Source organism: Aquamicrobium segne (assembly GCF_042656785.1).
Taxonomy (GTDB): domain Bacteria; phylum Pseudomonadota; class Alphaproteobacteria; order Rhizobiales; family Rhizobiaceae; genus Mesorhizobium; species Mesorhizobium segne.
In genome coordinates, this window is the sequence record NZ_JBHSLL010000059.1 from 57,672 (window position 1) to 139,455 (window position 81,784).

An 81,784-nucleotide genomic window follows, 5' to 3' on the forward strand; every position below is an offset into this window, starting at 1 on the left:
GTGATCGATGCACATGACGCCAAAACCATAAAACGGCACATTTTCCACGAACTGGCGAAACGCATCGCGCACCTTGTCGAACGAGCCGTAATGATCAAGATGTTCAGGGTCGATATTGGTGACGACGGCAATATCGGCAGGCAATTTGAGGAAAGTGCCATCGCTTTCATCGGCCTCAACCACCATCCAGTCGCCGCCCCCCATGCGCGCATTGGTGCCATAGGCGTTGATGATGCCGCCATTGATGACCGTCGGGTCAAGCCCGCCAGCCTCCAGAAGTGTTGCCACCATGGAGGTGGTGGTTGTCTTGCCATGGGTGCCGCCAATGGCGATGGCATTGCGAAAGCGCATCAGTTCAGCCAGCATTTCGGCACGGCGCACCACCGGCAAAAGCTTTTCACGCGCAGCCATGATCTCGGGATTGCTGCTGCGAATCGCGGTTGAAACCACCACCACTTCAGCCTCACCGATATTTTCGGCGCGGTGGCCAACAAAGCATTCAATGCCTTTTTCACGCAGACGCTGCACATTGGCGCTGTCATTCTGATCCGAGCCTTGCACCTTGTAGCCCAGATTGTGCAGCACTTCGGCAATGCCGCTCATGCCGATGCCGCCAATGCCGATGAAATGCACAAGCCCTATCGTCTGCGGCATCTTCATGCTTGGTGATCCTTCCTGAAACTGTCCGGTGAGTGGCCCGACGCAATAGCCTCTGTCAGATCGGCGAGCAAGATGGCTGCATTGGGGCGACCGACCGAACGCGCCGCCTGCGCCATGGTTTCCAGCCTTTGCGGCTCCTGCATGGCAGCTTCCAGAAGCCTGGCCAGCTTTTGTGCATCCAGTGATGTCTGTGCATGAACCTGCGCCCCATTTGCTGCGGCAAGGGCTGCAGCATTGGCGGCCTGGTCATGATCCAGCGCATGCGGATAAGGCACCAGCAATGCGGGCCTGCCAATCACTGCAATTTCTGAAACGGTGGAAGCACCTGAGCGCGAGACGACCAGTTGCGCCTTGGCCATGCGTTCAGCCATATCGGTAAAAAAGGGCGAGACTTCAGCCGAAACGCCCAGTTTCGCATAGGCAGCCTTCACCTGCTCCAGATCATTTTTTCGCCCCTGCTGGGTTACAACAAGGCGCGCCTGCAAATTTTTCGGCAACAGCGCCACTGCCGCAGGCACAGCATCGGAAAAAAACTGTGCGCCCTGACTGCCGCCAAACACCAGCAGATGAAAAACCTCATTGCCGCTTGAGGTCACATAAGGCCGCTGCGAGGCCGCAATCACGGCTGGCCGCACCGGATTTCCGGTGGTGATCGTCTTGCGCCCGGCAGCACTGGCGTCTTCCGGTAAAAAGCCCCCGGCAATGGCGTTCACCCTTGCAGCCAGCGCCCGGTTGGCGCGCCCCATGACCGCATTCTGCTCATGAACAAGCGTCGGGCGGCCGCGTCTTGTGGCGGCATAAAGCGGTGGCAAGGTCGGATAGCCGCCAAAGCCGACAATGGCAGCCGGTTTTATACGCGCCATCAGCCTTGAGGCCTGGCGCACACCGCGCCACAGCCTCCAGAAGGCCTTGGCCAGCGCCAGCGGATTTTTCGAGCCAATGGTTGCCGAAGAAATTGTGTGGATTTCATCTGCCGGAAACTGCCCGGCAAAACGTTCGGCGCGGTCATCGGTTGCCAGATGCACGCTCCAGCCACGCGCCTTCAACTCATGCGCCAGCGCTTCAGCAGGAAACAGATGGCCGCCGGTTCCCCCTGCAGCCAGTAAAATAGTGCCCTTTGTCATTATTTTGTCGACAAGATCGTGCTGGAAAAACCATAGGCCAGCGGCTGACGCTTCTGTGGCTTGCGGCGGCTCAGCGCCAAAACCATGCCCATGGAAATGGCAATCGCAATCTGTGAGGACCCCCCATAAGACAGGAAAGGCAGCGTCATGCCCTTGGCTGGCATGAGTTGCAAATTCACACACATATTGATGACCGACTGGAAGCCAAACACGGTAACCAGACCACAAATGGCATAACGGCTGAAATCATCATGTTCTTTAAGCGCCACCGAAAGCCCGCGCAAAACGATGAAGGCAAAAATCGCTGCAATCACCATGCAGGAGATCAGGCCAAACTCTTCCCCGGCAACGGCAAACACAAAGTCGGCATGGCTGTCGGGAATCAGCCGCTTGATGGTGCCTTCCCCCGGCCCCAGCCCCAGCCAGCCGCCATTGACCAGCGCTTCATGACCCATATCGACCTGAAATGTGTCCCCCTCGCCGGTCAAAAAGCGGTCGATACGCCCGGCCACATGCGGGAAAAATTCATAGGCTGCAAACAAGCCGACAATGCCGATGACCCCAAGAACGATGATCCACATCCAGGACAGGCCGGCCATGAAGAACATCACGCCCCAGGTGCCGACCACCAGCAGCGTCTGGCCCATGTCCGGCTGCGCCAAAAGCAGCGCCACCACAAGGCAAAGCAGCAGCATGGCAAACATATTGCCCCGAATTTCAGGCTGGCGCTTATGTTCGGCAAACAGCCAGGCGCAGATGATCACAAAAGCGGGTTTCAAAAACTCCGATGGCTGGATCGAGACACTTGCCAATGACAGCCAGCGCCGCGCGCCCTTCACCTCAACGCCGACATAAAGCACGCTCACCATGAAGACCAGCATCACACACAGCATGATCAGCGCCAGCCGCCGGATCTGGCGTGGATTAAAGAAGGAAACAAACAGCATCACACCAAGCGCTGGAATGCTGAAAATAATCTGCCGGGTGGCAAAGTGGAAGGAATCAAGCCCGATGCGCTCGGCAACCGCCGGGCTGGCGGCAAAGGACAAGACAATGCCAAGGCCCAGAAGCGACAGGAAGGCGGCAAGAAACCAGCGGTCGATAGTCCACCACCAGTTGGAAATAGGGCTGGTATCGAGACGGCTTTGCATTACCGCATCCCTCCAATAGGCATAACGCCTTCAATCGCCAATGCGGCCTGCCTGAAGGCTTCACCGCGCAGCTCAAAATTTCTGAACTGATCAAAGCTGGCGCAAGCCGGTGACAATAAAACCACGGCTTCGCCTGCTCCATCATTTGCCGCATCCGCAGCCGCATGGTTAACCGCTGCCGCCAGAGTGCCGGAAATTTCATAAGGAACCGTTTCACCAAGCGTTGCTGAAAAGGCAGGCGCCGCCTCGCCGATCAGATAGGCCTTGGCAATGCGGGGAAACAGCCCGCGCAGCGCCTCGATCCCGCCTTCCTTGGGCAGTCCACCGGCAATCCAGTAAATACGCTCAAAACTCGACAAGGCAGGGGCGGCGGCTTCCGCATTGGTTGCCTTGGAATCATTGACAAACAGCACATCCCCCTTGCGCCCCACCTGCTCCATGCGATGGGCAAGACCGGGAAAGCTGGCAAAGCCAGCCTGTATTTCATCCATGGTCAGCCCCACGCTGCGGCAGGCAGCCAGTGCAGCCAGTGCGTTTTGGGCATTGTGCTGACCGCGTAGCGACCCGATGCCTTCCAGAAAGATAACCGGCGCATGACGCCCGTCAACCGCCTCAAACAATTGGCCTTTTTGTGCAAAATATCCATTTTTCAGCGGCAGGCGCTGTGAGATGCGGATTACTTTCTGGCCCGCCCGTTCCAGCCGGTCAGCCGCCTGCTCACAAAAACTGTCATCAACGCCGATAATGGCCACATCAGAGCCTGCAACCAGCTTTTCCTTGATCCCGGCATAATTTTGCATGGTGCCGTGGCGGTCGAGATGATCGGGCGTGAGATTGAGCAAAATGCCCGCTGTCGGGTTGAGCGAAGGGGCAAGATCGATCTGGTAGGAGGAACATTCCACCACATAGTGGCGCGATGTTGCGGGCGGATCGAGCGTCATCACCGCCCGGCCGATATTGCCGCCCATTTGCGTATCGCGCCCCGCTGATTGCAGCACATGGGCAATCAGTGCCGTGGTGGTGGATTTGCCATTGGTGCCGGTAATGGCAATGAAGGGGCAATCGGGTGCATGATGATTGCGCTCACGCACGAAAAGCTCGACATCGCCAATGATTTCGACACCGGCAGCACGCGCCAGATCCACACTCCAATGAGGTCTGGGATGAGTCAAGGGCACGCCCGGCGACAGAACAAATGCCGAAAAACGCGACCAGTCAGCGCCCCGCAAATCACCGGTGACAATGCCCACAGCATCGGCTTTTTCCACGCTTTGCGGATTGTCATCCCAGGCCAGCACATCTGCCCCGCCAGCCACCAGCGCCTGTGCGGTCGCCAGCCCCGAGCCACCCAGCCCGAAGAGTGCGACCTGTCTGCCAGCAAAAACCCGGGCCGGAATCATCTCCCACCTATCGCAGTTTGAGAGTTGAAAGCCCGATCAGGGCCAGAATGACGGCAATGACCCAGAAGCGGATCACCACCTGACTTTCGGTCCAGCCAAGCTTTTCAAAATGGTGATGGATCGGCGCCATCAGGAAAACGCGCTTGCCGGTCATCTTGAAATAGCCGACCTGAATGATGACGGATAAAATTTCGACAACGAACAAGCCGCCGATAATGGCAAGCACGATCTCATGCTTGGTAGCAACCGCAATGGTGCCGATCAGCCCGCCCAGCGCCAATGACCCGGTATCGCCCATGAAAATGGCGGCAGGCGGCGCATTAAACCACAAAAAGCCAAGGCCTGCCCCGATCACCGCCCCTAAAATAACCGCCAGTTCGCCTGTTCCGGGTACAAAGTGGATTTGCAGATAATCGGCAAAAATCGCGTTACCCGACAGATAGGCGATCACGCCAAAGGAAGCCGCCGCAATCATGATCGGCACAATGGCCAGCCCGTCCAGACCATCGGTAATGTTGACGGCATTGCCTGCCCCCACCACCACAAAGGCGGCGAAGGGAATGAAGAACCAGCCCAGATTGATCAGAAATTCCTTGGCGAAGGGAAAGGTCAGCGACGAGGAAAACGGCGCCTGCCCATTATGCATGATGACCCATGCGGCAATGCCGGCAATCAGGAATTCAAGAGAAAGCCGTGTCTTGCCCGAAAGGCCCAGATGCGATTGTTTTGTCACCTTCAGATAGTCATCATAAAAGCCGATTGCGCCAAATCCCAGCGTCACCAGCAGCACCACCCACACATAGACGCTGGAGAGATTGGCCCAAAGCAGCGATGAGATGACGATGCCGGTCAGGATCATCAAGCCACCCATGGTGGGTGTACCGGCCTTCTTGAAATGGGTCTGCGGGCCATCGGCACGGATCGGCTGACCCTTGCCCTGCCGCAGGCGCAGTGAGGCGATGATTGCCGGACCAAAGATGAAAACGATCAGCGCCGAGGTAATCAGCGCGCCGCCCGTGCGGAAGGTGATGTAGCGGAACACATTAAAGACCGTAATCCGGTCTGCAAATTCCACGAGCAGCGTCAGCATATGTTTTTAGTCCCCTGAGCCGGAAGGCTCATTGTTCAATTTCAGTCAAAAAAGCAGGATATTTTTCAAGCACTGTCTCGATGATTCTGGAAAAACCGATCCCCTTTGACGATTTGACCATCACCACATCACCCGGCTGCACCGTATCCATCAGCAGGCGCGCCAGATCATCAGCCTCATCGCGATGCACCACGGCAAGATGACTGGGCAAAACCTCCGCCAGCGCCTTCATATGCGGGCCAGCCAAAAGCACATGGCTGATACCGGTATCGACGATCAATTCGGCAAGCTGGGCATGAAGTTCATCTGCATGGTCGCCAAGTTCCAGCATATCGCCCAGCACGGCAATATGACGGCCCTCACCTTCGACCGGCGTAGCATTGAGCAGGTCAAGCCCCGCCTTCATCGAGGCCGGATTGGCATTATAGCTTTCATCAATCAGTGTAAATGAACCATCACCATGGGCAAGCCTGTGCTGGCGGCCACGCCCCTGCTGGGCCGGCAGGCTGCCCAGCGCCAGCGCCACCTGATCAATATCGGCCCCTACCAGATCAGCAGCGCCTAAAACAGCCAGCGCATTTTGTACCATATGGCGACCGGGCACACCAATGCGCGCCACCACCTCACGCCGCCCGATACGGGCCGTCATGGTCGAATGATCGGCATTGAGCACACAATTGATCAGCCGATAGGTCGAGCGCTGATGTTCGCCAAACCCCAAAACATGCTCCACACCCGCCTCGCGCGCCCTGGTGCCAAGCAGATTGGCGCGCGGGTCGTCACGGTTGATGAGGGCGGCACCGTCCGGCTCAACGCCTTCAAAAACCTCGGCCTTGGCCGCAGCAATCTCGTCAAGGTCGCTAAAGAAGCCGAGATGGGCAGCAGCCACCAGCGTAACAATCGCCACATGCGGGCGCACCATCTTGACCAGCGGGCGAATTTCATCCGGATGGTTCATGCCGATCTCAAACACGGCATAGTCCGTGTCTTGCGGCAGGCGCGCCAGCATCAAGGGCACACCCCAGTGATTGTTGAATGATTTATCCGAGGCATGCACGAGACCTGCCATACCAAGCACATGACGCAACGCTTCCTTGGTGGTGGTCTTGCCAGCCGATCCGGTAACGGCAATCACCTTGGCCCTTGTACGGGCGCGGGCTGATTCCGCCAATTTTTCCATGGCCACCAGCACATCGGGCACAACAATCATCGGCACCCGCAGGCGACCAAGTGCCGGCAGCTTGCCTTCGGCAACGACCAGCAGATGCGCGCCTGCCTTGATGGCGGCCGTGGCAAAATCATGCCCGTCCATGGTCTCGCCCTTGATGGCAAAAAAAGCGTCGCCCGGCTGCAAGGTTCGGGTATCAATGGAAATGCCTTGCACACCTTCGGGCATCTGCCCGAAGGGCCGCCCGTTCATGGCCTCAATCAGCGCATCCGTCGTCCACAGCCAGTTCATTGCGCCACCTCCTTCAGCGCATTTCGCACTTCTTCATGGTCGGAAAACGGGAAGGTTTTTACACCAATGGTCTGGCCTTCCTCATGGCCTTTGCCCGCCACAATCAGCGTATCACCGGCGCGCAGCATCCTGACGGCCTCATAAATTGCCTTGCGCCGATCCCCGATCTCGATGGCGTCGGGTGCAGCTTTCAGAATGGCTGAACGGATTTCAGCCGGAACTTCGGTGCGCGGATTGTCATCGCTAACAATGACCACATCCGCCAGACGCGCCGCAATCTCACCCATGATCGGGCGCTTGCCGCGGTCACGGTCGCCGCCGCAACCAAACACCACCATCACCCGCCCCGTGGTGAAGGGGCGCACAGCCGCCAACACATTTTCCAAAGCATCGGGCTTATGCGCATAATCGACATAAACAGGCGCACCATCTGTCGTGGTGCCAACCAGATCAAGACGGCCGGGCGCACCTTTGAGCTTTTCCAGTGCGGCAATCGCCTTTGCCGCCGGAGTTTTCGTTGCAATGGCAAGACCTGCCGCCACCAGCGCATTGGAAATCTGAAAATCGCCTGCCAGAGGCAGATCAATCTCGTAAATATCACCACCATGCATGATTTCAGCGCGCTGCTTGCCGCGCTCATGCTCGACCCGATTGAGTTTTAAAAAACTTCCCTTGCGGCCAACGCTCAAAACCTCAAGCCCGGCCTCCTTGGCTGCATCCATCGTCGCCTGCGTCCATGGATCATCGGCAAAAATGATCGCCGGTGCTCCCTTGGGCAGCAAATCGCGAAACAGTCGCAATTTGGCCGCGTGATAGCTTTCCATCGTCGGATGGTAATCCATATGGTCACGGCCAAGATTGGTGAAAGCGGCTGCCGCCAGTTGCACCCCATCCAGACGGTGCTGGTCCAGCCCGTGACTGGAAGCCTCCAGTGACGCATGGGTAACCCCGGCCTGCGCCAGTTCCGCCAGGATTTTGTGCAGCGCCACCGGGTCGGGCGTCGTCAGCGAGCCATAATCATTGCGCCCCGGCGCAACCACGCCGGTCGTGCCAATGGAGGCGGCGGCAAAACCACCTTGTTCCCATATCTGACGAATAAAGGCCGCAACAGAGGTCTTGCCGCTGGTGCCGGTGACCGCCACCATGGTTTTGGGCTGGACCTGATAGAATTTGGCAGCCGTCAAGGCCAAAGCGCGGCGCGGGTCGTCCACTTCAATGACCGGCACGGACACGGTATCATTGATGCCGCCCTTTGCAGCAACCACGGCAAGCGCGCCGCGCAAAACAGCATCCTGAGCAAAACTGGCGCCATCGGCCTTTGCACCGGCAAGCGCAAAAAACAGCATTCCAGGCTTGATGTCACGCGAATCCGACGACAGGCCGACAATCTCCGTATCGGAAGAAAACACCTCATCCAGAGGCACAATGCCGGTCAAATCATCACGTTTCATCTGGTTTCACTTACCCCTTCAGACTGCATCTTGGCCCCACAGAATCACTTAATAGGACGCAAGCGTTGCCGTATTTTCATGGCCGAAATCTGGCTCGACACCAAGCATTGCGGCTGAGCGGCGAATGATATTGGCAACCATGGGCGCAGCATTGAAGCCAGCGGTTGCACCCTGTCCTTCCAATGCCTTTGGCTCATCAATGATCGACAGCACCACATATTGCGGGTCATCCATCGGGAAGGCGGCAAGAAAAGCATTGAAACGCTTGCCGCTGACATAGCGTCCATTGACAACTTTTTCAGCCGTTCCGGTCTTGCCGCCGACATTATAGCCAGGAACCGTGGCGCGCCGACCAGATCCTTTTTCGGCATTGAGCGCATAAAGATAGCGCATGTCGGCACTGGTTTTTTCACTGACCACCCGCTGTGCACCAGCCATTGCCTCTTCCTGGCTGCGCGCCAGAAAGGTCGGGTTCATCAGATAGCCGCCATTCATCAGCGCGGCCGTTCCCACCGCTGTCTGCAAGGGTGTCGTGGTCATGCCATGGCCAAAGGAAATGGTGATGGAATGCACCTTCTTCCATGTCTTTGGCTCCACCGGACGCGCCACTTCCGGCAATTCGGTCTGCATCCGCTCCAAAAGCCCCAGCCGGTGCAAAAACTCGCGATGGCCCTCAATTCCGACAATATCAGCCTCACGCGCGGAGCCGATATTGGACGAATAGATAAACACTTCCGGCAGTGTCAGCACCCGGCCCTTGCCGTGAAAGTCACGGATTGTCTGCCGCCCGATGGTGATCGGGCGCGTCGCATCAAACGTCGAGTTCAGCGTCGCCTTGCCTGAATCCAGCGCCATAGCGGTGGTAAAGCTCTTCATCGTCGAGCCCATTTCATAAAGACCCGCCGACATGCGGTTGAGGCGGTCCTTGTCCTGCGCATGAACGGGATTATTGGGGTCAAAATCCGGCACCGACGCCATAGCCACCACTTCCCCGGTCTTGGCGTTCAGCACCACTGCACCGGCAGCGATCGCCTGGAAACGCTCCATGGCCGAAGAAATTTCATCATGCACAATATGCTGGACACGCAAATCAAGCGACAGCCGCACAGGAGCGAGATCTTTGGGCAGCGCCAGCCCACTTTGCTGAAGATCGGCAAGGCCCTGCCCGTCAATATATTTCTCAAGGCCGGAAATGCCCTGATTGTCGATATTGGTCATGCCGACAATATAGGCAGCCGTTGAGCCTGCCGGATAAAAGCGCCGTGTTTCGGTGCGAAAACCGATACCGGGAACGCCAAGCTGCATGATTGCCGATTGCTGGCGCGGCGTCAGCTGGCGTTGCAACCACACAAAACCGGCCCCGCTTCTGAGCTTGTTATAGGTCTGCTCATAGTTCAGTTCCGGCAGTACGGTGCGCAGCCGCTCAATCGCCTCATTGGCATCAACGATATGGCGCGGTTCGGCAAACAATGAGGAGGTCTTGATGTCAGTGGCCAGAACCTCGCCATTGCGGTCAATAATATCGGGACGCGCCGCCGTTACCCGGCTTGCCGGTGCGCCCGACGGAACCGGGTCCTGAAAGCCGAGATAGGCCAGCCTGCCGACAATGGTGGCGTAAATACCAAAAAACACCGCCATGGTCATGATGATACGGTTGCGTGTGCGCCCACCCGTCGATTTACGCGTTGAATCCATGACGATAGAAGTGTCAGCGGAATTGCCGACAGCCATCTGCGCCTTGCGCCGGAAGAGATTGAGCTTGCCAATCATTCAACAGCTCCCGTCCACATCTGGTCGATCAACTGTCCGGCTGCATCGGCTGCCGTAATTGCCTCAATGGTCAAAGGCCGCTCAGGCAGGCTGTCAATGCGGGCAAACTGATGCGGATCGACCGGTTCCAGCCCCAGCTGTTCCTGATAGCGCTCCACCAGCTTCTGCAACCGGGCAGGCTGGGTCAGCAGGCTCCAGTCGGCTTTCAGCAGATCAATGGTGTCTTCTTCCAGACGGATCTGCACCTGAAGCTTGCGCACCATTGCAAGCTGCTCGCCAGCATCGCGCTTGATTGTATAGGTCATGGCCGCCGCAGCTACCATGACGCCGATCAGGATAATGTCGCTGGTGCGAAACATGTTTATTTTTCTCCCGAAACAGCAGGCAGCCTGGGCAGACCAAAAATGGAGAGATCATTATTGCGGGGTGGCGCATCAGTGCGCAATGCTGCCCGCAGCCTGGCCGAGCGCGCCCGCGGATTGCGCGCAATCTCGGCCTCACCGGCAACAATGCCGCTGCCCTTGCGCTGGAAGGTTGCAGCCTTTGTCACCACTTGCGGCAGATGGCGCGACCCGGCAGCCGTCTCATCACGGTCAGCCAGAAAACGCTTGACGATGCGGTCTTCCAGCGAATGGAAACTCACCACCACCAGTCGCCCGCCGGGCTTCAACACCCGTTCAGCCGCAATCAGCGCTCGCGAAAGCTCGCCCAACTCGTCATTGACATAAATGCGCAGCGCCTGAAACACACGCGTGGCCGGATGAATCTTGTCCTTTGGCGCACGTCCGACCAGCGTTTCAATGGCGTCCGCCAGTTCCAGCGTGCGGGAAAAGGGGCATCTTTGCCGTTTTGCCTCAATCATGCGGGCAATGCGCCCGGCATGGCGCTCTTCACCCAAAAGACCAAAAATGCGGGTCAGGTCTGACACTTTATAGCTATTGACCACATCGGCAGCGCTCAAACCCGCCTGCGCCATGCGCATATCAAGCGGCCCGTCAGCCCGAAAAGAAAAGCCGCGCTCGGCCTGATCAAGCTGCATGGAAGAAACGCCAATATCGAGCACCACCCCATCGGCCTTGTCGACATGCACATCCAGTTTGGAAAACGGCGCCTGAACAAGACGCAGACGCCCTTCAGAATTGGCTTCCAGTGCCCGGCCCGCGGCGATAGCATCAGGATCACGATCAATGGCCACGACAAAAGCGCCGGTTTTGACAATAGCGCGCGTATAGCCACCGGCCCCGAAAGTGCCGTCAATGATCACATCACCCGGCTGTGGCGCCAATGCCGCAATCACCTCATCAAGAAGAACCGGAATATGGGGAGCAGCAGCCTTAGAAATATCGGTCATGGCGCGGCCTCGCCAGTTGTGGCCTGGCGCAGCTTCAACAGCCGTTGGCGTACCTTTGCACCATAGGCTGCCAGCCGTTCCGGCTCCCAAATCTGGAAAAACTGGCCGCGCCCGACAAAAGCCACATCCTGTGTGATGCCTGTATGAGCGCGAATAAAATCCGTCATGGTGATGCGCCCGTCCTGATCGAGTTTTAGAAAGCTGCCATCGCCATGGCAAAAGAAAGACATGTCGTCCGCCGTCTGCCGGAACGGGTCTTCCAGCGCGATTCGCTGCTCGTAGCGGTCGAGCAGATCGAAGCCTCCGACATCCATGGCGGGCTGATCCAGACATCTGAGCGCATAAAGTTCGCCATAGCCCCGCTTTTGCACAACGGAGCGGAAATGTGCGGGCACCGACACTCTTCCCTTGGCGTCGATCCTGTTGACAGAGCTTGACAGAAAACGGTTCATGATGCGCGCCAGCCATCCCCCTTTCCATCCTTGCGCCTGCACAGAAAAGGCGCAGGCCCTCATTCACGCTCTCACCTTGTTCCATGCAGGGTTTCATGCAGGCAAACACCATCCTGCGCGCAGTCGTAACAACTGCACGGCTGGTATGCATTTTACCCTGACACGAAACAAAGGCTTGAATCTGCAAATGGGATAACATGGGGCTTTATGGGCGTCAACGGGAACGGCGCGTCTGATTCCACATGAATTCCCCTTCCCACGGGCATTCATGCGGCATCCTTCTTTATCTTCCATTAAGCCTAACGAAGCGTTACCTCGCTGCCCCGGCAGGCTCAGTGTTTACAATATGAAAGCCACATGAACAGGCCGTTCAGAGCCGTTTCAGATGGCAGATGAGAAAGTGGCATGGTCATCACATGGAGGAGAAAATCATGACCATCAAAACTCTTGCAAAGCTGGCACTCATTGCTGGCACACTCGCCACCGCCACCACTGGCGCTTTTGCCTATTCGATCCACTACAAGGATGGCCGCTACAGCGTGACCTGTGACAATGGCGATCGCTGGACACGCGGCGATGGCACGCAGCAGATCACCCATGCAGATGCGGCCAATATCTGCGCCAAGCGCGGCAGCAGCATCATTGCCCCGGACCGCAACGATCCCACCCCGCGGGCAGCCAAAAAAGCCCCGGCCGGTTTTAGCAAGATGAACTGAATCCATTCATGAAGCGTGCACTTCATTTGCCGCATGGATATTGCACTCACAAAGTGGTAGATTATTTACCTTTTATAGCATTTGCGCAACCAGACGGGATTGTCTGGCTGCGCAAATGCGGTTGAAATAACAAGTCAGATCATTTCACCTGTTTTGATAAAAATTTGAAATGATCCGGGGAGCAGACCATGTCCGACAGCGACCACCGGCACATTGAACTATCCGGCGAACAGGCCAGCGGCCAGGACGCGCAAGGCAGCACATTGATGCCCATGCTGATCGTCGGGCTGGTGCTGATTGTGATCGGGGCGATAACAATCATGATATTCGTCTAAAAAAGCAGGGCTTGCCTGCTTGATCGGATAAAAACACCTGAAAGACTGCAGCTTCTTTTTAGCTGCATTATTGCGACGTCAGACGATTCCGTCTGTACTCACAAAATGCTCCAGGAAAAAAGATGCCAGCCGGCCTATAAGCCGGGTTCTGTATGGCCTTCCGCATCTTCACGACGCGGAGACGTGGCGACCATTCATCTTGGGCGCCTGTTACCAGACGCCTCACGCAACCTACCCGGGCGGTGAGCCGGAAACAGCCCTGAGAGTTTCCCCTCGCACCGCCCCTATTCGGTTTTGCTCCCGGTGGGGTTTACCTTGCCGCTTCCGTTACCGGTTGCGCGGTGGGCTCTTACCCCACCCTTTCACCCTTGCCGCGCTAAAGCACGGTGGTTTGCTTTCTGTGGCACTTTCCCTGGGGTCGCCCCCGCCGGCTGTTAGCCGGCACCGTGTTTCCATGGAGCCCGGACTTTCCTCACAAGCAGCCTTTCGGCTCTTGCTGGTGCGGCCGCCCGGCCGACTGGCAAAGCGTATAAAGGTGTTTGCCAGGCAAAAGGCAACAAAAAAGCGAAAGCCTTGCCTCAACTGGTGGGAATATCAGCCGCTGCCATATGCCCCTTCACCTTGCTGCAATAGGCTGAAGACACCGGGTTCATACGCTTGGCGGCATGGCCGGCATTGTATTTCAGGATCGTACCGCAGGTTGTGCCCCCACTCAGACTATGCGCCTTGGCAAGATATTTCATGCCATATTTGATATTTGTTTCCGGGTGAAACAGCCCCTTGGTCGAGCCGCTATAGCCCATCATGCGTGCTGTTGCGGGCTTGATCTGCATAAGGCCGACCTCCCCTGCCCGACCAAGCGCATCGGCGCGATAATTGCTCTCCACCTTGATGACGGCATGAGCCAGAGAAACCGGGACACCATAATTGGCCGCATATTGGTTGATCAGCGTGGAATATCGGGTTTTGGCAGAAGTCTTTCTGGCCTTGGTCTTTTTAGCTTTGGCTTTCTCAAGCCCGGCCTTGCTTTTTTCAGATTTCCTGGTTGCAGGCTTCTTGGTCTCGGACTTCTTGGTCGCAGGCTTTTCAACCTCCGCTTCTGTCTTGACGGCAAGATTTCCGCCCAGTTGCGGGTCGAAACGGTCAGCTTTAACCTCACCTGAGGCAACAAAAAGCATAGCGGCAGCAATGGCTGCCGTGAAAACGGTCAATTTATTCATCTGGTCCTGTTTGGTGTCAGGCGCGCGCAACAAGTCGCGGGCCAAAAATCTTGTATAACCGGGTTTTACTTGGGAGAAATTCCGGCTGGCTTGCGCGATGATTTGGGAAATGAAGCCGGACCAAAAATGGCAGAGCCGTTCAATTAAAATTACATTTTATTACAGAGGATGTTTTACAACTTAACATTCAAAGACTTACGGCAGAAAAAAAGTAACCGCTCAAGCGTCTTCAAAGTGGAACCATCGGCAATTCCGTCAACAATGCGGCGACGAAAATGGCGCTGAAAGGCTTCAACCACAATGCGCGTCTGGTCATCATAATGGCCGGTGATCTCCACCCCATAGCCATAAAGCGCCAGCATCGACTGTAATTCTTCAACATTTGACCCATGATCGCCTTGCGCCATAACGGGCCCCGGACGCACCGGAGAAGCTGCCACAAAATGCCCGACACCTGCCTCATACAGGCGCTTCCACGGGAATTTTTCGCCCGGATCAACCTTGCGCCCCGGCGCAATATCGGAATGGGCCAGCACTCTTTCAGGCCGCAGCGGATGGCGCTGCGCTATATCCTTGCAAAGCGCGATCACCGCATCGATCTGCCGTCGCGGAAAGGCTTTATAGCCAAACTGATGGCCGGGATTGACGATCTCGATGCCTATCGAAATGGAATTGATATCTGTCACGCCCTGCCAGGAACTGCGCCCTGCATGCCAGGCACGGTCGCTTTCACGCACCATCTGCACGACACGCCCATCCTCATGCACCAGATAATGCGAGGAAACCTCGCTTTCAGGATCACAAAGCCGGGCTTCGGCAGCCTCACCGCTTTCCATGCCCGTATAATGCAGGATGATCATATCAATCGGCAAGCCACCACGGCGCGGGCCAAAATTTGGTGACACCCTGATTTCTGCTGTAGCAAAATCGGGAGCAAAGCCACTCATGCCGCCTGCAATCTCTTCTCAATACGTTCATAGGCTGCATTGATCGCCGCCAGCCGCATTGTGGCAATCGCAACGAATTCCTGCGGCAGGCCCCGGCCAATCAGCCTGTCCGGGTGGTTTTCCTTCACCAGCTTGCGATAATGCTGCTTCACCTGCGCCAGCGGCAGACTGCGTGTAACCCCCAGCACAATATAAGGATCTGCTTCTCCAGGCTCGGCATGACGGGCATAAATCGTCTGGTAATGATCTTCTTCAATGGCAAAAATCGCGGCTACCCGGCGCAGGAAATCTTCTTCACGCTCATGCAACACGCCATCGGCAGTGGCAATGTGGAACAATCCGTCGAGCACATCTTCCAGCATCATGCAGTTGGGATGGCCGCTGCCGCACAGCCCTGCCATCTGCCGGGCATAGGCTTCAAAACCGGCCGTATCCTGCTTGGCAAGATCGTAAAGCCGCGCCACATGATGAGCTTCTTCCGGCGGAATTTCAAAAATGCTTTGAAATGCCCGCACCTCATCCTGGGTGACTTCCCCATCGGCTCTGGCCATCTTGGCGGACAGCGCAATCATGGCCACTGAAAACGCCACCTTGCGCCGCAGTTCAGGATCACCGGAAAAAACCGTGCGCACGGCCTCCACCATCTCGGTCAGGCCAGCAGTCGCCATAGAAGACAGGCGTTGAATAAAATCGCCGATACGGTTCCAGATAGACATGAAAACTGTTTAGAACATTTTGCCGCCGGATGGAAACATCTAGAGCATTTTCGGTGAAAACAGGATCACCTCTAATGCTCTATCTCTTTGTTTTTACGCATGTCTTTATCCCAAAACTGGTTCCCAGTTCGGGAGACAGGCTTTAGCGGCAAAATGTTCCAGGGTCAGGGTCCTAAAAAGGGCCAGCAAAAGCCGACCCCTTAAATGAAGTCCGGGAGGACGTAAAAATTACTCGGCAGGGGCCGGCATAATGGAATTATCTGTTGCCGGCGGAACAATCGGGGCCATCTCGTCAGGGGCCGCAGGTGCTGCCGGATTTTCATCAATCTGCGGCGTGGTGCTCTGAGTCGTGGTCGTATCCGAGCCACTATCGCTGCAAGCAGCAACGCCAAGCAGGGCCAAAGCGGTGAAAGAGGCAAGAACGAGCTTCTTCATGAGTTTAACTCCTTAAACAAAACACCCCCGCCTTGACTGGCGGTTGTCACTGTAATGCTCAAACCCGCTACCTGTTTCATAACATTGCGTTTCGCCTTGTAACAGCGCGCGCACTCATGCCGTTTTTTAAAAACAAAACTTTGAGGGAAGCTAAAAAATAAAATCTTGTGAAAACAGGCGTGTGAGCGCGGTTCGCAAGATGCCCGCTCAAACATATCAACCAATTATCAACCCTATTGAGCCATCACCGCAGATGAAATAATTCCGGCAACCGCCGCCCGACAACCACCGCAGGAATGTTGAGAAAAATGCGCCGACTTGTCTTTCTTGTCACGCTGACTCTGCTGGCCGCCTGCTCCACCACACTGGAGGATATGGCCCCCACCAGCAGCATGTCCACCATATCTGCAACAAGCGGCAAAGCACCCCGCTTTGGTGACAGCAAGCCACATGAATGGCGCACCATCACCCCGTGGCGCTATCCCGTACATGGAACCGATGTTTCCAAATACCAGACGTCCGTAGACTGGGATCAGGCGCGCAAGGCCGGCATTTCCTTTGCCTTCATCAAGGCCACTGAAGGCGGCGACCGGCTCGACAGTTCCTTTCATGAGCACTGGCGCAATGCAAAATCTGCCGGCGTGCCGCGTGGCGCCTATCATTTTTACTATTTCTGCCGCCCGGCAACCGAACAGGCCCACTGGTTCATCCGCAATGTTCCCAAGGATGCGTCCTCGCTACCGCCGGTGCTCGACATGGAGTGGAACCCGCTTTCGCCCAGTTGCAAATTGCGCCCGCCGCCTGAAACTGTGCGCAAGGAAATGTCGATTTTTCTCAAAACCATCGAAAACCATTACGGCAAGAAGCCGATCATCTACACATCCATCGACTTCTTCGATGACAACAACCTGTCCACCTTCCATGGCTATCCCTACTGGTTGCGCTCGGTGGCAGGCCACCCGTCGGAGCGCTATGGCTCCCACCCCTTCACCTTCTGGCAATATAGCGGCACCGGCATTGTGCCGGGCATCAAGGGCAATGCAGATGTCAACGCCTTTAACGGCTCACAAGCCGCCTGGCGCGACTGGTTGCGGCAGAACACCCGTTGACAGTGTCAAGATGATCGCATTGATGGAAACCGCCGTATCACTGATTTTTTAAAAACACGGTCAAAAATTCCAAATTCCTCCCTCCAATCGGGAAGCATGATATGCGTATGCCTGTTCTTGCCCTTGCCACTTTACTGACTGCCTTTTCGCCAGCCGCCTTTGCTCAGGACTGCGGCGCTAATTTTGAAATGTGGCGGCAAGGTGTTGCTGAGGAAGCCCGGGCGGCAGGCGTTGGTGAAACGGGCTTGCGCGCATTGGCGGGGGCCAGCATCGACCCGCGCGTTCTGGCCCGCGACCGCGCACAAGGTGTATTTGCGCAAACCTTCATCGAATTTTCCAACCGCATGATTTCGGAATATCGGCTCAAGCATGGCGCGGCCAATATGGCCAAATATGCCGCTGTTTTTGACCGCGCCGAGCAGGAATATGGCGCTCCTGCTGCTGTCATCACCGCTTTTTGGGCGCTGGAAACCGATTTTGGCGCGGTGCAGGGCGATTTTCTCACCCTTAACGCCCTAGTGACACTGGCGCATGATTGCCGCAGGCCACAACTCTTCCGTAAACATCTGGTGCCACTGCTGACACTGATTGACCGTGGAATCCTGCCTGCCGATGTGCAGGGCGCATGGGCCGGTGAAATCGGCCAGACACAAATTCTGCCTGCCGACTATCTCGACAATGGTGTCGATGGCGACAATGACGGCATTGTCGATCTGCGCAACAGCGCTGCTGACGCCATCATGACCACGGCCAAGAAAATCCAGTCGCGTGGTTGGGTTCCCGGCCAGCCATGGATTGAGGAAGTTCGTGTTCCTGACAATCTGCCATGGGAAGATACCAGCCGGGCCAACAGACTGCCTGTCTCGCAATGGAATGCGTGGGGCCTCACCCGCCCGGACGGCAGCGCACTTGCCGACACCGGCCAAAGTGCCGGACTTGCCCTGCCGATGGGTCGCAAGGGGCCTGCTTTTCTGACCTATGACAATTTTGAAGTCTATCTGAAATGGAACCAGTCCTTCACCTATGCGCTGACTGCTGCCGTGCTGGCCACCCGATTTGAAGGCGCGCAGCCTTACGATCCACGCACGCCCGAACCTGGCCTCGACATGGATAAAATGAAGGAATTGCAGCGCAAGCTTCAGGCCCATGGCCATGATGTGGGCAATGTCGATGGCATTCTTGGCGCCAATACGCGCGAAGCTGTGCGCCTGATGCAGATGCAGCTTGGTATGCCCGCCGATGGCTGGCCAACACCCGACCTGCTGTCCCGGCTGTAATTTTTTCCTTTTTAAAATTTTTCCTTTTTAAAGTTTGCTCAACCTGATTCTATCCGAACTGGTGGAAAACCACATCCGTCTGCGCTCTGCCCTCGCCTTTTTTGCCGTCAGTCCGTCACAATTTACACACAAAGATTAAACGAAATTAACCAGCATTTTCAATGGGAAGATCAAAGTTCCCTCATGAATCTGACACAATGCAACAAAATTTTTACTTGTATGAACGACGAAAACTCTTAAGTTCCGACGATAGCTTTTCAGAAGGAGGCTACTTATGGGACTTACAAGACCGATCAATGCATTGATCTTGTGCGCCACATTCGCCTTTGTCGGCGCGCTGATTATCGGTGTTCTGCCCTGATCGCAAAAGCGGATGGACGGACAAAATAGAAAGCCAGTATCTGAAAACAAAATTGAGAAAAGGCCGGGTTTTACAAAACCCGGCCTTTTTGATTCTGACATCTGTTTTGCAGCAGGCCCCGGCAGCGGCAGCGGCAGACCCAAGCAGCGGCAGGCTTTTCATTTACTCCCGAAGCGGGGGGTGGACACCGATCACGGCACACACCGCAAAGGTCAGGTCAGCCCAGTGCAGATTTCAGAGGGACAACAGGGTCCGCCACCAGCAGGCGTCGATCCCGGCCCAGCCATAATTTAACGGTCAAACGCAGCCCATCATTGCCACGCGGCGCAAATTCCTGACTGTTTTCAAGCTCAAGTCCAGCATCGGCAAACCATTCCGCAATCTGTGTATCGGAAAACCCGAGACGCTGATGCGCATGCTCATCACGCAAGAATTCCAGCGTGTGGGGCGCAAAATCGACAATGATCAACCGACCGGAAGGGCGCAGCAAACGTGCCGCCTCCATTATGGCGCGCGCCGGATCATCCAGATAATGCAGCACCTGATGGATGGTCACCAGATCATAAGCGTCACGCTCCACCGGCGGCGCAAAAACATCACCCTGGCGCACCTGCGCATTGCTGATCCCGGCGCGCTCCAGATTGGCACGTGCGACCGCCAGCATTTCGCGCGACATATCAATACCAACGCCGCGCCGATAAAGCGGCGCCAGAATTTCCAGCAAACGCCCGGTGCCGGTGCCAAGATCAAGCATGGACTGGAATGGACGCTTGCCAACCAGTTCCAGAAGCCCGGCCTCCACCGCCTTGTCGGGCACATGCAGCAAGCGGATTTCATCCCAGCTAGCGGCATTTTGTGAAAAATACTCCGCAGCCCTTTCCTGCCGACGGCGTTTTACTTCAGTCAGACGCTCCATGTCGCGTTCAATCTGGACATCTTCAGGATCAAGGCCCGCAACCAGGCCCAGCACAAAGGCACGCGCCACTTCCTGATCTGACAGCCGGAAAAAGGCCCATGACCCTTCCTGATAGCGGCCGATCAATTCAGCCTCCAGCAGCAGCTTGAGATGGCGCGACACACGCGGTTGCGACTGACCAAGAATTTCGGTGAAATCCGAAACCGTCAAATCGCCTTGCACCAGAAGCGCCAGAATTCGCAAGCGGCTGGATTCAGCGGCCGCCTTTAATGTATTGACCATTATGTCAAGCGCGACATTCATATTCAGGCTCATTCCAGTCCATTGAAAATTCACATAAAGATATGCTTATATCATCTTCAAAGAAAGGCAATGAGCAATTTTCATTGCACTCCCGGTTGCATGAATGCCGGTTCCATGAACGCCCAATCTCATAAATGGAGGCAGCCATCATGCTGGAAACACGCGAAGGCGAAAAAACACTCGATAACGATCCTGCCAGCCTGCCGCCTGATGGTCATGTCATCTTTATCGGCCACATTGTTTCACCATGGAAACAGCGCCAGCAATGCCCAAAGAACATGAAACAGGCCCGCGAGCGCAAGGCGGCTGCCACGCTGGTGCTGGCTCCTCTCTATCGCGAAGGACTGTCCGGGCTGGAGGGGTTTACCCACCTCCATATCTTGACATGGCTGCACCATGCGCCCCGGAATCTGATTGTTCAAAAGCCACGCCATGCACTTGAGGCCAAAGGCGTTTTTGCGCTGCGCTCACCGGCAAGGCTAAACCCGATCGGCCTGCACACGGCCCGTATTCTCTCAATGGACCAATGCACCGGCACAATTGAAATTGACGCCATCGATGTGCTTGACGGCACGCCGGTTCTCGACATCAAACCCTATTTTGCAAGCACCGACAGCATTTTGGATATGGCTCTTGAAGGCACGCATAAATGATCCGGCCAACGGGGCGGCGCAAGGCCATCGCCAGAGCGCTCACCACGCTGCTGCCGCTGGCTCCGCTTGCCGATATTGAAACCATTCGCCGTGATGCAGCAGCCCCGCACTTAAAAACACTGCCTGTCTCGATTGCCGTATGGCTGGCGACAATTGCCCATATCCGCCACGACCATACAGATTACGAAAAGCTTCTGGCTGAGGGGTATGATCGCGATTCAGCCCGTTTCTTTGTCATTGATCAGATCAATGGCTGGCTGACGAAATGGCGCGCCACCCGCCTGCTCGACCCCGATGATGAGGATGTGTGAGGCATTTTCTTCTATCTCAACCATAATAAAAAATGCCCCGTATCTAAAGCCTGTCTCCCGAGACTTGAGAACCAGTTTCGGGATAAAGACATGCGTAAAAACAAAGGCTTAAAGCGGGTCGCGTGAATCTGAAAGATTGCGACACGCTTTAGCGGGGCATTTGATTTCCTGGCAACAGACAGATCAGCGCGTCAGGCGCTTGTAGGTCATCCGGTGCGGATTGACCGCCTCCGGCCCCAGCCTGCGGATCTTGTCCTGCTCATAATCCTCAAAATTGCCCTCAAACCATTCAACATGGCTGTCGCCTTCAAAGGCAAGGATATGCGTGGCCAGACGGTCGAGGAACATACGATCGTGAGAGATGATGACGGCGCAACCGGCATAGCTTTCCAGCGCATCTTCCAAAGCCGCCAGCGTCTCGGTGTCGAGGTCGTTGGTCGGTTCGTCGAGCAGCAGCACGTTGCCGCCATTGCGCAGCATCTTGGCCAGATGCACGCGGTTGCGCTGACCACCTGAAAGATTGCCCACCTTCTGCTGCTGGTCCTGACCGCGGAAGTTGAAGGACGAGCAATAGGCGCGGGTATTGGCGTCAAACTTGCCAAGCTTGACCACTTCCGCACCGCCGGAAATCTCTTCCCAGACCGTCTTGTTGGGATCGAGCGCATCGCGGCTCTGGTCCACATAGCCAAGTTTGACCGTCTCACCGATGCGGATTGTTCCTGAATCAGGCGTTTCCTGCCCCGTAATCATCCGAAACAGCGTGGTCTTGCCCGCACCATTGGGACCAATCACACCGACAATGCCGCCGGGCGGCAGTTTGAACGACAGATTTTCAATCAGCAATTCGTCGCCAAAGCCCTTTGACAGGCTATCGACCTCAATGACCACATTGCCCAGACGCTCACCATGCGGAATGACGATCTGCGTGTCGGTCGGGCGACGTGAATCGGCTGCCACCAGCAGATCCTCAAACGCCTTGATGCGCGCCTTCGACTTGGTCTGCCGGGCCTTGGGGCTGGACTGAATCCACTCACGCTCGCGGCTGATGGCGCGCTGGCGGGCATCGTCCTCACGGCCTTCCTGCTTGAGGCGCTTGGCCTTGGCTTCCAGATATTTGGTGTAATTGCCTTCATAGGGAATGCCGCGGCCGCGATCCAGTTCCAGAATCCAGCCGGTCACATTGTCGAGGAAGTAGCGATCGTGGGTGATGAGCAGCACAGCGCCCTTGTAAGCGCGCAAATGCTTTTCCAGCCATGATGTGGTTTCAGCATCCAGATGGTTGGTCGGCTCGTCGAGCAGCAGAAGGTCGGGCTCTTCCAGAAGCAGACGGCACAGCGCCACGCGGCGGCGCTCACCACCTGAAAGCTTGGTCACATCGGCATCAGCCGGCGGGCAGGCCAGCGCATCCATGGCCATTTCCACCTGCTGTTCCAGATCCCACAGGTTCAGGCGGTCCATTTCATCCTGAAGTTTGGCTGATTCTTCCGCCGTCTCGTCGGAATAATTCATCATCAGCTCATTATAGCGCTCGATGATGGCGGTCTTTTTGGCCACGCCATCCATGACGTTTTCAAACACCGTCTTGTTGGGGTCGAGGTCCGGCTCCTGCGCCAGATAGCCAACGGTTGCCCCTTCAGCCAGCCAAGCTTCACCCGAATATTCGGTATCAAGCCCGGCCATGATCTTCAAAATGGTCGATTTACCGGCGCCATTGGGCCCCAAAATGCCGATCTTGGCGTCGGGATAGAATGAGAGATGGATATTTTCCAGCACCTTCTTGGTGCCGTAGGCCTTGTTGAGGCCGGCCATATGGTAGATGAACTGGCGTGCCACGCGCTTTTCCTTGAATAAACGGTCATTGGAGGTTGGCCGCTATGTAAGCGATGCCCGCCCAAACAGCAACTCCCAGAACGCAAACCCGCCTAAATCCGCTTGAGCAAAACCCGTAAAAAAACCTTTATAGCGGCCTGCCGGAGCCATCTGATGAAGTTTGATGATCCCATCATCCTGTTTTCGCCTACGGGTGCGCAACTGAGCCTGCGCACACATTATGCGCAAATCGCGCCGCGTGGCGTCATCCACATCAATCACGGCCTTGCCGAACATACAGCGCGCTATGCGCCTTTTGCAGGTTTTCTGGCCAGGCAGGGGTTTCATGTCTATGCCCATGATCATCGCGGCCACGGCCTGACCCGCGCCAGCGACGCCCCCATCGGTCGCTTTGCCACCCGCAAGGGAACTCGAAAACTGATTGAAGATGTCGAGGCCGTGCATGAATTGATCGCTCAAAAGCACCCCGGCCTGCCGATCGTGCTGTTTGGCCATTCCATGGGAGGGCTGATTGCGCTCAATCATCTTCTGAACCACCCATCCCGCATTCATGCGCTGGCCATCTGGAACGCGAATTTCCAGTCTGGCCCGGCCCTGTTTGCGGCCCGCGCAATTTTGCTATGGGAACGCTTTCGCCTCGGCTCAGATGTGCCCTCACATTTTTTACCAAAGCTCACCTTTCAGGCATGGGCAAAATCTTTTTCCCATCATCGTAGCCCCTTTGACTGGCTATCGCGCGATACAGCGCAAGTGGACGCTTATATTTCTGACCCACTCTGCGGCTGGAATGGTTCGGTCAGCCTGTGGTTTGACCTGTTGAGTTTAAGTCAGACCGGCGCACAGAACAAAAATTTCTCACACATCCGCAAAGACCTGCCCATTCATCTGCTCGGCGGTGCACAAGACCCCGCCACCAATGGCGGCAAGGCTGTGCGCCAGCTTGGCAAGCGTTTTTGCATGATGGGCTTTGAAGATGTCACCTGCATCATTCATGGCAAAAACCGCCATGAAAGCTTGCATGAGATCAACCGCACCCAAATCATGGATGATTTTGGCCTATGGCTGGACAGGATTTGCGCCGCACCGAAAAAGCCAAATCATCCCGTTTGAGCAACCTTGCCGCAGTCATCAACACAAAGCGTGACAGGACCGAGCCGGATTGCTACCACTTCATCAACACGTCAAGTCTATGGAAGCAGGAGCAGCCATGAAAACCGGTGGGCAATTGATTGTCGAAGCGCTGGAGGCCAATGCCGTCGAGCGCATCTTCTGCGTGCCGGGTGAATCTTATCTGGCCGTGCTTGACGCACTGCATGATTCCAAAATCGACACCATTGTCTGCCGTCAGGAAGGCGGTGCCGCCATGATGGCCGATTGTCAGGGTCGCCTCACCGGCAGGCCCGGCATCTGCTTTGTCACCCGCGGCCCCGGCGCCACCAATGCGTCGGCCGGCATTCACATCGCCATGCAGGATTCTGTTCCCATGATCTTGTTCATCGGCCAGATTGCCGCCCATGCCAAATATCGCGAGGCCTTTCAGGAAGTCGATTATCACGCCTTCTTCGGTGATATCGCCAAATGGGTGGTCGAAATCGACGATGCGGCCCGCATTCCCGAACTGGTCACCCGCGCCTTTGCCGTGGCGACATCAGGCCGCCCCGGTCCCGTAATCGTCTCGTTGCCTGAAGACATGCTGGTCAGCATGGTGGATGCGCCTGCCGCCCTGCCCTTTACCCCGGTTGAAACCAGTCCCGGCAGTACAGAAATTGACGAATTGGAAAAACTCCTTGGAGACGCAAAACGTCCCTTTGTCATTCTGGGCGGCACCCGCTGGAGCGAAGATTCCGTTGCCCGGATGCAGAAAATTGCTGAAAACTGGGCGCTTCCAGTCGGTGTTTCCTTCCGCCGCCAGATGCTGTTTGACCATCTGCATGAAAACTATGCCGGTGATGTCGGTATTGGCCTTAATCCAAAACTGGCGAGCGCCATCAAGGATGCCGATCTTGTTTTGCTGATTGGCGGGCGCTTTGGCGAAATGCCATCATCAGATTATACGCTGCTGAAAAGCCCCTACCCCGACCAGAAACTGGTGCATGTCCATGTCGATGCCAATGAACTGGGCCGCGTCTATCGCCCCACACTGGCCATCAACGCTTCACCTGCCGCCTTTGTCAAAGCCTTTGCCGAGCGCAAGCCGCAGTCGGCCCCCGTCTGGTCAGATGAGACAAGGCAGCGGCATGCTGATTATCTGGCCTGGTCAACACCGCCTGAAACCGGCCCCGGTCCGGTTTTGATGGGGCCGATCATGAATTATCTGGAAAACGTGCTGCCGCAAGATGCCATCATCTGCAATGGCGCCGGAAATTTCGCCACCTGGATGCACCGCTTCCATCGCTTCCGCCGCTACAATACCCAAGGGGCGCCAACCTCCGGCTCAATGGGCTATGGCCTGCCAGCCGGTGTGGGCGCAAAAAGCGTGTTTCGTGACCGCGAAGTGATTGTCTGGGCAGGTGACGGCGACTTCCTCATGCACGGTCAGGAATTTGCAACCGCCGTGCAATATGACCTGCCCATCATTGTCGTCATCCTCAACAATGGCATTTATGGCACCATCCGTATGCACCAGGAGCGCGACTATCCGGGGCGGGTCTGCGGTACCGGCCTGAAAAATCCGGATTTTGCCGCCTATGCCCGTGCCTTTGGCGGCCATGGCGAGGTGGTGGAGACAACGGAGCAATTCGCACCCGCCTTTGAGCGTGCGCGCGCCAGCGGCAAACCAGCCATTATCGAGATCAAGCTGGACCCGGAAGCCATCACCCCGACCCGTACGCTGAGCGACATTCGCGAAAAGCGCTAAATTTTTGCTTATACGCATGATCTTATCCGAAAAGTCTGCAACTTTTCTAAGATCATACTCCGGGCAATAAAAAAGGGGCCGTAGCCCGCGCCCGCCCCTTTTTCCTGTTTTGTTGACAAGCAACCGCCTGATTACAGCGCCTTGTCGGTAATGGCAGTTGTATAAGCGCCTTCCGGCTCCTTGGTGATGATCTTCTGGTCAAGCAGCGCCTTGGCGGTGCGCTCATAAACAACCAGATCAAGCTTGCCGTCGCCAATCAGCTTGGCCACTTCGCCCACCATGCGCTGCTGATGGTTTTCATCCTGACCGCCCGCCTCCATCACCGCTTCAGCGGCATCTTCCGGGTTCTCCACGGCATATTGCCAGCCCTTCATCGACGCACGCACAAAGCGCACCATCTTGTCCTCAAAGGCCGGATCTTTGAGCTTGTCTTCCATGACATAAAGCCCGTCTTCAAGAAGATCATTGCCCAGTTCCGTATAGTTGAAGACAATCAGATCTTCCGGTTTGAACCCGGCGTCAATCGCCTGCCAATATTCATTATAGGTCATGACTGAAATGCAGTCGGCCTGTTTTTGAATCAGCGGCTGCACGTCAAAACTCTGCTTCAACACCGTCACCCCGTCAGCCCCGCCTTCGGTTGCCAGTCCAAGCTTGTGCATCCAGGCATAGAAAGGATATTCATTGCCAAAGAACCAGACCCCCAATGTGTGACCGGTAAAATCAGCCTCGGTCTGCACCGGCCCGTCCTTGGGGCAGATCAGTTGCAAGCCGGATTTGGCAAAGGGCTGGGCGATGTTGACGATATTGACCCCCTTGTCACGCGCCGCCAGCCCTGCCGCCATCCAGGTCACGATCACATCGGCGCCGCCACCGGCAATCACCTGTTCAGGCGCAATATCAGGCCCGCCATTCCTGATCTCGACATCAAGCCCTTCCTCTTCATAAAAGCCCTGTTCCTTGGCCGTGAAATAACCGGCAAACTGGCCTTGCGCCACCCATTTGAGTTGCAGCACCACCTTGTCGGCAGCCATGGCCTGTGCAGCGGCGAAAGACATGGCTCCCGCCAGCAATGATACGAGTATTCTTGATACGAGTATTTTTTTCATTGTTCTTATCCCTCTGAAAGTGCCGCCTAGCCACCACGGATAGACGGATGCCAAAATGTGACAGTGCGCTCTACCAGCGCCAACGCTCCATAAAACAATGTGCCAGCCAAAGCCGCCATCGTAATTTCCGCCCACACCATGTCGATATTCATGCGCCCCACTTCGGTGGAAATACGAAAACCCATGCCAACCACCGGCGTGCCGAAAAACTCGGCAACAATGGCGCCGATCAGCGCCAGCGTGGAGTTGATTTTCAGCGCATTGAAAATGAAAGGCATGGCTGCCGGCAGGCGCAATTTGAAAAGCGTTGGCCAATAGCCGGAAGCATAGGTGCGCATCAGGTCGCGCTCCATATGGCCGGAGGCAGACAGTCCGGCCACCGTATTCACCAGCATGGGAAAAAAGGTCATGATGACCACAACCGCGGCCTTGGAGGGCCAGTCAAAGCCGAACCACATGACCATGATGGGCGCAACACCAATAATCGGCAGGGCAGCCGCCATATTGCCGATCGGCAACAGACCGCGCCGCAAAAAGACAAAACGGTCGGCGGCAATGGCGGCAACAAAGCCCGCACCACAGCCCATGACATAACCGGCCAGCACCGCTTTCAGCACGGTTTGCTTGAAATCGGCAGCCAGAACAGAACTGGAAGCGGCAATCCGGTCTGCAATGGCGCTGGGCGGCGGCAACAGCAGGAAGGGAATGCCCGCACCGCGCACAATTGCCTCCCACAAGATCAGCACCCAGGCGCCAAAAATCAGCGGAATGATCAGGCCAAGCGCCCGCCGTGCCACCAATGAGACAGGCTTCATCAGGGACAAAACCGTTACACAGCGCCACGCCAGCAGCCATGCAGCGCCAAGCGCCAGATAAAACGAAGCTCCCGCCTGCCCTTCATGGCCCGAAACACCCGACAAAAGCAGCCATGCTGTGCCATGCGCTCCGATAAACAGGATGCAGGCCTTTGCCAATGCCTGCCGGTTCAACGCCCAGGCAGCAGCAGCCGACACGGCAAGCAGCCCCAAAGCTGTTCCTATATTGGCAGGGCCGCCATTTGCTGCCGTCATATGCGCAATGATGCCTGCAAGAACCGCCAGAGCCACAAGCATAATCTGCCAGGAAAGCGTGCCCCTCATGCTGGCCTCCCGCCCATGGCATGGTCGGTGATCCGCCCTGCCAGTCCCACCGCCGCCACCAGCAAGACAGCAACCAGCGAGCCTGCCACCAATGCCGCCCATATATCGATGGTCTGGCTGTAATAGGCCCCATTGAGCAATTTTGCGCCAATACCGGCAGAAGCCCCGGTTGGCAGTTCAGCAACAATGGCCCCCACAAGACTGGCTGCCACTGCCACTTTCATGGATGCAAATAAAAATGGCAGCGAGGCAGGCACCCTGAGCTTCCAGAATATTTGCGGTTGTGTGGCATTATATGTGCGCATCAGATCCAGATGCATCATTTCTGGCGAACGCAAGCCTTTCACCATGCCCACTGCAACCGGAAAGAATGACAGATAGGTTGAGATCAACGCCTTTGGAAACAGGCCGGTAATACCGATCGAGGCAAAGACCACCACCACCATTGGCGCAATCGCTAAAATGGGAATGGTCTGCGAGGTGATGATCCATGGCATCAGGCTGCGGTCAAGCGAGGTAAAATGCACGATACCAACCGCAATCAATATGCCCAGCCCCGCCCCAAAGACGAAGCCGACAAAGGTGGAAGAAAGTGTCACCCATGAATGGTAGATGAGGCTGCGATTGCTCCACGGCTTGACCGTGACAGTTGCCTTGTAAAAATTCTGCGCCACCTGATGCGGAGCGGGCAAGGTCGGCTTCGGTTGCGACCATGTGCGCATCAAAAACTCAAGCTGGCCCGGCATTTCGCCCGCACGGCGGTCGAGGTCGCGCTGAAACGGCCCGTTCAATGCCACCGCAAAAGCGTACCAGCCAATCACCAGAAGGGTAAGCAAGGTGGTGACCGGAATGATTTTGGATCGAAAACTGTCCATATCAGCCTTCAATCCTCATAGCTGTGGCCAGCCTTCAAGCCCTCGCGCACCCGTGCGGCAAGGCTCAAAAATTCCGGCGTCTCACGAATATCAAGCGGCCGTTCACGCGGCAGATTGGTCTCGATCACATCGGTTACGCGGCCCGGACGCGGCGACATCACCACAATGCGGCTCGACAGATAAACCGCTTCAGGAATGGAGTGCGTGACAAAACAGATCGTCTTGTTGGTGCGCGCCCAAAGCTCCAGAAGCTGCTGATTGAGGTGATCACGCACAATCTCGTCGAGTGCGCCAAACGGCTCATCCATCAGCAGAAGATCGGCATCAAAAGCCAATGCGCGGGCAATGGAGGCCCGCTGCTGCATCCCGCCCGACAATTGCCAGGGATATTTTTTTTCAAAACCGGCCAGATTGACCAGTTCGAGCGTGCGCGCAATCCGTTCGGCCCGCTCCTGCCGGGCAAGCCCCATAATCTCCAGCGGCAGCGCCACATTATCGGCAATGGTGCGCCACGGAAGCAATGCGGCAGCCTGAAACACATAGCCATAAGCACGTTTCTGGCGCGCCTGCTCAGGCGTCATGCCATTGATTGTTATCGTGCCGGCGGTCGGTTTTTCCAGATCGGCAATCACCCGCAACAAGGTGGTCTTGCCACAGCCCGAAGGGCCGATAAAGGACACGAACTCCCCCTTGCCGATGGTCAGATCCACATTGCTGAGCGCCTGTACCGGCCCGTCATTGGTCTGGAATGTCAGGCCAAGCCTGTTGGCTTCAACCACATTGGCAAGCCTGCCATCGCAAGCCGGAATTGCCGGGGCAGGCTTGTAGCTGGCGCTCACATCCATAGACTTCAAGCCTTTCATCAATTGCATTTTATGCCTGCCATGCACCTTAAACTCCGCTCGCGGGAATGCCGCTGCGCTCAATGCGGCGCGGAGCACTGATCTCCTTCCATATCGACAACGCCCGGTTGGGCGCAGGATTGGCCTCACGCGCCACAAACCGCCCATGTCCCGGCCTTGTCTTCATATTGCTTTCTTCAACCACAAGTTCTCCACGTGAGAAAACAAAGCGCGGCAGGCCGGTCACCTCCATCCCTTCAAAGACATTGTAATCAATGACCGATTGCTGGCGGCTGGCAGAAATGACCTTGCTGCGCTTCGGGTCCCACACCACGATATCAGCATCGGCTCCTTCCACAATCGCCCCCTTTTTCGGGTACATGTTGAGAATTTTAGCGATATTGGTCGAACTTGCCGCCACAAACTCATTCATAGTCAGCCGCCCGGTATTGACGCCTTTTGTCCACAACACCGGCATCCGGTCCTCCAGACCGCCCGTGCCATTGGGAATTTTGGTAAAATCACCAACCCCGTAACGCTTCTGATCCGTGGTGAAGGCGCAATGGTCGGTTGCCACCACCTGCAGTGAACCGGCCTGCAAACCGGCCCACAAAGAGCCCTGATGCTGCCTGTTGCGGAAAGGCGGGCTCATCACCCGGCGCGCCGCATGGTCCCAGTCCGCATTGAAATATTCGCTTTCATCCAGTGTCAGATGCTGGATCAGCGGCTCGCCATAAACCCGCATCCCCTTCTGGCGTGCTCGCCGGATCGCCTCATGGCTTTGCTCGCAAGACACATGCACCACATAAAGCGGCACGCCCGCCATATCGGCAATCATGATGGCGCGGTTGGTGGCTTCCCCCTCCACTTCCGGCGGGCGCGAATAGGCATGGGCCTCCGGTCCATTATTGCCAGCTTCCAGCAGTTTTTGCGAAAGGGCAGCCACCACATCGCCATTTTCGGCATGAACCAGTGGCAGTGCACCAAGCGCAGCGCAACGCTGGAACGAAGCATACAGCTCGTCATCATCGACCATCAGCGCGCCCTTATAGGCCATAAAATGCTTGAATGAGGGGATGCCCTTGTCCACCACTTGCGCCATTTCCTCAAACACCTGTTTGCCCCACCAGGTGATGGCCATATGGAAGGAAAAATCACAGGCAGCTTTTGCGGTCTTGTTGTCCCACATCTGCAAGGCTTCAAGCAGCGATTGCTGGGGGGCTGGCAGGCAAAAATCCACCACCATCGTCGTGCCGCCAGCAAGTGCCGCACGGGTGCCGCTTTCAAAATCATCGGAGGAATAAGTGCCCATGAAAGGCATTTCGAGATGGGTATGCGGATCAATGCCGCCCGGCATCACATAGCAGCCGCTGGCGTCAAACTCCTCATCGCCCTGCAAATTCTGTCCGATAGCCATGATCTGGCCTGCCCGGATCAGCACATCGGCTTTCCACGTGCGGTCGGCGGTCACAATGGTGCCGTTCTTAATGACTTTGGTCATCTTGTTCCCCTTGGTTCCGCCGCTTCTTTATCGAGCAGCTTGAAACATTTCTTGTAAGCCAATCACCTCATTTGGCGATCTCCGCCGTCTCGATAACGGCATGTAGCAAGACATTGGCCCCGGCCATGGCCCATTCCTTTGAAATATCCTCGGCCTCATTATGCGACAGCCCGTCCACGCAAGGGCACATGATCATTGTTGCAGGTGCAATTTTTGCCGCCCAGCAGGCATCGTGGCCTGCCCCCGAAATAATGTCCATATGCGAATAGCCGAGCTTTTCAGCCGAAGCACGCACCCTTTCAACCAGTTCCGGGGCAAAAGTGACCGGGTCAAAATGGCCGACAACCTCAACCGCACAGCCAACACCAAGTTCTTCCGCAATTTTTGCTGCCTGCGCCTCGATCCGTGTCCGCATTCCATTAAGTTTTGTCTGGTCGGGCGAGCGGATATCAACGGTAAACACCACTTTTCCGGGCAGCACATTGCGCGAATTGGGAAAAAATGCGACCTGCCCGACACCGCCCACCGCACCCGGCTGGTTTTCCATTGCCGTTGTTTGCACCATTTCAAAAATACGCGCCATCGCCAGCCCGGCATTGACCCGCATGGGCATCGGTGTTGAACCTGTATGGGCTTCCTTGCCGGTCAGTGTAAATTCCAGCCACCACAGCCCCTGACCATGGGTGACCACTCCGATCTGCCTGTTTTCAGCTTCCAGAATCGGCCCTTGTTCAATGTGATATTCAAAATAGGCGTGCATCTTGCGCGCCCCAACATCTTCTTCGCCAACCCAGCCAATGCGCGCCAATTCATCCCCGAAGCGCCTGCCTTCAGAATCGGTGCGGCCATAAGCGTAATCAAGGTCAAGAACCCCTGCAAACACACCCGATGCCAGCATGGCCGGTGCAAAGCGCGCCCCTTCCTCATTGGTCCAGTTGGCAATGACAATCGGGTGCCTGGTGGCGATGTTGAGATCATTGAGCGAGCGCACAATCTCCAGCCCGGCCAGAACACCCAGCACGCCGTCAAACTTGCCCCCGGTCGGCTGGGTATCCAGATGAGAACCGATATAGACTGGCAAGGCATCCGGGTCGGTGCCCGCCCGCGTCATGAACATCGTGCCCATGCGGTCAACGCCCATCTCCAGTCCGGCAGCCTCGCACCAGCGCCGGAACAAATGGCGGGCCTCATTGTCGGCATCCGTCAATGTCTGGCGATTATTGCCACCGGCAATGCCAGGGCCGATCTTCGCCATCTCCATTAGCGAATCCCACAAACGATCTGGATTGATTCGCAGATTTTCGCCCGAGGCGGCCATTTTGTTCCCTCTCATTTTGTCTGCAATCGTCGCAAGGCAAGGTGCAGCGCGTTCCCTTGACACTGCACCTCACCCCTTGTCGCGTGGCCGCTTAATCGACCATTCTCAACACTTCACGCACATGATCAATCAGTTCATCAATCTGGCCCCTGGAGATGATCAACGGCGGTGACAGCGCAATAATATCGCCGGTGGTACGGATCAGTGCACCACGCTCAAAGGCTTTCACAAAAGCCTGGAAGGCGCGCTTGGCGGGAGCGCCTGCAATCGGCTCCAGTTCAATGGCCCCGACCAGACCGATATTGCGAATATCAATGACATGTGGCTCGTCTTTAAGCGAATGCAGCGCATCTTCCCAATAGGGTGCAAGCTCCTCACCGCGGGTCAAAAGCCCTTCATCCTTATAGGTCTCCAGCGTGGCTAAAGCTGCTGCCGAAGCAATCGGATTGCCCGAATAGGTATAACCATGGAAGAACTCGATCATATGCTCGGGTCCGTTCATGAAGGCATCATGGATTTCCTTCTTCACAAACACCGCACCCATGGGGATCACACCGTTGGAAACACCCTTGGCTGTCACCATAATATCGGGGATCACGCCAAAATAATCGGCAGCAAACGGCGTACCAAGACGCCCAAAGCCGGTAATGACCTCATCGAAGATCAACAAAATACCGTGCTTGTCGCAGATTGCACGCAGGCGCTGGAGATAGCCTTTTGGTGGAATAAGCACACCGGTTGAACCGGCCACCGGCTCCACAATCACCGCAGCAATGGTCGAGGCATCATGCAAGGTGACGATGCGCTCCAACTCATCGGCCAGTTCAGCGCCATGCTCAGGCACACCTCTGGTAAAGGTGTTTTTCTCCGGCAGATGGGTGTGTGGCATGTGGTCAACGCCCGACAGCAGCGTGCCAAACATCTTGCGGTTGGAGACAATACCGCCAACCGAGATACCGCCGAAATTGACGCCATGATAGCCGCGCTCACGGCCAATGAGACGGGTACGCGAACCCTCACCACGCGCACGGTGGTAGGCAAGCGCCATTTTCAGCGACGTTTCCACCGATTCGGAGCCGGAATTGGTGAAGAAAACATGATCCATGCCCTTGGGCGCAATATCGACCAGCCTGTTGGCCAGTTCAAACGCAATAGGGTGCCCCATCTGGAAGGCAGGCGCATAATCGAGTTCAGCCGCCTGATTCTGGATCGCCTCGGTAATTTTAGGGCGGCAATGACCCGCATTCACACACCATAGCCCGGCTGTGCCGTCCATGATCTTGCGACCGTCAGATGATGTGTAATGCATGTCTTTTGCAGAAACCAGCATACGCGGCGCCTGCTTGAACTGCCTGTTTGCCGTGAACGGCATCCAGAATGCAGAAAGGTCGTTAGGTGTAACTTTAAGCCTGTTGGACATGAGCAAACCTCCTGAGGGCTGATTTTTTGTGGCCAATGCTCCATCCATGCAAGCAGTTCATGCCACACAACCGGCCCCGACAAACAATCGTTAGCGCCGCTCTTTGAACGGTCAAGCCATTACTAGAGCAACGGGCGTTCTAACGAACGCAGCTTCCGCTGCTCCAGCTTCTTTTTTAGCCGCATTGTTGCGACGTCAGACGATTCCGTCTGACTGCAAAATACTCTAGCCGAAATGACCCGACCGCTTCGCGCTCCACCGGCCACAAATGACTGGTCCAGACGATTGAGCCAGCCGGGAACCTGACGCAAAATCCGTGCTGCTGACAAGACTTATTCAGCCGCCACACGCGCCGACGGGTTGTTTGGATGCGTCGTCCAGTTGGCATAGTCAGGCAATACGGGCTGACCCGTGCGCTGATCCACTTCTCCCACAGCCAGCGGCTCCATAGTAATACAGCCTGCCACCGGGCAGACATTGACGCACAGATTGCAGCCGACGCATTCCTCTTCCAGAACCTGGAAATGGCGCACCCCATCCACCATTGCGGTGATTGCCTGATGGGAGGTATCCTCACAGGCAATGTAGCAGCGCCCGCATTTGATGCAAAGCTCCTGATCGATGCGCGCCTTGGCGATGTAATTGAGATTGAGATATTTCCAGTCGGTGACATTGGGTGTGGCGCGCCCGATAATATCATCAAGCCTGCGATGCCCCTTTTCATCCATCCAGCCTTCCAGACCGGCAATCATTTCCTGCACAACCTTGAAACCATAGGTCATGGCAGCCGTGCACACCTGCACATTGCCAGCCCCCAGCGCCAGGAATTCAGCCGCATCACGCCATGTCGTGACCCCGCCAATGCCTGAAATCGGCAAGCCTTGCGTTTCAGGATCGCGGGCAATTTCCGCCACCATGTTCAGCGCAATCGGCTTGACCGCCGGGCCACAATAGCCGCCATGGCTGCCCTTGCCGTCAATCGATGGTTCAGGCGAAAAACTGTCCAGATCAACCGAAGTGATCGAATTGATGGTGTTGATCAGCGACACGGCATCGGTACCGCCAGCATGTGCCGCCCGTGCCGGATGGCGAATATCAGTAATATTGGGCGTCAGCTTGGTGATAACCGGCATGCGCGTATATTGCTTGCACCAGCGCACCACCATTTCAATATATTCGGGCACCTGACCAACGGCTGCACCCATGCCGCGCTCACTCATGCCATGCGGGCAGCCAAAATTAAGCTCAATGCCGTCTGCACCGGTTTCTTCAACCAGCGGCAGGATCGCCTTCCATTCCTCTTCAACGCAAGGCACCATGATCGAGGCCACCAGCGCCCGATCCGGCCATCGCATCTTGACCTGCTTCATTTCACGCAAATTGGTCTGCAAATCGCGATCCGTAATCAGTTCGATATTGTTAAGACCAAGCAATCGCCGGTCCGCACCCCAGATCGCGCCATAACGCGGCCCGTTGACATTGACCACCGGCGGCCCTTCAGAACCCAGCGTCTTCCACACCACGCCACCCCAGCCAGCTTCAAAGGCGCGCTCGACATTATAGGCTTTATCGGTTGGCGAAGCAGAGGCCAGCCAGAACGGATTTGGCGATTTGATGCCGATAAAATTACTGCGCAGATCAGCCATGCTCATACCCTCCCATTCGAGGTCAGCGCCCGGTGAATGCTTTCAGCCGCATCGCGCCCCTGTGCCACTGACGTGACCGTCAAATCATCGCCGCCATGGATGCAATCACCACCGGCCCAGACCTTGGCCATGCTGGTTTTGCCCTCCTCATCTATCCTGATGCGCCCTTTCTCAAGCTCAATGCTGTCACCCGAACCATTCAGGCCGGCAGCAGAAAAACTCTGACCAATCGCCTTGAAAATCTGATCGGCAGCCAAGGTCAGCAATTCGCCGGTGCCGGTCAGTTTCCCGCCTTCCATCGCGGTATATTCCAGTTCCAGAGCTGTGACCTTGCCCCTTTCGGCAATCACCCGGCGCGGCTGGAGCCAGTGGCGGATGTTAACGCCATTGGCAGCCGCCAGATCCTGCTCATAAAGTGAGGCATTCATGTCTTGCTTGCCGCGCCGGTAGCAGATCGTCACCTCCTCCGCGCCCAGCAGCCTTGACTGCACGGCAGCATCAATTGCCGTCATACCCCCGCCAATGACAATGACACGGCGCCCCACCGGCAGCGCGGCCAGATCGGAAGCCTGCCGTAATGTGGCGATGAAATCGACAGCGTTTTCGACACCGTGCGCTTCCTCACCCTTGGCATGCAGCGCATTGATGCCGCCAAGTCCCATGCCCAGAAACACGGCGTCATGGCGGCGAACCAGATCAGCAAGCTGAAAATTGTCGCCCAGCACCATGTCATTCCTGATCTCGATACCGCCAATGGCCATGACATAATCCACCTCGGCACGGGCAAAATCATCCGTGCTCTTATAGGCGGCAATGCCATATTCATTAAGACCACCGGCCTTGGGGCGCGCCTCATAAACGGTAACCTCATGCCCATGAAGCGCCAGACGGTGCGCGCAGGCAAGCCCTGCCGGCCCCGCACCAACGACGGCAATCGTCTTGCCGGTTGGTGCGGCACGCTCATAAAACTGCTTGTTTTCAGCCATCGCCACATCAGTGGCATAGCGCTGCAAGCGACCGATCTGCACCGGCTTGCCTTCGGCTTCTTCACGCACGCAAGCCTCTTCACACAGCGTTTCGGTCGGGCACACACGGGCGCACATGCCGCCCAATATGTTTTGATCAAAAATGGTCTTGGCCGCGCCGACCGCATTGCCGGTGGCAATCTGGCGGATAAACATCGGCACATCGATGGAGGTCGGACACGCCGTCATACAGGGCGCATCATAGCAGAAATAACAGCGATCCGCCTCAACCAGCGCCTCATGCCGGTCCAGCGGCGGCTGAAGATCGGAAAAATTTTTTGCATAGGCTTGCATCGGCAACCGACCGGCGGCAATGCCCTGTTTGAAATGACCTGACGCCATTCCCATTCCCCTATATTTATTATTTATATTTTGAGGAAGGTTAGCACATCTTTTTGTTTTATCAATTGGTCAATTTTGATCAGGCTATTGAAAAATAACAGTAAACCTGAATTTTATACTCATATTTCTTCTGCAATAACTCCATGCATGACCGCTCCGCTCACGGCACAACCGTTAATATCTTATCAACACTCCCTTTATGATTTGCCCCTAAACCTGCCTGCATGTCTGCGTATCATTTGAAACGAATTTTACCTGTGGCCGCACTCTTGGCCCTTTCGGCCTGCGCAAGCCCTCCGACCCAGATCAACAATGCCTGCGCGGTGTTTGACCAGCGCGACGGCTGGGTCAACAATTGGCATGCTGCCGCCAAACGCGCACAGGCAAAACACGCCATCCCCGCACCCATTCTAATGGCCACTATACGCAAGGAATCCGGCTTCAAGGCCAATGCCCGGCCTCCACGCAGCAAGCTTTTCGGCTTCGTTCCATGGAAGCGGCCCTCCACTGCCGCCGGTTATTCGCAGGCGCTTGAAGGCACCTGGGCGCAATATCGGGCGGAGACCGGCAATTTTGCAGCACGGCGCAGTTCATTTTCCGATGCGATTGATTTTGTTGGCTGGTATCACGCCAAAAGTGCCGATACGCTGGGCATTGCCCGCAACGACACTTACAATCTCTACCTTGCCTATTATTCCGGCTGGAACGGCTATAAGCGCGGCACTTACAAGAACAATTCCGGCATTCGCAATTATGCTAAGGAAACGGATGCCATGGCGCGGCGCTATGCCCAGCAGATGCAAAGCTGCGGCCGCTTATAAAACCCGCCACATTTATTGATTAATATTTAATATTCTTTCTCGTAAAAAATACCGCCGCGGGCTTCGCCAGCGTCAGTTGCCTCGCCACGCAGCTTGATGCCGCGCCCGACATCCAGATCAATGCGCGCCTTGCCCGAACCCGGCTTTTCACCCTTCTGGATCGTCACATAGGTGCGATCATTCAAATATTTGCCAGCCTGCACCGAAGTTCCGCCCTGTTCATCGGTAATGACATCAAGATCATCCACACGGATTGCATTGCGCAGATTCTGCAACAACGAGGTTGAGCCGCCAACTCCGGCCAGTTGCGCGGCAGCTTCAGCAAGCTGCGCAATCTGCAACGGCGACAGGTTGGACATTGAGCGGCCAAAGATCAGCCGTGCCAGCACCTCATCTTCGGGCAATGCCGGAACCGACGAGAACACGAATTTCGGATTGGTGGCTTCCCCGGTCACGCTGATATTGACCGTTGCATCTGAAGCAGTCGTTGTCGCCACCAGATTAAGATAGGGAATGGTGGAGCCGGAAAATGTCAGCGTTCCTTGCGTGAAATTAAGCCGCTTGCCAAGAATTTCCAACCGCCCGCGCTGCAGCTTGAAATCACCCACCGCCTCTGGCGCACTTGCCGATCCGGTCAGCCGGATATTGCCGCCAAGCTCGGCATCCACCCCCCGGCCCTGCACAAAAATCGAATTGGGCGCATTGACGCTCAGATCAAGTGTCATGGCGCTGTTTGAACTGCTGGTGCTGCCATGACCTGACGGATACAGCGCCTGATCCTGGCGCAGCACGGCCTCCGGCGCATTTTTATGCTGTACATTCAGTTCCGACAGCGAGGTCGGCAACTGGGTCGGCACGGTAATCACCGTACGTCCCAGATTGATGGCGCCAGTCAATACAGGGGCCTGTGCAAGCGGACCCTTGATACTCAGATCTCCCCCCAGATTGGCCGTGACCAGATGGCCATCCGTATAGCGGCCATCGGCCAGCCCGATAGTGAGATCCGCCGGAAAGCCGGAATTGACATCGGTGCCGACCGTGCCACCAACCGTCAATGTGCCGCCCGATGACAGTTTTCCGGTAAACTGATTGATGGTCGCCACATTGTTGCCCATGGAAATATCAAGGGCGATATCATTGACAGCAAGCCCGGCCTGTGCAGCAAGAAAGCGCCCGCCACTGGAGCGGATCGTGCCGCTGATGGCCGGTGAACTTGCCGGTCCGCGCACCTGAACGGCAATGGTCGCCGTGCCATTCATCGACATGCCCTGTTCGGCAATCATGCGGTTGGCAATGGCAAATGGCAGATCACCATTGAAATTGAGCGCAAGATCAGGCGCGCCTTGCATGCCAACCGTACCGCCACCTTGCAGCTTCAGCCCTGAGCCTTCCGAAATGGTTGAGGTAAATTCAAGCCGGTTATTGGCAAAATTGCCCGACGAGATAATCCCCACCCCGCCAAGGCCCGCATTGCGGGTCTGGGCTGCGGCAAGATCGCTGGCCTTCAGGTCATATTTCACCATGGGCGCGGAAACTGGCCCACTCACAGTCACCATGCCGGAAATAGCGCCCGAAGCCTCCAGATCAGCAACAAAATTATTGGCAAGCGAGACCGGCACGGCATTGAGATCGGCCTTGATATCGAGCGCATCAGCAATCGCACCCGATACGACAATACGGCCATTGCCAAGGCCGATCACCAGTCTTTCCAAAACAGTGCGGCCATCCTTGACTTCAATTACCGAAGGCTCGGCAATGGCTGCCCGCACCCCCTGGAATGTGGCCTGCCCCGACTGCAACTCAAGCGTTGTCACACCTTGTGCGACCTTGACCCGCCCGCCGGCATTGGCCGGAATATCCTTGACCGTAGCCCCGCCTGAAAATGCGGTCCATTCACCATCCTGTTTCAGATCAACAGCAATGCCGGTAATGGCCGTACCACTGGCGGTCACACCATCGGCCTGAATAGAACCTGAAATTGCCGGCACTTGCGCATAATTGGCAATCAGCGCATCGACAGTCACATTTTGTGCACTCAGATCATCGCGCACCAGGTGCTGCGTTGCCGCCTTCACCTCCATTTGCGGCACGCCATCCGGTTTGGTGAAAGTAATGCTGCCATTCAGCGCGCCTTCCAGTTTTTCCAGCGCCAGCGCCGCCAACGGCCCCAGATCGGGCAGTTCAAAACCGATCCGGCCTTCCGGCAGGAAGGCTTCATCGAGCACCAGATCGCCATCAATGCGGTTTGGCCCAAGCAAGATGGTCAGATCATCGATACGGCTTTGGCCACCTTCCGTCTTCAGCGTCACCTTGCCCTGCAAAACCTCGCCTGCAACATTGCCCGCCAGCGTCACATCAGCAGCCGGACTGGCCATATCGGCTCTGGCTGTCGCATCCAGTTTCAACCCGGTAATTTCACGCTCAGCCACAGTCAGCCTGTCGCTGCTGACCGTTAGCGCCACATCAGGGGCGATCAATGAACCGTCAGCACGTAGGCCAAGGGCAATGGCCCCGCTGGCATTGCTGGCAAAAGGTGCAATATCGGCCAGCGCCCCATTCAGTTCCGCCGCAACATTCCCATCCACAAGGCTTGCCTTACCTGTTGCTGACAATGGCCCTGATAAAAACTCAAGCTTGTCTGCATTGACATTGCCATTTTCATCGCGGCCCAGATTGAGGATAAGCGTGGCGCGCTCCCCAAGCGCCGGATGCGCTGCCGCCGGAAGAGCATTTGACGCCACATCGGCCTTCACATTCAGTTCAATCGAACCGTCAGCCAGCGAAACATTGCCGTCAAAACCACCTTTGAGCGCATCACTGGCAATTTCGCCCTTTGAGATGGTGATGGTGTCCTGGGAAAGATCGCCTTCCACCAGCGCGCTGATATGACCGGCAATCAGCGGTGCAACAGTTGGATTGTCAAAGTCGATCCTGTCGGCACTTGCCGTTCCTGAAATCGGGCCACTGCGCTTTTCAAGGTCAAATTCATCCGAATGCAGCGCCAGCACAATATTGTTGACGCGCATATCATTGGTGGCGACCTGATCAAGCTGCACCTCAATATCGACCATGGGCGAGCGCCCCTCACCAAAGGCGCGCAGAAAGCCTGCGCGCAATTCAAGGTCGAGAGGGCTTTCTGTACTGCCAAGCCCCAGCGGCACGGTTGGACCGACAGAACTGAAATCGAGCGAAAAATCGGTTGCACCCGCCGGATTGACACTGCCTTGCGCCACAATTTTCAAGGCTGACATATCAACCGTTGCCGTCTCGATCGTCAGCCCGCGTGCTTCATCCATGCTTGCGGCAATCTCAAAGCGTGTCTTTCCTGCCAAAAGAGAATTAAACTGTGCTGGCACAAAGCGGGCAAAGTCGCCCTGGCCACGCAATTCCACCCGGCTGCCCTGGCCCCCATTGCCCGAATTGATAAAGGCGTGGCTGCCCGAAATTTCAGTAATCAACTCGCCCCCGGCATAAAATGTGCCATGTCCGGCCCAGTCGGCCAGCGGTCCATTGCCGGAAAGGGATATGTTCACAGGAGGCGCATCCGGCAATTGCAGCAGATTGGCAATGATGCCGCCTGCCGGTTCGGACGCACGCACATCAAGCTCCAACTGGTTATGATTGGGCAAAAAGCGAACCAGAGCCGACACCAGACCTTGCCTGCCATCGCGGCGCGCCACCGAAAGATCAGCTTCCAGCGCCAGCGGCGAGCGTTCCGCCCGCACCCGGCCCCTGGCGCCAAGCTCGGCAATTCCTGCCCCTGCCAGCGCCTGCCCAAGCACGATCTGTGGCAGGTCGATCTGGCGAATATCGACAGACACAGGCAAGGAAAACCCGCCACTTGTACTCGGTTTTTCCTGTTCCCCGGCAATCGGCGCACGGGCGACCTCAATACGCCCTACCGCAACCCGCTCGGCTAAAAAATTGCGTGAAATCAGCGAAAAAGGCGACCAGTCGACCGCCACATCCCGCAGCGCCAGCCATGGCCCTTCACGGTCCTCCAGCACCACTCCAGCAATTTTAAGATTACCCGACCAGATACCTTCGATTCCGCGAATTGCCACTTTTGAATCGGCAGTAGAGGCAAGAGAAGAGACAAGCCCGGCCAGATTGTCGCGGCCTCGCTCGGTCGTGGTCAAAACCACAACTGCCCCCGCAAGTCCGGCGATCACGACAAGCATTGCATAAAACACAATGCGCAAGAGCCGCTTTGCAATTTTCATAATCTTTGCCTGTCGCCTTGGCTTATGTCAGAAAGCCTGTCCGATACCCGCATAAATACCATAGCGCGGATCGCCCCGTTCCCGATTGAGCGGCACCGCCGCATCTATCCGCAGCGGCCCGAACGGTGTCAGATAGCGCAAACCGATGCCAGCGCCCACCTTGATGTCCGAAAATTCAGGAAATTGTTTGTTCGATACTGTTGCCGCATCCACAAAAGGCACCACACCGATCGTATCGGTAAGCGCAATGCGCAACTCAGCCGAAGTCTCAAACCAGGAAAGGCCGCCGGTCGGCTTGTTGTCCAGCGGGTCTTTCGGCCCGATACCCTGATAGGAATAGCCGCGCACCGAGCCGCCACCGCCAGCATAAAAGCGCCGGTCAGCCGGAATATCGGCAAGGGAAGCACCCAAAATGGAGCCCGCAGCCACCCGCCCGGCCAGCACAAAGCGGTTGCTGTCCATTGGCGCATAATAGGCCGAACCTTCGCCCTTTATCTTCACAAAGGCTTTTGCATTGAGAGTATCATAGCTTGGCTCGACAAAGGCCAGCAGCCGGTATCCCTTGGTCGGGTTAAGAAGATTGTCGCGCCGGTCATAGACATATTGCAAAGGCGTGGAGGCAATCAGATAATTTTTTGTATCATTGTTGAGCGGGTCGGTAATTTTTGAATAATCGAGCGAAAATTCCCCGGAAACCGTCGTGTATTTGCCGATCTGATAGGAAAGCCCTGCACTGCCCTTTACCGAGAAGCGGTCATAGGCATCAGGATGCTCATAGACGGCTTTCAGGCTGCTGAAGAATTTTGAAGCCGGCCCCACCACGCCCGGCTTTTCAAACATGATCCCGGCATTATAATTCAGCTTGCTGATATCGTTGGAGCCAATACCGCTGATCGAGCCTTCGACACGCAGCTTTTCAGCCCGGCCAAACAGGTTGCGGTGGCCCCAATAGCCTTCAATACCCAACCCGTCGGTATTCGACACCGTACCACCAATGCCCAGATAGCGTGTCTTGCGCTCGGCAACATTGATGCCGATGGGAATATCGCCATTGGCATCAAGTGCTTCTGCTTCACGCAAGGTCACACTGTTGAAAACCTCCAGGCCAAGCAGCCGCTCACGTGCTGCATCCATCTCTTCAGGCGAATAGCGCGCCCCGCGTTTCAGGCCAGCCATATAACGGGTGAATTCCGGGTCCATCCGCTCCGTGCCTGCCACCGTCGTTTCGCCATAACCGGCAACCGGCCCTGCCTTTACGGTCAAACTCACATCCAGCGTCGTGCTGTTATGATCGGCCACAATTTCACGATCGGTAATTTCCGCCAGCGGTCGCCCTTCTTCCTTCAGCGCCCGCACAATCAGCGCCTCGGCCTTCAAGATTGCGCCAGACCCGGCTTCCCCACCTGAAATCAGGCCAAAATCGGCACTGGCAAGCCCGGCTGTGTCGCCTTCAAGCCTGATATTGCCAAGGGTAAATTTTGGACCCGGCATCACCTCAACCACCACCGGAATCGGTTGCGCATCCGTAAATTCAGTATCGGGCGGCAGTTCATCAATGGAGCGCCCGTCAATCAAAACCTCAACCACGCCCTCATAACGCGCATCGGCATAAAGGGCGGCAATCAGGCTCTCCCGGTCACCGCGGGCACGCGACATCAGACCAAGCGAGCCTGAAACGGGGCGTTCCTCACCGCTTTTCAGGCTGGAAGCTGCCTCCAGCCTTTTCTTCAACTCATCAAAATCGTCAGGCACATTGATGGTGACGGTATAGCGCATGGGATCGACAATATCGGTCTCCTGGCTGTCGGAAGTCCCCCACAGCTTGATGCCAAACAATTCAAAGGCGCTGGCTGGTTGTGGTGCAACTGTCAGTGTTGTGCCTGCCAAAAGCACAAGCAATAGCGCGCGTGACAGCGCATTTCCCGCTGCCACCTGCTTATCTGTCTTGTGCTTGAGTACACTGCGCATGGTGCTAACTTAACGAATAAAGTTAAAATTCGACTGAATTTTTCAAATTTTTCCCTTTTGCACAGTTCATCACCTTTGCGCAATTTATTGACGCCACAATCATTTCTTCCAGTAAATAGCCATATCTACCTCTGGTTGAATAGCGATGTTTTCGCTCCATTGATACCGTCTATTTTCAGCCTTATCGAGTGTCTATTTTACGACGGACCCTCTCCTCAAAGAGCATAAAAATTCGCTCAAAAGCCCTTCACAGACCCCATTAGGGGAAAAATTTCCCCAGTATAGTGTTTTTGAGCATAAATTCCCCGGTTTTTGCGCCCGCAAAGAATACGCAACCTTATCATTTTGCCCATGACAAGATATTTCGTTCAGTCACAACAGCGCCCGCTACACAGGGCCTGATCACCGGGAATCTTCGCGCGCCCAAGCAGGACGCGCTTTTAAATATCAAGGGATAGAATGGCTAGTGCATCCATCAAGGCAGGGTGGCGTTTCAAGCAGCCAAGCGTCATTCCCGGCTTTGGGTTGACGCTTGGGCTTTCGCTGACCTGGCTCACCCTCATCATCCTTATCCCCCTTTCCGGTCTTGCCTGGCGGTCAGCCTCGCTTGGCTGGCCCCAGTTCTGGCTGCAGGCCACGGACCCGCGCACGCTCAATGCCCTAAAGCTCAGTTTTGGCACCGCTCTGGCGGCAGCCATGGTCAATGTGGTTTTCGGCACCATCCTTGCCTGGGTTCTGGTGCGCTACCGTTTTCCCGGCAAACGCATAATCGATGCCATGGTCGATCTGCCTTTTGCGCTGCCCACTGCCGTTGCAGGCATTGCGCTGACCACTCTTTATGCACCCAATGGCTGGATGGGCGCTCTGCTGGCGCCACTTGGCATCAAGGTCGCCTATACGCCGCTTGGCATTATCATGGCGCTGGTATTTATCGGCCTGCCCTTTGTCGTGCGCACCGTACAACCGGTCATGGAAGAGATTGATCGCGAGGTCGAAGAGGCTGCCACAACCCTTGGCGCCACACGCTTCCAGACCATCACCCGCATATTGTTTCCCGGCCTTGCACCGGCCATCACCACCGGCTTTGCGCTGGCCTTTGCACGTGGCGTTGGCGAATATGGCTCGGTAATCTTCATTGCCGGCAACCTGCCCAATATTTCAGAAATCGCACCGCTGCTCATCATCATCCGCCTGGAAGAATATAATTATCCGGCAGCAACCGCCATTGCAGCAGTGATGCTCATCATCTCGTTCACCATGCTGCTGATCATCAACTTGCTGCAATCCTGGAGTCGCAAACGCTATGGCTGAGCCTGTCATATCCGCCACAGGCGCAACACCGCCCAGCGATTTCAGCACCACCGAAAGACGCCCTGCCCGCTGGACGTTGATGGCGATCTCCTTCATCTTCCTGGCTATCTTCCTGCTGCTGCCACTGGCGCTGGTGTTCATGGAAGCCTTCAAGAAGGGAACTGGCTATTATTTCACCTCGCTTGGCGAGCCCGACACACTTTCAGCCATCCGCCTCACCCTGCTGGTGGCGGCCATTTCGGTGCCGCTCAATCTCGTCTTTGGCGTCACCATGGCATGGTGCATCGCCAAATATGAATTCAAGGGCAAAGCCTTTCTGACAACGCTGGTGGACCTGCCCTTTTCGGTCTCGCCCGTCATTTCCGGTCTTCTTTTTGTATTGCTGTTTGGCGCCCAGAGCGCACTTGGACCATGGCTGAAAGCCCATGGCATCGAAATCCTGTTTGCTGTTCCCGGCATTGTTCTGGCAACCGTCTTCATCACCTTCCCTTTTGTGGCGCGTGAGTTGATCCCGCTGATGGAAGAACAGGGCAATCGCGACGAGGAAGCCGCCATCTCGCTTGGCGCCAATGGCTGGCAGACCTTCTGGCATGTGACCTTGCCGAATGTGAAATGGGGCCTGCTTTATGGGGTGCTTTTATGTAATGCGCGCGCCATGGGCGAATTTGGCGCAGTCGCGGTGGTTTCAGGCCATATTCGCGGCCAGACCAACACCATGCCGCTCCATATCGAAATCCTTTACAATGATTACAACGCCACCGGCGCTTTTGCCGTCGCCTCGCTGCTGGCCGGTCTTGCACTGGTTACACTGGCGCTGAAATCACTCCTTGAAATGCGCTACAGCGCCGAAATCGCCGCCATTCGCGGACATTGACAGGAAGTTCCCATGCAAGTTCGCATTGCCAATATCCGTAAGGAATTTGACAGTTTTGCAGCCCTTCACGATGTTTCGCTCAGCATCCGTCCCGGCGAACTGATCGCCCTTCTGGGGCCTTCCGGTTCCGGCAAGACGACATTGCTGCGGCTCATTGCCGGGCTGGAGCAGCCTACCAGCGGGCGTGTCTTTTTTGGTGAGGAAGATGCCTCGGCAAAAAGCGTGCGCGAACGCAATGTCGGCTTTGTCTTTCAGCACTATGCGCTGTTTCGGCATATGACAGTGGCCGACAATATCGGCTTTGGTCTCAAGGTGCGGCCCGCACAAACCCGGCCCTCTGCTGCTCAAATTCAACAACGCGCCTCACAATTGCTGGATCTGGTGCAATTATCAGGACTGGAAAAGCGCTACCCGGCACAATTATCCGGCGGCCAGCGTCAGCGCGTGGCGCTGGCGCGGGCCCTTGCCATTGAGCCGAAAGTGCTGCTGCTGGATGAGCCGTTTGGTGCGCTTGACGCACAGGTGCGCCGCGATTTGCGCCGCTGGCTGCGTGAAATTCATGAAGCCACTGGCCACACGACCGTATTTGTCACCCATGATCAGGAAGAGGCGCTCGAACTGGCTGACCGTGTGGTGGTGATGAGCCAGGGCCGCATTGAACAGGTCGGCGGCGCAGATGAGGTTTACGACAATCCCAATTCGCCTTTTGTCTATAGTTTTATTGGCGATTCAAGTGCGCTTCCGGTCAGGATAGAAGCTGGTCAACTGCGGCTGGGAGAGCGAAAAATCGGCCTGTCAGCGCCTGATCTGCCTTCGGGTCCGGGCACATTGTTCTTTCGCCCCCATGACATTGAACTGGTCGATGACGACAACCATGACAGCCTTGTCGGATCGGTTGTCGCCAGCCGCCGCGTGGCCGGTACAAAACGTGTGGAACTGGAAATTGACGGCCAGCGCGAGCGGGTTGAGATCGATCTTCTCGCCGACCATGCAGCCACACAACAAAGCCGGGTGGCGTTTAGACCACGCAAATGGAAGGTTTTTCCTGAAAATTCAGACACATGACGCAGAAAGAGCGACAATTTCCCAACAGACAAATTTGTTAGAATTGTTTTCCCCTGCAAGAGTTTCAACAGAAGCTCCATACCTCGAAAAGAACCGGGCCGGCATCTATTCAATGCATATTCTTATCTGGAGCCTGTCATGAAACACCTTCTGCTTGCTGCAACCGCTGCTGCCGGTCTGCTACTATCTTCTGCCTCAGCCTTCTCAGCCGACAAGCTGCTCAATGCCTCTTATGATGTGGCGCGCGAATTGTTTGTTGACATCAACAAGGCTTTCATTGCCCAAAATCCGGGCGTGACTGTTGATCAGTCACATGCCGGAACCTCCAAGCAGGCGCGTGCCATTGCCGACGGTCTGTCAGCCAATATCGTTACCTTCAATCAGGTCACGGATATTGATTTCCTCGTCAAACAGGGTCTGGTGTCGGAAGACTGGCAGCAGAAATTCCCGGACAATGCCTCGCCTTTCTACTCCCTGCCCTCTTTCCTTGTGCGCGCTGGCAATCCAAAGGAAATCAAGGATTGGGACGATCTGGTCCGCGACGATGTGCAGATCATTTTCCCCAACCCCAAAACCTCTGGCAATGCGCGCTACACCTATCTGGCGGCAACCGCTTTTGCGCGGGAGAAATTTGACGGCGATGAAGCAAAGGTGAAAGACTTCGTCACCAAAATCTTCAACAATGTGCCCGTGTTCGACACCGGAGGACGCGCCGCCACCACCACTTTTGCCGAGCGCGGCATTGGCGATGTGCTGATTACTTTTGAGTCCGAGACACAAGGCATTGCCAATGAATATGGCACCGACAAATATGAACAGGTGGTGCCTTCCGTCAGCCTGCTTGCCGAATTTCCCGTCGCCATTGTTGACAAGGTTGTAGATCAGGACGGCAGCCGCGATCTGGCTCAATCCTATCTGGAGTTTCTCTATTCGCCCGAAGGCCAGACCATCGAGGCCCAGCATGGCCTGCGGGTGCGCGATGAGGCTGTTGCAGCCGAATTCAGCGAAAAATTCCCGGATGTGCGTCTCGTCACCGTTGAAGATGTGTTCGGTGGCTGGGAAAAGGTACAGGCCGAGCATTTCGTCGAAGGCGCATTGCTTGATCAGGCTTATGGCAGCCGCTGATCCCGGCATTTTGCGCGTACAGATGACGCCATCTGTACGCGCAAGCAAAATGCCCAGGCCCTTGCTGAATGAAACATCAGGGCTTATTGTTGAATTTCAGGCTCTTACAGCCTGAAATTCCGCAATCTTTTCAAACCAGCGCCAAACTGGTTTGAACATTTATGACAATCGGCAGGAATGCTTACCAAAAAAGCCAAATATGGTCTGAAGGCACTTGTCTATCTGTCGCGCCTGCCCGAAGGCGAACTGGCTTTCATCAATGATATTGCTGTTGCCAGCAACATTCCCCGCAGGTTTCTCGATGCCATATTGGGCGAATTGCGCAATGAGGGCTATCTGGAAAGCCGCAAAGGCAAGGATGGCGGTTATCGCCTTGCCTGCCCGGCATCGGAAATACATATTGGCCACGTCATTCGCGTTCTTGATGGTCCGCTGGCGCCTCTGGCCTGCGCCAGCCGCACACAATATCAGCGCTGCGACGATTGTGACGATGAGGCCAGTTGTGAAGTGCGCCACATGATGATCGAGGTGCGACAAGCCATTGCCGATGTGCTGGACAGCCGCAGTCTGGAAGCCATGCGCGACGCCACAGGAAACGACTTTTTCACCGATCTGCCTATCTGAGCTTTTTGTCCTGGGTGCCGATGAAGGCACTGTTGCGCTCAGCCAGCATACAGCGTGCACTTTCTTCATCGGTGATGAGAACCGTCGGTTTCAACAGCGTCATCGCGCCCATCAAAGCCCCAATTTTTTCCTCGCCCCCGGAGGAAAGAATGCGCACCGGGGCGCGGCGCAGGCGATCAACCTCCACCGACATGACCAGCCGGTTGATCGGATGGTCAACCAGCACACCATTGCGGTCGAAGAAATGAAACAGCAAATCACCAACCGCACCGCGCGCCACCAGTTCTTCACGGTCTTCCTCTTTTAAAAAACCACCGCGATAAAAAGTGGTGGCAGAGGCTATTCCACCCACACTGACCAGAACAACATCAAGAGTATCGGCAAGCTGGAAAATTTCCTGCAGGCCGCAGCGCTCCACCAGCGCCGTTTTCGTCTCGATACTGTCAACCACTGCCGGTGTCGGAATCAGATAGCCATCGCCTTGAAACACTTGCGCAAAACGCCAGGCAAATTCGGCAGGGTTGAAACGGCGGGCCACACCAACGCCGCCCAGCAAGGAGATCACCTTGAAATCCGTCAAGGCCCGCGCACTGAGAAACTGCAGGGTCGAAAACAGCGTATTGCCCCAGCCGACCCCCACCTGCATTCCCGATCTGACAATTTCTGAAACATAGCCACCCGTTTTGGCGGCAATTGCCGGCATCGGGTCGGCATCAGGCGCAGAAAGCGGGGCAACGATTGCCTGCTCCAGCCCGAAAGCGCGCTCCAGTTCACGCTCCAGCCGCACAGTTTCCAAAAGATCACTTTCTATGGTGATTTTTACCTCACCGCGGGTACGCGCCTCAGCCAGCATGCGCACCACCGTCACCCGCCCGACGCCCAGCACATCGGCAATCTCGTTTTGGGTCATCTGCTCGACAAAATACATCCAGGCCGCACGGATTCGCAGCCGGTCACTGCGGCTTTCACCACCGCCACCGGCAAGAGCGACATCGCCACCACCATTCGACCTGCTTTCCCTGCGGGGCTTCCTTGCCAAATTTTTCTCCAAGCGCATCATTTGACAGCAAATTTTAAGGTCAGGACTCTGACATAGCCATATAATATGCTTTATTGATTACAAAGCATTGCCGGGAACAATCCCCTATTCCGGCAATTTCTGCCAGAGCGTCCTTTATGCGCCAATTAAGCGCATAGAGCATTTTGCAGCCAGATGGAATCATCTGGCGTCGCAACAATGCGGCTAAAAAAGAAGCTGGAGCAGCGGAAGCTGCGTTCGTCAGAACGCCCGCTGCTCTAGCGCTTCAGACACACCAGTGCGGGACACAAGAATGCTGCGTGACATATCCGAAGACATGCGCATCAAACTCAAAGACCGGCTGCGCGAAATGCACCACACCCTTCGCGCTCATCGTCATGATCATGGTGGCCCCGGCCTGCCGTTTCTTCCAGGCGGGCAGCCACCCTTTCCCCTGCCTGAAATCGAGGGCCTGATCGGACGCGCTATTAGCCTTTTCGACAATACCATAACGGTTGCCACAACACTGGCGCCTTATGATGACAGCACTGTGCGCCCGCGCCCTCTGGATGCCTATTTTGATCCCGATGGCGACAGACACACAAGCCAACGGGCCTTCCGCCGCGATATGTATTACCTGACCAAAGCGTTGCTGGCCCGCTTCACGATCACTTCCAGGCCGATACAGGAAGCAGACTTTGCCTCCGTCCACACCACCATGCTGCGCCAGCACAAAAATCTTCTGCGTCTAGAGCGCCGTGCGTCCTGTCGGACGCACAAAGGACGCTCTAGCTCTTTGAATGAGCATCGGAATTATCCAAAGACCGATTCCACTTTTTGGTCCGATGCTCCAACCGAAGATAAAAACAGCACAACGCAAAAAATTGCCCGTCTGGCCAGCTTGTGTGCAGCCCTCACGGCTGAATTTCTGCGCGTCCGGCCAGTTCAGCCTCTCACGCACGAAGGCAATGCACCCCTGACATTTGAAGCCAAAAACAGGCTGACTATTTTGATTATCGCCTCACTGGCGCTTGGGCTGGCGCTGGCAAGCGCGGATCCTGAACCCGAAACAGACCTGCTCGATATGGCAGCCTTGGCGATTGAAGCCAGATTGGAGCGTATCATTTGCGCCTGTCATGCGAGCGACCCGATCAGTGAACTGACACCGATCTTTGCGATGCTGATTTTCCTTCTGCGCTGAGTTCAGTTCGTAGCTTTGCTCATCTCCACAATCACCTTCTTGGCGCGCGGGATGGAGGCCGGGCTCATGGAAAGCTCGGTCAGCCCCATGCGCAAGAAATGCGGAATGAGATCAGGGCGAGCCGCCGCCTCCCCGCACATGCCCACCATGATGCCCGCCTGCCGTCCGGCCTGCGCGGTCAATTCAATGGCTGCCATCACCGCCGGGTCAGACACATCATTCAACCCCGCCACAGTCGGGTTCAGCCTGTCGGCCGCCATCACATATTGGGTCAGATCATTGGTGCCAATGGAGAAAAACGCCGCTTCCTTGGCAAGCTGAGGCGCAATCAGCACAGCCGCCGGTGTTTCAATCATCACGCCAAGCTCGAAGGCACCAAACTGAACGCCCTGCTCCTTCAGTTCCGCCTCGCACTCTGTGATCAGTTCACGGGTGCGCACAACCTCCGACAATTGCGAAACCATCGGCAACATCACCTTCACATTGCCATGCACGGCAGCGCGCATCAGCGCCCGCAACTGCTGTTTGAAAATATCGGGGCGGTCGAGACACATGCGAATGCCACGCCAGCCAAGAAACGGATTGTCCTCATGCGCAAACTCGATACCGGCAATCGGCTTGTCGCCGCCAATATCAAGTGTTCGCACGATAACCGGGGCCGGTGCAAAGGCCTTGGCCAGCGTGCTGTAAATTTCCGTCTGCATGTCTTCGGACGGCAGATGCATGTGGCGCATGAACAAAAGCTCGGTGCGAAACAGGCCAACCCCCATTGCACCGGCTTCTTTTGCCGCGTCGATCTCTTCCAGCGAGCCAAGATTGGCGGCGACTTCAATCATGGTCCCGTCAGCCAGTGTCGGCGTCACATCCTTATAGGCTTCCAGCGCAACCCGCTCGGCTGCCGCCTCTTCCATGCGCTTGAGATAATCTGCCCGTGTCTGTGCATCAGGATCAGCAATCACCGCGCCACTGTCACCATTGACAGCAACCTCTTTGGCTTCACGCAAATCCTGCACGCGCGCGCCAAGCCCCAGCACAGCCGGAATGCCATGCGAGCGGGCGATGATGGCAATATGCGAGGTGGCGCCACCCTGCCCGCACACCACCGCACCAACGCGCTCCAAGGGCGCGCGCGCCAGATCCCATGCGCCAATATCCTCAGCAATCAGCACCGCACCGTTAGGAATATCATCAAGGCTGGCATCATCCTGTCCCAACAGGGCCAGACAGATCTGACGGCCCATCGCCTGCATGTCATCGGCGCGTGCATTCAGATAAGGATCATCAACCGCACCAAATTCCTGCGCCAGCCGCGTCGTGGTGGCAATAGTGGCCGAAACGGCATCAAGACCAGTGCCGATCAATTCACCTGCCCCTTCCAGCAGCGTCTCATCACCGGCAATGTCACGCAAAGCCGCAATAATGCCGCGGTCACCTTCAGCCAGGGCATCACCGGCCAGCGCCTTGTCCATGCGCGCCCGAACCGCCTTGATGGAGTCATGAAAACGTGCTTGTTCAGGTTCGATTTCATCAGCGGAAAGCCTGCGATCTTCCGCCTTGATCTGTGCCGGAAAATGCGTAAAAGCCGGTCCCAGATGCACGCCCTCGCTGGCGGCAATGCCAGAAATACCCTCGCCATCCGCCGCAATATCTGCCGCTTTTACAGGGGGCGGTGCGTTTGCTGCTGCAGATATACTGGCTTGCGGCCCGGCCTCTTCATCCAGCCCAGATTTCGGATTTTCCAGAAAGCCAATCAGTGCTTCCACCGCTTCAGCCGCATCAGCACCATTGGCGCGAACAGAAACCTCCTGTCCCTCCTTGACGCCAAGCAGCATCAGCTTGACAGAACTCTTGGCGCTGACGGCCTTGCCGTCGCGGATGATTTCAACCTCGGATTCAAAGCTCTTTGCAAGCTTGACGAATCTTGTTGCGGGCCGGGCGTGCAACCCATCATGCACCCTGACGATTGTCGAGCGTTCCATATGATAAAACTGCCTTATTCGCTTCCGGTTTCTTCAGGCCACAATGGTAATTGTGGCATCTGGCTTCAAAGCAGCGACAAGCTGATCTGTTTCCACCTGTGAGGCGCAAATTTCTCCGGGGCGCTCGGCGCTGTCAGAACCATTGAAGGTGATGACAACATGGCCGATCTCGCGCACCTTGGCCCAGGCAGAAGGGCCAACAGCGGTAATTTTTGCCTCAAGCTGCCCGATGGTGATGGATGCGCCAGGCTGCGGCGCATCCTCACCCGGTCCTTCCTCGGTCCTGTGCAGGACCGAGACTTCAGCCAGTTCAGGCGGTGAGCCTTCTGCAAACAGGATCAGCACACCACCTTCGGCAAGGTCCGCCACTTCGGGTCCCACATCCGTGACCCGTGACTTGAGAAGAACGGTCATTGGCAAACCTCGCCTTTCTTGGATCTTACAGAACAAACAGACTGACCACCCAGGCGATCAGCACCGATACCGGTCCCATGACCTGACGGCTTAGAAGCACTGCCGGAACACCGATCTCGATGGTTTTGGGCTTGGCTTCACCAAGCGCCAGACCAACTGGGACAAAGTCACACCCAACCTGCGTGTTGTAGGCAAACAGGGCAGGCAGCGCCATTGCCGGTGCAATCGTGCCATTGGCAATTTGCGGGCCGATAATAGCAACACCGATCACCTGCGCAATCACCGCACCCGGCCCCAGAATGGGTGACAGGAACGGCAGGCCGCAAATGGCTGAAATGATCAGGAGACCGATAATATTATTGGCCAGCGGTCCCATGGGCTGGGCGAGAATATCGCCAATCCCGGTATAAAGGATGAGACCGATCAGCATGGTCACAAAGGCCATGAAGGGCAGGACGTTGCGGATCACCTGATCAATGGTGCGCCGGCCGGCATTGAAGAAGATGCCGACAACGCGGCCCATGACGCGGCCAATCGAGCTGATGAACTCGACAAAGCCGCCGCCGCCTTCTTCAGCCGCCATTCCAGCAGGTGTTTCCGGCTCTGCCGCCGCCGAAGCTGCCCCTGCACTGGTTGGCGCCTGGCTGCCATCTGCCAGTTCGATATTGCTGGTCTTGACGCCCGAGACATAAATATCTTCGGTGATGAACTGGGCCAGAGGCCCGGCCTGTCCCACGGGGGTCAGGTTGACCGTCGGGATACGCTTGCGCGGATAGACCCCGCAGCGCGCCGTGCCGCCGCAATCGACGACGACGACCGCCATTTCACTTTCAATGGGCGGCGCCTTGAAGCCGTCCACCGCTTCAGCGCCGGTCAGTTCGGCAATATGCTTGGCAACGGGGTGAATGCCGCCGCCGGTGACCGACACGATCTTGTTGCGCTCTTCTGTCGGCTCGATGACAAGCGGGCCACCCCAGCCGCCCGAGCCTTTGGAAATCTTGACTGCCTTGTATGTCTTGGCCATTTTTTCCTCCCCGCGCCTTAAAGCTCAATGCCCTGACGGCGTGCCATAAAGGCTGTGATGCGTTCCGTCAGCATGCCCTTGAGCAGGATGACCACGAGGCCGACAAGCGCGTACCAGATGGCGACGCGAATGTGATAACCACCCGGAACCACGCCATTGCGCTCCAGTTCCTGAATGGCGACGAGAATGCCACCCCAGACGAAATATTCGCCGGGATTGATGTGCGGGAACAGGCCAAGGGGCGGATGCACATAAGACACAGCCGCATCATAAAAAGCCGGCTTGTATTTTTCATCCAGAAACGAGCCGAAAGTGTAAGCCATCGGGTTGGTCAGGAAGAAAACCGCCAGAAGCGGCAACAAGGTGTAGCGCGTCAGGGCAATGCGCCCGGCGCTGCGCGCCAGTCCGTGCACACGCTCTTCGCCCACCAGTTCGGTGACAGCGTAAAAAGCCGTCATCAACACCACCAATGTGGGGATGATGCCGGTGACAAAGCCGGCGAAAACCTCGCCGCCCTTTTGGAAAATACCAATGAAATATTTACCGGCAGAGGTCAGCCAGCCAAGCTGTTCTTCCTGCTGCACATTAGAAAGACGCTCCCGGAACTCGTCGACGGTCAATTGGTCCCCGCTTGCCTGCGCAAGAATAACGAGTTGATCTGAAGCATGGTCCACGGCCAACCTGCCGTGTAGTGCCGCATCGTGCACCATGGCGCCTGCAACTTGCAGGTTCTGCATCGCCATGTCGGCGTGCGGCGCCAACAATGATATGACAGACATGTTTCCTCCTTGGACGGCGCGCCGGGCCGTGAACTTATCGCAAAAGCTCCGGCGGCCTTGTGTTTTAAGCCTTTGCTGCACTCAAGCCGGACAAGCCCGGCTGCCTGTCTGGCTCTGACCGTGCTGCGTCGATCTGTTCAACCGCCCGCTTCACCGCCTCGGCCACACCGGTTTCCCCCTCCCCTAAAATTGCAGGGTCGGCCCGGATTTCTTCAAGCGGTCTGCCCTCAAACTCCTCATGGCGCTTGAATTTCGTAAAAACGGAGCGCCCGCTCATGATCAAAAGACGACGCACAATCAAATCCGGCGTGACGACGATCAGCACAATCGTGCCCTTCTTCAGCCGTCCCCTGGAATTGCCAGCGCCGACAAAACCATCCTTGTATTTTTCCGTAATGCCTTTGAAGACATCGGTATAATGGCGCATCTGCATCCAGACGCCTGCCGCCTGCAAGGCCCAGACAATTGCCAGAAGCAACAAGGCCCATTGCCAGATTGCCATCAGCCTCCACTCCTTGTCCGGGACAAATGCTCACCTCCAGGCCAATATGCTCGATTGACACAAACCATCAATTCACAGAACATTTGTTTTCCCAAGTGTCAATATGTATAATCGAGCTTGCAATTATAGCTGACACTGCGGCCATGTTAAAGTTGGCATGAAAAAGAGGCAGACCGTGACCGGATCACAACTCATCATCTTCGATTGCGACGGCGTTCTGGTTGACAGCGAGCCGCTGGCGGTCCTTGCCTATGAACGTGTTTATGAACGCCATGGCATGCCCGGTGTCGGCCTCGACATTATCAGCCAGTGTTTTGGCATGAAGCAGGCCGACATTATTGCCCGCATTGCCGAACTGACCGGCCACCACTATCCCGATCATGCGCCCGACGATCTGTGGCTGGAAACAAAAGCATTGTTCAGCGAGCAGCTTCAGCCAATTTCAGGATTGCCCGACTTTCTGAGCAACTTGAAAATTCAGCGCTGCGTTGCGTCCTCCTCTTCGCTGGAGCGCATCCATCACAGCCTTGATGTCACCAGCATTGCTTCATATTTTGACGATGATGCAATCTTTTCATCCTCCATGGTCAGGCATGGCAAGCCGGCCCCTGATATTTTCCTGTTTGCGGCTGAAAAAATGGGGATGGACCCAGCCAAGAGCGCCGTCATTGAGGATTCGCCCTTTGGCATTCAAGGCGCAGTGGCAGCAGGCATGGCAGCCATCGGCTTTACCGGCGGCAGCCACAGCTATGAAGGCCATGCTGAACGGCTTTTAGCTGCCGGGGCTCATGCTGTCTGCACCGATTGGGCCGGAGTTGCCGCAGAGCTGGAAAAGCGCGGGTTTCAGTTAATCTGACTCAGAGCCCGGCGACAAAATCTTCATCCAGCCGCCCGCCACCAAACCAGTTAAGCCGGTTGATGGTGATAAAACCGGCATCAATCATGCTGTTTTCATCACCTTCCGTGGTGGTGTGCGGACGCCCGCGCGGGACAATGATCACCGTGCGGTCGCCATTGCTTTCCACGACTTCTGCTCTTGAGGCGATCTTGTCGCGGCCAATGATCGGTTGACGCACCTGCGCTGGCAATTGCATGGGCAGATTGACGCTCAGCCAATGGCCTTCCAGCGCCCATTCTTCCCGATTTTCCCACAGCCTACCGATAAAACCGGCCAGCCATTCCGTATCCTTATCGGCAATTGCCGGGTTTTTCACCTGCGAAAAGCCAATGGAGGGAACACCCCAGAATGTCGCCTCACGGGCAATGCCAAGTGTTCCCGAATAGGCAAGATCTTGCGCCACATTGCGCCCGTCATTGATACCACCCAGCACCAGATCGGGCTTGCGGTCATTTTCAAACAGCCAGGCAAAGGCGGCAATCACACAATCAGCCGGACGGCCCGAGCAGGAAAAGCGCTTGTCGCCGCGCTTTTCCATGGTGATCGGCTGGGCCATCGTCAGGGAAGGTCCGGCGGCCGTATGTTTTTTGTCCGGTGCAACAACCCACACATCATCGCTTAGGCAACGTGCCGCTTCGGTCAGGCGCGCAATGCCCAGCGCATCGATGCCGTCATCATTGGAAACCAGAATTCGCATGTTTGAAAAAACCTCTTTATTCAACCAGCAACCGCTCGCCAACGCGCCTTTTGCTTTGCAGCGCCGGAATGGTTTCACCCAACCGCGCAATTTCTTCAGGTCCGCAGGAATGGCCAAGAACCGGCGGGCGGCCACAGCCTTCCCAGATGGCAAGATTGCCCGACAAGGTTGGATGCGTCGGCATCCTGATCCAGTCAGCCCGGCCTTTTTCATGCAGTAGATAACCTGGTGTGCCGGTCGGCAGATGGCCTGAAAGCAGAATTGGAAAACCTTGTGCATCAGCCAGCGGAATGAGATGCGAAGAAGGCCCGGCCCGACCCATGCCATCATCGGCCAGCAGCGGGCAATCCGGAAGTTTTTCACCATCTGTCCAGTCAAGGGCGGCATGGATACGGGCGCGCAGCAATTGCGGCATCCCCGGCTTCAAGGCGTCAACTGCTTCGGTTTGCGCCAACAGATGCTGGCGCATTGAAGCATGAATGGCAAAATGGCCGGGCATGGCCGCAATCAGTTCCAGTGACCGGCCTGAAAGCGGAGTCGGCAACAGACAGCCCCCTGCCCGCGCCGCAATCCATTTCTTGATGTGCTGCGCCCGCTCAGAACCCGAGATCGGATCAGCCCCATAAGAGGCGTCCAGCAAAAGCAGATCACATTCAGGCATTGCATCCATGACAAAGACGGCGCTGTCAGGCACTACATCGGCGCAATAGACGACGCGCCTTGCCCCATATTCCAGCGCAAACCACACCCCGCCCACCACATGGCCGGAACGCCCGGTATAAATGCGAAAACCGGCAACATCCAGCACATCACCGGGCTGAAACAGCTCAATCCTGTCCGCAGGAAAAGGATGGGCGACTAAAAGTTCCTTTTCAGCATAAGCCTCCAGCGTCGCCGGAGCCTCGTCACGGGTTTCGCGCGTCATCAATATGCGCCCGCGAAAGCCTTGCGACAGCAGCCAGTTTAGCGCTCCGACATGATCTTCATGCGCATGTGAGATCAGCACGGCATCAAGCTGGTCGATTGGCGTCAAGGGCCGTGGATAATAATCACGGCCACTGGCGCCCACCTTGATACCGGCATCCAGCATCACACGGTTTTTTCCATGCCCGATAACGACGCTGGTGCGACCCTTCTCGCCAAAGCCGCCAGCAAGCTCCACTTCCAGCGTCATGAATTTTGCTCAGTTTCTGGAATAAGCCAGCCTGAAACAATCTGCAGCCGCAGCTTTTGGCCTTCGCCAAACTCGGCGTGACCGGAATGCTCAAAGCTGATTTTCTGTTCCGGGTCGGCATCAGGCGCAAAATCAATGCGCATCGCACCGCCCTTATAGACAGCGCGCAAAACCGTCCCGAGAATACCCGGCTCTTTCTCGTCTGCGATTTCCAGATCAGGCGCACGCAGGCAGATATTGGCGCCCATGCGCGGCGCTTCGCCCGGCCGACAACGCACACTCACCTTCTGGCCCAGAACCTCAACTTCCGTCTTGCCGTCTTTTTCTGCGGCAAGCACCTGTGCGGGCAGCACAATGCCTTGCGCAATGAAGGAAGCAACCATGGTATTGGCCGGTTCATTGTAAAGCTCACGCGGGCTGGCCAGTTGCGCCAGCCGCCCCTTATCCATCACCGCAATACGGTCAGCCAGCGCCATGGCTTCGGCCTGATCATGAGTGATATAGACAATGGTGGTGCCGGAACGCTTGTGGAAGGCGGCAAACTCATCTTCCATGGCGGCGCGCAAATGCACATCCAGATTGGCCAGCGGCTCGTCAAACAAAACCAGCGAAGGGGCTGCTACCAGACAGCGCGCCAGCGCCACGCGCTGGCGCTGGCCGCCCGACAGATTGGCCGGACGCCGATCCGCCAGCCCGGTCAGATCGACCAGGGCCAGCGCCTCGTCCACCTTGCGCCGGGCTTCCACCTTGTCCACCTTGGCGACTTTGAGCGAATAGCCGACATTTTCAGCCACCGTCATATGCGGCCACAGGGCATAATTTTGGAACACAATGCCGACACGCCGCTTTTCCGGCGCCATGCTGCTATCCGCATCAGAGACAATCTTGCCGCCAATGCTGATTTGCCCCGCACTGACACGATCAAAACCTGCCACCAGCCGCAGCAAGGTGGTCTTGCCACAGCCCGAAGGACCAAGCACGGCCAGAAATTCACCGTCTTCCACATCAATGGAAACATCCTTGACCGCATCGAAATCGCCAAAGGATTTGGTTACGTTGGAAAGCGTCAATCCCGCCATGGCAGAACTCCGTTGGGAAGGTAGGGCGCAAGCAGATTGGTGGCCAGCATCAACACAAAGGTGATGGTCACCGTGATCGCCGACATGGCCGCCGCATAGCTGGAATCACCACCCTGCTCGAATGAGAACATCACCACACCGATGGTTTCTGAACTCGACGACCATAGCAGCGCCGAAACCGTCAATTCGCTCAGCGCAGTCATGAAGATAAGCAGGCCACCGGCCAGTGCGGCTGGCGCAACCAGCGGAAACAAAATGGTGCGCAGGCGGGTAAACAGGCCAGCGCCCGCCACCTGCGCCGCCTCTTCCAGCGCCCGGTCAAGCTGGTGATAGCCGCTGACCGTCGGGCGCAGCGCCAAAACCAGAAAGCGGGCAAGATAGGCGTAGAGAATGATCCAGACCGTATTGTAAATCTGAATGCCGGTGAAAGGAATCGGGCGCAAGAACAGCAAAAGGGCAGCAATCGCCAGCACCACACCGGGCAGCGCATAGGGTAATTCAATCGCCAGATTCATATAGCGAATCCATTTTTGCCGCCCCCAGGCAACCAGATAGGCAACAGGCACCGCAACCAGAACGGCAAAGGCTGCAGCCGAGATCGACAGCACAAAAGAGTTGAAGAAAGCGCGCCGCGCCGCCGAATGCTCAAACAGCACAAAGCGGTAATTATCGAGTGTGGCAGTCGCCCAGTTCAGCGGAATGCCATAGCCCGGCACCAGCGAGGTCAACAGAAGGCCAAACAAGGGCAGCACAAGAATAAGGGCAATAAAAATCCATATCCCGGTTTCCACCAAAGGCCGCCATCTGCCCAGTTCGTAAGGGTCAGCCGGAAGGGAGGTCGAGGCAATGCGATAATCGCGCCGACGGCTCATGATTTCCTGCCCCACAATGCCGGTCATGGCAATCACGCCGATCAGCACCGAAAGAAATGCCGCCTCGCCCAGCACGGCAGGACCGCCACCGGCCAGCTTCTGATAAATCAAGGTCGGCAAAACCAGATAATTGGCCGGAATACCAAGAAAGGCGGGAATACCGAAATTGCCGACGCAGGAGACAAAAGCCAGTGCGGCAGCCGCCACAATGGAAGGTGTCATCAGCGGTAAAACGATCGTGCGCAACACGGTAAACCAGCCAGCGCCGCCAGCGCGCGCCGCCTCGATCAGTTCACGCGGCAGTTTACGCAGGCCCGCCCGCACCAGCAAAAATACCAGCGGCCCATATTGCACACCCAACAGCAGAATAATGCCTTGTGTGGAATAAAGCGGATTGCGGGTGCCAATGGGTGGCGCGAGCCCAATCATCTTGAGCAAGGGGCTGGCCGGGCCGAATAATTGCAGCCATGCCAGAGCCGTCACCTGCGGCGCAATCATCAGCGGCATAACATAGGCAAGCACCAGCATGGAGCGACCGCGTATATTGGTTAGCGTTACCAAAAGCGCCATGAATGTGCCAAGCGTAACAGCCAGTATCGTGCCGCCAAAACCGACAACCAGCGTATTTTTGGTCGCAGTCCATGTTACGGGGCTTGTCATTCCCAATCGCAGTGCGGTGTCGGATATGGTTCCGCCTGGAGCCACGATTTCCTTGATGAGGCGCAGCATCGGCAGCAGTGAAAGCAGCACGATGACAAATGCGACCACCACAGTCAGGATCATTTCCTGACCCCGGCTTTCCTTGACAGATGCGGACATGGTTATCCCTGAGAAGCCTTCCGGCCCGATATGGCAAACCGGCGTATGATTACACCACGGATTGTCGCAATTTTTGACCGTCAGCCCATAATGCCGACTGGCTCAAACACTGTAAAAAGGAAACCGGCAGGTCATGACCAGCCGGTTTCCGCAGTCTCGTCAGCCGCCAAACAGTTCGGAGAATTTTGCCTTGTCGGCTTCCGTGTTTGCGATGATGGCAGGCAGGTCAAAGGACATGACCTTCACATCAACGCCTTCCGGCAACCAGTCAGGGCGGCCAACAGACGCCTTGGCAGGCAGATAGCCCATCTCAAGCGCCAGCTTCTGGCCTTCATCCGACAGGATGAAATCCACGAACGCCTTGGCCCCTTCAACATTTTTGGCCGTCTTCATAATGGCAACCGGTTCGGTCACCGCTGGCACACCTTCAGCCGGGAAGACGAACTCGATCGGCGAGCCCTTGGCTTTGGCGTTCATGGCCATGAAATCGACGAGAATGCCGTAAGGCTTTTCACCGCTGGCCACCGATTTCAGCACCGCACCATTGCCGCGCACGGAAATGGTGTTGTTGTCCTTCAGCTTCTCAAAATAATCCCAGCCATAGTCAGATGAGGCGACAAAGCCCGAAAGCAGATAGGCGGCAGCACCCGAATAAAGCGGGCTTGGCATGACCAGCCCGTCCTTGTATTCCGGCTTGGCCAGATCGGCCCAATGTTCAGGCTTTTCAGCAGCACCCGTATTGTAAGCAATGCCGGTGGTGATCAGCTTGGAGCCGAAATAGGTCTTGTCAGCATCCACGGCATCTGCCTCGATGCCGTCGATCTTGGCTTCCGGGTAAGCCAGCAGGCGATCTTCACCCTTGAGCAGTTCCATGCTGACCGCATCAGCAATGAGCAGCACATCCGGCTGCGGGCTGCCAGCGGCAAATTCAGCCGCCAGCTTGGCCATGATGTCACTGGTGCCGGAGCGATAAATATTCACATCCGTGTCGGGGTGAACCTTTTTGAACGCCTCGACCGTCTTGGCGGCATCCGCCTCCGGCTGCGACGTGTAAAGCGTCAGCGTATCGGCGCTGGCAAGGCCCGGCATGAGCATGGCCGCAAGGGCCGCAGTACCTGCAAGCAATGTGATAAAACGCGTTTTCATGGAGACCTCCTGATCTTTGCGCATATGATTTCCGGCTTTTTGCCGGCACACGCGCCTCTCCTTGAACATCTTATATGACTGCTGAATGACAAAATTCCAGCTCCCATATGATATGTTCATTTGTTAGTTGTCAAACACATTTGAACAAGTCACGATGGTGTCATCAAAATAATACACAGCGTAGTCTGGCTTAAGAGTGTCGGGAGAGGATGATGCCCAGATCGATGGATGGCAAACGCCAGGCGGCAGACACAAATGCAGCGCTGGTTTCCTCCGACATCAATGTCAAAACAGCCTGGCTTTATTATGTGGAAGGGCTGACACAGGAGCAGATTGCCGAAAAGCTGAATGTCAGCCGCGTCAAGATCATGCGCACGCTGGCTGCCTGCACCGCTGAAGGGGTCGTCATCACCACCATCAATGCGCAAAGCACAAAACAGGTGGCCGCAGAGCGCGCACTGGAAAAGCGCTATGGGCTTGATTCAGCGGTCGTGGTGCCCACACCTGAAGCGGCTGAACATCTGGAAAAATCTATCGGCCATGCTGTGGCGCTCTATCTTGGCAACCATATGAAAGACAATATGACGCTGGCCATTGGCGGCGGGGCAACACTTCACGCCAGCCTTGCCTATCTTGGCCGCCGCCAGTTGAAAAATGCCTCTGTCATCGGGCTGGTGGGGGCCTTGCCTCATTCACAATGGATCAATCCTTCCATCGTGGCGGCCAAGGTTGCCGACCTGTTCGGCATTGACAGCTATCAGATCACCGCACCCGTAATGCTGCATGATCCGGTTTTGCGTGATCTTTTATGGGCCCAGCCTGAATTGATGGATGTCAAAACCCGCGCAGCCAATGCCGATATTGCACTATTGACGGTTGGTGAGATTTCGCCTGAGGCCACCATTTTTCGCCATGGGCTGGTCTTGCCTTCACTCATCCCTTCCTTGCGCGCCAAAGGGGCACAAGCCAATGTCTTGTCTTATTTCATCGATGCGCAAGGAAAGCTGGTTGACCATGAGGTCAATGACCGGGTCATGGCCATCGGGCTTGATGTGGTCAGTGCAATTCCTAATGTGGTGCTGGCGGCAGGCGGCCTGCACAAGCTAGCCGCCATCCGCGCAGCCCTCAATGCGTTTGCAACCAATGTGCTGATCACCGACAGCCAGACGGCACAGGCGCTCATCGCAGCGGAATAAAATTCAGATCAGCCCGCGCTCACGTAAAAAATCATCAAGCCCGGCATGGGTTATGTCTTCAAACTCGCGCACGGCCTCATCCATCTGGCGGCGATGCGTAACCAGAAGCGTCAACACCTGCCGCATCTCGACAGAAATACCAAAGCGCGCCCAGCGCTCGGCAATATGGGCAGGAAGCTGCAAACCGGCACAAAAAGCCTCAAGGCTTTCATAGCCCAGTTCACGCACCAGAAGCAGTGTATCCTCGCCCGAAAGGCGCTCTTCAACCGCGTGATCATGCAGACGCTGCGCCACCAGCCTGACATCAGAGGGTGATGCCTCCATCACCTTGGTGACAATGTTACGAACATCGGCAGGCTTGAATGGCGGCAGCATGGCGCGATTCCTTTCCATTCTGTCTTAAACCCCCGGCCCAACAAGGACCGGGGGCTTTTCAAGTCAAATATAAAGGCTTTGCCGATAAAGACCAGCGCGGCAAAATTACACCACCAGCGCAATCGGGTTTTCGATCAGGCGCTTGAAGGCGCCGATCAGTTCAGCGCCCAGCGCCCCGTCCACAGCCCGGTGATCGGTCGATAGCGTGACCGACATGAGGGTCGCAATTTTGACCTCGCCATCTTTCACCACCGCCCGCTGCTCGCCAGCACCAACAGCCAGAATCGTTGCATGGGGCGGATTGATGACGGCGGAAAAATCCTTGATGCCGAACATGCCAAGGTTCGACACCGCCGTGGTGCCACCCTGATATTCTTCCGGCTTCAATTTGCGATTGCGGGCACGCCCCGCCAGATCCTTCATCTCCTGTGAGATCATCGACAGGCTTTTTTCCTCAGCCTTGCGCACGATCGGCGTAATCAATCCGCCGGGAATGGAAACAGCCACACCCACATCAGCATGGGCATGCTTGACCATTGCTCCTTCCGTCCATGACACATTGGCGTCAGGAACCTCTTTCAGCGCCAGCGCCAGCGCCTTGATGATCATGTCATTGACCGACAGCCTATAGGCTGGCTCCTCGCCATCTTCGGTCTTTTTGACCGGGGCTGCATCGTTCAACTGCTTGCGCAAGGCCAGCAGCGCATCGAGTTCACAATCAACGGTGAGATAAAAATGCGGCACGGTTGATTTTGCCTCAACCAGACGCCTTGCAATGGTGCGGCGCATAGTATCGTGCGGGATCAACTCATAAGAGCCTTCCTCAAACAATTTCAGCACCGCATCATCCGACATTGGCGCAACAGCAGCTTTGGCAGTAGGCACTGCTGATTCAGCAGCAGGGGCCGCAGCTTTCAGGCCACCGGCAATGGCTGCCTCGACATCGGCCTTGACCACACGCCCCTGCGGGCCTGAACCTGAAACGGCAGAAAGCTCAAGACCAGCTTCACGGGCCATACGCCGCGCCAGGGGCGTGGCACGAACAGCACCATCCTTGCCAGAAACCACCACAGGCTGCGCCAATATTTCCGCCTTAACCTCGGCAACTGGTGCAGGCGCAGGCGCAGCTTCTGCAACTGCAACGGCGGCAGGAACTGCTGCCACTTCCTCACCTTCGGCATAAATCCAGGCGACAGTCTGGCCAACCGGAATATCAATGCCTTCCTTGCCGGTTACATTGCGCAAAATGCCGCTGGCCGGGGCGTCGATTTCCATCGCCGCCTTGTCGGTTTCGATCTCAAACAGCACGTCTCCCTGAGCGATGGTGTCGCCTTCCTTGAAGAACCAGCGTGAGATCTGTCCGGTCGCCATATCCATGTCGACCTTGGGAAGGATGACTTCAACGGCCATATCTTAGCGAACTCCCTTAACCAGATCGCGGGCAGCTGCAACAATGCCCGGCACCTGCGGCACGGCAGCCTTTTCCAGTTCCGGATTATAAGGGATTGGCACTTCAGCGCCACCCAGACGCACAATCGGTGCATCCAGATAATCAAACGCCTCGCTTTCAGCGACCAGCGCACTGATTTCGGCACCAATACCCAGCGTCTTGACCGCTTCATAAACGCACAACAGCCGCGAGGTCTTTTTCACACTTTCAATCACCGTTTCCCGGTCAATGGGGCGAATGGTGCGCAAATCGACAACTTCAATATCAATACCTTCGCCCGCCAGAATCTCTGCCGCTTCCAACGCCTTGTGCACCATGATGGAGGTTGCAACAATGGTCAGATCCTTGCCTTCACGGCGTATCTGCGCCTTGCCGATCGGCACCGTATAATGACCTTCAGGAACCGGGCCCTTCATCTTGTAAAGCAGCTTGTGCTCAAAGATCATCACCGGATCGGGATCAGCAATTGCCGCCAGCAACATGCCCTTTGCATCATGCGCAGTTGCAGGCTGAAGAACTTTCAGGCCCGGCACATGCGCCAGCCATGCTTCAAGGCTCTGGCTGTGCTGGGCCGCAGCGCCGGTGCCTGAACCGGCAGGAAAGCGCATCACCACAGGCACCGAAACCTCGCCACCCAGCATGAAGCGCATCTTGGCAGCCTGATTGACAATCTGCTCCATACCAAGCGTGGCAAAATCAGAAAACTGGAACTCGAAAATCGGCCGCAGACCAGTCACAGCCGCGCCAACGGCAACGCCTGCACCGCCCAGTTCCGAAATGGGCGTATCCATCACCCGGTCTGGGCCAAAGCGCTCGATCAGATCGCCCGTTACCTGAAACGCGCCACCATAAACGCCAATATCCTCACCCATGAGAATAACCCGCTCATCAGCCTCCATGGCAATGGCCATGGCTTCCTGAATGGCCTGCGAATAGCTTAATTCGCGCACAGTCTCACCCATCACGCCACCTCTGTATAGACAAATCGGGTCAGGTCGGAAATTTCAGGCATCGGGCTTTGCTTGGCAAATTCGATGCCTTCGGCAATTTCACGCGCCACATCTTCGCGGATTGCTTCAATGCCCACATCATCAATCACGCCAAACTCCTTCAACTCGGTTTCAAACAGCATGATCGGATCGCGCTGAGTCATCCACTCATCGATCTCTTCCTTGCTGCGATAACGATTGCGGTCGCTTTTGGAATGGCCACGATAGCGATAGGTCTTGGATTCAATCAGTGTCGGCCCTTCACCGGCCCGTGCCCGCTCAACAGCCTCATGCGAGGCTTGCGCCACTTCCGAGAAATTATTGCCGTCAACGATTACGCCCGGCATCGAATAGGCCGCAGCCCGATCTGCGATATTGGCGACAGCGGTGGAACGCGCCGTCGAAGTGGACATGCCATAGCCGTTGTTTTCACAAACAAAGACCACAGGAAGCTTCCAGATTGACGCCATATTGAGCGATTCATGGAAAGCGCCTTCATTATTGGCGCCGTCACCAAAGAAGGACACAGCCACCTTGCCATTGCCAAGGCGCTTGGCCGAAAGGGCCGCCCCCACAGCAATCGGAATGCCACCAGCCACAATGCCGTTGGCGCCCAGATTGCCCTTGCTGACATCGGCAATATGCATGGAGCCGCCACGGCCCTTGCAATAGCCGGTCGTCTTGCCAAAAAACTCGGCAAACATTTTTTTTATATCGCCGCCCTTGGCAATGGAATGGCCATGGCCGCGATGGGTGGAGGTGATTTGATCTTCATCGGTCAGCGGCATGCAAATGCCCATGGCGCTGGCTTCCTGCCCGATAGACAGGTGCATGGTGCCGTGAATATGGCCGCGCATATAGCTGTCTTCGGCCCCTTCTTCAAAACGGCGGATCAGATACATCTTGCGCAGCACATCGCGAAGCTGATCGTGGCTGTACTGTGTGTAGGCGAAGGGCAGGTTGGACTGCTCCGCCTCCTTTTTCAATCTGGCCATATTTTCAAGGCTCCTCAACCGTAAACGAGCTTATCCTGGCGGGCGCGCAGTTCGACAATTTTCGAGCCTTGCGCGGGCGCAGCATTGGCATAGGTAATCAGTTCACCCTTGCGGATCGGGGCAGTAACCGTGCCACCTTGCAACAGGCCGCAAGGAATAGCCTTGGCGCTATGGGCTTCCTCAGCCGTCATGACCCATGCACGGTAGCAATATTCGCCAATCGCATCGAGCTTTTCGCCGATCTGCATATCTTTCTTGGCCAGCGCACACACTTCAGCCACCGGCTTGGCCAAGGGCACCATATCAGCCTTGCCGTAAAGTACGGCGCGCGCGCAGGTCAGCGGGACTTCCAGTGATGTCAGATGATAAGGACGGTGGAAGGTGAAATAAGGGCCCTTGCCCATTTTCAGATCTTCCATGCGCTCTGAAATGCGCGGATGCGACATGTCGGCAATAACAAAGACGCCGGGGGCAACACCCTTGCCGATGCTGTAATCAACCACACCGACCTTTGATAAGACACCGCCATCCTTTTCCGGGATCAGCACGCTGGACAACTGATCAAGCGTAGCGGCAGGCCCGTGCATACCCGGCTTGTCGGGCACAAGGCCAGTGGCATTGGCGATCGCCGCCATTTCCACCATGGTCTTGGAGCCATCGACAAATTCAACCAGCATGCGCACATTCATGTTGCGGCGCTTGGCTTCTTCTTCATAGGCGGGCGGGGTGGCGTCAATATTGAGCGGATTGTTCTTGCCCTTGCCGGCAGCAACAATGGGATGGCCCATGGCCGAGACAAACTCGATCAGTTCCATGCAGGAAGATGGCTCATCGCCCGCCCCCAGCGAATAGATCACACCCAGACGGTCGGCTTCAGCCTTTAAATAAGCACCGATGGTGACATCGGCCTCGACATTCATCATCACCAGATGCTTGCCATGCTCCATGGCATGAAGGCCGATTTCCGCGCCAACGGCCGGAATGCCGGTCGCGTCAATCACCACGTCAATCAGATCATTCTTGATGATCAGATCAGCATCATCGGTTATGGCAACCTTGCCTGCTTCCATTGCCGCCGTCATGTCAGAGGCTGTGGAAACTTCGCGCGAATGGCCCTGTTCCCGATAGGCAATGTCAACAGCCTTGTGAGCATTGGGGACATTCAATTCAGAAATGGCGCCGATCTCGACGCCGGACATATGCGCCACGCGGGTGACAATGTCGGTGCCCATTTCACCCGAACCAATCAGACCGATGCGGATAGGCTTGCCGGATGCGGCCCGCTCCTGAAGGTCTTTCGCCAAACCGGTGGGGGCGATATTGATACTCATATTCTGATCCTCCAGTGATGAACTCAAACAATAGTGAACATGTGTCTTTCAATCAAGTCGAATGTTCAAGGCCTATAGTCAAGTGCTCATGATAGCCAACAAAATGATAGCCGTTCAGCGCTATTTTATGACATGCCTGAACAAGAATGGACCGCAGCGCGGAATTTGCCAGTAAAGGGTGCATGACAACCCGTTTCTTGCCAGAAATGAGAGCAGAACGAGCTTTTCCGTACCGATCCGCTTTTCGCACTGACCCTGCTCAGCTTTTCCTCAAAAGAAAAGTCAGACGTTTTGTTTTAATGAATGCCCAATGAACGCGCGGTTCCGTACCGGTTCAGGCAGGGCGCCCTAAATTCCACCTCATGGATGGGCGAATATGAAAGCCCTGTCAGATACAGGAGAACACCATGCTCAAGATGATCAAGACTGCCGTTTTATCCGCCCTCATCGGCCTTGGCGGCATTGCCGCCCTGCCAGCTGCAGCACAGGCAGACGCACTTTACATCAATTTCAGCGGCGGCAATGCAGGCTATGGCATTCAGGTCAATCACCGCGCCCCTGCCCGTCATCATAACTGGCGGCCTCATAACAATCGCCATCAGACCTGCAATGCGCGTACTGCCGTCAACAAGGCCGAGCGCATGGGGCTTCGCCGCGCCCGTGTCGTTGACAGCAATCGCCGTATCGTCAGGGTTGTGGGTCGCAAATTCAACCGTCCGGCCACGGTCACCTTTGCCAATCAGCGTGGTTGCCCCACCCTTTATCGTTAAATTTTGAATCTATACAAAAAAAGCCCCGGATACTTCATCACATCCGGGGCTTTTTACTATTTGTGCTATTTCAGCTCAAAGGTGACATTCACCTGCACGCGGTAGGAGTTTTCGCCTGCCTGAACCGGCACAGCCGCCGCCTGCGGCATGGCATCAAAGGATCTGGCAGCCATGCGGATCGGTTGCGGTGTCCCTGATTGTTCGGAGATTTCCAACACTTTGCCAACTGAAGCGCCAGCAGCCTCAGCCAGCGTTCTGGCCTTGGAAAGCGCATTTGCAACAGCTTTTTTGCGCGCCTCGGTCAGAGCCGTTTGCGGATCGGAATTGGTAAAGACGATCCCCCCGCCTTCATTGACGCCAAGTGTTACAGCCTTGTCGAGCAACTCGCCAGCCTTGTCGATCTCGCGGATACGCACCGAAAGCGTATTGGTCACCTGATAGGCCACCAGTTCAGCTTTCTGGGTGCCGTCTGCCCTGGTTTCATAATTATAGCGCGGGCTGATCTGAATACCGGCAGTTTGCAGATCACGATCTTCAATACTGGCCGCCTTCATGGCGGTAATAACTGCCGCCATGGCGTCATTATTGGCATCCAGCGCCTCGCGCGCGGTTTTTGCTTCACGGGTGACAGAAAGGCTCAAGATCGCCATATCCGGGGCAATGCTTGTCTCTCCCTCTCCGGTGACAAATATGCGTGGCGTCTGCCCCGGTTCCTTGGCCTGTGCGATAGCAGGCAGCGCAATTGCCGCAGCCAAGGTCAGCGGAAGAATAAATCCGTTCATCAAATACTCCATGAAAAATGCGTCCCGAGGCCGATATTTCAAAAAAATCCGCCAAAAGTGCGGCGGGTCCCGCCAATCACTGTTCCTGCCGGTACAAGAACCTGCTCTTTCACCTGTTGAAGCAGGTTGCACAGCCTATGTAGCTCTTGTGTATACTCACAAAACCAACTAATCACCCCCTCGTGGGGCCTGTAGCTCAATGGTTAGAGCCGGCGGCTCATAACCGCTTGGTTGGGGGTTCGAGTCCCTCCGGGCCCACCAATAAAATCAATAACTTAGATGCTGCATAAAAAACATAAAAAGCTGATAGGTACGCCATAGGTACGGAAGCGGCTTTTGCTTGCCCTATCCCGCAGCCTTCCGCGCCTCAAATGCCAGCCGGTTGCACCGCTGGCTGCAATACTTGACGTAGAGCCTTCCTCGGTGCTCGACGGTCGCCCCGCACACATGGCAGCGAAGATGCGCCCGCGCGGCCTTGCGCTTCAATGAGCGAAGCCGATTGAAATGCGCTTCATGGCAATCATGGCAACAGAACTTCGTCCCGAACCGCTTGTCGGTCGAGATTGGTCCGTCGCAAAAGCCGCACTTGCGCCCGACGCGCTCGGCAGGCGGTATGCGCCCCACCTTGTCCTTGTCGCGGCATTGCACCGAACAGTATTTGCGACGGCCCCAATAGGCATCCATCGGCAGACGCGCATTGCACCTACGGCAGAAATCTGCGCTATCGAAAAGAGCGTCAAGCCGCACGGATGATGATCTCCCGCGCTGCGTCGTCGGCGTTCGTCTTGCTGCGAAAAGCTGTCATGTGCCAATTGGTGCGGCATGTGGATGAACAGAAGACCCGGCGGTCGCTGTAGTCATCTTCGGGAAGCTTGCCGTGGCACTGGCGACATCGTTCTCGCTGGATAGGATTATGCCCATCCTGTGCCCACTCCGGCTGTCCTTGCTGCCAAGTCGGGCGCACTGCCCCTATCTGGCGAAGTCCAGCAGCAACAATGTCGGCAGCGATGGCATCAGCTTGCCCCCAATCAAGGCCCTTGAGGCAAAGGGCAGCCCGCAAGCTGTGCCGACAGGCCGCTTCTAGCGCGAAGCTCGTCGGCTCGCCGGTCTTCAAGATTGTGGCAACCTTGTCGATCAGGAACCGGCGCTTGTCCTTGTTGATTCGTATGGGCTTTGGCTTGGCTGCGCGGTTCTGGCGTTCGCGCTCAACATACGCTTCCTGCCATGAGCGCAGACGGTGAAGCGAATGCGGCGCGATCTGGAGCATGGCGCTACTCCTTCGGTGCGCCGGTTTGCTCGCTCTGCATGTTCATAGGGCTTAGGAAGGCGTCGGCCTCGGCATCCTTGCGCGGGTTCAGGTTCTCGAAGCGGCGCAGATCGTTGGCCGAATAAAGCCCTGTTTCGCGGCCTATCCGGTAGCCCTGCAAGCGCTGGAGGAAATCGGCCCTAACCAGCAAATCCATGTCGAATTCGACTTCAAAGCCGCGTCGGCCTTCCTCGGAGAACAGATCGCGTCGAATCGCCTGTTCCCATTTCACAAGCCAAGGCTGGATGGTGCCGGCCGCAAACTGGCGGCGAAGCTCGACAAGGTTCGAATAGTTGGCGTTGCTCAATTCGTTGAGAAGCGGTGCCGGCACATTGAAAACTCGGCAGACTTCCAGCACGGCCAGGCGACGGGCTTCCGATAGTTCGGCATCATGAGGCGTGGCGGAAATCTCTTTCCAGTTCATGCCTTCTTCCAGCACGCCGATGCGGCCAGCATTGTCAGCGCCGCCGTAGAGCGCCTGCAATGATTCTCGGAGCGTCTTGGCTGCATCTGGGCCGATCTGTTCGGGATGCGTGACGATGCCGCTCAAGCGCGCCCCGTTGCGCCAGACGGCGGATGCGAAGCGTTCGGTAGCAATGACACCGCCCAGCGCCTCGCGGGCACGGTCGATCCGGCTACGTGGTGTGAATGGATCGTCCCATCTATCGCGGATAGCCAGAACCTCGTGAGGCAAGAGGCGGCGCGAACCTACCTCGTCGGAAACGGCGTATCGGATGCGGCGGGTGCCGGGAATGCGCTCAAGAGCGACTTGGCCCGGATGCAGCGGCCATAGGGCGACCGGGCTGCCTTTATCGTCACGTTCGATCTCGGCATAGGCTGCGCCGTGAAACAGGCAGTGAGCCTGCATCATGGTCAGGAACTCGGCCGCGCTTTGAATGTCGTTCGGTCGGTCGGAAAATAGGCGTGCAACGGGATGATCCGCGTCTTCCTCGCGGGCATCATCTGCCGCCTTCCGATAGACATGCAGGGGAAGGCTCCCGACACTTTCCGCAATGAGCTGCACCGCATTGAACGCGGCGGCGTTGCCCTCGATCACGGCGGGCGCAACGAAGCCCCCTGCCAGTGAAGGCAAGCCCATAGAGGCAAGCAAATCCCATGAAGTAGGAGCCGCGCGGGTTTCAGTCTTGCGGCCCAGGAAGCGGTCGAGAAAACCCATGTCAGCAGCTTTCGAGGAAGCGGCGGACAGCGACCAATTTGCCAGACGCGGCGGGTCGCTGTCTCGCCTGAACCACGGTGCCGTCGTACGCCGGCCACGCGGAAACGATGGAAATCTCATGAAGGGTGATGCTGCGAAGCTCGCGGCGGTCGGCCTGCCAGCGTTCGCCATCCTTGCTTACGGTGAAGGCGAAGGAAGCCCCGCCAACGTCGCCACGCTCGGCAAGCTCCAGAATGTCCCGGCCAAACGATGTGTTTGGAAGGTCGAGGCTGAATGCCAGCCCCTTGCTATCTTGTGATAGGCGAAGGGTGCCGGAGCGGGTTCGTGCCAGCACGGCGCGCTTGTCGTGGTCGGCAAGGGCGAGAATATCCCTGCCCTCTGCCAGTGTGTCGGTGAAAGCACCGGGCAAGATGACTTCGGTAAAGTCATGAATGCGGGTTTCCTGGCCGAAGATGGCGGCGTAACCTTCCAGCTTCCGGCCCTTAGCCCGCAGTTCGATAGATGCCCGGCGCTCCATGTTTAGCTCCCGTCGGCCAGATCATCGACGTAGGCGAATGACTCGGCATGACGCACGGCAACATCAACATCGCGCATCACCCGGACCATCACGCGGCCCTTGGCGTAAGCTGTGGTTTCGTACGGGTTCACCAGAATGTCGGTGCCGCTCCAGTAGCCGATGAGAAGCTGCGACCATGCCCCGAAGAACAGTTCGCCGGCAGGGATGGCGGTCGAGACAGCGGCGGCATATCCAGCAAGATTGCCCGGCCCTTCCATCAAGAAGCCTTCGCCCCCGTTGGTTTCGTCCTTCGGTGTGGCGCGAAGCGTGGCAACCGCTGCCGGGTTCATGGCCCAGCCCATATTGCCAATCTCTGCATCATCACCCTGAATTTCAGCAATGACGCCCAGAACCTCGGCCCAAGTCGGCCCAGCCATCGAAGGCGTGGCAATGCCCGAAACCTTGGAGACGCCCAGCGGCTCATTCTTGGCCGGCGGTCCAGCGACAATGCCCTCGCCGTACAGCGCCTTTGCATCGATGGAGCTTGCGATGACCGCAGCGAGGTCGCGGCGCACAAGCTGTTCGATGCTCGGCACGGCGTTGATAAGGGTCCGTCGCGAAAACGAAGTCATTGCGCCGACGGTCTTCGGGGTCAGGTTCACGTCGGTGAAGCTGGCATCCGTTTCGGTCAGCGAGCCGTCTTCGGCAACCCACTGCGCCGTCGAGCTTCCTGTCTGCTTTGGAATGTCCACGGTGCCGACAAGGTTGTCGAGGACGGTTGCACCAAGGCGACCGACAACAAGGGCACTGCGAAGGCGGTCGATGAACAGATCGCCGCGATGCACATTCGGAATGAGGTCAGCAGCACTGGAGCCGGCCAGCAGCGTGCGCTTTTCCTGAAACACCTCATCGGGAACGGCGATGCCCTGAAACTTGCGACCGGAGCGGCGGGCAACCTCTTGCGACATTTCCCGCTCAAAGGCAGCGTCAACATCATCACCAATCTTCGCCGCGATGGCCTTGGTGATCGAGAAGTCGCGGGCGCGGTCCTCGAAAGCCCCGTCGCGGCCGTTGCTGGCAATGATGGCAGGCGCGGAACGCTCGGCCTCGGCCAAGTCCTTCGCACGCTGGAGCTTTACGTCGAGGGAAGTGATCTCCGCCTTGAGGTCGGAATGCCGCTTTTCTTCATCAGCGGAATAGTCGCGGGTTTCGGCTTCCACCTTGTCAGCCAGTGCCCGCATGGCGGTGACAGCGGCAGAGCGCTGTTCCTGGATTTCATGCAGTTTCATTGAACGATAGTCCTTGCGCTAGGAAATCAATCCTAGGAATATCGTCCTTTTATAATGAACGGTCAAGCGCTGACTGTTCACGCTGCGTTGACAGTCAACAGGCCCCGCGTCTGGTAGATCGACTTCTTTTTGCCGGGAGTACGGGCAGCAAGCCCTATCGCCATCGCTGCCGCTTGCAAGCCGTCGATGCGTGCGGTCGAGCGTGATTTGTCCAGCTTACGTGCCCCGGCTGGATTGGTGACGGCGACGGCGTTCGCCACACACATATCAAGAACCGGGTTTTTCGGATGCTTTAGCTTGCCTTGAAGCACCAGCGTTTCCGTGGCGTCGAGCGCCGGTGCCATGTCCTGCCAACCTTGGCCCCACGGCTCTAGAGGCAGCTTCACGCCCTCGTCGGCCATGATGCGCTCAACCTCTTTCATGCCCCATCGGTCGAACGCCACGCCCTGCACGGCATAGGTTCCGGCAATTTCGGCCAGCCGGTGAACGACAAAGCCCTTGTCGATCGCTCGGCCCGGCGTCGCCTCGATGAAGCCCTGCCGTACCCACAATTTATAGGGTACGTGGTCGAGGCGTTCGGCTTCGTCCAGTTGCTCGGCAGGCTTCCAGAACCATGCCAGCAATTCCCCGCCTTCCGGGAAATAGGCGGCCAGCGCGGTCAAGTCGGTGGTCGAGGAAAGATCCAGCCCCAGATAGCAGCGCTTGCCTTCAAGGCCGGAAAAATCAATGTCAGCACCACATGCCCGCCAATCAGGGGCGGCAAGGAAGCGGCTTTCCGCCTCGATGCGCATATTGAGCCGTAGATTCATGAAGCGTGGCAGGAAGCCGGGAGAGCGGCGGGCACGTTCGGCCTGTGCCTTGAATTCAGTTTCGTCGAGGAAGACGCCCAGCGCCGGGTTCGCGGCCTTCCACACTTCCTCACTGAACGGGTCGCAATCTTCCGGTGCCGCAAATAGCTGACAGAAGATCGTCGGGTCGGTGCCGCGCATGGCGTCGTCTAGCATGACAGAGAAATGGTGCTGATCGGTCGCGGCCTGTGTGGAAATGACGATGCCCAGCGACTCGTTGCGCTTGCCCGCGCCCGTCATCAGGTTGTCCAGAAGCTCGGAAGTTTTCGTCTGGGCAAGCTCGTCATAGACCCATAGCGACGGCGCAAGGCCATGCCCGCGTCGCACGTCACCGGAAATGGCTTCATAGATCGAGCCTTCGCCGTCGCCTTCCAGCACCTCGATCTTCTTATGAAAGCGCTGGCAGTTGGTGCGGGCATCGAACTCCGGCACGGCCAGGATGATGGCTTCCATCTCGCGATACAAAAGCCCGGCTTGGTTTTTGTCGATAGCAGCCGAATAGATTTCGCCGCGCTGCTCGGCTTCCGGCCCCAGCAGATGCCCCAGACATAGACCGGCAACCAGCCCCGTCTTGCCGTTGCCCCTTGGTTCGCTCTTGATGGCAAGCCGCACAAGCCGCCTGCCGTCTTCGCTTTCCGGCCCGTAGATGCCTTCCACGAATTCACGCTGCGCAGGCAGCAGCTTCATTTTCTTGCCAGCCAGAATGCCCTTGGTGATCGGCAGGAACTCTAGAAACACAATCATGCGCTCGGCACGCGACAGTCCCCGCTTGTTCCACGGCATCCGCCTAGGCTTGTCGATGACGGGCTTGCGTCTGGAGCCGGGTCCACGGAGTCCCATTAGGTCAGCAATCCTTACTTATTCTCTTTGCGTGGGGGGCGTCGGTGTGGCGTCGGTCGATCCAGTGATTGAACCGCCCCCGCCATGCCACGGATGGCTTGGATCACGCGGCATTCCGTGTTCGTCGCAACCCATCAGACGCCATGTCTTGCCCTGCCGTTCCAGTCCTGTCTTCTGGTTGTGGCAAGGATGACAGAGGCTTTGGAGATTGGCAGCGTCACGCTTGGCCCCGCCACGACTGATAGGTGTGATGTGGTCAGCGTGTTGTGCTGGCTGGCTGCACTGGCGACACATAGGCTCGCGACGAAGCTGCCGCAGGCGGATGCGTTGCCATTCGGCAGTATCGTAGAATCTAGTCTTCATTGACCAAGCCTTCGCAGTCGATGGACAGGAAGCGGTCCCGCTCGTCGAGGTTACGAATGGCCCTGATGTTGTAAGTGATGCCGCGATGTGTGAGCCGCCATGTGGTTTCAACGTCGCTACGATGGCGGATATGAACCTGCACCCAGGCGACCGCAGCCAAGCCGCCACCTATCATGCGCTCTTCGCCCTTCAAGGGTTCGACACGCGCCCATATGGCCGGCTGCGCTTCCCACGTAGGATCGCCGGGATGACCGCTCCAATCCGGTTCGCCGGGCACGTACTTTCCCAGCACGATGCGCTCGCGAAGATTGCCGATGCGTTGCGGTCTGTATGGTTCCCGGCTCGTCATTCGCTTGGCTCCAGCGTGCCGCCGCGAAGCTGCGCGATGATGCTGCGAACGTGCATTGGAACGGTGGTCACGGCACTGGCAATGACGGGTTCTCTGAATTCGTACCAATGAGCGGCAAGCGCCTTGATGGCAACCTTGGCCCGTTCCGGCACGATAGCCTCGGCCGTGAAGTAATCGTTGCCGGTGGCCTGCTCGACATATTCGCGGGCAGCGATACCCAGCGCCGTCAACAGCGTGTCATCGTCGTTGCTGTCGATGCGGGCAAATGCCTTGAGGTCGGAAAGGGTGACGGGTTCCGGCATTTCGTTCTCCTTTGGTGAACAATCATATAGGAATGAATGCCTAGGAGCAACGATGCAGGATAAAGCGCCAACATTGAAACCGCTCCCCTTCCTAAGCCCATAGCGCCAACATTGCCGTTGCAAAGGCGTTTCAGGAAATGGCGGTCTCAAAGTCTTTCTTTTTTTCTTTTTCTTGGGTCTGGTCTCCGTCTAGGTCTGTGTCTGTCGTCTCTGTCTGTGTCTCTGTATATCGATACGGTCTGCATACCCTATCGATACCGTATCGATACCCTATCGGCCGCCACGCATGAAATTAGTGCCGGTCAGCCGGGAATGTGTGCTCGGCGTGTCAAACGGATGGACCGTTGCGGCCGGCTCCTGCGTTGCCGTGAAATCCGCCTCCACCTTTTCGCGGATGCGGTCACTTTCGATGCCCTCGATGATGCGCCGGGTGCCAGCAGCGTGTTTGCTGTTCATCGGCGGGTTGTGCTTGAACCAGCGTTCCACGTAGACAACGCTGCAATCGGCATCGAAGTCGATCAAGCCAGCCTCGACCAGCCGCTCGCGTTCGGCATGGTATGTGTCGGCGCTCCAGCCCAGATCAGCACACGCATAGCCGTCTGGCAGGCGGAAGCAACCGGCGCTGTTCATGTGCTCGCACGTCAGGAAATAGACGTAGAGCAACTTCGTGTCGGAAGTCGGCAGGGAAAGGAACCTCCCCGGCCGCCAAAGGGCCGGGGAAACCTTGCTGAAGGTGCGGCTGCTCAATTTACACCTCCCGCGATGATCTTGCCGACATAACCATCATTCGACAGCGACAGGCGGCGGCGGTTCGCCTCCGGGAAGGTCAGACCAGTGATGAAGCTGGGCAGGCCCTTTGCCGGGAAGATCGACAGACGCCATGCGCGTCCCTCAGGCTCGATGATGAAATGGTCGCGATGCTGCGGCCCCTTCAATGTCTTCTTTTCCAGCTTCCAAGCGGCTGCTTCCATGGCGAGACTATTCATTGCCAGCCTCCGCCTTTTTTGCCGCGTGCAACTGGCGGTGATGCAGAATGCACAACCAGCGAACCTGCATCGGCTTGTCGTAATCATCGTGATGGCCGTGAATAATCACGCCATCAACACCATGCACGGCATGGCACACCTCGCACGGCCCGCGCTCAATCAACCCCTTATTTTCGGCGGAACGCAAAGCTTGATGCGCCCACTTGGCTTTCGGGTTTGCTGCATCCCATTTGGCTTGCGGGGAAAGGTCGGTCGCGGTAGTGTTCGGATTATCGTTTGCCTCGACAGCTTCGATATCCGCCCGGTCGCTGGTTGCCGCCAGCGCCGGGTTTTTCTTTGCGAAGGTCATTATGCGGCCCTCCCATCACGGTCGGCAGCAGCCTTTTCCAATACCGCCATCAGTTCATTGACGCGCCAGCGGTTTGTGGCAGGCCCGATCTTGAGCGGCTTCGGATAGCGACCGGCATTGATGCCGCGCCACAAAGTCGAGCGATGGATAGGTGTATTTTCGCCGCCGATGATACGGCAGGCGGTGGCCTCGTCGGCCAAGTCAGGAAATGCAGTCTGGTGCATGTCCACTCCTTGCGTTTGTTGTTGACGCAAGGATGATGCAGGTTGTCGCTTCCTATATCGCGGATAATAAAATTGGGTCTATTTCTTTTCCCGCTGGCGATAGAGCCGCGCCAGATAGTTCACGCGGCTTTCCTTCTCAGCATATTCGACACCGCCTCGCTCTTCTATCATCTCCCGAGCAACCGTTTTTACAGGCTTATTAGATGCCGTAATGCGTCGCTTCATTTCACGAAAAAAAGCATCATCAGCGGCCAGTTCGCCACTGCCCGCCGGCCGGCCCCTGCGCTTTAGAGGGTCAGGAAGATGACGCCAGAACAAAGAAGCGGCCCGTGGAGTGACACCACCAATTGCCGCCTCCCAAATCTTTGATTTTGGATCGTCTGGGTTATTCCTTGCGGCATGCATCCTTTTGATTATTTCTTCTGTTTCATTCCAGTCTATTTTGCTCGTTACATTCGAAAATTTACGAAAAGCATCATTAAGATTGTTATGTATTGAAGTGTCAATCTTAGGAAAATTTATGCCAACATTGAAGGGAGGCATTTTGAATTTTGGATTATCCGTCACGCCATCACCTTCCGCAGCGCCACCACTTCGCCCTTGCCTTCGATGATGCCGGCCAGCCGATCCGCCCATAGGTCTAACGCCTCGCGCTTTTCCTTCCCGTAGTCATATCGGGCATAGACGCGGCTGGTAATGCTCGCCTTAGTCGCTGAAACGTGGTTCAGCACATGCCCGATGACGAAAGGCGAAATGCCGATTTCCTCCATGTGGGTCGCTGCGGTCCGCCGTAGATCGTGGCATGTCCAGTCAGCAATGCCCGGTAGAGTCTTATTCTTCCGGTGCTTGCCGATAGCTTGCGCTACAGCAGCAGCGGTCAGCGATCCGGTCGTGCGAACGCCGGGAAAGACATGCGGCGAAGGCGGATAGCCCTTGCGCTCGGCCAGCGCGGCAACAGCGGCCATTTGCTCGCGAATGATGGCGATAGCCATATCAGACAGGGGAACGGAATGTTCACGGCCATTCTTGGCCCGCGCCGCCGGGATCGTCCAGACGGCTTTTGAAAGGTCCAGTTCCGCAACGGCCATGCCCGACACTTCGCCAACGCGCTGCCCGGTGACAAGGCAAAGACGGATGACGCGGCGTGTTGCCTTCCACATCTCGGCTTGATCGAGCGAAGCCCAAAGGATTCGGATTTCATCGGCAGATAGAACGCGGTCGCGCTCGGTCGTTTCAGTCGGCTTTTTCATGCCTTCGACAAGATTTTCGTCAAGGTCGCCGCGTCCGCGCGCCCAACGGATCATTGCCCGCATATCCTCAAAGACGCGGTTCGCCTCCACGTGCGCGCCCCGATCCTTGATGGCGTCTATACAGCGGGTCAGATCGCGGCGGTGAAGGTCGGCCAGTTTGATCGTGCCGATGACAGGCACAACATTGAAGTTAAGCCGCCGGGCAATCGCCGGGCCGGTGCGCTTGGTTGATGCGTGGCGGGCGATGTAGTTTTCCACCATGTCCTTTACGGTCTGCGATGCCGCCAGCGCCTTCTTTTCCGCGATGGGGTCGATACCCTCGCCAATGTTGCCGCGCGCGTCTCTGGCCTTCTCTCTCGCTTTCCCCAGCTTGATCTCCGGATAGCGTCCCAGCTTCATGCGTGCCCGCTTGCCGTCGCTGGGCTTGGTATAGACCAAGTTCCAAGATCGGGTGCCAGCCGGTGAAACGCGAAGGCAAAGCCCCTTGGTGTTTACGTCGAAATAATCAGTCTGCTTGCCATTAATGGGCTTGGCAGATGCGCAAAATCGGTCGGTCAATTCTATCGTCGGCATGGCCCGTACCTTTTTCCAGAAAAGCGGTTTGCGGCCGCTTTCACCAATTAGGTACGGAAATAGGTACGCCAGAACGCGCGCTTTGTCGATACCTATTGCGACAAGTCGCAACAGGTTAAGATAAAATACAAAACAATTTCAATTGATTGCGTGACTTTTACCGATGCAGCTTGTTGCATGAAATTGCAGTATAAAGCCTCTCATAACCGCTTGGTTGGGGGTTCGAGTCCCTCCGGGCCCACCATTAAAATCAAAGGGTTACCACCTACGGAAAGCCCCAAAAAGTAGCGCGATCTACAGTATATCTACACAAACCGGATTCGCTAGGCGGCGATCTACAATCCCAAGTGGAGCGGGCCGCGAGCATACGTGAAGCCCAACAGTTGCTGATTTTACTCGCGGCCCTATAGGCGTTGCCGCCTATCTGAAAAAGGTGCCGGCAGGCGTCGCGAGCCACCTGCCGGCGACGTGATCGGTTAAGACCCTCGCCGAACGGCGCCCGATCACGTATCCACTGGCTTGCCCTTCTGCTCCGGCATCATGTTGAGCGGAGCGAAATACTCGTCGCCGCCCGGATCGGTGCGCGGATTATATCGCTCTTCCCGCCTGATTTCGTTGGCGCTCTTCGCGCCGATCTCACGGGCGATGCGGTGCGACTGCCAGCGCTCCAGCGTGTTCGCACGGGTCAGCTCGTCAAGGTCGAACTCCACCCACGTCGAGCGGCGAGCCTCTTCCGACAAGAGCGCCTGATTGTTGATTGCCGTTGAGATCTGACCCGGGATTTTCACCGAGAATTGACCCGCCTCGTGGATATGATTTG

General features: G+C 56.5%; 79 protein-coding genes, 1 tRNA gene, 1 other RNA gene and 1 pseudogene (1 of these 82 running past the window's edge). 19 read left to right on the forward strand and 63 right to left on the reverse strand.

All coding sequences use genetic code 11. The features are described from left to right. The 11 genes in view from murC to mraZ are tightly spaced (at most 48 nt apart) and all read right to left on the reverse strand, a layout consistent with a single transcriptional unit that may run on beyond the window. Nucleotides 1–660 carry the 5' portion of a UDP-N-acetylmuramate--L-alanine ligase gene (murC, locus tag ACFPLB_RS16170; RefSeq protein ID WP_378231562.1) on the reverse strand. The gene continues 747 nt to the left of window position 1, outside the view, so the window shows 660 of its 1,407 coding nt (coding positions 1–660); it begins with the start codon at nt 658–660; its stop codon lies beyond the left edge, outside the window. Further along, nucleotides 657–1,784 carry an undecaprenyldiphospho-muramoylpentapeptide beta-N-acetylglucosaminyltransferase gene (gene murG, locus ACFPLB_RS16175; RefSeq protein ID WP_378231563.1) on the reverse strand — a complete coding sequence of 376 codons (1,128 nt, stop codon included), beginning with the start codon at nt 1,782–1,784 and terminating at the stop codon, nt 657–659. Before murG ends, murC begins: the two co-directional genes overlap by 4 nt. Further along, a complete protein-coding gene (gene ftsW / locus ACFPLB_RS16180; RefSeq protein ID WP_378231564.1) occupies nt 1,784–2,935 on the reverse strand; it encodes a putative lipid II flippase FtsW in 1,152 nt (383 codons plus the stop codon). Before ftsW ends, murG begins: the two co-directional genes overlap by 1 nt. Then, a complete protein-coding gene (gene murD, locus ACFPLB_RS16185; protein ID WP_378231566.1) occupies nt 2,935–4,335 on the reverse strand; it encodes a UDP-N-acetylmuramoyl-L-alanine--D-glutamate ligase in 1,401 nt (466 codons plus the stop codon). The genes ftsW and murD overlap by 1 nt, the downstream gene beginning before the upstream one ends. 7 nt (nt 4,336–4,342) lie before the next feature. Continuing rightward, nucleotides 4,343–5,425 carry a phospho-N-acetylmuramoyl-pentapeptide-transferase gene (gene mraY, locus ACFPLB_RS16190; RefSeq protein ID WP_378231568.1) on the reverse strand — a complete coding sequence of 361 codons (1,083 nt, stop codon included), beginning with the start codon at nt 5,423–5,425 and terminating at the stop codon, nt 4,343–4,345. Nucleotides 5,426–5,453: 28 nt separating this feature from the next. Then, nucleotides 5,454–6,884 (reverse strand): UDP-N-acetylmuramoylalanyl-D-glutamyl-2,6-diaminopimelate--D-alanyl-D-alanine ligase, encoded by a 1,431-nt coding sequence (locus ACFPLB_RS16195; protein WP_378231570.1) that lies wholly within the window; start codon nt 6,882–6,884, stop codon nt 5,454–5,456. Then, nucleotides 6,881–8,335: a UDP-N-acetylmuramoyl-L-alanyl-D-glutamate--2,6-diaminopimelate ligase gene (locus ACFPLB_RS16200; protein ID WP_378231572.1), complete on the reverse strand. Its 1,455-nt coding sequence runs from the start codon at nt 8,333–8,335 to the stop codon at nt 6,881–6,883. The genes ACFPLB_RS16195 and ACFPLB_RS16200 overlap by 4 nt, the downstream gene beginning before the upstream one ends. A 48-nt stretch (nt 8,336–8,383) precedes the next feature. Then, entirely contained in the window at nt 8,384–10,105 is a 1,722-nt protein-coding gene (locus ACFPLB_RS16205) for a peptidoglycan D,D-transpeptidase FtsI family protein (RefSeq protein WP_378231574.1), read from the reverse strand. Further along, nucleotides 10,102–10,464 (reverse strand): cell division protein FtsL, encoded by a 363-nt coding sequence (gene ftsL, locus ACFPLB_RS16210; protein WP_378231576.1) that lies wholly within the window; start codon nt 10,462–10,464, stop codon nt 10,102–10,104. The genes ACFPLB_RS16205 and ftsL overlap by 4 nt, the downstream gene beginning before the upstream one ends. A gap of 2 nt (nt 10,465–10,466) precedes the next feature. Continuing rightward, nucleotides 10,467–11,456, reverse strand: a complete 990-nt coding sequence (gene rsmH / locus ACFPLB_RS16215) for a 16S rRNA (cytosine(1402)-N(4))-methyltransferase RsmH (RefSeq protein WP_378231578.1) — start codon at nt 11,454–11,456, stop codon at nt 10,467–10,469. Next, a complete protein-coding gene (mraZ, locus tag ACFPLB_RS16220; RefSeq protein ID WP_378231723.1) occupies nt 11,453–11,908 on the reverse strand; it encodes a division/cell wall cluster transcriptional repressor MraZ in 456 nt (151 codons plus the stop codon). The genes rsmH and mraZ overlap by 4 nt, the downstream gene beginning before the upstream one ends. A gap of 431 nt (nt 11,909–12,339) precedes the next feature. On the opposite strand from mraZ, the gene ACFPLB_RS16225 reads away from it, so the two are divergent. Both ACFPLB_RS16225 and ACFPLB_RS16230 read left to right on the forward strand, forming a co-directional pair. After that, nucleotides 12,340–12,624, forward strand: coding sequence for a hypothetical protein (locus ACFPLB_RS16225; protein ID WP_378231580.1), 285 nt, complete (start codon nt 12,340–12,342; stop codon nt 12,622–12,624). A gap of 188 nt (nt 12,625–12,812) precedes the next feature. Continuing rightward, nucleotides 12,813–12,959 carry a hypothetical protein gene (locus ACFPLB_RS16230; protein WP_378231582.1) on the forward strand — a complete coding sequence of 49 codons (147 nt, stop codon included), beginning with the start codon at nt 12,813–12,815 and terminating at the stop codon, nt 12,957–12,959. A gap of 121 nt (nt 12,960–13,080) precedes the next feature. Here ACFPLB_RS16230 and rnpB read toward each other — a convergent pair. The 5 genes from rnpB to ACFPLB_RS16255 form a co-directional block, all read right to left on the reverse strand. Next, nucleotides 13,081–13,480: RNase P RNA component class A (rnpB, locus tag ACFPLB_RS16235), an RNA gene on the reverse strand. A 57-nt stretch (nt 13,481–13,537) separates the two neighbouring features. Then, on the reverse strand, nt 13,538–14,179 hold the full coding sequence (locus ACFPLB_RS16240; RefSeq protein ID WP_378231584.1) for a lytic transglycosylase domain-containing protein: 642 nt from the start codon (nt 14,177–14,179) through the stop codon (nt 13,538–13,540). A 173-nt stretch (nt 14,180–14,352) separates the two neighbouring features. After that, entirely contained in the window at nt 14,353–15,126 is a 774-nt protein-coding gene (locus ACFPLB_RS16245; RefSeq protein ID WP_378231586.1) for an N-acetylmuramoyl-L-alanine amidase, read from the reverse strand. Beyond that, nucleotides 15,123–15,842 carry a TerB family tellurite resistance protein gene (locus ACFPLB_RS16250; RefSeq protein ID WP_378231587.1) on the reverse strand — a complete coding sequence of 240 codons (720 nt, stop codon included), beginning with the start codon at nt 15,840–15,842 and terminating at the stop codon, nt 15,123–15,125. The genes ACFPLB_RS16245 and ACFPLB_RS16250 overlap by 4 nt, the downstream gene beginning before the upstream one ends. 228 nt (nt 15,843–16,070) lie before the next feature. Beyond that, the gene (locus tag ACFPLB_RS16255; RefSeq protein ID WP_378231588.1) at nt 16,071–16,277 is read right to left on the reverse strand and encodes a hypothetical protein; all 207 of its coding nucleotides are present in this window, start codon (nt 16,275–16,277) and stop codon (nt 16,071–16,073) included. Nucleotides 16,278–16,585: 308 nt separating this feature from the next. On the opposite strand from ACFPLB_RS16255, the gene ACFPLB_RS16260 reads away from it, so the two are divergent. Together ACFPLB_RS16260 and ACFPLB_RS16265 are read left to right on the forward strand one after the other, a co-directional pair. Then, nucleotides 16,586–17,386 carry a glycoside hydrolase family 25 protein gene (locus ACFPLB_RS16260; RefSeq protein WP_378231590.1) on the forward strand — a complete coding sequence of 267 codons (801 nt, stop codon included), beginning with the start codon at nt 16,586–16,588 and terminating at the stop codon, nt 17,384–17,386. 101 nt (nt 17,387–17,487) lie between these two features. Further along, nucleotides 17,488–18,663 (forward strand): lytic murein transglycosylase, encoded by a 1,176-nt coding sequence (locus ACFPLB_RS16265; protein ID WP_378231591.1) that lies wholly within the window; start codon nt 17,488–17,490, stop codon nt 18,661–18,663. Nucleotides 18,664–18,798: 135 nt separating this feature from the next. On the opposite strand, the gene ACFPLB_RS16270 is transcribed toward ACFPLB_RS16265, so the two are convergent. After that, complete coding sequence (locus ACFPLB_RS16270; RefSeq protein ID WP_378231593.1) at nt 18,799–19,167, reverse strand: hypothetical protein; 369 nt, start codon at nt 19,165–19,167, stop codon at nt 18,799–18,801. Between the two features lie 74 nt (nt 19,168–19,241). Continuing rightward, a complete protein-coding gene (locus ACFPLB_RS16275; protein ID WP_378231595.1) occupies nt 19,242–20,243 on the reverse strand; it encodes an ArsR/SmtB family transcription factor in 1,002 nt (333 codons plus the stop codon). A 149-nt stretch (nt 20,244–20,392) separates the two neighbouring features. Here ACFPLB_RS16275 and tsaA point away from each other — a divergent pair, with 149 nt between their 5' ends. Then, on the forward strand, nt 20,393–20,896 hold the full coding sequence (gene tsaA, locus ACFPLB_RS16280) for a tRNA (N6-threonylcarbamoyladenosine(37)-N6)-methyltransferase TrmO (RefSeq protein ID WP_378231597.1): 504 nt from the start codon (nt 20,393–20,395) through the stop codon (nt 20,894–20,896). After that, complete coding sequence (locus ACFPLB_RS16285; RefSeq protein WP_378231599.1) at nt 20,893–21,207, forward strand: DUF2293 domain-containing protein; 315 nt, start codon at nt 20,893–20,895, stop codon at nt 21,205–21,207. Before tsaA ends, ACFPLB_RS16285 begins: the two co-directional genes overlap by 4 nt. A gap of 183 nt (nt 21,208–21,390) precedes the next feature. Here the strand turns inward: ACFPLB_RS16285 and ettA are convergent, their stop codons facing one another. Continuing rightward, a complete protein-coding gene (gene ettA, locus ACFPLB_RS16290) occupies nt 21,391–23,040 on the reverse strand; it encodes an energy-dependent translational throttle protein EttA (RefSeq protein ID WP_378231600.1) in 1,650 nt (549 codons plus the stop codon). Between the two features lie 150 nt (nt 23,041–23,190). Between ettA and ACFPLB_RS16295 the strand changes: the two genes are divergently transcribed. Then, nucleotides 23,191–24,147 carry an alpha/beta fold hydrolase gene (locus tag ACFPLB_RS16295; protein ID WP_378231603.1) on the forward strand — a complete coding sequence of 319 codons (957 nt, stop codon included), beginning with the start codon at nt 23,191–23,193 and terminating at the stop codon, nt 24,145–24,147. 97 nt (nt 24,148–24,244) lie between these two features. Next, nucleotides 24,245–25,894: a thiamine pyrophosphate-binding protein gene (locus ACFPLB_RS16300; RefSeq protein ID WP_378231605.1), complete on the forward strand. Its 1,650-nt coding sequence runs from the start codon at nt 24,245–24,247 to the stop codon at nt 25,892–25,894. 131 nt (nt 25,895–26,025) lie between these two features. Here ACFPLB_RS16300 and ACFPLB_RS16305 read toward each other — a convergent pair whose 3' ends face one another. From ACFPLB_RS16305 to ACFPLB_RS16345, 9 genes are all read right to left on the reverse strand, one after another. After that, complete coding sequence (locus ACFPLB_RS16305; protein WP_378231607.1) at nt 26,026–27,003, reverse strand: ABC transporter substrate-binding protein; 978 nt, start codon at nt 27,001–27,003, stop codon at nt 26,026–26,028. Nucleotides 27,004–27,029: 26 nt separating this feature from the next. Beyond that, the gene (locus ACFPLB_RS16310; protein ID WP_378231609.1) at nt 27,030–28,142 is read right to left on the reverse strand and encodes an ABC transporter permease; all 1,113 of its coding nucleotides are present in this window, start codon (nt 28,140–28,142) and stop codon (nt 27,030–27,032) included. Then, complete coding sequence (locus ACFPLB_RS16315; RefSeq protein WP_378231611.1) at nt 28,139–29,017, reverse strand: ABC transporter permease; 879 nt, start codon at nt 29,015–29,017, stop codon at nt 28,139–28,141. Before ACFPLB_RS16315 ends, ACFPLB_RS16310 begins: the two co-directional genes overlap by 4 nt. An 8-nt stretch (nt 29,018–29,025) precedes the next feature. After that, nucleotides 29,026–29,862 (reverse strand): ABC transporter ATP-binding protein, encoded by an 837-nt coding sequence (locus ACFPLB_RS16320; RefSeq protein WP_378231725.1) that lies wholly within the window; start codon nt 29,860–29,862, stop codon nt 29,026–29,028. A gap of 46 nt (nt 29,863–29,908) precedes the next feature. Next, the gene (hydA, locus tag ACFPLB_RS16325; protein ID WP_378231613.1) at nt 29,909–31,360 is read right to left on the reverse strand and encodes a dihydropyrimidinase; all 1,452 of its coding nucleotides are present in this window, start codon (nt 31,358–31,360) and stop codon (nt 29,909–29,911) included. A 67-nt stretch (nt 31,361–31,427) separates the two neighbouring features. Further along, complete coding sequence (locus ACFPLB_RS16330) at nt 31,428–32,678, reverse strand: Zn-dependent hydrolase (RefSeq protein ID WP_378231727.1); 1,251 nt, start codon at nt 32,676–32,678, stop codon at nt 31,428–31,430. Nucleotides 32,679–32,769: 91 nt separating this feature from the next. Then, nucleotides 32,770–34,098, reverse strand: a complete 1,329-nt coding sequence (aptA, locus tag ACFPLB_RS16335) for an omega-aminotransferase AptA (RefSeq protein ID WP_378231615.1) — start codon at nt 34,096–34,098, stop codon at nt 32,770–32,772. Between the two features lie 332 nt (nt 34,099–34,430). Continuing rightward, nucleotides 34,431–35,744, reverse strand: a complete 1,314-nt coding sequence (gene preA / locus ACFPLB_RS16340; RefSeq protein ID WP_378231617.1) for an NAD-dependent dihydropyrimidine dehydrogenase subunit PreA — start codon at nt 35,742–35,744, stop codon at nt 34,431–34,433. 2 nt (nt 35,745–35,746) lie between these two features. Then, on the reverse strand, nt 35,747–37,111 hold the full coding sequence (locus ACFPLB_RS16345) for an NAD(P)-dependent oxidoreductase (RefSeq protein WP_378231618.1): 1,365 nt from the start codon (nt 37,109–37,111) through the stop codon (nt 35,747–35,749). Between the two features lie 224 nt (nt 37,112–37,335). Here ACFPLB_RS16345 and ACFPLB_RS16350 point away from each other — a divergent pair, with 224 nt between their 5' ends. After that, a complete protein-coding gene (locus ACFPLB_RS16350; protein WP_378231620.1) occupies nt 37,336–37,932 on the forward strand; it encodes a transglycosylase SLT domain-containing protein in 597 nt (198 codons plus the stop codon). A gap of 26 nt (nt 37,933–37,958) precedes the next feature. Here ACFPLB_RS16350 and ACFPLB_RS16355 read toward each other — a convergent pair whose 3' ends face one another. Together ACFPLB_RS16355 and ACFPLB_RS16360 are read right to left on the reverse strand one after the other, a co-directional pair. After that, the gene (locus ACFPLB_RS16355; RefSeq protein WP_378231622.1) at nt 37,959–42,155 is read right to left on the reverse strand and encodes a translocation/assembly module TamB domain-containing protein; all 4,197 of its coding nucleotides are present in this window, start codon (nt 42,153–42,155) and stop codon (nt 37,959–37,961) included. Between the two features lie 27 nt (nt 42,156–42,182). Continuing rightward, entirely contained in the window at nt 42,183–44,123 is a 1,941-nt protein-coding gene (locus ACFPLB_RS16360) for an autotransporter assembly complex protein TamA (RefSeq protein ID WP_378231624.1), read from the reverse strand. A 459-nt stretch (nt 44,124–44,582) separates the two neighbouring features. Between ACFPLB_RS16360 and cysT the strand changes: the two genes are divergently transcribed. The 5 genes from cysT (at nt 44,583) to ACFPLB_RS16385 (ending at nt 49,122) form a co-directional block, all read left to right on the forward strand. Further along, on the forward strand, nt 44,583–45,434 hold the full coding sequence (gene cysT / locus ACFPLB_RS16365; RefSeq protein ID WP_378231626.1) for a sulfate ABC transporter permease subunit CysT: 852 nt from the start codon (nt 44,583–44,585) through the stop codon (nt 45,432–45,434). Beyond that, a complete protein-coding gene (cysW, locus tag ACFPLB_RS16370; RefSeq protein ID WP_378231628.1) occupies nt 45,427–46,308 on the forward strand; it encodes a sulfate ABC transporter permease subunit CysW in 882 nt (293 codons plus the stop codon). The genes cysT and cysW overlap by 8 nt, the downstream gene beginning before the upstream one ends. Before the next feature lie 12 nt (nt 46,309–46,320). After that, on the forward strand, nt 46,321–47,373 hold the full coding sequence (locus ACFPLB_RS16375; RefSeq protein WP_378231629.1) for a sulfate/molybdate ABC transporter ATP-binding protein: 1,053 nt from the start codon (nt 46,321–46,323) through the stop codon (nt 47,371–47,373). Nucleotides 47,374–47,511: 138 nt separating this feature from the next. Beyond that, nucleotides 47,512–48,498, forward strand: a complete 987-nt coding sequence (locus tag ACFPLB_RS16380; RefSeq protein WP_378231631.1) for a sulfate ABC transporter substrate-binding protein — start codon at nt 47,512–47,514, stop codon at nt 48,496–48,498. A 177-nt stretch (nt 48,499–48,675) separates the two neighbouring features. After that, complete coding sequence (locus tag ACFPLB_RS16385; RefSeq protein WP_378231633.1) at nt 48,676–49,122, forward strand: RrF2 family transcriptional regulator; 447 nt, start codon at nt 48,676–48,678, stop codon at nt 49,120–49,122. Here the strand turns inward: ACFPLB_RS16385 and ACFPLB_RS16390 are convergent. Continuing rightward, nucleotides 49,115–50,161 carry a sugar-binding transcriptional regulator gene (locus ACFPLB_RS16390; RefSeq protein ID WP_378231635.1) on the reverse strand — a complete coding sequence of 349 codons (1,047 nt, stop codon included), beginning with the start codon at nt 50,159–50,161 and terminating at the stop codon, nt 49,115–49,117. The genes ACFPLB_RS16385 and ACFPLB_RS16390 overlap by 8 nt on opposite strands. Nucleotides 50,162–50,453: 292 nt before the next feature. Here ACFPLB_RS16390 and ACFPLB_RS16395 point away from each other — a divergent pair, with 292 nt between their 5' ends. Further along, nucleotides 50,454–51,341, forward strand: a complete 888-nt coding sequence (locus ACFPLB_RS16395) for a hypothetical protein (protein ID WP_378231637.1) — start codon at nt 50,454–50,456, stop codon at nt 51,339–51,341. Between the two features lie 2 nt (nt 51,342–51,343). Here the strand turns inward: ACFPLB_RS16395 and ptsP are convergent, their stop codons facing one another. The 5 genes from ptsP to ACFPLB_RS16420 all read right to left on the reverse strand — a co-directional run bounded on the left by ptsP (nt 51,344) and on the right by ACFPLB_RS16420 (nt 56,039). Then, a complete protein-coding gene (gene ptsP / locus ACFPLB_RS16400) occupies nt 51,344–53,320 on the reverse strand; it encodes a phosphoenolpyruvate--protein phosphotransferase (RefSeq protein ID WP_378231639.1) in 1,977 nt (658 codons plus the stop codon). Nucleotides 53,321–53,353: 33 nt separating this feature from the next. Next, nucleotides 53,354–53,734, reverse strand: a complete 381-nt coding sequence (locus tag ACFPLB_RS16405; RefSeq protein ID WP_378231641.1) for a PTS glucitol/sorbitol transporter subunit IIA — start codon at nt 53,732–53,734, stop codon at nt 53,354–53,356. Between the two features lie 25 nt (nt 53,735–53,759). Further along, complete coding sequence (gene srlE, locus ACFPLB_RS16410; protein WP_378231643.1) at nt 53,760–54,758, reverse strand: PTS glucitol/sorbitol transporter subunit IIB; 999 nt, start codon at nt 54,756–54,758, stop codon at nt 53,760–53,762. 17 nt (nt 54,759–54,775) lie between these two features. After that, the gene (srlA, locus tag ACFPLB_RS16415) at nt 54,776–55,537 is read right to left on the reverse strand and encodes a PTS glucitol/sorbitol transporter subunit IIC (RefSeq protein ID WP_378231645.1); all 762 of its coding nucleotides are present in this window, start codon (nt 55,535–55,537) and stop codon (nt 54,776–54,778) included. A gap of 64 nt (nt 55,538–55,601) precedes the next feature. Beyond that, the gene (locus ACFPLB_RS16420) at nt 55,602–56,039 is read right to left on the reverse strand and encodes a transcriptional regulator GutM (RefSeq protein WP_378231647.1); all 438 of its coding nucleotides are present in this window, start codon (nt 56,037–56,039) and stop codon (nt 55,602–55,604) included. Nucleotides 56,040–56,196: 157 nt separating this feature from the next. Between ACFPLB_RS16420 and ACFPLB_RS16425 the strand changes: the two genes are divergently transcribed. Further along, the gene (locus ACFPLB_RS16425) at nt 56,197–56,895 is read left to right on the forward strand and encodes an HAD family hydrolase (RefSeq protein ID WP_378231649.1); all 699 of its coding nucleotides are present in this window, start codon (nt 56,197–56,199) and stop codon (nt 56,893–56,895) included. 1 nt (nt 56,896) lies between these two features. Here ACFPLB_RS16425 and ACFPLB_RS16430 read toward each other — a convergent pair whose 3' ends face one another. The 5 genes from ACFPLB_RS16430 to ACFPLB_RS16450 all read right to left on the reverse strand — a co-directional run bounded on the left by ACFPLB_RS16430 (nt 56,897) and on the right by ACFPLB_RS16450 (nt 62,724). Then, complete coding sequence (locus ACFPLB_RS16430; RefSeq protein ID WP_378231651.1) at nt 56,897–57,634, reverse strand: 5'/3'-nucleotidase SurE; 738 nt, start codon at nt 57,632–57,634, stop codon at nt 56,897–56,899. Between the two features lie 16 nt (nt 57,635–57,650). After that, a complete protein-coding gene (locus ACFPLB_RS16435) occupies nt 57,651–58,808 on the reverse strand; it encodes an MBL fold metallo-hydrolase (RefSeq protein ID WP_378231659.1) in 1,158 nt (385 codons plus the stop codon). Next, complete coding sequence (locus tag ACFPLB_RS16440) at nt 58,805–59,887, reverse strand: ABC transporter ATP-binding protein (RefSeq protein ID WP_378231662.1); 1,083 nt, start codon at nt 59,885–59,887, stop codon at nt 58,805–58,807. Before ACFPLB_RS16440 ends, ACFPLB_RS16435 begins: the two co-directional genes overlap by 4 nt. Next, nucleotides 59,875–61,578: an ABC transporter permease gene (locus ACFPLB_RS16445; protein ID WP_378231664.1), complete on the reverse strand. Its 1,704-nt coding sequence runs from the start codon at nt 61,576–61,578 to the stop codon at nt 59,875–59,877. The genes ACFPLB_RS16440 and ACFPLB_RS16445 overlap by 13 nt, the downstream gene beginning before the upstream one ends. A 159-nt stretch (nt 61,579–61,737) precedes the next feature. Further along, entirely contained in the window at nt 61,738–62,724 is a 987-nt protein-coding gene (locus tag ACFPLB_RS16450) for an ABC transporter substrate-binding protein (RefSeq protein WP_378231667.1), read from the reverse strand. 212 nt (nt 62,725–62,936) lie between these two features. Here ACFPLB_RS16450 and ACFPLB_RS16455 point away from each other — a divergent pair, with 212 nt between their 5' ends. Then, a complete protein-coding gene (locus ACFPLB_RS16455; RefSeq protein ID WP_378231729.1) occupies nt 62,937–63,920 on the forward strand; it encodes a sugar-binding transcriptional regulator in 984 nt (327 codons plus the stop codon). Nucleotides 63,921–63,923: 3 nt separating this feature from the next. Here the strand turns inward: ACFPLB_RS16455 and ACFPLB_RS16460 are convergent, their stop codons facing one another. The 5 genes from ACFPLB_RS16460 to ACFPLB_RS16480 form a co-directional block, all read right to left on the reverse strand. Then, nucleotides 63,924–64,295 (reverse strand): hypothetical protein, encoded by a 372-nt coding sequence (locus tag ACFPLB_RS16460; protein WP_378231669.1) that lies wholly within the window; start codon nt 64,293–64,295, stop codon nt 63,924–63,926. 105 nt (nt 64,296–64,400) lie between these two features. Beyond that, the gene (locus ACFPLB_RS16465) at nt 64,401–65,705 is read right to left on the reverse strand and encodes a pyruvate dehydrogenase complex dihydrolipoamide acetyltransferase (RefSeq protein ID WP_378231671.1); all 1,305 of its coding nucleotides are present in this window, start codon (nt 65,703–65,705) and stop codon (nt 64,401–64,403) included. Between the two features lie 3 nt (nt 65,706–65,708). Beyond that, entirely contained in the window at nt 65,709–66,707 is a 999-nt protein-coding gene (locus tag ACFPLB_RS16470) for an alpha-ketoacid dehydrogenase subunit beta (protein WP_378231673.1), read from the reverse strand. Then, nucleotides 66,707–67,729: a thiamine pyrophosphate-dependent dehydrogenase E1 component subunit alpha gene (locus ACFPLB_RS16475; RefSeq protein WP_378231675.1), complete on the reverse strand. Its 1,023-nt coding sequence runs from the start codon at nt 67,727–67,729 to the stop codon at nt 66,707–66,709. The genes ACFPLB_RS16470 and ACFPLB_RS16475 overlap by 1 nt, the downstream gene beginning before the upstream one ends. A 14-nt stretch (nt 67,730–67,743) precedes the next feature. Then, nucleotides 67,744–69,060, reverse strand: a complete 1,317-nt coding sequence (locus ACFPLB_RS16480; protein WP_378231677.1) for an NAD(P)H-dependent oxidoreductase — start codon at nt 69,058–69,060, stop codon at nt 67,744–67,746. 407 nt (nt 69,061–69,467) lie between these two features. Between ACFPLB_RS16480 and ACFPLB_RS16485 the strand changes: the two genes are divergently transcribed. Beyond that, nucleotides 69,468–69,830 carry a hypothetical protein gene (locus tag ACFPLB_RS16485; protein WP_378231679.1) on the forward strand — a complete coding sequence of 121 codons (363 nt, stop codon included), beginning with the start codon at nt 69,468–69,470 and terminating at the stop codon, nt 69,828–69,830. Between the two features lie 65 nt (nt 69,831–69,895). On the opposite strand, the gene ACFPLB_RS16490 is transcribed toward ACFPLB_RS16485, so the two are convergent. Then, a complete protein-coding gene (locus tag ACFPLB_RS16490; protein WP_378231681.1) occupies nt 69,896–70,612 on the reverse strand; it encodes an SIMPL domain-containing protein in 717 nt (238 codons plus the stop codon). 185 nt (nt 70,613–70,797) lie between these two features. Here ACFPLB_RS16490 and ACFPLB_RS16495 point away from each other — a divergent pair. Next, nucleotides 70,798–70,873, forward strand: a tRNA-Ile gene (locus tag ACFPLB_RS16495). An 84-nt stretch (nt 70,874–70,957) separates the two neighbouring features. Here ACFPLB_RS16495 and ACFPLB_RS16500 read toward each other — a convergent pair. The 16 genes and pseudogenes from ACFPLB_RS16500 to ACFPLB_RS16575 form a co-directional block, all read right to left on the reverse strand. After that, a complete protein-coding gene (locus ACFPLB_RS16500; protein WP_378231683.1) occupies nt 70,958–71,359 on the reverse strand; it encodes a hypothetical protein in 402 nt (133 codons plus the stop codon). Beyond that, the gene (locus tag ACFPLB_RS16505; protein WP_378231684.1) at nt 71,349–71,879 is read right to left on the reverse strand and encodes a hypothetical protein; all 531 of its coding nucleotides are present in this window, start codon (nt 71,877–71,879) and stop codon (nt 71,349–71,351) included. Before ACFPLB_RS16505 ends, ACFPLB_RS16500 begins: the two co-directional genes overlap by 11 nt. 4 nt (nt 71,880–71,883) lie before the next feature. Continuing rightward, nucleotides 71,884–73,095: a phage portal protein gene (locus tag ACFPLB_RS16510; RefSeq protein WP_378231686.1), complete on the reverse strand. Its 1,212-nt coding sequence runs from the start codon at nt 73,093–73,095 to the stop codon at nt 71,884–71,886. Between the two features lies 1 nt (nt 73,096). After that, nucleotides 73,097–73,612: an HK97 family phage prohead protease gene (locus ACFPLB_RS16515; protein WP_378231688.1), complete on the reverse strand. Its 516-nt coding sequence runs from the start codon at nt 73,610–73,612 to the stop codon at nt 73,097–73,099. A gap of 2 nt (nt 73,613–73,614) precedes the next feature. Beyond that, nucleotides 73,615–74,880: a phage major capsid protein gene (locus ACFPLB_RS16520; protein ID WP_378231690.1), complete on the reverse strand. Its 1,266-nt coding sequence runs from the start codon at nt 74,878–74,880 to the stop codon at nt 73,615–73,617. A 77-nt stretch (nt 74,881–74,957) separates the two neighbouring features. Then, entirely contained in the window at nt 74,958–76,568 is a 1,611-nt protein-coding gene (locus ACFPLB_RS16525; protein ID WP_378231692.1) for a terminase large subunit, read from the reverse strand. Between the two features lie 18 nt (nt 76,569–76,586). Then, on the reverse strand, nt 76,587–76,931 hold the full coding sequence (locus ACFPLB_RS16530; RefSeq protein ID WP_378231694.1) for an HNH endonuclease: 345 nt from the start codon (nt 76,929–76,931) through the stop codon (nt 76,587–76,589). Continuing rightward, nucleotides 76,921–77,280: a phage head closure protein gene (locus ACFPLB_RS16535; protein ID WP_378231696.1), complete on the reverse strand. Its 360-nt coding sequence runs from the start codon at nt 77,278–77,280 to the stop codon at nt 76,921–76,923. Before ACFPLB_RS16535 ends, ACFPLB_RS16530 begins: the two co-directional genes overlap by 11 nt. Continuing rightward, nucleotides 77,277–77,582 (reverse strand): head-tail connector protein, encoded by a 306-nt coding sequence (locus ACFPLB_RS16540; RefSeq protein ID WP_378231698.1) that lies wholly within the window; start codon nt 77,580–77,582, stop codon nt 77,277–77,279. Before ACFPLB_RS16540 ends, ACFPLB_RS16535 begins: the two co-directional genes overlap by 4 nt. 270 nt (nt 77,583–77,852) lie before the next feature. Next, complete coding sequence (locus tag ACFPLB_RS16545; RefSeq protein WP_378231700.1) at nt 77,853–78,329, reverse strand: hypothetical protein; 477 nt, start codon at nt 78,327–78,329, stop codon at nt 77,853–77,855. Then, on the reverse strand, nt 78,326–78,568 hold the full coding sequence (locus tag ACFPLB_RS16550; protein ID WP_378231703.1) for a hypothetical protein: 243 nt from the start codon (nt 78,566–78,568) through the stop codon (nt 78,326–78,328). Before ACFPLB_RS16550 ends, ACFPLB_RS16545 begins: the two co-directional genes overlap by 4 nt. Further along, nucleotides 78,561–78,917, reverse strand: a complete 357-nt coding sequence (locus ACFPLB_RS16555) for a hypothetical protein (RefSeq protein WP_378231705.1) — start codon at nt 78,915–78,917, stop codon at nt 78,561–78,563. The genes ACFPLB_RS16550 and ACFPLB_RS16555 overlap by 8 nt, the downstream gene beginning before the upstream one ends. Further along, on the reverse strand, nt 78,917–79,141 hold the full coding sequence (locus ACFPLB_RS16560; RefSeq protein ID WP_378231707.1) for a helix-turn-helix transcriptional regulator: 225 nt from the start codon (nt 79,139–79,141) through the stop codon (nt 78,917–78,919). Before ACFPLB_RS16560 ends, ACFPLB_RS16555 begins: the two co-directional genes overlap by 1 nt. 78 nt (nt 79,142–79,219) lie before the next feature. Next, nucleotides 79,220–79,708 carry a hypothetical protein gene (locus ACFPLB_RS16565; protein WP_378231709.1) on the reverse strand — a complete coding sequence of 163 codons (489 nt, stop codon included), beginning with the start codon at nt 79,706–79,708 and terminating at the stop codon, nt 79,220–79,222. Then, complete coding sequence (locus tag ACFPLB_RS16570; RefSeq protein ID WP_378231711.1) at nt 79,705–80,964, reverse strand: tyrosine-type recombinase/integrase; 1,260 nt, start codon at nt 80,962–80,964, stop codon at nt 79,705–79,707. The genes ACFPLB_RS16565 and ACFPLB_RS16570 overlap by 4 nt, the downstream gene beginning before the upstream one ends. A 503-nt stretch (nt 80,965–81,467) precedes the next feature. Then, a pseudogene (locus ACFPLB_RS16575) lies at nt 81,468–81,784 on the reverse strand (hypothetical protein); the annotation flags it as partial.

Bases quoted from the DNA above. Each gene is read 5' to 3' on its own strand.
- murG (WP_378231563.1), bottom strand. From the start codon at position 1,784: ATGACAAAGGGCACTATTTTACTGGCTGCAGGGGGAACCGGCGGCCAT.
- ftsW (WP_378231564.1), bottom strand. From the start codon at position 2,935: ATGCAAAGCCGTCTCGATACCAGCCCTATTTCCAACTGGTGGTGGACT.
- murD (WP_378231566.1), bottom strand. From the start codon at position 4,335: ATGATTCCGGCCCGGGTTTTTGCTGGCAGACAGGTCGCACTCTTCGGG.
- mraY (WP_378231568.1), bottom strand. From the start codon at position 5,425: ATGCTGACGCTGCTCGTGGAATTTGCAGACCGGATTACGGTCTTTAAT.
- ACFPLB_RS16195 (WP_378231570.1), bottom strand. From the start codon at position 6,884: ATGAACTGGCTGTGGACGACGGATGCGCTGATTGAGGCCATGAACGGG.
- ACFPLB_RS16200 (WP_378231572.1), bottom strand. From the start codon at position 8,335: ATGAAACGTGATGATTTGACCGGCATTGTGCCTCTGGATGAGGTGTTT.
- ACFPLB_RS16205 (WP_378231574.1), bottom strand. From the start codon at position 10,105: ATGATTGGCAAGCTCAATCTCTTCCGGCGCAAGGCGCAGATGGCTGTC.
- ftsL (WP_378231576.1), bottom strand. From the start codon at position 10,464: ATGTTTCGCACCAGCGACATTATCCTGATCGGCGTCATGGTAGCTGCG.
- rsmH (WP_378231578.1), bottom strand. From the start codon at position 11,456: ATGACCGATATTTCTAAGGCTGCTGCTCCCCATATTCCGGTTCTTCTT.
- mraZ (WP_378231723.1), bottom strand. From the start codon at position 11,908: ATGAACCGTTTTCTGTCAAGCTCTGTCAACAGGATCGACGCCAAGGGA.
- ACFPLB_RS16225 (WP_378231580.1), top strand. From the start codon at position 12,340: ATGACCATCAAAACTCTTGCAAAGCTGGCACTCATTGCTGGCACACTC.
- ACFPLB_RS16230 (WP_378231582.1), top strand. From the start codon at position 12,813: ATGTCCGACAGCGACCACCGGCACATTGAACTATCCGGCGAACAGGCC.
- ACFPLB_RS16240 (WP_378231584.1), bottom strand. From the start codon at position 14,179: ATGAATAAATTGACCGTTTTCACGGCAGCCATTGCTGCCGCTATGCTT.
- ACFPLB_RS16245 (WP_378231586.1), bottom strand. From the start codon at position 15,126: ATGAGTGGCTTTGCTCCCGATTTTGCTACAGCAGAAATCAGGGTGTCA.
- ACFPLB_RS16250 (WP_378231587.1), bottom strand. From the start codon at position 15,842: ATGTCTATCTGGAACCGTATCGGCGATTTTATTCAACGCCTGTCTTCT.
- ACFPLB_RS16255 (WP_378231588.1), bottom strand. From the start codon at position 16,277: ATGAAGAAGCTCGTTCTTGCCTCTTTCACCGCTTTGGCCCTGCTTGGC.
- ACFPLB_RS16260 (WP_378231590.1), top strand. From the start codon at position 16,586: ATGCGCCGACTTGTCTTTCTTGTCACGCTGACTCTGCTGGCCGCCTGC.
- ACFPLB_RS16265 (WP_378231591.1), top strand. From the start codon at position 17,488: ATGCGTATGCCTGTTCTTGCCCTTGCCACTTTACTGACTGCCTTTTCG.
- ACFPLB_RS16275 (WP_378231595.1), bottom strand. From the start codon at position 20,243: ATGAATGTCGCGCTTGACATAATGGTCAATACATTAAAGGCGGCCGCT.
- tsaA (WP_378231597.1), top strand. From the start codon at position 20,393: ATGCTGGAAACACGCGAAGGCGAAAAAACACTCGATAACGATCCTGCC.
- ACFPLB_RS16285 (WP_378231599.1), top strand. From the start codon at position 20,893: ATGATCCGGCCAACGGGGCGGCGCAAGGCCATCGCCAGAGCGCTCACC.
- ACFPLB_RS16295 (WP_378231603.1), top strand. From the start codon at position 23,191: ATGAAGTTTGATGATCCCATCATCCTGTTTTCGCCTACGGGTGCGCAA.
- ACFPLB_RS16300 (WP_378231605.1), top strand. From the start codon at position 24,245: ATGAAAACCGGTGGGCAATTGATTGTCGAAGCGCTGGAGGCCAATGCC.
- ACFPLB_RS16305 (WP_378231607.1), bottom strand. From the start codon at position 27,003: ATGAAAAAAATACTCGTATCAAGAATACTCGTATCATTGCTGGCGGGA.
- ACFPLB_RS16310 (WP_378231609.1), bottom strand. From the start codon at position 28,142: ATGAGGGGCACGCTTTCCTGGCAGATTATGCTTGTGGCTCTGGCGGTT.
- ACFPLB_RS16315 (WP_378231611.1), bottom strand. From the start codon at position 29,017: ATGGACAGTTTTCGATCCAAAATCATTCCGGTCACCACCTTGCTTACC.
- ACFPLB_RS16320 (WP_378231725.1), bottom strand. From the start codon at position 29,862: ATGGATGTGAGCGCCAGCTACAAGCCTGCCCCGGCAATTCCGGCTTGC.
- hydA (WP_378231613.1), bottom strand. From the start codon at position 31,360: ATGACCAAAGTCATTAAGAACGGCACCATTGTGACCGCCGACCGCACG.
- ACFPLB_RS16330 (WP_378231727.1), bottom strand. From the start codon at position 32,678: ATGGCCGCCTCGGGCGAAAATCTGCGAATCAATCCAGATCGTTTGTGG.
- aptA (WP_378231615.1), bottom strand. From the start codon at position 34,098: ATGTCCAACAGGCTTAAAGTTACACCTAACGACCTTTCTGCATTCTGG.
- preA (WP_378231617.1), bottom strand. From the start codon at position 35,744: ATGGCTGATCTGCGCAGTAATTTTATCGGCATCAAATCGCCAAATCCG.
- ACFPLB_RS16345 (WP_378231618.1), bottom strand. From the start codon at position 37,111: ATGGCGTCAGGTCATTTCAAACAGGGCATTGCCGCCGGTCGGTTGCCG.
- ACFPLB_RS16350 (WP_378231620.1), top strand. From the start codon at position 37,336: ATGTCTGCGTATCATTTGAAACGAATTTTACCTGTGGCCGCACTCTTG.
- ACFPLB_RS16355 (WP_378231622.1), bottom strand. From the start codon at position 42,155: ATGAAAATTGCAAAGCGGCTCTTGCGCATTGTGTTTTATGCAATGCTT.
- ACFPLB_RS16360 (WP_378231624.1), bottom strand. From the start codon at position 44,123: ATGCGCAGTGTACTCAAGCACAAGACAGATAAGCAGGTGGCAGCGGGA.
- cysT (WP_378231626.1), top strand. From the start codon at position 44,583: ATGGCTAGTGCATCCATCAAGGCAGGGTGGCGTTTCAAGCAGCCAAGC.
- cysW (WP_378231628.1), top strand. From the start codon at position 45,427: ATGGCTGAGCCTGTCATATCCGCCACAGGCGCAACACCGCCCAGCGAT.
- ACFPLB_RS16375 (WP_378231629.1), top strand. From the start codon at position 46,321: ATGCAAGTTCGCATTGCCAATATCCGTAAGGAATTTGACAGTTTTGCA.
- ACFPLB_RS16380 (WP_378231631.1), top strand. From the start codon at position 47,512: ATGAAACACCTTCTGCTTGCTGCAACCGCTGCTGCCGGTCTGCTACTA.
- ACFPLB_RS16385 (WP_378231633.1), top strand. From the start codon at position 48,676: ATGCTTACCAAAAAAGCCAAATATGGTCTGAAGGCACTTGTCTATCTG.
- ACFPLB_RS16395 (WP_378231637.1), top strand. From the start codon at position 50,454: ATGCTGCGTGACATATCCGAAGACATGCGCATCAAACTCAAAGACCGG.
- ptsP (WP_378231639.1), bottom strand. From the start codon at position 53,320: ATGGAACGCTCGACAATCGTCAGGGTGCATGATGGGTTGCACGCCCGG.
- ACFPLB_RS16405 (WP_378231641.1), bottom strand. From the start codon at position 53,734: ATGACCGTTCTTCTCAAGTCACGGGTCACGGATGTGGGACCCGAAGTG.
- srlE (WP_378231643.1), bottom strand. From the start codon at position 54,758: ATGGCCAAGACATACAAGGCAGTCAAGATTTCCAAAGGCTCGGGCGGC.
- srlA (WP_378231645.1), bottom strand. From the start codon at position 55,537: ATGTCTGTCATATCATTGTTGGCGCCGCACGCCGACATGGCGATGCAG.
- ACFPLB_RS16420 (WP_378231647.1), bottom strand. From the start codon at position 56,039: ATGGCAATCTGGCAATGGGCCTTGTTGCTTCTGGCAATTGTCTGGGCC.
- ACFPLB_RS16425 (WP_378231649.1), top strand. From the start codon at position 56,197: ATGAAAAAGAGGCAGACCGTGACCGGATCACAACTCATCATCTTCGAT.
- ACFPLB_RS16430 (WP_378231651.1), bottom strand. From the start codon at position 57,634: ATGCGAATTCTGGTTTCCAATGATGACGGCATCGATGCGCTGGGCATT.
- ACFPLB_RS16435 (WP_378231659.1), bottom strand. From the start codon at position 58,808: ATGACGCTGGAAGTGGAGCTTGCTGGCGGCTTTGGCGAGAAGGGTCGC.
- ACFPLB_RS16440 (WP_378231662.1), bottom strand. From the start codon at position 59,887: ATGGCGGGATTGACGCTTTCCAACGTAACCAAATCCTTTGGCGATTTC.
- ACFPLB_RS16445 (WP_378231664.1), bottom strand. From the start codon at position 61,578: ATGTCCGCATCTGTCAAGGAAAGCCGGGGTCAGGAAATGATCCTGACT.
- ACFPLB_RS16450 (WP_378231667.1), bottom strand. From the start codon at position 62,724: ATGAAAACGCGTTTTATCACATTGCTTGCAGGTACTGCGGCCCTTGCG.
- ACFPLB_RS16455 (WP_378231729.1), top strand. From the start codon at position 62,937: ATGCCCAGATCGATGGATGGCAAACGCCAGGCGGCAGACACAAATGCA.
- ACFPLB_RS16460 (WP_378231669.1), bottom strand. From the start codon at position 64,295: ATGCTGCCGCCATTCAAGCCTGCCGATGTTCGTAACATTGTCACCAAG.
- ACFPLB_RS16465 (WP_378231671.1), bottom strand. From the start codon at position 65,705: ATGGCCGTTGAAGTCATCCTTCCCAAGGTCGACATGGATATGGCGACC.
- ACFPLB_RS16470 (WP_378231673.1), bottom strand. From the start codon at position 66,707: ATGGGTGAGACTGTGCGCGAATTAAGCTATTCGCAGGCCATTCAGGAA.
- ACFPLB_RS16475 (WP_378231675.1), bottom strand. From the start codon at position 67,729: ATGGCCAGATTGAAAAAGGAGGCGGAGCAGTCCAACCTGCCCTTCGCC.
- ACFPLB_RS16480 (WP_378231677.1), bottom strand. From the start codon at position 69,060: ATGAGTATCAATATCGCCCCCACCGGTTTGGCGAAAGACCTTCAGGAG.
- ACFPLB_RS16485 (WP_378231679.1), top strand. From the start codon at position 69,468: ATGCTCAAGATGATCAAGACTGCCGTTTTATCCGCCCTCATCGGCCTT.
- ACFPLB_RS16490 (WP_378231681.1), bottom strand. From the start codon at position 70,612: ATGAACGGATTTATTCTTCCGCTGACCTTGGCTGCGGCAATTGCGCTG.
- ACFPLB_RS16505 (WP_378231684.1), bottom strand. From the start codon at position 71,879: ATGCTCCAGATCGCGCCGCATTCGCTTCACCGTCTGCGCTCATGGCAG.
- ACFPLB_RS16510 (WP_378231686.1), bottom strand. From the start codon at position 73,095: ATGGGTTTTCTCGACCGCTTCCTGGGCCGCAAGACTGAAACCCGCGCG.
- ACFPLB_RS16515 (WP_378231688.1), bottom strand. From the start codon at position 73,612: ATGGAGCGCCGGGCATCTATCGAACTGCGGGCTAAGGGCCGGAAGCTG.
- ACFPLB_RS16520 (WP_378231690.1), bottom strand. From the start codon at position 74,880: ATGAAACTGCATGAAATCCAGGAACAGCGCTCTGCCGCTGTCACCGCC.
- ACFPLB_RS16525 (WP_378231692.1), bottom strand. From the start codon at position 76,568: ATGGGACTCCGTGGACCCGGCTCCAGACGCAAGCCCGTCATCGACAAG.
- ACFPLB_RS16530 (WP_378231694.1), bottom strand. From the start codon at position 76,931: ATGAAGACTAGATTCTACGATACTGCCGAATGGCAACGCATCCGCCTG.
- ACFPLB_RS16535 (WP_378231696.1), bottom strand. From the start codon at position 77,280: ATGACGAGCCGGGAACCATACAGACCGCAACGCATCGGCAATCTTCGC.
- ACFPLB_RS16540 (WP_378231698.1), bottom strand. From the start codon at position 77,582: ATGCCGGAACCCGTCACCCTTTCCGACCTCAAGGCATTTGCCCGCATC.
- ACFPLB_RS16550 (WP_378231703.1), bottom strand. From the start codon at position 78,568: ATGAATAGTCTCGCCATGGAAGCAGCCGCTTGGAAGCTGGAAAAGAAG.
- ACFPLB_RS16555 (WP_378231705.1), bottom strand. From the start codon at position 78,917: ATGACCTTCGCAAAGAAAAACCCGGCGCTGGCGGCAACCAGCGACCGG.
- ACFPLB_RS16560 (WP_378231707.1), bottom strand. From the start codon at position 79,141: ATGCACCAGACTGCATTTCCTGACTTGGCCGACGAGGCCACCGCCTGC.
- ACFPLB_RS16570 (WP_378231711.1), bottom strand. From the start codon at position 80,964: ATGCCGACGATAGAATTGACCGACCGATTTTGCGCATCTGCCAAGCCC.